Here is a 115,343-nt window from a genome sequence, read left to right as displayed (position 1 = left end):
ATTCATCGGCGTAGACATTACGGGTATGGTCGGCGCTGGCCAGCTGCACTTCCCCGGCAGCCTGCCGTTGCTGTGCGCCAATCATGTCGGCATAGGCGGTAGAAGCGTTTTGATTGATGGCGAGTTTGGCCTGCTGAACTGCGGCCTGCGCCGCTTCCCGATCGCCTTCCGCTGACTCGGTTTTGGCATTGACCATGCCGCCCTGGTAGAGCGGCGCTTCAACCTGCAGCTGAACTTCATCATCCCAGTAAGACTGACGATCGTTCTCATAGCGAGTCCGGCCCGCCTGCACCTTGATGGTCGGCCAGTGACCGGACTGAGCCTGACGCACCCGTTCACGAGCAGCTTCCTGTTTCGACTGCGCGCTGCGCACCGCCGCGCTGCTTTCATAGGCGATTTTGTCGAGGGTGATCTGCTGTTTCAGCAGTGCCTGGGGCAGTTCTGGCAACGTGGCAGGGACCACGCCGGTCAGCACGGTCAGTTGTGCGGTGGCGGAACGGTGCTGGGCGCGATATTGCTCTAGCGTAGCCTGCATCGCGGCGATGCGGGTTTCCGCCTGCAGCACATCGGACTGGGAATTGAGGCCGGCGTCGGCACGCAGTTTCGCGATATCCCGCACCCGCTGTAGTGAGGCGATATTGGTATGCGCCGTTTCTGCCAGCGCCTGGTAACGTTTGACTTCGAGGTAGGCCTGCAGCGTATCTTCCGCCACGGTAGTCATGGATTCGAACAGGCCGAATCGATAGGCATCCGACAGGGCATGCTGTTCATCAATGGCGCTGCCGGTACGGCCAAAGTCGTAGAGCAGCTGGCTGAGCATGATACCGCCGGAGCCATTGTTGTTCAGGCTGCCCGCGGAGTCGGTCTGATGAGAACGGCCCGCCGCACCCTGCAGTGAGATCTGCGGGTACCAGGCGCTGCGGGCGGCATCAAGATCGCCCTGACCGACGTGGATTTGTGCTGCCGCTTCCGAGATTTTCGGATTGCGGGCGAAGGCCCGGAGAATGGCGTCGCGCAGCGTTAAGCTGGCAATCTGTTCTTCGGTCGGCGCAGCGCGCCAGTTAAATTCTGCTTTAGGTAAGGGTGCGGCACAGGCCGCATGCACTGCCACGCCACTCAGGGCGCACAACAAAAAAGTTAATCGCGCTTTGTTCATTATCCATACCAAAAGGGGTTTTTATCATCATGGTGTTATTCCTGGTGAACAAAGCGAGCAAAAGGAGTGCGGCACAGAGCCTGACAGATTTATTGCGTTATTTTATTTATGGTTCGCAAGCGAGACGCCAAACGACCTCTAACATTATTAGATCATATCCCGTGCTTATTCCTGTTAAAAACAGATGAAAACGTTAATATTTCTTCTGACAGGATGAAAAATGACCACCTGGCGCTCCCACCCCAATCCAGACAGGCTTAACAGACCTGTCCGGAAGGTAGTGAGTTCACTAATGTATTGGCGTCAGACTATCGGCTGTGCCGCAGGATGCAGCAGCAGGTGATCGGCAAGGGTGTAAGAAACATCAGAGAAGAGATGGCTCTCCTGTGGGACGGCCGCAGCGGTGGCGGCCTGCGTCACCTGCACAGTCTCTGCCTGCTGGGTCAGACTGACCGTTTCCAGCAGTTGATCCACCGTCTGACCCTCCATCAGGCTGGCCGTTTCGGTATGCGATGCCACCAGCACTGTCTGGCTGGCTGTGGCCACATTACCGGCGCTATCTTTGGCGCTGACCGTCATCGGGTATTCACCATCATCCAGCGGAGCCAGTTGCCCGGCCAGAATGGTCAGCGCCCAGCCACCATCCGCTTTTACGCTGGCGCTGTAGTGCTGATCGCCCAGGGTTAATTCCACCTGGCTGCCCGGTTGCAGATGACTGGAGCTGCCCTGAATCAGATGCCAGCTGTTGACATCGGCAGCATCAATTTTGTTATCACCAAAAGCCGTGTCCAGAGTCAGCGTCGGCCGCTGATGCACGGCGACGGTAAACAGTTGATCACTGGTCTGGGTGTCGCTGTTGCCATAGTCATCCCAGCGATGGAAGGTGGCGGCGACCGGTCCATCCGGCAGCGCCATAAGCTCGCTGGAGGTCAGCGTGACCATGCCTTTCGCATCGGGCTGGTAGGTTATCCCGTTGATCTCCACAGTGTTGGCGCCTTCAACGTAGAAGCTCAGATCATGCTGCGCCTCCTGGTAGTTAAGCGTCATGTCGCCGCCGATATCCATTTCGGTGTAAATCGGAATAAAACCGGTGTGGATATTCAGCTCATGCGTGACGTCGATATAGTTGTTGGCCCCATCGATCGACCAGGCGCGGATTTCCCCAACGTTGATAAAAGCGTGCACATCCGCTGCCGGGATCACCACCTGCCAGTGCCCATCCTCACCTATCGTGGCGGCATAATCTTTCTGGTTGGCACCCGTGATCACCAGCTGATGACCCGGCATGACGGTGGAGAGCGTGCCGCTCAGTAGAAGATCCTGCTGGCTTTCTGCCAGGTTTATCACATCGTCTGCAGTAACCTTATCGAAGGTAATTGTTGGCAGGCTACTCAGATGGGTGATCAGCGTCAGATCGTGATATTCGGTGGCGGTGTTTCCATTGGGATCGGTCGCCGTAACTTCCAGGCTGTAGATCCCGTCTTTCAGCGCCTGCATATCGCTTTCATGAAATGTGCCATACCACTTACCGTCGTTTCCCATGTTGGCAGTGGTGGTTTGCGTACCCAGCGTCAGTTTCAGTACCGACCCCACCGGCAAGTGCGTTGCGCTGCCGCTGATTTCAACGCCATAAATGCTCTCAGCAATACTCACCGCATTATCGCCACTGACCGTGTCCACGGTCAGGGTCGGTTTGATCGTACGATCGACATAGAGACCAAAATCAACGTTAGTTGCCGTGCTTTGCCCTGCTTTATCGGTAATGGTCAGCGTGAGTGTGTGATTGCCATCCGGTACGCCTTTCAGCGCGTCGGCCGGCATTGAAGCGTTCCAGTAGCCCCACTGATTAACAGTGCTGTGCCAGCTTTGATCGTTGAAGGTCAGCGTGACGGTGGAATCTGCTTCACCTTCAGCCCGGCCGCGCAGATGCACCGGCTTTTGCGCTTCCCAGCCGGCGATCACGCCGTCGCCGGCAATCACTTCGTAGGGCTGCAGCATAGCGGGTGGCGAACTTTTCACCGCGCTGACGGCCAGTGTGCTGTCGTTGAGCGGGCTGCTATGCAGTGACTCCGTGGAGAGCGCGGTGATCGGCAGGCTCAGGCTCTGCGTGGCGAAAGGAAGGCTCAGACTTTGCGTGGCGGCTGGCGCAATGGCGGGCTGAGCGCTGTCGGCAACGGCAAAGTCGCTGACTGCCGTCTGGAAAATGGATTCAAGTCGGGTATGACGAAGCGTATCGCGTGATGACATGGGTAACCTCAGTTCTGAACAGAAACGCAGGCCAAAACCATCGGGTAAACCGATCGTTGAGTCTGACAACATGATAATGGGTCAGCCGATGCTGCCCGTTTCCGCTGGTCGGAACTGGTTACCCGCAGGTAACAAGCATAAAGAAAGAGGACGCTAATAAAAGCGACAAATGGAGCCAGAATCGTTGATTTACGGCGTGACGCCGTTTGTTGCGCCTACCCTAATCTTTCGTTCTGCTAATAAATATTGGCGAAAGTCTGGAAAGTGAAATTATTACGTGACTAAAACAAAAAAGCGGGTGCTTTCGCACCCGCTCTATTCATCATCTGAACTGTCCTTTCAGTCACTACACAACATGGACCTGCAGGTTCTGCTGCACCAGCACATCGCCCAGGGTGTTATCACTGGTCAGCGCCGAGTTGTGGTAGATCTCAAAGACTCTGCCCTCAACGGTACGCTCGCCGGTCACTTCCCAGATTCCGCCATTGCTGTTAGCCAGTGTCACCTGACTGCCATCTGCGCCTTTGATCAGCAAATCGTCGCTCTGTTTATCCGTAATATTGAGTGCCTCATTGAGATCGAGCTTGACGGAGTTGGTCCCGGTTTTACCCAGGTCGAGCACTTCAATGTGTTCGACCTTCAGGCCCAGCGCGGTGAGATCCAGATTGAGATGCTCACCATTCAGCACGAGGGTATCAGTGCCTGCGCCGCCATCAATATGGGTAAAGTTAAGGTCACTGACCGTCACAATATCCGCCCCGCTGCTGCCGGTCACTGTCGCCCCCTCTGCGGTGCTGCCATCGGCCAGCGTAATCACGACGCCGCCGATGGTGTAACCCGCCTCCTCTGCCGGTACCGCTGCCACCGCGGCGTCATTTGCCGCCGCGTTTTCACTGCTGCTGACCGGCGTCACGGTATCCGCTTCGGTAATCAGCGTCGAGGCCACGGCTACATGGGCGCTGCTTTCGTCGCTACTGGTGCTGCTGTTGTGTTGCGTCTCCGTGCTGGCACTGGCAACCGTGGCGCTGTCATCCGCCACCGAGAACAGCGCAACCGATTCGTTTGCCGCCAGCGTCAGCGGCAGCAGCGAACCCAGCAACAGGGTATTGGTGGTGGAGAAGCTGTTACCGGCCGCGTCGGTAATCGTGACTTTCGCCAGCGTTCCCAGCGACAGCAGCAGCCCCCCCACCGACAGCAGTGACGGTGAGAAGTTAACCGCGTAACGCCCCAGCGCATCGGTTGTGGTGTTCAGCGTCGGGCCGTTGTTGCCGTTGGCCAGCAGCAGCGTGACGCTGACTTTCGATCCCTGTGCGGCATTCAGCGATCCGCCCTGCACCACCAGACCGGCGAGCAGAGAACCGACGATGCTGAGCACTGGATCGACCCCCACCAGCGGCTGATTATGCGACAGCGCGGTAAAGCTGCTGGTGCTGGTTGTGGTGTTGCCGCCAATATCCGCCACCGTCACGGTCAGCGGATGGCTGCCATCCGGGATCCCTTTCAGCGTCGCTGATGGCACGCTGATGCTCCATGCGCCGTTCGCACCAATGGTGGTGGTGAGGATATTTCCCGCCACGTTAACCGTCACCGTGCCGCCCGCCGCGTTGGTGCTTGTTCCTCTGATAGTCTCAGGGGCATTAGCTTCTGAAATGTTGAGGTAACCATCTCCACCAAAGAAGCTGTTGACGCTGATCGTCGGCGTGGTGTGACTGACCACACCAAGCGACGCCGAGGTGTTGCCAATGCTGCCCGCACCGTTGGTAACGCTGGCGGTGACGGTCTGCAAGCCGTCAGTAATAGCAGCAAGGTTAGCCGCCGGAACAGAGAGGCTCCAGTTGCCGTTGCTGCTCACCGTCGTGCTGTAAGTCTGGCCGCCCAGCGTGACACGTACCACCGATCCCTCGGCGTTGCTGGCGGTGCCTGAAATAGTCTGCGCGGTTTTCACATCTACCGCACTCAGCGCATTGTCACCAAACAGCGAGGTAATGGCGACCACCGGCGTCGACTGACTGATGACGCTCAGCGTGCCGCTGCTGTTCACCGTGTTGCCGTAAGTATCGGTGCCGGTAACCGTGACGGTTTTACTACCGTCAGTGATAGCAATAAGATCCCCTTTCGGGACGGTAATACTCCAGTTGCCACCGCTGACCACTTTGGTGGTATAGGTCAGGCCATTCAGCGTGGCGCTGACGGTAGAACCCGCTGACAGGCTGGAGGTGCCGCTCAGGGTCTGGTTAGAGGCCAGATCTGCGGCGCTCAGGACACCGTCGCCAAACACCGTATTCACTGACAGAGTCGGCTGGAACAGTCCCAGTGACACGCCCGCGCTGGTGCTGCTAACGTTACCAACCGGATCGGTGACGGCCGCGCTGACGGTAAAGTTACCGTTCAGCAGCGTCGACAGAATGGCTGGCGAGACGGCAGTTGAGAAACTGCCATCCGCGTTAACCTGCGCGGTAACGTTGGTATTGCCAATCGCCAGTCTGACGCTACTACCCGCAGCCAGCCCGGAGACCGTGCCGCTGATGGTCTGAGTCACCAGCGACTCCGCCAGGTTCAGCACGCCGTCGCCAAACAGCGGATTGAGCGTGACCTTCGGCAGATTGTGAATGCCCACCAGCGCTCCGGCGGTGGTGCTGGTGGTGTTGCCGGCGCTGTCAGTGACGCTGACGCCAACCGTCAGGTTGCCATCGGCAATCCCCTGCAGCAGCGCTGGCGTCAGCGAGACGTTAAAGTTGCCATTCGCATCGGTCGCCGTCACCAACTGCTGTGAACCTACCGACACCACCACGCGCGATCCCGCTTCCGCTCCGCCAATCACCCCACCGATCACCTGCGTGACCAGCGCATCCGCCACGTTCAGGAGACCGTCGCCGAACAGCGGATTCACGGTGATGGTCGGCAACAGCGTATCGACCCGGATACCGGCGCTGGTGCTGGCGGTATTGCCCGCTGCATCCGTTACCGACGCGCCTACCGTCAGGTTACCCTGTGCCAGCGTGCCCAGAATATCTGGCGTCACCGTGGCGCTGAACGCCCCGCCCGCACCCACGGTGGCGGTCACCTGGCTGTTGCCAACCGAGAGCGTCACCACACTGCCCTGCGCAACGTTGTTCACCACCCCGCTGATCACCTGTCCGGTGGCGATATCGGCCAGATTCAGCACCCCATCGCCAAACAGTGAGGTCAGCGAGATTGATGGCGTCTGAGTAAAGATGCCGATGGATGCGCTGCTGGAGGCGACGTTACCCGCCACGTCTCTGACGCTGACGCCGAGCGTCAGATTGCCATCCAGCAGAGAGGTAAGATCGCTGCCCGGCAGGTTAACGCTCCACACCCCGCCCGCCTGCACCGTCGTGCTGTAACTTTTGCTGCCAAAGGTGACCGTCACCTGGGAACCCACAGCCGCATTTTCTATCACGCCACTGACCAGCTGTCCGGCAGCGGCTTCCGCAATGTTCAGCAGGTTATCACCGCCAAACAGCCCGGTGAGCGCGCCAACCACCGGCACCGCATCGACAATCGCTGTGACGGTTTCACCGACAGTGCGGGTGTTGCCTGCGGCATCCGTCAGGGTAACGCTTAACGCCAGCTGGCCGTCGGTGACCAGATCCAGCACCGCTGGTGGCACTACGATGGCCCATTTACCATCCTGACCCACTGAGGCAGAGAGCGTTGTACCGCCCAGCACCACGGAGACCGTGGCACCGACGCCCGCCGAGAGCGCGGTCCCGGAGATAGTCTGCGCGACGGTGGTATCCAGCGCGCTGAGTGTACCGTCGCCGAATACCGAATCCACCACCAGCGTCAGCGCACTGTTGACAACTTTGTTGACCGTCAGCGTGGCGTCAGTCTGGTTTCCGGCTACGTCATTGACCCGCACGCCAAACACCAGCGCACCGTCAGTGAGGCTCGACAGGACATCCGGCGCGAGATCGATGATCCAGCGTCCGTCAGCCCCCACCGTCGCAGTGGCGATCGGCGAGGCATCGCCCAGGTAGAGGCCGATGGTCTGGCCCTCGGATCCCTGCGCGCTGCCGGTCAGCACCTGACTTAGCACCAGGTCAGCGGCGTTGATCACGTTGTCGCCAAGGAATGCGTCCACCAGCACCAGTGGCGCAACGGTATCTACCGTCACTGTCTGGGTGGCAGTCCCCACGTTACCGGCGACATCCGCCAGCTGAGCGGTGATCACCGGCGCGCTGCCATCGGGTAGTGCCTGCATCGCGCTGGCAGGTACGGTTGTGGACCACGTGCCGTTGCTCTGCACCACGGCGCTGTAGGTCTGGCTATTGAAGGTCACGACGACCGTGCGGCCAGCCTCAGCGACATCGGCGGTGCCGGTAATCGCCTGACTGGTGGTGCTTTCATTGCCATTAACCTGGTTATCACCCGTAAAGGCATTGATCGTCAACGTTGGTGGCGTAAGGTCGATCAGGACGTTGCCGCTGGTGTTCACTGGCGTCGTGCCACCAGTGGCCGTCACTGTTATGCCGACGCTGCCGTCCGCATTGCCAAAGGCACTCACCGGCAATGCCGCCGTTGACCAGTTGCCCGACGCATCCAGCGTAGTGGCGTAGTTCTGGCCACCGATCGACACCGTCACTACCCCACCCGCACCGAGGTTAGCGGAGGTGCCACTGACTACCACCCCACCCGCGACATCCTGGGTGCTGATGATGTTGTCACCCGACACTGTGCCCAGCGTCACCAGTGGGCCTGGCGGTGGCGTCAGATCAACCGTCAGCGGGACCGGCACGGTTGCGGTGTTGCCCGCCAGATCGGTCACTGCCAGCGTCAGCGTGGTCGATGCCGTAAAGGTGGCCATCTGCTCTGGCGTCAGCGTCACGCTCCAGTTGCCGTTACCGTCAACCACGGCGGTGCCGAGGGTCGTGGTATTCAGCGAAACCGTGACGACGGCACCGGTCCCTGCGCCTGTCGCGGTGCCGCTGAGGATCTGCGGCTGGATGCTCTCGGCGTAGTTCAGTGCATTGTCGCCAGTAAAGGCTGTGAAGCTAAGCGCCGGCGGGGTTTTGTCGAGCACCAGCGAACTGTTAATCGTGGTGCTGTTGCCCGCCGCATCGGTGACCGTAACGGTGACCGGATAGGTGGCATCCGGCAGCGCTGAAAGCTGCGCCGTTGTCAGCGGTACCGTCCAGTTGCCATTGGCATCAACGGTTGCGGTGTAAGCGGTGCCGCCCAGCGTGAACTGCACCGTCTGATTCGCACCCGCCTCACCGGTGGTGCCGCTCAGCGTAATGCCTGTGGCAACATCGCCGTTATTCACATAGCCGCCCAGGAATTCCGGATTGACCGCAGGCAGCGGCGCGATGAGATCAGCCGTGAACGGCAGCTGTGCCGACGCGCTATTGCCCGCCGCGTCCACCACGTTAACCGTCAGTGACTGCGCACCGCTCGCCAGTGAACTCAGGGCATTCGGCGGAATATCCACGGTCCAGTTACCGTTGCTGGCCACGGTGCCAGAATAGAGGCTGCCGTTGACATCCACGGTAATGCTGACCGCCTGATTCGCCCCCACACTGCCGGTGGTGCCAGTCAGGGTCACGCCTGCAGCGGCTTCACTGATGTTCAGCAGGTTGTCGCCGCCAAAGGCGCCAGGGTTAAAGGTTGGCACAGGCACAGCCACTTCGGTGACCACGCTCAGCGCCGTCGCGTCGCTGTTACCTGCGATATCGGTAGCCGTGACGGTAATCGTGTGGGTGCCACTGGTGAAGGTGGCTAACTGGGCTGGCGACAGGGCCAGAGACCAGCTGCCATCGGCCTGCACCGTGGCGGCCAGTGGAGCACCGTTGTTAAAGCCGGAGATCAGCACCGAGACCGTCTGTCCGGCACCGGTAATGCCGGTGGTGCCAGTGAGGATCTGTTCAGTTCCCGCCTCGGTGACGTTCAGCGCACCGTCACCAAACGGCAGATTCAGGGTGACATCCGGCAGCGTGTTGACCGCCACCAGCAGCGTGCCGCTGGTACTGGCGGTGTTGCCGTTCACGTCGGTGACGGTCACGCTAATCGGCAGGTTGCCGTCCGGCAGTGACTGCAATACGGCAGACGGCAATTCCAGTGACCAGTTCGAACCACCATTCGTGAGCGTCGCGGCATAGACGGTGCCATTGACGGTCACCGCAACCGAGGCCGGATCATCACTGTTGACCGCACCGTTCAGGGTGCCGTTCGCTACCGCTTCCGCCGCGTTAAGGCGGCCATCAGTAAATGGCGTATCCAGCGTTGGCAAAGCAATCGGCGTAATCGCCGAAACAAACGTCTGGGTCGCTTCGATGCTGTTACCGGCCCGATCCGTAGTCGTGAGAGTCAGGGTGTGTTCCCCGGCCCCCAGCGTGGCGATCACCGCGGGTGTCAGGCTTGCCGTCCAGTTGCCATTGGCATCAACCGTCACCGACAGCGGAATATTGTCATCGCCCACCGTGACGCTCAGAGTCTGGCCCGCCACGACGGTGGAGGTGCCGGTCACCAGCTGAACCGAAGCGGCTTCGGTGATGTTAATGACGTTATCGCCGAACTGCGTGACAGCGAAGTCAGCGGAAACCGGTGAGGTCTGCAGAATCTCAACGCCTGCGGTGGCCTGCGCCGGATTACCGGCCGCATCTGCGGCGGTGACCACCACCTGTGTCAGCCCATCGTCCAGGCCCGTTAGCGCACCCGGTGCCAGGTTCAGTGTCCAGTTGCCGCTGGCATCGGTCGTGGTGCTGAAAGTCAGTCCGCCGACAGCGATGTTCACTACGCTGCCTTCCGGCAGATTGGTACTGTCACCACTCAGCGTTATCGTGCCTGCAGTCTCTGCCAGATTGAGCAGCGAATCACCAAACGGCGTATTAAGGGTCAGCGCTGGCAGCGTGTTAAACGCCACATCCAGTGAGGTGGTGGTATCCGTGGTGATGTTGCCTGCTGTATCGGTGACCGAAATGGTGATCGCATTTGGGCCATCCGCCAGCTGCTGCACGTCTGCCGTCGGAATGGTGAGCGTCCAGTTCCCTTCAGCATCTGCCGTGGTGGTGTAATTAACGTTATTCAGCGTCACCGTCACTGGCAATGCGCCCGTAGTGGTGCCGCTGATGGTGAGGTCCTGCAGCGACTCCGCCAGGTTAAGGGTGTCACCCGCGCTGACCGTGATATCCGTCAGCACAGGTGGTGTAGTACTGAAACTGATCTCCTGAGTGGCCGTCGCCGGGTTACCCGCGACATCCGTGGCAGTGACGGTAAAGGATTGTGTGCTGCCTGGCGCCACGTCGGCAAAGGCCGCAGACGGCACAGTCACCGTCCAGTTGCCATTAGCGTCGAGTGTGGTCGTGGTGGTGTAATCCGTGCCGCTTAATGTCACCGTCACCAGAGTGCCCACAGCCAGTTGAGTGCTGCTGCCGCTGACTACAACATCCGCCGTGGCCTCGGTGGCATTGATCACATCATCGCCAGCGACCACGTTCATGGTCAGCGTCGGCTGAACCTGGGCGCTGGCCAGCACGACCAGACTGCCACTGGCGCTTGCCGGGTTACCAGAGGCATCCGTTGCGACCACCTGCACCAGTTGATCGCCATCCGGCAGATTACCCAGGGCGGCGGCCGGAACCGTTACCGCCCAGCTGCCATTCGCCGCTACAGTGCCGCTGTACTGAACGCCGTTCAGCGTCACCGTCACCAGTTGGCCTTCAGCCAGATTGGTACTGGTGCCGCCGATGCTCAGATCCTGCTGCGACTCTGTCTGGCTAAGGAAGTTATCGCCACTGAGTGGCCCGAGGGTCAGGGTCGGCAGGTTCAGGCTGTCAGCATCGCGCGTCAGCGTGGTCTGAACAGGAGCCGCCGGGTTGCCTGCCGCATCGGTCATTGAAACAACAACCGGATAGCTGCCGTCTGTCAGCCCCTGCACAACGCTGGCAGGCAGTGTGACCTGCCAGGTGCCGTCAGAGAGCACCAGCGTGGTGTAATCGACACTCTGGAAGCTGACGGTAACCGTCTGTCCGGCATCTGCCACCGTCGCCGTGCCGCTGATGGCGACCGCTTCCAGCACCTCCACTGAGTTGATGATGTTGTCGCCGCCGATAGCATTGACCGTCAGTACAGGCAGGGTGGTATCGACGGTAACGGCGCTGGTCAGCGAACCGCTGTTACCGGCCGCATCGCTGGCATTGACGACCAGGGTATTGATCCCCTCGCCCAGCGTCTGCACCTGCGCCGGAGTTAAGTTCAGCGTCCAGTTGCCCTGCGCATCCACCGTGGCGGGATAATCATTTCCGCCCAGCGTCACGCTGACAGTCTGGCCGTCGCCTGCCACACCGGTGCTGCCGGTCAGCGTCTGACCCGCCCCCTGCTCCGCCAGGTTCAGATAACCATCGCCAAACGGCGTGTCAATGCTGACGGCCAGCGCCGCCGTCGATACGGTGATTTCACGCGTTTCCGTAACCGGGTTGCCCGCCGCATCGCTGACCGTCACAGTCAGGATGTAGGCTCCGGCCGGAATACCAGCCAGCGAACCCGCAGGCAATGTCAGGCTCCAGTCGCCATCCTGGGTAACCGTAGTGGTCCAGAGCTGATTGTTAAGGGTAATCGTGACCTGCTGCCCGGCTTCGGCAGTGCTGCTGCCGCTGAGCACAATCGGTGCGGTGCTTTCGGCGATATTGACGCTGTTATCGCCCGCAACGGCGTTCAGGGTCAGTGTTGGTGGTGTCAGATCTACCGTCACGCTGCCCGGAATGCTGCCGGTGTTACCTGCGGCATCCCGAACCGTGACGGAATAGTTCAGGACATCTTCCGGCAGGGTAGCCAACGCCGTTGCTGGCACGCTGATCTGCCAGTTGCCGTTGCTGTCGACCGTGCCGTTATAGGTGATGCCATTCAGCAGCACACTGACGCTCTGGCCATCACCGACAACACCCGTGGTGCCGCTCAGGGTTTGCGCTATGGCGATCTCGCTGTTGTTGAGCAGACCATCACCAAACGCAGAGACGATCTGCGGTTCCGGCAGACTGGCCGCCAGCACGCTGAGCGTGGCCTCGCTGCTCAGGGTCGCTCCGCCGCTGTCCGTGGCAGTAACCGTCAACGTGTAAGGCCCGTCAGCGAGCGCCGTCAGTGCCTCAGCCGGAACGATTGCACTCCAGCGGCCAGTGGCCGAGACCTGCGCGGTGTAGCTGACATTGTTAAACAGCAGCGTAACCGTACCGCCCTCAGGCACATTCACCGAAGTGCCGGTGACAATCAGTGACTGACCCAGCTCCTGCGCATTCAGATAGTTATCCTGACTGATCGCATCCATCGCCAGACCAGAGGCCGTGCTGTTGACGGCAAAGTTGAGGTTACTGATGGTGGTATTGCCCGCCACGTCACTGACCGCCACGGTATAACTGGCGCTGCCATCATTGATCGCCCCCAGCGCACCGGCGGGCACGGTCAGGCTCCATGCCCCGCTCGCCTGCACGGCGGCGCTGTAGACCGTACCATCAATGGTCACGGTGACCAGCTGGCCTGCCTCGACGTTGGTGGTGGTGCCGGAGAGACGTTGATCGGTGAGGCGTTCCGCACCATCGACCACGTTGTTACCGGCAAAGGCATCCAGCGTCAGAGTTGGCAGCGTGCCGGGATCCACTTTCAGCGCCAGATCGCGGCTGGTGGTAGTGGCATTGCCTGCCGCATCGCTGGCGGTGACGGTCAGTGGATAGCTGCCATTGACCAGCCCGTTATAAACCGTGGCAGGCAGTGCCAGCGACCAGGTGCCGTTGACATCAGCGGTGGTGCTCAGAGTGGTGCCGTTGAAGCTGGCAACAATCAACGCGTTCGCTTCGCTGCTGCCGGTCAGCGTCAGCGGCTGCTGACTCTCGGCAGCATTGATAATGCCATCGGATGGCGTGATGAAGTTCAGCACCGGTGGCACGGTATCCACCACAACGTTGCCATTCGCCTGGCTGGTGTTGCCTGCTACGTCACTGACGACCACAGTGTAAGGTGCGTTGCCCTGTGGCAGCGCAGCCAGAACATTGGCCGGAACGGCGACCTGCCAGTTGCCCTGCGCATCGACCGTGCCGCTGTAGTTCGTACCGCCCAGCGTCACGACGACGGTCTGCCCGTCACCCGTGACGCCAGTGCTGCCGGTGATCACGCCACCCGCTGCTGCCTCTTCTCCGTTAAGAATGCCATCATCAAAGGCCACGCCTGGTGTCGTCACCGGCAATGCACTGGCGATCACCGTGAGGGTAGCGTCGCTGGTCGCCAGCGGCTGTCCGTTAGCGTCGCTGGCGGTGACGGTGATGGTCTGCGTGCCGTCTGCCGTTCCGGTAAACGTGCCTGCCGGTAAGGTCAGGCTCCAGCTTCCATCTGCCGTCACGTTGGTGCTGACCGTGGTGCCGTTGGCCAGCACGGTGACAATGCTGCCGTCAGGCAGACCGCTGGTGCTGCCGCTGACTACGACGGCGCCACCCAATTCCTGAGCATTGAGGTAGTTGTCGTCGCTGATTGGTGCCAGCGCGATCGACGGCAGAGTGTTGTCCACACTGAAGTTAAGCGGGCTACTGACGGTGTTACCGACGGCGTTGATGACGCTGACGTTAAGCGTCTGGTTACCCTCTCCCAGCTCAGCCAGGGCACCCGCAGGCAGAATAATGCTCCAGTTGCCGCTGGCCTCGACCACACCGCTGTATTCGGTGCCATTCAGGGAGATGAGCACCTGCTGGCCAGGTTCGACATTAGTGCTGCTGCCGCGCACCGTAATCGGCTGCAGCTGCTCTGCTGCCGTGACGATGCCGTCACCGGCGAAGGTGCTGCTGTCGATGGTCAGTACAGGCTGCACGGCCGGCGAGGTTGCCACATTCAGATCAACCACCTGGCTGCTCTGATTCCCGTTAGCACTGGTTTCCGTCACCGTCACCACATTACTGCCTGGAGGCAGTGCCGCCAGCGCTTCAGGGGCGATCTCCAGTGTCCACTGACCATTAACGCCGACGGTGGTGCTGTAGAGCTGGTCGTTAAGCTGGACAGTGACCACATCGCCATTCTGACCGCTGCCACTGACGACCAGCGGTTCCGCCTGTTCGCCAACGTTCAGCGCGTTATCTCCGCTGATCGGTGCGACTACCAGCGGAGGCGGCGTGGTAGCAACTGTCAGTGCACTGTTCTGGCTGCTGCTGTTACCGGCCTCGTCGGTGACGGTGACCACCACCGGATAGCGGGTGCCATTAGTCAGACCGGCCAGTGCCGCTGGCGGTACGGCCAGCGTCCAGTTTCCGTCACCATCAACGGTGCCGGTGTAGGTCACGCCATTCAGCGTCACACTGACGCGGTCGCCTTCACTGCCTGCGCCGCTGAAGCTGAACCCTGCGGCCTGCTCAGCGATGTTCAGCACGCCATCATCCGCCGGGGTATCAATGCTGAAGTCTGGTGCTGTGGTATCCACGGTAATCGGGAATGGCGTGGTGGCCGCGTTGCCACTCACGGTAGTCACGGTCACGTTGAGATCGTAACGGCCATCTGGCAACTGTTGCAGATTCGCAGCAGGTACGGTGGCGGTCCAGCTGCCATCTGCGGCAACCACTGCGTCATAGGTCTGGCCATTCAGCGCAACGCTGACGCTGCTGCCCGGCGTAACGGTGCCGCTCAGGGTCAGATCCGTGGCGGTTTCAGCCTCATTAATCGTGCCATCGGTGGCAATCGGGTTAACGGTCAGCGCCGGTATGCCGGTATCAACAGTCAGCGGCTCGCTGATGCTGGTGCTGTTACCCGCTTCATCCCTCACCGTCACGGTAATCGGGTTACTGCCCTGCGTAAGCGCCTGGAGTGCAGCCGGTGGCAGTGTCACGCTCCATTGACCATTGGCTTCGACCGTAGCCGGATAGCTGGTGCCGCCCAGGGTCACGCTGACGGTCTGGCCTGGCAGGACTGTGCCGGTCAGCGTCTGCGCCACACTCGCTTCATCAGTGTTGAGTATGCCGTCAGTGAACGGCGTATTGATGTCCGGGGCTGCCAGCGGCGCGGTCGCCACCAGCAGCGTCTGGGTGCTCTGCACATCACCGGAGATCACAGTCACGGTGGTGTTGCCCTGTGTGAGATTCGCCAGGTCGGCAGCGGGCACAGTCAGGGTCCAGCTGCCGTTTATATCGGTTGTCGTGGTGTAAACAGTGCCGTTGGGTTCCAGCGTCACGCTGATTGGGCTGTTAGCCGGCAGGTTTGCGGAACCGCCGCTTATAGTGAGATCGCTCTGGGCTTCCAGTGCATTCAGCGCATTGTCTTCACTGATCGGGGCAATCGACAGCGACGGTTCGGGTGAGATAACCACGCTAAACTGCCCTTCCGCAGGCAGCGCCGGGTTACCGGCCTGATCAGTAATCGCCACGGTGAAGGTTTTATCACCCAAGCCACCCAGCGATCCGGCAGGCAGCGTCACGCTCCAGCGACCGTTCGCCAGCACCTCGCCGTCGTAAGACTGTCCGTTAATGGTCAGTAATACCGGCGTACCGGCCGGTACGCCGCTGACATTACCGGTGACCAGAATGTCGGTGAGCTGTTCCGCGCTGTCGACCTGGTTGTCGCTGGTCACGGGATCAATGGTCAGCGCTGGCGACGTGGCTGCCAGCACGGTGACGCTGGTCAATTGCGTGGTGGTGTTGCCATACGCATCGCTGATCGCCACGTTGATCGGATAGATCTCGTCGCCCAGTTGGCTGACGGTCGCGGCAGGCACCGTCACACGCCAGGCACCATTGGTATCTACGGTGGCGGTGTAGGTTTCATTATTGAACGTTACCGTGACCGTATCACCCTGTGCACCGCCGCGCCCATCAAGTATGAGATCCTGGGTGTGCTCAACGATATTGATATAACCATCGCTGCCCGGCGTCGAGACTTCCAGCAGTGGCGGCGTGGTGGCGAAAATTAATGAACTGCCGGTCTGTGTGATGTTGCCATCGGCGTCAGTCGCCACCACCGTTACCGTCTGGGTGCCATTGGGCACATTCGCCAGATCAGAGGCAGGAATATTGACGCTCCAGTTGCCATCCGGCGTCACCACGGCGGTGTAAGGCACCCCATTCAGCGTGACGCGAATAATGTCGCCGTCATCACCGGTGCCGCTGACGATCAGCGGCTGCTGCGCGTCGCTGTTGTTGATCGCGCCATCATTGCTGAGATCGTTCAGCGTCAGAGCCGGTAACGCTGTAGCAACCCGCAAAGACGTATCCTGCGTGCTGCTGTTACCGGCCGGATCGGTCACGGTGACCGTTACCGGGTAGGTCTGATTGGTCAGCGAGCCCAGATCGGCAACCGGAACGGTGGCACTCCACGTTCCGTTTTCACCCACAATCGCGGTGTAAGACTTGCCATTTAACTCCACCGTCACCGTGTCGCCCGTGGTGCCGGTGCCGTTGATCAGCAGCGGCTGGGTCAGTTCGTTGTTGGTCAGGACCCCATCACCGCCCGGTGCGGTCACGGCCGCAACCGGAGGCTGCGTGTTGACTAACAGCGTCTGCGTCTGGGTGGCGATGTTACCGCTGGCGTCGGTCAGCGTGACGGTCAGCCCATAACTGCTGCCATCCGCCAGCCCCTGCAGCGCCGCTGGCGGCAGTGGCACTGTCCAGTTGCCCTGTCCATCCACGGTCGCGCTATAAGCTTCGTTGTTCAGGGTGACAGTCACCAGCTCGCCCGGCAACGCACCTGACCCGCTGACCGGCACGCCTGCCGCCACTTCGCTGCTGTTGAGAATGCCATCGCCGCCTGCGACCTCTGCCACAATCAGATTCGGTGGCAGCGTGTCGACGCTGAAGTTCACCGTCTGGTCAACGCGGTTGCCTGCCTCGTCAATGGCGGTGACGGTCAGGCTGTTAGTGCCCTGCGTCAGTAAAGCGAGATCGCTGACAGGCACCGGCAGGCTCCAGCTGCCGTCGGTATTGACGGTGGTGCTGTAGGTTTTGCCGTTGAGTTCGACTTCGACCCGCTGGCCCGCCACGGCTTTGCCGGTGCTGCCGGTAATCAGCAGGTCGGTGCCCGCTTCCGTCCGGTTGAGAATACCATCGGTGATCGCACTCTCGTTCAGCGCGATTTGCGGCAGCGTAGTCGCGACTACATTCAGTGGGGCTGAGTCAGTCAGCAGTGCTCCCGTGGTGTCGATGGTGGTCACTGAAATCTGTTTCACACCGTCGGTGATGCCGTTGAGATCGGCTGCCGGAACCGTGACGCTCCAGAAGCCATTGTCGCCGACCACCGCGCTGTAATTATTGCCGTTAAAGTTAAGCTGCACGGCCTGGCCGGGGTTAACGCCTACCGCAGAACCGCTGATAATGAGATCACTGTTCAGCTCCAGCTGGTTAAGGAAGCCATCCACGCTGACCGGTTCATTAATCGAGACTACGCCAGGTTCACCTGCCGCCGGAGCGACGTTGATGTCACGGCTATCGGCGGCTGAGGCACCGGCTACCGTGGTGACGCTGACCACAATGGCGGTGCTGCCCGCCGCCAGTGCGCTGAGCGCCGCAGACGGTATCTGCGTGCTCCAGCTGCCGTCAGGATTGACCGTGGCGCTGTAATTCTGACCGCCCAGGGTGATGGTGACCGTCTGGCCCGCCTCTACGTTGCTGCTGCTGCCGGACAGCGTCTGATCGACGGCCTTTTCGCTGTTATCCACCAGATCGTCACCGGCAAACAGGGCGATGGTCACTGTCGGCGTGCCCGGTTCAGCTGGGGTATCCACCACAATCGCCCGATCTTCGCTTACCGTTACGCTCGCCTGATTGCTGACCGTGGCCGCGATGGTGGCGCTGCCCGCCGCCAGGGCCGCCAGCGCGCTGGCTGGAACGCTCAGGCTCCAGCTGCCATCCACGCCGACCGTGGCGCTGTATGTCTGGTCGCCCAGCGTGACTGTGACGATCTGACCGGCCTCGACATTGGTGGTGCTGCCGCTCAGCAGCTGTTCGCTGGTTTTCTCATCGTTGCTCAGAACGTCATCACCGGCGAACTGATTGATGGTGATGGTGGGCTGGCCCGGCTCAGTGACCGGTGGCTCGACGGTGATCGGCAGCGTGTCGCTGACGCTGGTGCCTGCTGCGTTGCTGACCGTCACCACCAGCGAGGCAGATCCTGCGGCCAGAGCACTCAGTGCATCGGCCGGAATCGCGATGTTCCAGCTGCCGTCAGGATTGATCGTGCCGCTGTAGCTCTCTCCGCCCAGCGTCACGGTCACAATCTGGCCCGCTTCGACGTTGGTGGTGTTGCCGGTGACTGCCTGCGCCTCCAGCTTCTCATCGTTGCTCAGGATGTTGTCTTCAGCGAAGGCATTGACGGTTAACGTTGGGGCATTCGGTGAAGTGCCCGCTGACTCCACCAGGAAGTCACGGGTTTCAGTGACAGGCGCGCCGAGCGTATCGGTGGCTGTAGCGTTCAGGGTCGCGCTTCCGGCTGCCAGCGCCGCCAGCGAACTGGCTGGGATCGAAACGCTCCAGCTGCCATCCGCGCCAATCGTGGCGGTAAAGGTCTCCCCGTTCAGGGTGATAGTGACCTGCTGGCCCTCAGCGATATTGGTGGTGGTGCCGCTCAGCAGCTGGTCGCTGGCTTTCTCGCTGTTGCTGAGGATGTCATCCCCGGCAAACGCGTTGATGGTTACGGTGGCTTCACCCGGCTGCGTCGCCGGGGCTTCGACGGTGATCGACTCCGAGGTTGTCGCGGTGTCGCCCGCCGCATTGCTGACCGAGGCGGTCAGGGTGGTGGTGCCTGCTGCCAGTGCGTTCAGTGCGGCGGATGGCACGGTGACGCTCCAGCTGCCGTCACCTTGCACGCTGGCGCTATAAGTCTGACCGCCGAGGGTCACGGTGACGATCTGTCCGGCTTCAACGTTGGTGGCAGTGCCACTGACAACCTGTTCGGACGCTTTCTCATCGTTGCTCAGGTCGTTGTCGCCGGCAAATTCATTCAGGGTCAGGGCTGGCACGCCGGGTTCCGTTACTGGCGTCTCAACTGAGATATCGCGGGTTTCGCTGGCGCTCACACCATCGACGTTGCTGACGGTGGCGCTGATGGCGTTGGATCCTGCTGGCAGATTGCCCAGCGCATTGGCCGGAACCGTTACGCTCCAGTTACCACTGCCATCCACGGTGCCCACGTAAGTCTGGCCCCCTAAGGTGACAGTGACCGTCTGGCCCGTTTCGACATTGGTGGTGGTGCCGGAGAGTGTCTGAGCGGTGCCTTTTTCGTCGTTGCTGAGGATGTCATCCCCGGCAAACTGATTGATGGTGACGGTCGGTTCGCCCGGGATTGTCACCGGCGCTTCCACGCTGAGGGGCAGACTGCTGGTCACGGTATCACCAGCCACATTGCTGACCGAAACCGTTAACGTCGTTTCCCCTGCCGCCAGGGCGCTCAGGGCCGCTGATGGCAGCGTCACGCTCCAGTTGCCCTGTGCGTCCACACTGCCGCTGTACGTCTGACCACCCAGCGTGACCGTCACAACCTGACCCGGTTCGATATTGCTGGTGCTGCCGGACACCGTCTGATCGGCGGCTTTCTCCGCATTGCTCAGTTGGTTGTCACCGGTAAACTCATCCACCGTGACCGCAGGTGCGCCCGGAACAACGGGCGTCTCAATACTGATCGCACGGTTTTCACTGGCTTCAGTGCCAGCCTGATTGGTGACGACCGCAGAAATCGCAACTGAACCGGCATTCAGTGCATTCAGCGCCGCAGGCGAGAGCGTGACGCTCCAGTTGCCCTGCGCATCCACCACTGCGCTGAAAGTCTGATCGCCCAACGTGATGGTGACAACCTGACCCGCTTCCACGTTGCTAGTGGAACCGCTTAGCAGCTGGTCGCTGCTTTTTTCTGCATTGCTGAGAACGTCATCACCCGCAAACTGATTGATGGTGATAACAGGCGTACCCGGTTCGGTCAGTGGCGGCTCGACGTTAAAAGTCAGGCTACCGCTGGCAGTGGTTCCCGCCTGATTAGTGACGGTTGCCGTGGCCGTGGTGGTGCCAGAGGCCAGCGCAATCAGCGCATCCGCAGGCACGGTGATGCTCCAGCTACCATCGCTGGCGACGCTGCCGCTGTAGCTCTGACCGCCCAGGGTCACGGTGACGATCTGCCCGGCTTCGACATTGCTGGTGGTGCCGCTCAGTACCTGGTCGCTGGTTTTCTCTGCGTTGCTCAGCTCGTCATCGCCGGTAAACGGGGCGATAGTCAGAGCTGGCGTGCCCGGGGTAGTGTCAGGTGCCTGAACCTGAATGCCGAGGCTGGCGGTCGCCGCCGAGCCTGCTGCGCTGGTCACGCTGACTGAAAGCGTGGTGCTGCCTGCAGCCAGCGCTGAGAGTGCGGCGGCCGGAATGGCGACGCTCCAGCTGCCATCTGCGGCCACAGTGGTGTTGTAGGTCTGCCCGCCCAGCGTGACAGTAACAATCTGACCGGCTTCGACATTGCTGGTGGTGCCGCTGAGCACCTGATCGGTGGTTTTCTCCGCGTTATCCAGTACGTCATCGCCAGCGAAGGCATTCAGGGTGATGGCAGGCGCCCCCGGCGTGACCGGTGTTCCCGGATCGGTGCCACCCGCGTTGCCGCCGCCGTTACCTCCACCGCCACCACCACCGCCGCCGATGCCAACCGCCAGTCCCGCTAAGCCGAGCACACCCAGACCGCCCGCTGTAATCACGCCCATTGACGTGTTGGCGTTATCCGCCAGCAGCAGCGGCTCTACGCTGTCGAGTGATTCATAGGTTGGCGTAACTGAGCTGGAAGCGAGTTCAGCTCCTTCTGCAGTCTGCGGAAAGAGCGCATGTTCCGGTGGATTGACGCCATCATCGAATACCAGTTCGCTATGCTGGCCTTCGGCGTCGTCGAGGAAGAATTTCTGATAGCGGACAGTCTGGCCGTCACGCATGTGCAGCACCAGGTCGTTACCCTGACGCTCATACTGCGTCACTATGTCGCGGGTGCCGCTGATGCGGACAACGCTGGGCTCGGTGAGGTTAATGTTTTGTGACGAACTACCAACAGACTGCGAGATGAGGGTGCCGTTTTCGCGCGAGATGATGTCTACACGGCCTTGCGTGAGTTCTGCCATTTGTAACCTCTATTCCACCAGATTGGCTAATATACTGAATCCATAAACATAAAATTATTTTATGCTTACGATCTTCACTCATAGTTTCACCTTCTGAAATACAGAAAGTGTCTCAAACTGGTGTATGCAGAAATGACAAAGAAAAACTGCGTCAGGAACCCAAAGGTAAGCGGTGGATGACGGTATTATTGTTAGTTTTAGTTGTACGGACTCACGAGAAACGTAACGGTTCTGACAAATTAATTTTTAGCGTAACCGCGTTAAAAATCAATTTCAATCTACAGATTTTATTATGATTTAATATTAATTACATTAGCCATGACCGAAATAAGGTTTTCAGAAAATGCGCTTTGCCTTTGTTTTTCATGTCAATTTATTGCTGACTGTTTCCATAAATGATGCAAAAAGGTTAAAACTCCCCATTTTATAAACCTTAGGGCTGCAGAAAAAATTTGTTCATTTTGCGATTCAGCCATCATTTATACGTGGTCCTGATCCGATTTTTCAGCGGCAAGTCGTTGAAAAGCGAAAGTGAAATTTGCGTTAAGTCGCTTCGGATGGGTGGTGGTCATACCAGGAAAGTTCTGGAAAAAATTCGCGGCACAGCAAAAGTCGGTAAACTCCCGGTTTTGTCATTTATACGATGTTGCTGCACCCCTTCAGATAAGAGGCGCAACGGCCACTGATTCGCGGCCAGTGCTACACTTTTCCGCTTTACCATTGATGAATCTGACTTATGACCGCACTGGACGCTGCACAACAACATAAACATCAGAGCCGCCTGAACTGGGGCACCCGCACCATCTTCTTAATCAATGGCTTAGGGATGTCAGCCTGGGCGCCGCTGGTGCCCTTTGCGCGGGATCGTCTACAGCTTAGCGGTGCATCACTGGGCGCATTACTGCTCTGTCTGGGGATAGGTTCGCTGGCTGCGATGCCGGTGACCGGCACGCTGGTGGCGAAGTTTGGCTGCCGTCGGGTGATGTGCTTCTCTACGCTGTTAGTGTTGATCATGATGCCGCTGCTGGCGACGGCAGAATCTCATCTGGTGATGGCAGCTGCACTGATGCTTTTTGGTGCCGGGCTGGGCATGCTGGATGTGGCGATGAATTATCAGGCGGTTCAGGTTGAGCAGGCTGCCGATAAACCGATGATGTCCGGCTTTCATGGATTCTTCAGTCTGGGCGGGATTCTGGGCGCGGGCACGGTCAGCCTGTTGCTGAGCCGCTCTTTTACCCCGCTGACCGCCACGCTGGTGGTGATGGCAGTGATGTTGATGCTGCTGCTGTGGCGACTTCCGGTGTTGATGAATGAACGTCTGCACCAGCCCGATCAACCTTGGCTGGTGATCCCACGCGGCTGGGTCGCGTTTCTTGGCCTGCTTTGCTTTATCCTCTTCCTGGCGGAAGGGGCCGTGCTGGACTGGGGCGCACTGCTGCTGCTGCAGAACCCTGAAATGACACCCGCCTGGGCCGGACTTGGCTATGCGGTCTTTTCCGTTGCGATGACGCTGGGTCGTTTTAGTGGCGATAAGATCATCCAGCGTTTTGGCCGCTACCCGGTGATGCTCACCGGCGCGCTTACCGCTGCGGCGGGCATGAGTCTGGCCGTCTGGCTGCCGTGGCCGGAGATCGCCCTGCTCGCTTTCCTGCTGGTCGGCTTTGGTTTATCCAACACGGTGCCGATGTTGTTCAATGCTGCCGGGAATCAACAGGATATGCCTGCGAACCTGGCGATTTCTGCCATGACAACGCTGGGATATGCGGGTATTCTCTCAGGTCCGGCTTTAATCGGATTCATTTCGCAATGGATCAGTCTCAGCGGCGCATTTTTAGTGATCGCCCTGTTGCTGTTAGCGGTAGCCGCCAGTGCGCGAAAAGTTGCGCGATAATTCAGGTACCTGACACGCTATGTTGTATAAGTTTCCACTGACCTCCGGCAATGTCACCCGCTTTTTTGTGGTATTCAATCTGGTGCTCCTGCTGGCGCTGGGCTTTATGGTGCATAACTCGGTCAACGCCTGGCTGACCGGGAAACGCTATGCCATGGACGATCTGGCGCGTGACGTGCAGAAGCGTATTGACGCCTATCGCTTTGCCACCTGGCAGATCTATGAAAACCTCTCTACCAGTGCAGCCGGTGCGACACCTGGTAGTAACCTTCAGGAGACGCGTCTGCGTCCTGACGTTTATTATCTGGAAAAAACCCGCCGTAAAACCGAAGCGCTGATTTTCGGCTCCCATGACAGCAGCACGCTGGACATGACCATGCGGATGTCGAACTATCTCGACACGCTATGGGGCGCGGAAAATCCAACCTGGTCGATGTACTTTTTAAATGGTCAGGACAATAGCCTGATTATGATCTCGACCCTGCCGCTGAAAGATATGGCGACGCGCTACAAAGAGAGCGCCATCAATTCCATGGTAGATGGCCGTCGCGCTGAGATGCTGCAGCAGGCTAATGCGCTGGATGAGCGCGAGAGTTTCTCGCCGCTGCGCCACCTCGCCTTCCAGAACGATCACTATTTCACGCTGCGCACCACCTTTAATCAGCCGGGCCATCTGGCCACGGTCGTCGCCTTTGATCTGCCGGTGAACGATATCGTTCCGCAGAACATGCCGCTGGAGAATTTCCAGCTGCGACAGGACAGCTCAATGCCGGCCAGCAGCAGTGAACAGCAGGAGGTGGAAAACACTCGTGTTTCAGTGGTTAATCCCAATATCGAGATTACAGCCACCCTGCCCAGTACGTCGCTGCAGCTGGTTTATCAGGTGCCGATTACCCGCCTGATTATCGACAGCCTGCACAACCTGCTCTGGCCGCTGCTGATTAACCTGCTGCTGTTTCTGCTGTCGCTGGCAGGTATCGTGCTGCTGCGCCAGCAGTCACTGCGTCCCAGCGAGAACCAGAGTGCTGAACTCGATTCGCTGCGGGTTCTGAATGAAGAGATTGTGGCCAGCCTGCCGGTCGGCCTGCTGGTATATGACTTTGCCAGCAACCGCACCCTGCTGAGCAATAAGATTGCTGAACATCTTCTGCCTCACCTCAATCTGCAGAAGATTATTAATATGTCCGACCAGCATCAGGGCGTGCTGCAGGCTACCATCAATAACGAAGTGTATGAGATCCGCCACGCTCGCAGCGTACTGTCGCCGCACACCCAGCTGTTTATGATGCGTGACCAGGATCGCGAGCTGCTGGTGAACAAAAAGCTGCAGAAAGCGCAGCAGGTGCTGGATCGCAACCATCAGATGCGCCAGCAGTTGCTTCACAATCTGGGCCATGCGCTGAATCAGCCTCTTGAGAAGATGGTGACCCAGCTGGTGCAGCTCAGCCAGCGTGATGCTGACGAAACCGTGCTGGACCTGCTCGATGAGAGTCAGGGACTGGCGCGACTGGTGGATGATATCGTGCTGCTGAACCGGCTTGAAGCGCACGACTGGTCACCGGATGCGACCGTCTTTAATCTGCAGGAACTGCTGGATGAGATCGCGCTGGAAAGCCTGCCGCTGATGCGCCGCAAGGGGTTGTCGCTGGTAGTGAATAATCACCTGGCGAATGACGAGATACGCTTTGGCGACCGTCGCGCCCTGCGCAAAGTGCTGACCACGCTGATGCACTACGCCCTGACCACCACCCGCTGGGGCAAAATCACCCTGGAAGTTAAGGCTGCCGAAAAGCAGGCCGATAGAGTGATCATCGAACTGGTAGATACCGGTGCGGGCCTGACGGTGGATGAACTGGCGAATGTCGACTTCCCGTTCCTGGGTGATACCAGTCAGGATCGCTACGGACAGGCTTCCGGCATGGCGTTCTTCCTGTGTAAGCAGCTTTGCAAGCAGATGGGCGGCAGTCTGGATATCGTGGCAAAAGCGGATATCGGCACGCGCTACAACATGCAGCTGCCGCTGGTGCTGGAAGAGAAGCGCGAAGAAGAAGAGGAAAAAATTCTGGATGGTGTGACCGCGCTGGTGGAGATCACCGTGGAAGACGTGCATAAAATCGTCTGCCGCCATCTGGAGAACTGGGGAGCACGTTGTCTGACGCCTGATGAGCGCATCTCCGGTCAGGATCACGATGTTATGGTGACCGACGATCCATCAAAGCTAAGCGGCTGGGCACTGCTGCTGGCGGAAGATGAACTGGGTCATCATGCACTGAACGACCAGCAGTATCGGGTCAATTTCAATCTCAGTAATGCAATGCTGGATGCATTGCTGGCCCTGATTGAGAAACAACTGTCGCATGATGTGATGGATAACGACATGGAAGACGACGCGGCCACGCCATTGATGAGCGGCGGCTATTTCCAGCTGTTTACGGAGACAGTACCGGTTGATGTGAAGAGACTGTATACTGAGTCGGCGGAAAAGGACTACGCCTCGCTTGCTCAGACAGCGCATCGCCTTAAGGGCGTGTTTGCCATGCTCAATCTGACTCCCGGCAAACAGCTTTGTGAAGAGTTAGAACACCACATTAAAGCGTGTGACGATTCAAACATTACAAATACCACCAGTGATATTGACGCTTACGTCAATCAACTGCTGCAGCAAGGTAACCAATAAGATGAATAACTTAAACGTAATTATTGCCGATGACCATCCAATTGTCCTTTTCGGTATCCGAAAGTCTCTGGAACAAATTGAATGGGTCAACGTTGTAGGTGAGTTCGAAGACTCAACAGCACTGATCAATAATCTGTCCAAGCTTGACGCCAACGTCCTGATCACCGACCTCTCTATGCCAGGTGAGAAGTATGGCGATGGTATTACGCTGATTAAATATATTAAACGCCATTACCCGGATCTCTCGATTATTGTTTTGACCATGAACAATAACCCGGCGATTCTGAGTTCCGTTCTTGATCTCGATATCGAGGGGATTGTCCTGAAACAGGGCGCGCCTACCGATTTACCAAAAGCACTGGCAGCACTGCAGAAAGGCAAGAAATATACGCCGGAAAGCGTTGCAAAACTGCTGGAGAAGATCAGCGCGGGTGGTTATGGCGACAAACGCCTGTCACCGAAAGAGAGCGAAGTACTGCGTCTGTTTGCTGAAGGTTTCCTGGTTACCGAAATCGCCAAGAAACTGAACCGCAGTATCAAAACCATCAGTAGCCAGAAAAAATCAGCGATGATGAAACTGGGCGTGGATAACGATATCGCACTGCTGAACTACCTGTCTTCTGTCAGCCAGAGTCAGGTCGAAAGAGACTAAGTAACCGGAGGCGGTGCAGCCCTGCACCGCCTCTCCTCTGCCCTCTCCTGCCTTATCCTATCCGCGTTTTGCGCACCCGATCAGCATAGATTGCCAGCGTCACTTTTAGCACATCCAGCGTCACCGGTTTCGACAGACAGTTATCCATGCCCGCATCCATACAACGCTGTTTCTCTTCCGCCAGCGCATTCGCCGTCACGCCGACGACCGGGAAGAGATGCCCCAGCTGACGTAAACGTTGTGTCAGGCGATAACCATCCATGTTCGGCATGTTCACATCGGTGAGCACGATATCGATCTCATTACGGCTCAGGACGTTAAGCGCATCAACGCCATCCTGCGCGGTTTTCACCTGATAGCCCAGCGTGCCGAGCTGTTCAGACAGCAGCATGCGGTTAATCGGATGGTCATCGACAATCAGTACCATGATATCGTCGTTATGCACTTTCTCTTCTACCGGTGCCGCCAGCAACAAGGCATCTGCCGCGTCATTACCCAGTGCGATACGATAGATGCGCGCCAGCAATGCCGGCACCTCGTGCAGCGTAGCGGTCGAGTGTATCCAGCGTCCCGGCTGACGTTCACGCGGCATATCCACATGCGATCCGTCAAACGTGACCAGCGCGCGCAGCGGTGCATCTATCTCCAGGTCGTAATCGGTCATCACCACATCGTCGTGGCCTGGCTTACCGTTATACTCCGCGACCTGAATGCCTTGCTGCTGAATCTGGCGCGTAATGAACTCCGCAAGATACTCGTTGCGCATCGCCAGCCAGATTTTCTTATCCTGTAAATCCTCCAGCAGCATCAGTGATGGCTTCTGCCCTTTGTAGATCGGGATTCGCACAATGAACTGGCTACCCATGCCCGGCTCGGAGTCGACCTCGATGTCACCGTCCATCATGTTGATCAGCTTTTCACAGATCGCCAGTCCCAGCCCGGTCCCCTGGAAATTACGCTGCACGCCATTTCCCACCTGGAAGAAGGGATCAAACAGGCGTGGCAGCTCTTTGGCTGGAATGCCGACACCGGTATCACGGACGCGGAAGGCCAGATAGCCCTGCGCGACATAGGCGTGGAGGATGATACACCCGGTGTGCGTGAACTTAATCGCGTTGTTCAGCAGGTTAGAGATCACCTGCTGCAGACGCAGCGGATCGCCATCCAGCACCTGCGGAACGTCATGTTCGATAAAGCAGTAGAGCGTCAGGCGTTTCTTCACCACCAGCGACAGATAGTTGCCGACGATGTGGGTGACGATTTCACGTGGGGCAAATGGACGCGGCTCGATTTTCAGCTGTTCGGACTCGATTTTCGAGAAGTCGAGAATATCGCTGATGATCTTCAGCAGCAGACTGGAGGAGTTATTCATCGCCGTCACCAGCGAGTCGATACCGCTGGGCAGCTCTTTGGTCTGCAGTAGATCGAGGTTACCGATGATGCCATACAGCGGCGTGCGCAGTTCGTGACTGACGGTTGCAAGGAACATCGATTTTGACTGGCTCGCCTGCTCTGCCGCGTGAGCCATCTCCTGCAGAGACTGCTCCATCCGCACACGCGCCGAGACATCGACCAGCACGCAAATTGCCACGTTCTCATTACGATAGCGCGAATGCACAAAGCTTATTTGCAGGTTGGTATTGCTGCCGGTCAGCACATCAACAAAGTTGACCTGCTGTCCGCCGATTATCTCATTCAGTCGCAGGCGATCTTCCTGCGTCAGCAACGTCAGATAATTGTGCGCCAGCTCGTTACTCAGAATATTGGTGCCATCGCTGGTGCGTAAAATACAGATCCCGACCGGCGCAGAGGCGACAATTTTACGGTTAAACTGCTCATGCTCTTCCAGCCTGTGCGCATTCTCCTCCGCGGGCAGGAACATCCGCCGCTCAAACACCCAGGCGAGTGTAAAGAGGATAACGGCGCTGAAAATATTGAGCAGCAGCGCATTAATGATCATCAGCTTGAGCTGGTCTACCATCACGTCGGTGGGTATCGCCCACACCACGTTAAGATCGGAAGGCGGCAATGGCTTTTTCAGGACCAGCTGACGATAACCATTCAGATAACCGAACCAGGTTTTATCATCCGGCAGATTGTCGAGTGAAAAGCCCAGCCCGCCGCGCCGCGAGTTAAGGAGCGGGCGGTAATTTTCATCGGTAATAGATGCGATAATCGGCAGGCTGCCAGGCTGAATAAACTCATCCAGGCGAATATTCTGCTCAACGCCCAGCAGCGCCTGTAATTTATTGGCGACGTAAACCGGCACTACCATGTAGAAGGTTCCGACACCGGGCTGAGTACTGCTGTTGATCCAGTACATCGGATTACGACGCTCTTCTTCGCTGCTATTGCGATAGCGCAGCACATTCTCACGCAACGATTTCAGGCTGCGGTCCCGATCTGCATTGTTGCTACCAATCGTGAAGTCGGCCAGACACTGACTCTCGCCACCGATAAAGAACACCCGATTCAGTTCATACGATGAAGCGAAGTTACTTTTCCAGTAATTGATGTAGTAGCTGAGTGAATCGAGCGAGTTGCGCCAGGTGTTACTCATTGAGGTGCAGTCGCCATCTGAAAAGAGTGGCGTAAACTGCGGCTGGGTGGTTTTGCCCGGCATCATGCCGGTCAATACATCCAGACCACTGCTGGCGTTGGTTAAGCGGTTCTCGGTGATGTATTTCAGCTCACGCATCATGTCTGCCGAATGGCGCACATACCACTGAATGGTGCCGTAGTTGCTGCCAAACTCCTGCCGGACCTGTGTCTCTTTATTGTGCAGCACGCTGATGATGTAAAACGCCGTAAGAACGGCACCCAGCGTCCAGATTAGCAGCGCCAGCGCGCGGAAAAGATAGCGCGAGATGCGAAGCGTAGTGCGGAAAGAGACAGGATATTTCAAAGGTAACTCGCAGTTGGCAAGGTTAGTCGCATCATCGATTTTTAATGCCCATACACTAGCTTTATCGGGCGTAAAAAGCCAGCCAACCACAGACTTAGCGGAAGGTTTGCGAATCTTTTAGGATAGAGAAAGCGCTAGCTGTCAGTGAACAAGAAGGCTTGCTTACAGGCCCGCTCGTAAGAACTAAAATCAACAATGTTGCTTCAACAAGAAAGACCCACAATGCCCGAAGAGCAAAGCGTCCACGCCAGGGATGGCGTGGCCGATCCGCAGGGATGCGGGATCCTTTGCGATCGGGCATAGCGGGTCTTTCGGCGGCACCCATCTTGCAGCCACCCGTTCCCAGCGCCTCACTCTCAACCATTTCTGTCCAGCCCTCATGCATGGGTACAAAAAAAACGGCAGGCCGGGTTTCCCCTGACCTGCCGTTTCTGCAACGAACCTCAGCTCACGTCAGACAAATTACTCTTCGTCTTCAGCCGCGTCGTCTTCGTCTTCTGCATCCGCTTCCGGTGCAATCTCTTCATCGTCGATCTCTGCTTCCGGCGCGATATCATCCTCGCCTTCCGCCACGCTACCGTCGATTGAATCCAGCTCTTCTTCTTCAACCGGCTCGGCAACACGCTGCAGACCGACTACGTTCTCATCCTCTGCGGTACGAATCAGAATCACCCCCTGGGTGTTACGACCCACGACGCTCACTTCTGACACGCGAGTACGCACCAGCGTACCGGCATCGGTGATCATCATAATCTGATCGCCATCGACTACCTGAACTGCGCCAATCACTGGACCGTTACGCTCGGTCACTTTGATTGAAATAACACCCTGCGTCGCACGCGACTTGGTCGGGTATTCGCTGTTGGCAGTACGCTTACCGTAACCATTCTGCGTCACGGTCATGATGGCACCCTCTTCACGCGGCACAATCAGAGAGACAACGCGATCGCCTTCAGCCAGCCTGATGCCGCGTACGCCAGAGGCGGTACGACCCATCGCACGGACTGCGGTTTCTGCGAAGCGCACCACTTTACCGGCCGCTGAGAACAGCATCGCTTCGTCATTACCGTTAGTCAGCGCCACACCAATCAGCTCATCGTCATCACGCAGATTCACGGCAATAATGCCGGCGCTGCGCGGACGGCTGAACTCTTTCAGCGCGGTCTTCTTCACGGTACCCAAGGCGGTCGCCATAAAGATATTGAAGCCTTCCGTATACTCACGTACCGGCAGGATCGCCGTAATACGCTCGTTGGCTTCCAGCGGCAGCAGGTTGACGATTGGACGTCCACGCGCACCACGACTCGCTTCCGGCAGCTGATAAACCTTCATCCAGTAGAGACGACCACGGCTTGAGAAGCAAAGAATCGTGTCATGGGTATTGGCCACCAGCAGACGATCAATGAAGTCCTCTTCTTTGATACGTGCGGCTGACTTGCCTTTACCACCACGACGCTGCGCTTCATAGTCGGTCAGCGGCTGATACTTCACATAGCCCTGATGCGACAACGTCACCACAACATCTTCCTGATTAATCAGGTCTTCGATATTAATATCAGCGGTGTTAGCAGTAATCTCTGTGCGACGCTCATCACCGAACTGATCACGCATCAGCTCCAGCTCTTCGCGAATCACTTCCATCAGACGATCGGCGTTAGACAGGATGCGCAACAGCTCTGCGATCTGCTCCAGCAGACCTTTATACTCATCCAGCAGCTTCTCGTGCTCAAGGCCGGTCAGTTTCTGCAGACGCAGATCCAGAATCGCCTGAGCCTGCTGCTCGGTCAGATAGTACTGACCTTCACGGATGCCGTACTGCGGATCCAGCCACTCCGGACGGGCAGCGTCATCGCCTGCACGTTCCAGCATCGCTGACACGTTACCGAGATCCCAGGCCTGAGCAATCAAACCCGCTTTCGCTTCTGCCGGGTTGGGTGCACGACGAATCAGCTCGATAATCGGATCGATATTCGCCAGCGCAATCGCCAGACCTTCCAGGATATGCGCACGGTCACGGGCTTTACGCAGTTCGAAAATGGTACGACGCGTAACAACTTCACGACGATGGCGAACGAAGGCGTCCAGAATCTCCTTCAGTGCCATAATCTTCGGCTGGCCCTGATGCAGAGCCACCATGTTGATACCAAACGAGGTCTGCAACTGGGTCAGTGAATAGAGATTATTCAGAACCACTTCGCCGACTGCATCGCGCTTAATCTCAATCACGATACGCATGCCGTCTTTATCAGACTCATCGCGCAGTGCGCTGATGCCTTCGACACGCTTCTCTTTCACCAGCTCCGCAATCTTCTCAATCAGGCGTGCTTTGTTAACCTGATACGGCAGCTCGTGAATAATGATGGTCTCGCGGCCCGTTTTAGCATCAGCTTCCACTTCGCCACGCGCACGAATATAAATCTTGCCGCGTCCGGTGCGGTACGCTTCTTCAATACCACGGCGACCATTGATGATGGCGGCGGTCGGGAAATCGGGCCCCGGAATGTGCTCCATCAGCTCTTCGATGCTGATGTCTTCATTTTCAATATATGCCAGGCAGCCGTTAATCACTTCACGCAGGTTGTGCGGTGGAATGTTAGTTGCCATACCCACGGCGATACCGGAAGAACCGTTCACCAGCAGGTTAGGGATTTTGGTCGGCAGAACTTCAGGGATCTGCTCAGTACCGTCGTAGTTCGGTACGAAATCGACGGTCTCTTTTTCCAGGTCAGCTAACAGGTCGTGGGCGATTTTCGACATGCGAATTTCGGTATAACGCATCGCCGCAGCGGAGTCGCCGTCGATGGAACCGAAGTTGCCTTGTCCGTCCACCAGCATGTAACGCAGGGAGAAAGGCTGGGCCATACGTACAATGGTGTCGTAAACGGCGGAATCACCATGCGGGTGATATTTACCGATAACGTCACCGACGACGCGGGCAGATTTTTTATAGGGTTTGTTCCAGTCGTTACCCAGTACGCTCATCGCAAAAAGAACGCGACGGTGAACCGGCTTCAGGCCATCACGCACATCGGGTAAAGCTCGGCCAACGATGACCGACATGGCGTAACCGAGGTAAGAATTTTTTAATTCTTCTTCGATATTGACCGGTGTAATTTCTCTCGCAAGGTCGCTCATGGAGCCGCTATCCCTCTACTTAATCCCGGATTTTAAAGGTGCGAAAGTATATCACACTGCAATGCTCTGGTGAACGTTAACCACCGATTTCCCCCGCTTTTCATTGCCCCTGAAAGGTGTGCCAACTGCGGTTAAGCGTTTATACTGTGGGCACATTTTGTCAGGAGTTACGATTCAATGAATGCACAACCGCAGAATCATCAGCATAACGTCGATGCGCAGGAAATTGCCAAGTTTGAGGCCGTTGCCTCGCGCTGGTGGGATCTGGAGGGTGAATTTAAACCGTTGCACCGTATCAACCCGCTGCGCCTGGGCTACATCGCGCAGCACAGCAATGGTCTGTTCGGTAAAACCGTGCTCGACGTCGGATGCGGCGGCGGCATTTTATCCGAAAGCATGGCGCGTGAAGGCGCTGTAGTGACTGGTCTGGATATGGGTGCGGAACCGCTGGCCGTGGCGCGCCTGCATGCCCTGGAGAGTGGCGTGACGCTGGACTACGTGCAGCAGACCGTTGAAGAGCATGCGGAGCAGAACGCCGGAAAATATGATGTGGTGACCTGCATGGAGATGCTGGAGCACGTGCCGGATCCACGCTCGGTGATTCACGCCTGTGCGAAGCTGGTCAAACCCGGTGGCGAAGTCTTTTTCTCAACGCTGAACCGCAATCCCAAAGCCTGGCTTCTGGCGATCTTTGGCGCGGAATATGTGCTCCGCATGCTGCCGCGCGGCACCCATGACGTGAAGAAATTTATCCGTCCTTCCGAACTGCTGGGCTGGGTCGATGAAACGACGCTGCGTGAACGGCACATCATCGGCCTGCACTACAATCCATTGACTAATCGCTTCAAACTGGCCCCGGGTACTGACGTGAATTATATGGTGCATACCCACCGCGCCGTCTGAGTAATCGGCCCGCCTGCATCCGGGCGGGCACTTTTTCCTTTGCCCGCGCTTTCTGCCAGCGTGGTCGCTGCCCTTGCCGCGTTACAGGCCTTCTTATGGCTGTCAATAGGTTACGTCAATCAGGCCCTCGTCCGATTAATGTTGCTGTCCCTCCGCTAGCGGCTTTTACGCATTTTTCATCTGTTTTTTCGCTGAATCGTGAGGATTGAATAAGAAACACGCGCCCGATCATAATAAGAAAAAAAAGTGTGATCCGGTTGACATGTTGCCAGGCCTTACAAGGCGTGGGCTAAGAAATTTCGCAAGAATTACAACCCCTCCAGCCATCATTTTTTGCTCTTGTTAAGCGGCCGTAAAATACTAAAATATGCCCCCATGTAGTTATGACTTTTCTTATCACCCCCTAGATGTAGTGTTTATCCACACATTATTCACAATGAATAGGCTGTGTATAAACCGGGATTTCTTTTAATTTTTGGATACTCACGCAAAGGTAAATACGCGACATGAACCAGAGTCTGCTCGTTACTAAACGCGATGGCCGCCAGGAGCGCATTGATCTCGACAAAATTCACCGTGTGCTGGACTGGGCAGCTGAAGGGCTGAACAATGTCTCAGTTTCACAGGTCGAACTGCGCTCTCACATTCAGTTTTATGATGGAATCAGAACCTCTGACATTCATGAGACCATCATCAAGGCCGCAGCAGACCTCATCTCTCGCGATGCCCCTGACTATCAGTACCTGGCTGCACGCCTGGCGATCTTCCACCTGCGTAAAAAAGCGTATGGTCAGTTTGAGCCGCCGAAGCTTTATGACCAGGTCGTTAAGATGGTCGACATGGGCAAATATGATCGCCACCTGCTGGAAGATTACAGCCAGGAAGAGTTCGCGCAGATGGACGAGTTCCTCGACCACTGGCGTGACATGAACTTCTCCTATGCCGCAGTGAAGCAGCTGGAAGGCAAATATCTGGTGCAGAACCGCGTCTCAGGTGAAATTTATGAGAGCGCGCAGTTCCTCTACATTCTGGTCGCTGCCTGCCTGTTCTCAGGCTACCCGCGCGACACGCGTATGGATTACATCAAGCGTTTCTATGATGCGATCTCAACGTTTAAAATCTCACTGCCGACGCCAATCATGTCTGGCGTGCGTACCCCGACGCGTCAGTTCAGCTCCTGTGTGCTGATCGAGTGCGGCGACAGCCTGGACTCCATCAACGCCACCTCCAGCGCGATTGTGAAATATGTCTCTCAGCGTGCTGGTATCGGCATCAACGCCGGTCGTATCCGTGCGCTGGGCAGCCCGATTCGCGGCGGTGAAGCGTTCCACACCGGCTGTATCCCGTTCTACAAGCATTTCCAGACTGCGGTGAAGTCCTGCTCTCAGGGCGGCGTGCGTGGCGGCGCAGCGACGCTGTTCTACCCGATGTGGCATCTGGAAATCGAAAGCCTGCTGGTACTGAAGAACAACCGTGGTGTTGAAGGCAACCGCGTGCGTCACATGGACTACGGCGTACAGCTTAACAAGCTGATGTATCAGCGCCTGCTGAAAGGCGAAGATATCACCCTGTTCAGCCCGTCTGATGTGCCTGGCCTGTATGATGCGTTCTTCGCCGATCAGGATGAGTTCGAACGCCTCTACACCAAATATGAGCAGGACCAGAGCATCCGCAAGCAGCGGGTTAAAGCGGTCGATCTCTTCTCGCTGATGATGCAGGAACGCGCTTCAACCGGCCGTATCTACATTCAGAACGTCGATCACTGCAACACCCATAGCCCGTTTGATCCGCGCATCGCGCCGGTTCGCCAGTCTAACCTCTGCCTGGAAATCGCCCTGCCGACCAAACCGCTGGAAGATGTTAACGACGAAAACGGTGAGATCGCCCTGTGTACGCTCTCTGCGTTCAACCTCGGTGCTATCGAAAGCCTCGACGATCTGGAAGAGCTGGCTACCCTGGCCGTTCGTGCGCTGGATGCGCTGCTCGATTATCAGGATTACCCGATTCCGGCTGCACAGCGTGGCGCAATGGGTCGTCGTACCCTGGGTATCGGCGTCATCAACTATGCCTACTATCTTGCGAAGCATGGTGTGCGCTACTCCGATGGAAGCGCCAATGGCCTGACCCACAAAACCTTTGAAGCAATTCAGTATTATCTGCTGAAAGCCTCAAACGAGCTGGCGAAAGAGCAAGGTGCCTGCCCGTGGTTCAATGAAACCACCTATGCGCAGGGCATTATGCCTATCGACACCTACAAGAAAGATCTGGACGCGATCAGCAATGAACCGCTGCATCTCGACTGGGACAGCCTGCGTGAAGAGATTAAAACGCACGGCCTGCGCAACTCCACCCTGTCTGCGCTGATGCCGTCTGAGACTTCGTCGCAGATCTCCAATGCCACCAACGGCATTGAGCCACCTCGCGGCCACATCAGTATCAAAGCATCGAAAGATGGCATCCTGCGTCAGGTGGTGCCGGAATATGAGCGTCTGAAAGACCAGTACGAACTGCTGTGGGAAATGCCGAACAACGACGGCTACCTGCAACTGGTGGGTCTGATGCAGAAGTTCATCGATCAGGCGATTTCGTCCAACACCAACTACGATCCGTCACGCTTTGCCAACGGTAAAGTGCCGATGAAACAGCTGCTGAAAGATCTGCTGACGGCGTACAAGTTCGGCGTAAAAACGCTCTACTATCAGAACACCCGTGACGGTGCGGAAGATGCGCAGGATGACCTGGCACCTTCCATCCAGGATGATGGCTGCGAGAGCGGCGCCTGTAAGATCTAATGGCCAGGCGGGAAATTCTCCCGCCTCATTCATTTCACGAGGCCTGGCTTCGTCTACTTTTGGACAACTTTTATGGCTTACTCCACTTTCTCACAGAATAAAAATGATCAGCTGAAAGAGCCGATGTTTTTCGGTCAGTCAGTCAACGTGGCGCGCTTCGACCAGCAAAAATATGACATCTTTGAAAAGCTGATCGAAAAGCAGCTCTCGTTCTTCTGGCGTCCGGAAGAGGTTGATGTCTCCCGCGACCGTATTGACTACCAGGCTCTGCCGGATCACGAAAAGCATATCTTTATCAGCAACCTGAAGTATCAGACGCTGCTGGATTCAATTCAGGGTCGTAGTCCAAACGTCGCCCTGCTGCCGCTGATCTCGATTCCTGAGCTGGAAACCTGGATTGAAACCTGGGCGTTCTCCGAGACGATCCACTCGCGTTCTTACACCCATATCATCCGTAATATCGTTAACGATCCGGCGGTCGTGTTTGACGATATCGTCACCAATGAGCAGATTCTGGCGCGTGCCCAGGATATCTCACGCTATTACGACGATCTGATTGAGATGACCAACTACTGGCATCAGCTGGGCGAAGGCACTCATAAGGTCAATGACAAACAGGTTGTGGTCAGCCTGCGCGCCCTGAAGAAGCAGCTCTATATCTGTCTGATGAGCGTCAATGCGCTGGAAGCAATCCGTTTCTATGTCAGCTTCGCCTGTTCATTCGCTTTCGCCGAGCGTGAGCTGATGGAAGGCAACGCCAAAATCATCAAGCTGATCGCCCGCGATGAAGCGCTGCATCTGACCGGCACTCAGCACATGCTGAACCTGCTGCGCAGCGGTGAAGACGATCCAGAGATGAAAGAGATTGCGGCAGAGTGCCGTGAAGAGTGCTTCGAGCTGTTTAAGAAGGCCGCGCTGCAGGAGAAAGAGTGGGCGGAATATCTGTTCAGCGGCGGTTCAATGATCGGCCTGAACAAAGACATCCTCTGCCAGTACATTGAGTACATCACCAATATCCGTATGCAGGCGGTTGGCCTTGATCTGCCCTTCCAGACGCGCTCTAACCCGATTCCATGGATCAACTCCTGGCTGGTTTCTGACAACGTGCAGGTTGCGCCACAGGAAGTGGAAGTGAGCTCCTATCTGGTGGGTCAGATCGACTCTGAAGTGGGTGCTAACGACTTTGACGACTTCCAGCTTTAATCATGAGCCGCGACGTTGTTATTCTGCGCAGTTCCGGCACCCGGCTGGAATGCGCAGAAGATCACCCCAATCTGCTGTCCCTGCTGGAAGCCAATAATGTCTGCATAGAGTTTCAGTGCCGCGAAGGTTACTGCGGCTCCTGCAGGATGCGACTGCTGAAAGGCGAAGTGCATTACCCACAGCGGCCGCTGGCCTTTGTGCAGCAGGATGAGATTCTGCCCTGTTGCTGCAAAGCAAAAGGCGAGATCGAGCTTGAGTTATAACTGATGTGGAACAAGTCTGGCTTGATTTGCTGCGAGATCGAATCAGCTTATTTATTGCTGCCAGAATGGCCCTGCAGGGGGTTGATCCGCAGTCACAAACAAAACGGGCGCCTCTGGCGCCCATTTTGTTTTTCCTGATATCACTGTCTGACGCTTTCAACCACATCAATCCAGCCGTAACCGGTGCTGACTTCGCTGCCGTGTAACCAGCGGCGCAGCATGTTCATCGCCATCATCGCCACCACCTTCTGCCGCGTCTCCAGATTATGGCGACCGGTGCTGAACTTCACGCGCTGACCAAAACTGCCATCCGGCGTATGCAGCGCCACCGAAATCTCTTCCTGTTCAAGGCTGCCAACAGAGAGCGCCAGCGCTGCCTGCTGCTGCGCGGCAAGATCGCGAGTGCGTGTCACCTGCTGCTCCAGCGTCTCCTGCCGGGCAGGCAGGATGTCAGCGCCACGCAACGGCACACTGGCAGCTGCCAGTTGCCAGTAAAGCAGCCCGGCGGTGTATTGCTCGCTGACCGCCAGCTGCTCACCGCGCTGCTCCAGCTCACGAGCCAGTAGCGCCGGTAAGCCTTCAGTACCTTCAAAAATGGTGCACTCCGCCAGTAACAGACGCACCTGCTGCCACATCTGCTCCATCGCCACCCGCTGACTGGCCGGGCCGGTAAGTTTGATCTCGATAATCGGCATCGAGGAGCGATACCCCATCACCACGCCTTCCGGCAACGCCAGCGGCTCCAGTTCCGCGGCAATGTCACTTTCACCGCGACCAAAGGTCGTCAGCCGCAGACAAATCGGCGGCTCGGGGGGCGAGAATTTTTCTTTCAGGCGGGGAATGATCTGCTGCTCAACCATCACTTTAAATTCAGACGGCACGCCAGGCGTGAAGAACATCCAGCAGCGGTTGAGTTGCAAGGCAAAGCCACAGGCGGTTCCGACCGGATTATCAATCAGCTCCGCATTGGCCGGAATTTCAGCCTGCTTGCGATTGCTGGCGGCCATCACCCGTCCACGGCTGGCGAACCAGGCTTCCATCTGTTCCAGCCAGTCCTGCTGCATCTCCAGTTCAACCCCACAGGCGCGGGCCGCTGCCAGCGCACTGAGATCGTCACTGGTTGGCCCCAGCCCGCCGTTGACAATCAGCACATCGGCTTCATGACTGCGTGCCTGCAGCGTGGCGATGAGCGATTCCAGTGAATCCCCTACCGTGGTGCGGCTGGTCATCGGTAAACCCTGCTGGAACAGTACGTCCGCCAGCCAGGCTGCGTTGGTATCGACGATTTGGCCATGCAGCACCTCATCCCCGGTCGACAGCATCTCTACTCTAATCACATCGGGTTCTCCTTTTGACGTTTGCTTAACTGTAGGAAGTCCACACGCGAAACACAATCGGCATCACCAGTGATTGTGACCGTTGCGCCTGGGGCAGCACGTTGCGCATAAAAGATAGCAGGGCGAAGCAGGATTAAAGGGAGGGGGATGTTAAGCGCGTTAAAAAACCAATAAAAACGGCGGGATTTCCCCACCGCTTTTTTACTGCTGATGTCTGCTAAGACTCAAACAACGAGTCGCGATTAACGACGCGCCAGCAGCAGACCCAGAACCAGACCGGCGGTTGCGCCGATACCAACACCCTGCCACGGTTTTTCGTGCACGTAATCATCTGCACGGTACGCAGCCTGTTTAGCGCGATAGTAGTAACTATCGGACGCATGGCTGACACGGGTTTTCACATCGTTCAGCGCCTGTTCGGCTTTGCTTTTAAGCTCAATGTACTTCTGATCGGCCGGATCGCCTGATGCCTTAAGCACTTCTTCCAGGGTTTCGGTCAGTAACGCAATATCGTCATCGAGGCCCGATTCGAATTGATTTGTCTGATTTACCATCATTTCCTCCGTGTGAATTGCAAAGCAGTCCATTAACTATAGACATAATCTGACGCTCTGCTGATTTCCTGCTCCAGGAATCACCTGATTTTTCATCCGTTAATCTGACTCACTGCAGGCGGTGCGCCGTTCCGCTGCGCAAAGAAGTGTAAGACGCAGCGGCAAACACCGAATTTCGCTTCGCTTCTTTGATTAATCTGATAAATTTTGTCGTGACTGAATTTTCCAGTAACCCTACTGTCGTACCCCTCTGTTGCCTGTGATTATCGGGCCATGAAAGTGCATTTTGCACAACAGTCACGACACCCTCGAACAGCTAAGGAATGATCTCTGGCATGAATCGAAGAATGTTTATGAAAGCGTCAATGGCCTTCTCTGCCGTCAGCGGCATGACCGGCCTGTCAACGCTGTTTGCGCAATCCGCATGGGCAGAAGATGGCATTGCTGACGGAACCGCCGTACGCTTCGATTTCGACGTATTGAAGAAAAACGCGGCTGCGCTGGCGAAAAAACCCTGGGGCGGTGCACCAGGCGCGCTGCCGGAGACGCTAGCCACACTGACCCCGCAGGCGTACAACGAAATTCAGTATGACGCCAACCACTCACTCTGGAACAACCTGCCCGATCGTCAACTGGACGTGCAGTTCTTCCATGTCGGTATGGGCTTCAAGCGGCGCATCCGCATGTTCTCTGTTGATGGCGAAAGCCGCCAGGCCCGCGAAATTCACTTCCGCCCTGAGCTGTTCAACTACAACAACGCGAAGGTTGATACCAGGCAGCTGGAGGGCAAAACTGACCTCGGTTTCGCGGGTTTCCGCGCTTTTAAAAAACCGGAACTTGCCCGTCGCGATATCGTCTCGTTCCTGGGCGCAAGCTACTTCCGTGCAGTTGACGATACTTACCAGTACGGCCTCTCGGCGCGTGGTGTCGCGATCAACACCTTCAGCAATGGCCAGGAAGAGTTCCCCGATTTCACCGCCTTCTGGTTTGAAACGCCAAAAGCGGAAGATACCACCTTTACCTGCTATGCCCTGTTGGATGGTGCGAGTGTCACCGGTGCCTATAAGTTCATCATCCATTGCGAAGAGAAACGCGTGGTGATGGAGGTGGAGAACCACCTGTTCGCACGTAAAGAGATTCGTCAGATTGGCATCTCGCCAATGACCAGCATGTTCAGCTGCGGCACCAACGAACGCCGCATGTGCAACACCTACCATCCGCAGATCCACGACTCCGACCGTCTGGCGATGTGGACCGGTAAAGGCGAATGGATTGCCCGCCCACTGAATAATCCGCAGCGTCTGCAGTTCAATGCCTATGAAGATGAGAATCCGCGTGGCTTTGGCCTGCTGCAGTTAAATCACGACTTCAAAGATTATCAGGATGTGATTGGCTGGTATGACAAACGTCCGAGCCTGTGGGTTGAGCCGGTCGGCAAGTGGGGCAAAGGCGCGATTAACCTGATGGAGATCCCGACTACCGGTGAAACGCTGGATAACGTGGTCTGCTTCTGGCAACCGGCTGAGCCGGTCAAAGCGGGTAGCGAGCTGAACTTCTCCTACAAGCTCTACTGGAGTGGTCTGCCGCCAGTACGTAGCGGTCTGGCGCGCGTGGATGCGACCCGTACCGGTATTGGTGGTTTCCCGGAAGGCTGGGCGCCTGGCGAACACTTCCCGGAAACCTGGTGCCGCCGCTTCGCCATCGATTTTATTGGTGGGGATTTGCAGGCTGCGGCGTCGAAAGGCATTGAACCGGTGATTACCGTTTCATCCGGAAGCGTGAAGCAGGTTGAGATTCTGTATGTCGATCCGCTCAAGGGATACCGCATCCTGTTTGACTGGTATCCGAACAGCGATTCCACCCAGCCGGTAGAGATGCGTCTGTTCCTGCGCAGCAAGGATGAGACGCTGAGTGAAACCTGGCTTTATCAGTATTTCCCGCCTGCGCCGGATCAGCGCAAATATGTCGATGACCGTCAGATGACGGTAGGTTGATGAAAAAAGGCGAGGCTCAGGCCTCGCTTTTTTTATGGCGCGTTCTTCAGCATATCGACGTGCGGAATACCATCTTCCAGATAGTTCTCACCCACCGCCACAAAGCCATGCTGCCCATAGAAGTTTTCCAGATGTGCCTGAGCGGAGAGAAACATGTCACGGCCTGGCCAGTGCTGCTGACAACTGCTGATCGCCTGCTCCATCAGACGATTGCCCAGACGCGCACCACGAACCCGATCTGAAACGATCACCCGTCCGATTTTCACCGGGCTTGTCCTATCCTCTGGCGTGATAAGTCGCGCATAGGCCACCAGCTGTTCATCCGCCATGCCCAGAAGATGCCGGTTTTCCGCCTGCAAATCTTTGCCATCCACATCAAGGTAAGCACACTGCTGTTCCACCACAAACACCGCACTGCGCAACGCCAGCAGCGCATAGAGTTCCGGGGCGGTAAGTTCGCTATGGTGTTTGTCCTGCCAGTCAATGTTCATGGTCTCTCCTTTAAACCACACACTCTACATCAGCGCGGTGTTGCCAGCACCTGCTGGTGACCTCGTCTGACAGGCAAGAAAAATCAGGCCCGAAGGCCTGATTCATCAATTGCTGTCATCTGCTTACATCAGTGGCTGAGCCATCTGCACCAGTCTGATGAGCGGCTGCGGGTAGACACCTAACAGCAGCACCAGAATGGCAGAGATCAGGACCACTACACCACCGGCCGTAAATGCCCAGTTAGCCGGGGTATCACGGGTATGCAGTTCCGGCGGGCTAAGATACAGACTCACCGTCACGCGCAGATAATAGTAGAGGCCAATCGCACTACCCGCTACCACAGCACCGGTGAGCCACCACAGGTGTGCACTCACACCTGAAGCGATCACGTAGAATTTACCGATAAAGCCCAGCGTCATCGGGATACCCGCCAGCGACAGCATCATCACTGTCATCACAGCTGACAGGACAGGACGATGCCAGAACAGACCACGATAAGAGTAGAGTGAATCGGCATCCGGGCCACGATACGGGCTGGACATCAGGCTCACCACACCAAAGGCGCCCAGGCTGCTGAACAGATAACCGGCCAGGTAAACACCTGAGGTTTCCAGCGACAGCTGATGATCTTTCACCGCAATCAGCGCCACCAGCAGATAACCGAGGTGGGCGATAGAGGAGTAACCCAGCAGACGCTTGATGTTGCTCTGCGAAATCGCCATCAGGTTACCGAACAGAATCGACACAAAGGCGATCATGGCCAGCACTGTTCGCACCGCTTCGCTGTCGGTCACCGGCGCGTACATGAACAGACGCATGATGACACCGAAGATCGCAATCTTGCTGGCAGTAGCCAGGAAGGTTGAAACCGGCGCAGGCGCACCCTGATAAACATCGGGAGTCCAGAGGTGGAACGGAACCAGCGAGAGCTTGAAGCCCAGACCGATGATCATCATGCCCAGACCCACCAGCAGCAGTGGCTCGTGAATCATGCTGTCCGTCAGGCTCTGACCCAGCGCCACGAAGCTCAGATTACCGGAGTCGGCGTAGATCAGCGCAATACCAAACAGCAGGAACGAGGAGGCTGCCGCTGAAAGAATGGTGTATTTCAGCGCCGCTTCCAGCGAACGTTTCTGACGGAAAGCGTAGCCAATCAGACCAAACAGAGGCAGCGACAACAGCTCAATGCCGATGAACAGCGAAGCCAGATGGTTAGCACTGGCCAGCACGATACCTCCCAGCGCCGCAATCAGCACCAGCAGGTAGAACTCATCTTTGTTGTCCGGGTAACCCGCCAGCCATGGATAGGCAAAGGTACAGGTCGCCAGGCTCGCCAGCATCACCAGCGCGGTATAAAACATCGAATAGCCATCGACGCGCAGCAGCGGCGTGACATCCATTGCCCCGACCTGACCGACAAAATAGAGCGAGAGCAGCGCCAGGTTCAGGCCAACTACCGTTAGCGTGGCGTTAACGAAGTGGTTGCGTCGCCAGGCAATGGACAGCATCACAACCACCACCGTCAATCCGACGATTAACAGCGGTAGCAACGCAATCAATTGGTGAGGAGTTATTGTCATGGCGAATTACGGCCTTGTAGTTGAAATTGAAGCGGTAAACCACTGCTGAATATTGCTCATGGCAGCGTGCGAAGTATCCAGAATCGGCTGTGGATAGACGCCCAGCAGCACCAGCAGCACAACCAGAACACCGATGGTCATAAACTCACGCGGTGACATGCCTGGCAGCGGATCTTTCGATTTCGCTTCGCCGTAGTAAGCGCGCTGCATCATCACCAGCGAGTAAATCGAAGCGAACACCAGACCAAAGGTCGCGATGATGATAATCATCGGCACCACCTGGAAGCTGCCGGTCAGAATCATAAATTCGCCGACAAAGTTACCGGTGCCTGGCATACCGAGATTGGCGACAGCAAAGAACAGCGACAGACCCGGAATCCACTTGATGCGCGACCACAGGCCCCCCATCTGACGCATGTCACGGGTATGCAGGCGCTCGTAAAGCTGACCACACAGAATGAACAGTGCCGCAGCGGACAGACCGTGCGCAATCATCTGAATCACCGCACCCTGCAGCGCCAGCTGGCTGCCGGTGTAGATGGCAATCAGCACAAAGCCCATGTGCGAAATGGAGGTATAAGCAATCAGACGTTTGATATCGGTCTGCGAGAAAGCCATCCAGGCACCGTAGAAGATACCGATGATGCCCAGCCACATGGCGATCGGCGCAAACTCGGCTGACGCGTTCGGGAACAGCGGCAGGCTGAAACGCAGTAAGCCGTAAGCTGCTGTTTTTAGCAGGATACCCGCCAGGTCGACAGAACCGGCCGTGGGCGCCTGACTGTGCGCATCTGGCAGCCAGCCATGCAACGGCACTACCGGCATCTTCACCGCAAAGGCGATAAAGAAGCCCAGCATCAGCAGATATTCAACCCCGCTCGACATTGGCGTCTTCAGAAGCTGCTCGTAGCTGAATGTCCAGACGCCGGTCGCGTTGTAGTGGACAAACACCAGGCCCAGGATCGCAATCAGCATCACCAGACCTGAAGCCTGGGTGTAGATGAAGAATTTGGTCGCGGCGGAGATACGGGTTTTACCGTCCGATGCTTTATGACCCCAGAGCGCGATGAGGAAGTACATCGGCACCAGCATCATTTCCCAGAAGAAGAAGAACAGGAACAGGTCGATGGAGAGGAACACACCGATCACGCCGCCCAGTATCCACATCAGGTTCAGATGGAAGAAGCCCTGATACTTTGAAATCTCATTCCAGGAACAAAGCACCGCCATCAGACCAAGCAGGCCGGTCAGCACCACCATCAGCAGCGACAGGCCATCAATGGCTAAATGGAAGCTGATGCCGAAGCGTGGGATCCACGGAACGGAGAAACTTGACTGCCACTGCGGAATGCCCGCTGCCTGCGTCAGTGAATAGCCTCCCTGCAACCAGAGTTGCAGCGAAAGCGCCAACGTCAGCCCCATAGTGATCAGCGCGATCCAGCGTGGCACCTTCGCGCCAAGGCGCTCAGTGAGCCAGCAGATCAGACCGCCGACGAAGGGTATGATAATTAGCCAAGGTAATAACACGGCACACTTCCCTTATATTTCCTTTTCTGAGCTATCTTACTTGCCATTTTCAACCCCGGCAGTGCTCGCAATCCTCACATACCTCGGTATGCTGCGGTTTGCTGTGCGCTGGCGGTGATGAAACTGGCTACGACGATAACGCTCATTACTCAGGTTATTTTGACATTCTTCATTGGGGTGAGCGAACTCACCCCGCTCATCAATCTTTAAATCACCAGCAGCAGAGCCAGCACCAGCACGGCACCCAGGCTCATTGACGCAACGTACCAGCGCAGGTAGCCATTCTCACTAACTACCAGGCCTTTGTTGGCAATGCGCGACAGCAGCGCAGGCAGGTTCATCAGGCCATTGAGTGGGTCGCGCTTCAGCAGCCACGCAATACCCAGGTAAGGTTTGACGAACACTTTATCGTAGAGCCAGTCGAAGCCCCAGGCCGCAAACCACCAGGTGCCGAAGAAACGGCCTGGCGCACTGTTTGCGATACGGGTCACCAGCTCACGTTTGCCCAGCCACAGCGCGGCAGCAATCAGAATGCCGACAATCGCTACGACGCCCGAGGTGATTTCCAGTCCCACTTTGCCTGCTTCGCCAAATTCATTGGCTGGCAGTACACCCGCCAGCGGTGGCGTAATCAGCGCACCAATAAAGGTAGAAAGCAGCAGCAGCACAATCAGCGGCAGATGATGGGTAATGCCTTTACCGGCGTGCGCATGAATTTTCTCTTCGCCATGGAACACGATGAAGATCATGCGGAAGGTATAGATTGAGGTCAGGAACGCCCCTACCAGCCCCGCAACCATCAGGTTGATGTGGCCGTTAGCCAGTGCGCCAAACAGAATCTCATCTTTACTGTAGAAGCCCGCCGTAATCAGCGGCAGTGCCGCCAGCGCCGCGCCGCCTACCAGGAAGCAGGTGTAGACCAGCGGAATGCTCTTACGCAGGCCACCCATTTTGAAGATGTTCTGCTCGTGATGGCAGGCCAGAATCACTGAACCCGAAGAGAGGAACAGTAATGCTTTAAAGAAGGCGTGCGTCATCAGATGGAAAATCGCCGCATCCCACGCCTGAACACCCAGCGCCAGGAACATATAGCCAATCTGGCTCATGGTGGAGTAAGCGAGAACACGTTTGATATCGGTCTGTACCAGCGCGGCAAAGCCTGCCAGTACCAGGGTAATTGCCCCGATGATTCCGACCAGATGCAGCACTTCCGGCGTCAGCAGGAAGAGACCGTGGCTGCGGGCAATCAGGTAAACACCCGCCGTCACCATGGTCGCGGCGTGGATCAGTGCTGAAACCGGTGTCGGACCCGCCATCGCATCTGCCAGCCAGGTCTGTAACGGCAGCTGTGCCGATTTACCGACCGCGCCACCCAGCAGCATCAGCGTTGCCCACTGCAGCATATGGTTATCTGCGGCAAAGTGCGCCGGAGCCAGTTCCATCATTTCGCGGAAGTTCAGCGTGCCGAGTTCGTTGTAAAGGATGAACAGGCCGAATGCCAGGAAGACGTCGCCCACGCGGGTGATGATGAAGGCTTTCATCGCCGCTTTGCCGTTTTCAGGATTGCTGTAGTAGAAACCGATCAGCAGATAAGAGCAAAGCCCTACCCCTTCCCAGCCCAGATACATCAGCATCAGGTTATCGGCCAGCACCAGAACAACCATGCTGGCGATAAACAGGTTGGTGTAGGCGAAGAAGCGGGAGTAGCCCTCTTCTCCACGCATATACCAGGAGGCGAACATGTGAATGAAGAAGCCGACACCGGTCACGACCGACAGCATGGTCAGTGACAGACCATCCAGCGTCAGGTTCACCTTCATGTCGAAGTTGCCGACATGCATCCAGGTCCAGAGTGACTGGGTGTAGGCTTGCTGACCATTGGCGAAGAACTCGAAACCGATCATTGCCGTAGTCAGGGCCGCCAGACCCACCGATCCCATACCTACCGTGGCCGACAGGTTCTCTGACCAGCGACCGCGGGAAAACGCTAACAGCAGAAAGCCGATCAGCGGAAACAAGACAGTTAAATAGAGAAGATTCATCCGCGCATCTCGCTCACAGTATCAATGTTCAGCGTCTGACGACGACGATAGAGCTGAAGCAGCAGTGCCAGACCAATACTGGCTTCCGCTGCTGCCAGGCTGATCGCCAGGATATACATCACCTGTCCATCGGCCTGACCCCAATAGCTCCCGGCAACCACCAGGGCTAAGGCGGCGGCGTTGATCATGATTTCAAGGCCGATCAGCATAAACAGCAGATTACGGCGTATCACCAGCGACGTCAGTCCAAGGACAAACAGCACGGCAGCAAGAATCAATCCATGTTGTAACGGGATCATGCGTTCTCCTTTTTCACCTGAGCGGCGTCAGCATTACGGTTACTCAGGACTTCACCCTGACGCTCTTCACGACCGATATGGAACGCCACGACCAGACCTGCCAGCAGCAGCATGGAGGCCAGTTCAACCGCCAGTACATAAGGACCAAACAGGCTAATGCCGACCGCTTTGGCGTCGATGATGGTGCCATCAATGCCCTGATCATTCGCCGTCAGGATGGCGTAGATCATCACGACCAGCAGCAGCAATGAAACGATGCCCGGACCAATCCACAATGAAGGGCTGAGCCACTCACGCTCCTGCTTCTCTGTCTGTTTGCCCAGATTCAGCATCATGACCACGAAGACGAACAGCACCATGATGGCACCGGCGTAAACGATAATCTCCAGCGCACCGGCAAAATAGGCACCCATCGAGAAAAAGACGCCCGCGATCGATAGCAGCGAAACGATCAGGTACAGCAACGCATGTACCGGATTAGTGTGGGTAATGACGCGCAACGTCGTCAGCACCGCCACCAGTCCGCAAAGATAAAACGCAAATTCCATGCCTTGCTCCTTAAGGTAATAAGCCTTTGACGTCGATAGGCTTAGCTTCGTTTTCCGCTTCGCCCTTATCTTTACCGTCAATCGCCATACCTGCCATGCGGTAGAAGTTGTACTCCGGATATTTACCCGGTCCCGAAATCAGCAGATCGTCCTTCTCATACACCAGATCCTGACGCTTAAACTCACCCAGTTCGAAATCGGGAGTCAGCTGAATCGCCGTTGTCGGACAGGCTTCTTCACACATGCCGCAGAAGATGCAACGTGAGAAGTTGATACGGAAGAACTCCGGGTACCAACGGCCATCTTTGGTTTCTGCTTTCTGCAGTGAAATACAGCCAACCGGACAGGCAACCGCACACAGGTTACAGGCGACGCAACGCTCCTGACCATCCGGATCGCGGGTTAACACGATACGGCCACGATAGCGTGGTGGCAGATAAACCGGCTCTTCCGGGTACATCTGAGTTTCACGTTTGGCGAAGGCGTGTAGCCCTATCAGCCAGATACTGCGAACTGTCGTGCCAAAGCCTACGACAATATCTTTCAAAGTCATTTGTTAACCCCTTACGGCGCTGTGTAGAGAATCACTGCGGCAGTCGCCAGCAGGTTCAACAGCGTCAACGGCAGACACACTTTCCAGCCGAATGACAGCACCTGGTCGTAGCGTGGACGCGGAAGCGCAGCACGAATCAGGATGAACATCATCATAAAGAACGCCGTTTTCAGGGCGAACCAGATGAACGGCGGCAGGAAAGGTCCGTGCCAGCCACCAAAGAACAGCGTTACGATCAGCGCTGAAACGGTGGTAATCGCCACATATTCGCCGACAAAGAACAGGCCGAACTTCATACCGGCATATTCAATGTGATAACCGTCTGCCAGTTCCTGCTCCGCTTCTGGCTGGTCAAACGGATGACGGTGACACACCGCCACGCCAGCAATACAGAAGGTCACGAAACCGAAGAACTGCGGAATGATGTTCCACAGATGCGTCTGGCTGTTGACGATATCATTCATGTTGAACGAGCCCGCCTGCGCCACCACACCCATCAGCGACAGACCCAGGAACACTTCGTAGCTCAGGGTCTGCGCCGAGGCGCGCATTGCGCCCAGCAGCGAGTATTTGTTGTTACTCGACCAGCCAGCAAACAGTACCGCGTAGACCGCAAGGCCCGCCATCATCAGGAAGAACAGCAGACCGATATTCAGGTCTGTCACCATCCAGGTTGGCGAAACCGGCACGATAGCAAAGGCCAGCAGCAGTGAAACAAAGGCGATAACCGGCGCAAGGGTAAAGATAAAGCGGTCGGTAAACGGCGGGACCCAGTCCTCTTTGAAGAACATTTTGATCATGTCAGCGACCAGCTGGAGCGAGCCGCCCCAGCCTACGCGGTTGGGTCCGTAACGGTTCTGGAACAGGCCGAGCAGACGACGCTCGGCGAAGCTCATGAACGCGCCGCAGGCCACAACCACTAGCAGAATCACAATGGCTTTAACAATGGCCAGCAGAATGTCGATAACGTCCGGTGTTAACCAGCTCATTGCGCCGCCTCCTGCAGAGTGTCGATTTTACCGTTCGCCAGGAATGGCGGAACGCCCGGCATACCCAGCGGCAGACCAATCTGTCCCGCCTGCAGTGACGCCGAGAAACGGACCGGCAGACGGACTGTCTCACCGGCACAGCTGAACTCAACCGCCGCGCCATTGTTGACGCCCAGTTTCGCTGCATCCTCCGGGTTAATCACCAGAGCAGGCTCCGCCATACGCTGCTGGAAGACCGGTGAACGCTGTGACATCTCTTCGCTACCGAACAACCGGTGGAGAGGTGCCACACGCCACTGCGCATCACTGACAAACGCGGCAGGAACGGTCGTGAACCACGGCAACTCACTGGCGCTTGCTTCAAACAGGCGCACGCCTGGATCGCCATGACGCAGTTTGCCGCCCACTTCAACCTGGAACTTATTCCACGCCTGCGGTGAGTTCCAGCCTGGTGCCCAGGCGAATGGAATCTGCGAACGCGGAGCCGATGGCTGGTTGTTCCCTTCCATTGAGAAGGCGAACATGGTGTCCTGATCCTGTGGCTGACGCGGTTCGTGAACGCTGATATTCGCGCGCATCGCAGTTCGTCCACTGTTACGGTTCGGAGAACGCGCCAGTTTCTGACCACGAATGCGGAAGCTCGCATCAGGTGCCGCTTCTTTGATACCCGCCAGCTGTGGCAGGCGGGTAACCACGGCATCGATCACGTGATCGAGCTGCGTCCAGTCCACATGACGGCTTTCCAGCGTGCTGTGTAGCGAGTGCAGCCAGCGCCAGCTTTCCAGCATCACAATGTTGTTGTCGTAATAGGCAGGATCGTAAACCTGGAAGAAACGCTGTGCGCGGCCTTCATGGTTAATCGAGGTGCCATCACTTTCAGCGAAGCTGGCGGTTGATAAAACCAGACCCGCTTTCTCGAGCGTCGCAGTACGCTGATGATCAACCACAATGACGTTTGTGGTCTGAGCCAGCGCCGCATCCACCACGGCTTTCGGTGCATGGCGATAGAGGTCATTTTCCAGAACCACCAGCGCATCGGCTTCACCGTTGCTCAGCTGCTCCAGCGCATGCTCCAGCGGATTACCGCCGATCATGCCCAGACCGATGCTGTTGGCGTGACCTGCCAGCAAAGTAATGCCGACATCTGCACCGCGTGCTTTCAGGGCTTTCGCCACGTTAGCCGCTGCTTCAATGACTGCGCTGCTGCCTGAGTGAGTACCGGAGATGATTAATGGCTTTTTCGCTCCGGCCAGCGCCTGAACGACAACATCCATTTTTCCATTGAGCTTGCTGTCGAAATCGGTGACCGCTGGCGCAGATTCATCCAGCGCACTGGCGATAGCGAAGCCAAGGCGCGCCTGATCTTCAACCGGCGCACGGTAGCTCCATGCCGCGATATCATCCAGACGGGTTTCATCAACGTGGGTAACAAACAGCGGATGTTTCGCGTTCTGACCAATGTTCATGATGGCGGCGATCTGCCAGTCTGCGACTTTCTGCGCAGCGGCCATATCACGCGCTTTGCCTTTCACGGCCTGGCGAACAGAGAGTGCCACACGTGCGCCAACCTGTGTCAGGTCTTCACCCAACACCAGCACCGCATCGTAGCTTTCAATTTCACGCAGCGATGGCGTATAGATTCCGCCCTCGCGCAGGACGTTGAGCATCAGTTCAAGACGGGCCTGCTCGTCCGCTGGCATGCCGGTTGAGAAGTTCTCTGCACCCACCAGTTCACGCAGGGCGAAGTTACTTTCAATGCTGGCACGCGGCGAGCCGATACCGATCACTTTCTTCGCCTGACGCAGCAAATCTGCACCGGCATTGACCGCCTGCTCCGCGTTCAGCGTGACCCAGTCGTTGCCGCGCAGCAGCATCGGCTGACGTGGACGATCTTTGCGGTTCACGTAGCCATAGCCAAAGCGGCCACGGTCACACAGGAAGTAGTGGTTTACGGTGCCGTTGTAACGGTTTTCGATACGGCGCAACTCACCATAACGCTCACCCGGGCTGGTGTTACAGCCGACACTGCACTGCTGGCAGATGCTCGGTGCAAACTGCATATCCCATTTACGGTTATAGCGTTCGGAGTGGGTTTTGTCGGTGAAGACGCCGGTCGGGCAGATTTCAACAAGGTTGCCGGAGAATTCGCTCTCCAGCGTGCCATCTTCCGGGCGACCGAAGTAGACGTTGTCGTGCGCGCCGTAGACACCCAGATCTTTGCCATCGGCATAATCTTTGTAGTAACGCACACAGCGGTAACAGGCGATACAGCGGTTCATCTCGTGGGAGATGAACGGACCGAGATCCTGATTACGGTGAGTACGTTTGGTGAAGCGATAGCGGCGGAAGCTGTGGCCGGTCATTACTGTCATATCCTGCAGGTGACAGTTACCGCCCTCTTCACACACCGGACAGTCGTGTGGGTGGTTGGTCATCAGCCACTCCACCACGCTTTCGCGGAACTCTTTCGCTTCGCCATCATCGATGGAGATGAATGTGCCGTCAGAGGCCGGTGTCATGCAGGACATGACAAGACGGCCGCGGGTATCTTCGGCATTCTGGAATTGCTTTACCGCACACTGGCGGCAGGCCCCAACGCTTCCCAGCGCCGGATGCCAGCAAAAGTAAGGAATATCAAGGCCCAGAGAGAGACATGCCTGTAGCAGGTTGTCCGCTCCGTTCACATCATACTCTTTACCGTCTACATGAATTGTAGCCATAGTGACATGCTTCCGTAAGGCTCGTCAGAGACGAGCGTTAATCATATTCTTGCCCCGACGCACGACGTTGTCGGGGCGGCGGCACCAGGCCTGTTCCGTATTCTTTGGTGAATTACCAGCGCGCTTTCAGCAGGTTTGGCTGGATACCGCCAATGGCGCGGGTATTGCCAAACACCTGCGGTGCCATGCCAGCTTCAAACTCTTCACGGAAATATTTAATCGCACTCTGCAGCGGCTCAACCGCACCTGGCGCATGCGCACAGAAGGTTTTACCCGGGCCAAGCTGACGGCAGAGTTGCAGTAAGGTTTCGATATCGCCTGGCTGACCCTGCTTCTGCTCCAGCGCACGCAGAATTTTAACGCTCCACGGCAGGCCATCGCGACACGGTGTACACCAGCCGCACGACTCACGGGCAAAGAACTCTTCCAGGTTACGTACCAGCGAGACCATGTTGATCTCGTGATCGACGGCCATCGCCAGCGCCGTACCCAGACGGCTGCCTGCTTTGCCGATGCTGGCAAATTCCATCGGCAGATCCAGGTGCTGGTCGGTCAGGAAGTCGGTCCCTGCGCCGCCGGGCTGCCAGGCTTTGAACTTCAGTCCGTCACGCATGCCGCCCGCATAATCTTCCAGGATTTCACGTGCGGTGATACCGAATGGCAGCTCCCAGACGCCGGGATTTTTAACCCGTCCGGAGAAGCCCATCATTTTGGTACCGGCATCTTCGCTTTTAGAGATGTTTTTGTACCACTCCACGCCGTTGGCCAGAATCGCCGGGACATTGGAGAGGGTTTCTACGTTGTTCACGCAGGTCGGTTTGCCCCACGCGCCTGCACTCGCCGGGAATGGCGGCTTGGAGCGCGGGTTCGCACGACGGCCTTCCAGTGAGTTAATCAGTGCCGTCTCTTCACCGCAGATATAACGACCTGCACCAGTGTGGACGATCAGCTCAAAGTCGAAGCCGGTACCGAGAATATTTTTACCGAGATAGCCGGCTTCCGTCGCTTCAGCAATCGCACGGCGCAGATGCACCGCCGCTTCAATGTATTCACCACGTAAGAAGATATAGCCTCGGTAGGCCTTCAGCGCAAAGGCACTGATCAGCATGCCTTCCACCAGCTGGTGAGGCATCTGCTCCATCAACAGGCGATCTTTATAGGTGCCTGGCTCCATTTCATCGGCGTTACACAGCAGGTAACGGATGTTCATCGACTCATCTTTCGGCATCAGGCTCCACTTTAAACCCGTAGAGAAGCCTGCACCGCCACGCCCTTTCAGGCCGGAATCTTTCACTGCTGCGACGATGTCATCCTGTGACATGCTTTTCAGCGCTTTTTCCGCACCTGCATAGCCGTTTTTGCTGCGGTATTCATCAAGCCAGACAGGTTGCTTGTCGTCACGCATCCGCCAGGTCAGCGGATGGGTTTCAGCAGTACGAATGATCTGTTTAATTGTCATTGATACTGCTCCAGCAAAGAAGGGATGCCTTCCGGCGTCAGATGCACATGCGTGTCTTCATCCACCATCATCGTTGGGCCCTTGTCGCAGTTGCCCAGACAACAAGTCGGCAGCAGCGTAAAGCGGCCATCGGCAGTCGTCTGACCCGGTTTGATATTCAGCTGCTGCTCCAGTGCGGACTGGATGCCCTGATAACCGGTGATGTGACAGACCACGCTGTCACAGTAACGGATAACATGACGGCCAACCGGCTGACGGAAGATCTGGCTGTAAAACGTCGCCACACCTTCAACATCACTCGCCGGAATACCCAGTACTTCAGCAATCGCGTTGATCGCGCCGTCTGGTACCCAGCCGCGCTGTTTCTGCACGATCTTCAGCGCTTCAATCGAGGCTGCACGCGCATCTTCGTAGTGGTGTTTTTCGTGCTCAATGGCGTGATGCTCTTCCGCGCTCAGCACGAAGACCTCGTTAGGGTCGATCGTTTTAATGGCAATGTGTTGATCGTGCATAATTAGCGGTCCACGTCTGACATAACAAAATCGATACTACCCAGATATACGATCAGGTCGGATACCAGGCTGCCACGGATTACTGAAGGAATCTGCTGCAGATGCGGGAAGCTCGGCGTACGCACGCGGGTGCGGTAGCTCATGGTGCTGCCATCGCTGGTCAGGTAGTAGCTGTTGATCCCTTTCGTCGCTTCAATCATCTGGAACGATTCATTGGCTGGCATAACCGGTCCCCACGAAACCTGCAGGAAGTGGGTGATCAGCGTTTCAATGTGCTGCAGCGTACGCTCTTTCGGTGGCGGCGTGGTCAGCGGGTGATCCGCTTTGAACGGCCCCTCTGGCATATTGTTGAGACACTGCTCAAGAATACGCAGCGACTGCCACATCTCTTCCATCTTCAGCTGAACACGGCTGTAAGCATCGCTGATACCATCGCCGACCGGGATTTCGAAATCGAAGTTTTCGTAGCCTGAGTATGGACGCCATTTACGCACATCAAAGTCGAGACCCGTGGCACGCAGACCGGCACCGGTGGTGCCCCACGCCAGTGCCTCTTCCATGTTGTACGCAGCAACGCCTTTAGAACGACCAATCAGCACGGTGTTACGCAGTGCGGCTTTGTCATATTCCTTCAGGCGCTTCGGCATCCAGTCCAGGAAGTCACGCAGCAGCCGTTCCCAGCCACGCGGCAGATCATGCGCCACGCCGCCGATGCGGAACCAGGCCGGATGCATACGGAAACCGGTAATGGCTTCAACCACATCATAGATTTTCTGGCGATCGGTAAAGGCAAAGAACACCGGTGTCATGGCACCGACGTCCTGAATAAAGGTCGAGATATAGAGCAGATGGCTGTTGATTCGGAACAGCTCAGAGAGCATTACGCGGATCACGTTGACGCGATCGGGCACGACGATACCGGCCAGTTTTTCCACCGCCAGCACGTAAGGCATTTCGTTTACGCAGCCGCCGAGGTACTCGATGCGGTCAGTGTAAGGAATGTAGCTGTGCCACGACTGACGCTCGCCCATCTTTTCGGCACCACGATGGTGATAGCCGATGTCAGGCACGCAGTCGACAATCTCTTCACCATCCAGCTGCAGAATGATGCGGAACGCACCGTGCGCCGACGGGTGGTTAGGCCCGAGGTTCAGGAACATGAAGTCTTCGTTGGTGGTGCTGCGCTTCATGCCCCAGTCTTCAGGCTTAAAGGTCAGCGCTTCCATCTCCAGATCTTCTTTCTGTTTGGTCAGCGTAAACGGATCGAATTCGGTGGCGCGCGCTGGGTAATCTTTACGCAACGGATGGCCTTCCCAGGTCGACGGCATCATGATGCGCGTCAGATGCGGGTGACCATCAAAGGTGATACCAAACATCTCCCAGGTTTCACGCTCATACCAGTTGGCATTCGGGAAAAGACGGGTGAGGGTCGGCAGATGCATATCGTTTTCAGAGAGTGCCACCTTCAGCATGATGTCGCGGTTGCGTTCGATCGATAGCAGGTGGTAGAAAACGGAAAAATCCGCCGCAGGCAGGCCTTCACGGTGGGTACGTAAACGTTCATCCACGCCATGCAGGTCATACAGCATGACGTAAGGCTTAGGTAATTTACGCAGGAACTCGGTAATTTCCAGTATCTGTTCACGCTTAACCCAGACCACCGGAATGCCGGTGCGGGTTGGCTGTACAGTGAAGGCATCCGGCCCAAAACGGTTACGCAACTCGCCGATCACCGGGTCATCAAGGTGATCACGGGTTTGCCATGAAGGCTGAGCGAGATCTTGCGTGGTCAAATCTGTCATACGTTACTCACCATTCCGGCCTGGTCTCAGGCACTCAAATGAAGGCGTCAGGATGGGGCCATGCATTAAATTGTGATGTTCTGCTGCAGGCGCTGTTTTCCATCCATACGGTTTTAAACTTCGTCCGGGCTGCGCAGGTTTGTGACTGCGATGCGCTCGCCGCGTTTTCTTTCACGCTCTGAAGGCATGTTGGCGCGGTAAACGCCCTGATCGCCGACAACCCATGAAAGCGGACGGCGCTCTTTGCCGATCGACTCCTGCAACAGCAGCAGGGCCTGCATGTAGGCTTCAGGACGTGGCGGGCAGCCAGGAATATAGACATCTACCGGCAGGAATTTATCGACGCCCTGCACCACCGAATAGATGTCATACATGCCGCCCGAGTTGGCGCAGGCACCCATGGAGATCACCCATTTTGGTTCCAGCATCTGATCGTACAAACGCTGAATAACCGGGGCCATTTTGGTAAACGGCGTACCGGCGATAACCATAAAATCCGCCTGACGTGGCGAGGCGCGCATTACTTCAGCACCAAAACGTGCCACGTCGTGGACCGCGGTAAACGATGTTGTCATCTCAACGTAACAACAGGACAGGCCAAAGTTATAAGGCCAGAGGGAGTTTTTACGTCCCCAGTTCACCATGTCATGCAGGGCATTTTCGAGTTTGCCCATGTAAACGCTGCGATGAACGTGCTGCTCCAGCGGATCGCTGACGATTTCCTGCTTTTGCAGAGGATAACGGTCGTTCTCACCACCGTTCGGGTCTATGCGGGTGAGCGTATAGTCCATCTTATTGCCTCTCTTTTACTGCTTATGAGGATTGGTGTGGCTGACCGTAGTAGTTTTCACCACTACGCGACGGCGAGCCGGAGCCCAGTCCAGTGCGCCAATGCGTACCAGATAGACCAGACCCGCCAGGAGCACCAAAATGAAAATTGCGGCTTCCACAAAGCCGATCCAACCGCTTTCACGGATTGAAGTCGCCCATGCGTATAAAAAGAGGGCTTCGACGTCGAAGATGACGAAAAACATCGCAACCAGATAAAATTTCGCCGACAGGCGGATATGAGTATCACCAACGGATTCAATGCCCGATTCGAATGGCGTGTCTTTGTAGCGGGCGCGCGCTCTGCCGCCAAGCAGCCATCCTCCGGTCAGCATGAAAGCACACAGGCCAAAGGCAATAACGATAAATACGATAAACGCCCAGTGCTGAGCGATGATTTCGGTGGTAGTTGACATACTCATTGCTTACTCATCAAAAGTGGCGCTGGCATCCTGCACGCGTTTCCCGCAGCAAACTGACCACATCGATTCAAGGGAAGGGTAAAAACCTTTTAAATGTCGCTGTTATTACGTAATAAACAGCTATTTAATGGGGTTTTTTACTCCTTTCTATAACCTTTTGTCAACTTTGACAAAAGTATCCAAACATTATTTCACACCTGCATCATATTATTAACAAATGATGCCCCGCTTTCCAGCTAAATCGCTTCAGTCTGTAGGGTTAATTTTAGTGTAGCGGGTATTCACACGCATGGATCGTGCATTTAACAAACATATTTTGACAGGTATGACTCTGTTTTCCTTCCCCTTATCAGGGGTATTTTTTTGATCCAGAACACACTTTTGCCCTTTTTGCGTTAAATTTCTCCACATCAAACCGCAATCCGGAACAGATGCTTCATTCATCCGGATGGCAGATTTCAGTTTGTGTACGAGTGAAATTCAGTGAGGGTTTTACATCAAGGAGAGTGGAAGGTAGGAAGAGACTTTAGGGGTCAGAGATAAAAAAAGCCTCTCGTTCTGTTCAGGGAATGAGAGGCTTATTTATAAGCGTTTGTTAAGGCAATGACGCGGATGTTGAGCACAACACGTTAGCGAAATTACTCTTCGTCATCCAGCAGCAATGTACCGTCTGGATTGTTGCTCAGGTTATACGGATCATTGGTAGACTGCATGGCATTGAAGATAGCCAGTGCCAGCTCATTATCGCTGTCTGGGTTACGGCACAGGAGATACTGTGTATCCGGCAGAACCGGCAGGCCTTCAGCCGCCCCCATCACACGTAGTTCCGGGCTCATCATCTCTACAGGACGAGCAGTTACGCCCAGACCCGCCTTCACCGCGGCTCGTACTGCAGCCAGTGTGGAAGCGACGTAGGAGATACGCCATGGAATGCCGGCTTCATTGAGATGATCAATAGCCATATCACGGTAAGGACTTGGCTCATCCAACAGCACCAAAGGAATGGCTTCGCCGCGCTGGAAAATGTAGTCCGCGGCGCAGTACCACAACGTTGGTGAGGTACGCAGGACCTGATAGGTGAAATTGCCCGGGCTGGACGTGGTCACAACAAGGTCCACTTCACCCTGATTGAGCATTTCCATCATAAATGGATTACGTTTAACCCGCACATCGATTGCCAGTTTCGGATAAACCGAGGTCACCCGGTTTAGCAGGAACGGCAGAATAGTGTCAGAGGTGTCATCAGAGGCACCAATGGTCAGAACGCCCTGAATGTTGCTGTACATCAGAGATGTGCAGGCTTCGTCGTTGAAACGAAGAATTTTTCTGGCATAGCCTAAAAGCTGGATCCCGTGCTCTGTTAACAGCTTATTACGTCCATGTCTGGCAAACAGCTCTTTACCTACCAATTGTTCCAGACGCTGCATCTGCTGACTGACTGCTGACTGGGTTCTGCAGACCGCTGCAGCAGCAGCTGCAAAGGTATTCAAATCCGCAACGGCAACGAAGGTTCTCAGCAGATCGAGGTCGAGATTCAGTATCGGACGATTTGCATTAGTCATGTTTTTTTCTTCACTTATAAGATTTTTACGAACTACTACCCTGGTGTTATTACAAGCTTATCAAAGTGATAAGCAGTAATGGTGCTCAATGACAGTCCTGTGTGAAGACTGACACAAAAAAAAGTTTATGTGGAACCTGCACTGTTGACTCACCTGTAAGGGTCAAAGTGCTATCAAGACAGATACAACTTCTTAACCGATGGCGCTGGGTGCGCGAATGCAGGAAGCTGCGTAGTTGTCTTATTCCCGTCAGAAAGAAACGGGCACGATAAAAATCGCACTTTAAAGGCTACTTAGACGAAGCGGCTAAGTGCACTAAATAATAAATTATACTTAATCATTTTTGACTTCAAAATGGAAATGATTTTGTGAAAAGCGCTGTAAATTTTGTGCTAAAGGCATTTCCGAACCCTTATGCCACATTATTGATCACTTTTTAAGACTTCAGCGTCCTGAAATTTAGGAAGGAAGTGTTAAGTAGTGCTCATAATCCTGTGATTAAGATGCCATTTGAAACTCAGCATTCGGCACTTTTCCGGCGATCACAAGGCCTTAAACGCGGCACTCTTAAGCAGCGTTAAGGCGTAATCATTACGCACGTTATAAAATCGTCCAATAAATGAACATTTATAAAATATCCTTTAACTATTTCTCTAAGGGTATATTTCAGGCGCACAGAAAAGTTCTATTTCGATAACTTCCAGATAGCTTTCATAATGTCAGAGCCAGATGTTGGCTCAGCAGCGCTTTGGACAAGTTAAAATACTGCTTTCAATCTTATTTATGGGATTATTGACCACTTCCGGCTATAACCATTATTTTTTACGCTGTGCACTGTACAAAAAGTTGTTGAACCCGCCAAAACGGGGCGGCACCCTTCTTTTGTGACCGTGAGGAGAGTACATTGTGCTGGTTCGATTTCTGTGGCAGCCAAAAGGATTCTGCCCATAAGGCGGTAACAATGACTTTTCAAATTGATAAATCCGGAAAACTCGATAACGTCTGCTATGACATCCGTGGCCCGGTATTAAAAGAGGCTAAACGCCTCGAAGAAGAAGGTAATAAAGTTCTGAAGCTGAACATCGGCAACCCGGCGCCGTTTGGTTTCGAAGCACCGGATGAGATCCTTGTCGATGTCATTCGTAATCTTCCCAGCTCTCAGGGCTATTGTGACTCTAAGGGTCTTTATTCCGCCCGTAAGGCGATCATGCAGCACTACCAGGCTCGCGATATGCGCGATGTCACGGTAGAAGATATCTACATTGGCAATGGTGTTTCAGAACTCATCGTGCAGGCGATGCAGGCGCTACTGAACAGCGGCGATGAAATGCTGGTGCCGGCACCCGACTATCCTTTATGGACGGCTGCGGTTTCCCTCTCCAGCGGCAAAGCGGTGCACTATCTGTGTGACGAGTCAGCAGGCTGGTTCCCGGACCTGGATGATATTCGCAGCAAGATAACGCCTCGTACACGCGGCATCGTGATTATCAACCCTAATAACCCTACCGGTGCGGTTTACAGCAAAGAGTTGTTGCTAGAGGTGGTTGAAATTGCGCGTCAGCATAATCTGATCATTTTCGCCGATGAGATCTACGACAAGATCCTCTACGACGACGCACAGCATCACTGTATCGCTGCACTGGCACCCGATCTGCTGACTGTAACGTTCAATGGCCTCTCCAAAACCTACCGCGTGGCCGGTTTCCGTCAGGGCTGGATGGTACTGAACGGGCCGAAAAAACATGCAAAAGGTTATATCGAAGGGCTGGAAATGCTCGCTTCGATGCGCCTGTGTGCCAACGTACCGGCGCAACATGCGATTCAGACGGCACTGGGCGGCTATCAGAGCATCAGCGAATTTATTATGCCTGGCGGTCGTCTCTACGAACAGCGCCAGCGCGCCTGGGAGTTAATCAACGATATTCCTGGCGTAAGCTGTGTGAAGCCGCAGGGCGCGCTCTACATGTTCCCTAAAATTGATGCCAAAAAATTTAACATTTTCGATGATCAGAAGATGGTGCTGGATTTCCTGTTACAGGAGAAAGTGTTGCTGGTTCAGGGCAGTGCTTTTAACTGGCCCTGGCCCGATCACCTGCGCATCGTTACGCTGCCGCGCGTCGATGATCTGGAGATGGCGATTAATAAATTTGGTCGTTTCCTGCAAGGCTATCGTCAGTAATCCTGCCCGCGTATACTGACGCTATTTGGGGAGAGCCTGTCTCTCCCCTGCCTGCCAACAGGAACGCTCATGACACAAAGCCACTTCTTTGCTCACCTCTCCCGTCTTAAGCTGATCAATCGCTGGCCGCTGATGCGCAATGTGCGCACAGAAAATGTCTCTGAACACAGCCTGCAGGTCGCCATGGTGGCGCACGCCCTGGCGGTGATTAAAAACCTTAAGTTCAACGGGTCACTTAACGCCGATCGCATTGCCATGCTGGCGCTTTATCACGATGCCAGCGAAGTGCTCACTGGCGATTTACCCACGCCCGTTAAGTATTACAACGCGCAGATCGCCCACGAATATAAAAAAATCGAGAAGATTGCCCAGCAGAAGCTGATTGAGATGCTGCCGGAAGAATTTCAGGCAATCTATCGCCCGTTGATTGATGAGCATCTGCATAGCAAAGAGGAGCAGGCCGTTGTGAAACAGGCGGATGCGCTCTGTGCCTATGTAAAGTGTCTTGAGGAGTTGTCTGCCGGAAATAACGAATTTTTACTGGCCAAAGCGCGGCTGGAAAAGACCCTGGCGCAGCGACGTTCGCCGGAGATGGATTATTTCGTTGAGGTGTTCATTCCGAGCTTCAGCCTGTCGCTGGATGAGATCTCGCAGGATACGCCACTATAAGCCCGACGGTCTGGCCGCCGGGCCGACCCTTAATCCTGCTGACTAAAGGTAAAGCCGCCGTCAGATTCGCGGGTAACCACCAGCGACGCCAGTGATTCGAGCTTAAGCGACACTTCATCCAGCCGTGGCGTCTCCGCTGGGGGATTGATAGCAATCACCGTACAGCCCGCGTTAAGGCCAGATAAAATTCCGGCGGGGGCATCTTCTGCCACCACGCACGACGTCGCCGCTAACCCCAGTTTTTCCGCGCCAAGCAAATAGGGATCGGGCTCAGGTTTGCCTTTCGCCACCTGCTCAGCAGTAATGAACACGGCAGGCTTCGGTAATCCTGCGGCTTTATGACGAGCATGAGCAACCGGCACCGAGCCTGAGGTGACAATTGCCCAGGGGATCTGCAACTCGTTCAGCCGGTTCAGCAGTGCGTTGGCACCTGGCAGGGCCTGCACACCGTCGGTGTCCGCCGCTTCAGCCTGCTCCAGCGCGACAAACTCCGCCTGAATAGCCTCTTCCGACTGGCCTGCCATGAAATGACGCAGAGAGGTAATCGCCTGTTTGCCATGGATGAAATCCAGGATCTCATCAGCGGCGATGCCATGACGGGCACCCCACTGGCTCCAGGCTCGTTCAACCGCTGGCAGTGAATCCACCAGCGTGCCGTCTAAATCAAATAGAAAACCTCTGTAGGTCACGCACTCCTCCTCATCAGGCATTAATCACTTGCGCAATTTCGTTTGCACTTAAATGGTACTGGCGCGGACAAGTCTGCCACAAAGCTAACATGCGTTGATACTTTTCCCACATCGGGGTCTGTGCGTTAAAACCATGGGTGCCGGAATCGAAGTGGGTATAACGCCCTTCGGTATTAACCATAAAACGGACGTAGCCCAGCAGGCGCGCTTCGGTTGCCGCATCAAAGCCCAGAAAGGCGAGACGGCGCTCTTCCAGCTGACCTTTATCTTTCAGATTCGACCAGGAGACATGGAGAGCGTGATGCATCTCCATGATGTCAATCACCGTCCTGCAGATCGCCTCGCTGAGTTCGCCAAATTCTTTATCCAGCTCACGCATCTGCAGCGCATAGCCACGTTCGATGATGGTCTGGTAACGGCGAAAGCGTTCAGCATTTTCTGGCTCAAGCATGGCCATCATTTTGTACTGGTTGGTAAGAATCAAACGCTGTGCATGGGTCATTTCCATCATTTACTCCCGGTCAGAGACCGCTCAGTTAATCGACAATGAAGAAATGATTGCACAGCGTTAGCGACACGGAAATCGCCGTATCGCCTTTTTTTGATTTGGCCGCAGGTTAGCGGTAATTATTTTACCGCCAGCCCGGGATGGATCAGAGATCGTCGAGGAAAGTGCGGTCGAGTTGTTTAAACGCCCGCTTTAGCAGATCGGCCAGTGCCTGATAAGTCGGCTTGCCTTCAACCGGCGCTATCGCCTGCCCCGCTTCTTCCAGCCGGGTACGCACTTCATGAAACCAGTTAAGCAGCGTTGGTGGCAATGGCGTCACTGAACGCTTGCCCAGCCACCACAGCCCCTGCATCGGCAGACTGCAGGCAAACAGTGCGGTCGCCACAGCTGGGCCTAACTGACCGCCCATCGCGATCTGCCAGGTCAGCGTAAAAATCGCCAGAGGTGGCATAAAACGTATGGCAAAACGCGTTGCCGATGAAACCCGGTTTTCCGGGAATACGGGGGCCAGGCGCTTATCAGCAGGCCAGGTCTTCATATAGTGTTGGCCGCGCTGAAACATCCGAAACCAATTGGTACTGCCAGATTCATTTGCCATGGCTCACCTCAACTAATACTGCAAAGATTAAAAAATAGTTATAAAGACACAACTTTACGTAACAACCTTCAATTATTTTTGTCTTTAAAGATGACTCCAGCTATCCTGACGCCGTTTTAACACCTCTTCGGAAGCGGAATGCGCCTTTGGGAAGAGGCCTGAGCCATATTTCGACAAGGCAATCTTAAAATTTTCGCGTAAGATTGCTGGAATTTTTTGCGGAATTGAACATTTCTGTCTACCGCATGATGTTTGTCATTAATCTACCAGCTTTCATGGGCTACGCTGATAGTCTGATTGCGTTTTATTTAGCCACTCTCAAAAAATAGGTACTTCCATGTCGAGTAAGTTAGTTCTGGTTCTGAACTGTGGCAGCTCTTCCCTTAAGTTTGCCATCCTTAATCCTGCCAGCGGTGAAGAGTTCCTGTCAGGCCTGGCGGAATGTTTCCATCTTCCTGAAGCCCGCATCAAATGGAAGCTGGAAGGCGAAAAACAGGAAGCGCCTTTGGGGGCTGGCTCAGCGCACAGCGAAGCGCTGAACTTTATCGTTAAATCCATTCTGGCACAAAAACCTGAGCTTTCGGCACAAATTGCTGCAATCGGCCATCGTATCGTTCATGGCGGCGAGAAGCTGACTCAGTCAGTCATCATCACTGAAGAAGTGGTACAGGGTATCAAAGACGCCTCCTCTTTCGCACCGCTGCACAATCCGGCTCATCTGATCGGTATTGATGAAGCGATGAAAAACTTCCCTCACCTGTCGGATAAGAATGTCGCGGTATTTGACACCGCTTTCCATCAGACAATGCCGGAAGAGTCCTATCTCTATGCGCTGCCGTACAAATTGTATAAAGAGCATGGCGTTCGCCGCTATGGCGCGCATGGCACCAGCCACTTCTATGTCACTCACGAAGCGGCCAAAATGCTCAACAAGCCACTGGAGTCACTGAACATCATCACCTGCCACCTTGGCAACGGCGGTTCGGTCTCTGCGATTCGCAACGGCGAGTGCGTGGACACCTCGATGGGTCTGACCCCACTGGAAGGCCTGGTGATGGGTACCCGCAGCGGCGACATCGACCCGGCGATTATCTTCTTCCTGCACGATACGCTGGGTATGAGCGTTGACGCCATCAATAAACTGCTGACTAAAGAGTCTGGCCTGTTAGGTCTGACCGAAGTTACCAGCGACTGCCGCTACGTAGAAGATAACTACACCACCAAAGAAGATGCGAAGCGTGCAATGGATGTCTTCTGTCATCGCCTGGCGAAATATATCGGCAGCTACACCGCGCTGATGGATGGCCGCCTTGACGCAGTCGTCTTCACTGGTGGTATCGGTGAAAACGCCGCGATGGTGCGTGAGCTCTCACTGAAAAAACTGGCGCTGCTGGGCTTTGAAGTCGACCACGATCGCAACCTGGCGGCCCGTTTCGGCAAGTCTGGCTACATCAATAAAGAAGGCACCCGCCCGGCGCTGGTGATTCCGACCAACGAAGAACTGGTCATCGCCCAGGACGCCGCGCGTCTGACTGCGTAAAACACTTCTCTCCGTCAGCTCAGGCTGACGGAGTTGTTTTTGACACCCTGCCATTACTGAGAGGTTCAAACGTGTCACGTACAATTATGCTCATTCCGACCGGCACCAGCGTCGGCCTGACCAGCGTCAGCCTTGGCGTTATCCGCGCCATGGAGCGCAAAGGCGTTCGTCTCAGCGTCTTTAAGCCGATTGCTCAGCCGCGTAGCGGCGGCGATACGCCGGATCAAACCACCACCATCATCCGTAAGAACTCCTCGATTCCTGCCGCTGAACCGCTGCAGATGTCACGTGTTGAGTCACTGCTGGGATCGAACCAGCAGGATGTACTGATGGAAGAGATCATCTCCCGTTACCACGCCAACACCCAGGATGCGGAAGTGGTGCTGGTTGAAGGTCTGGTCCCGACCCGTAAGCATCAGTTCGCCAATGCGCTGAACTACGAAATCGCCAAAACCCTGAACGCGGAAATCGTCTTCGTGATGGCGCTGGGCAATGACTCTCCGGCACAGTTGAAAGAGCGCATTGAACTGACTCAGAGCAGCTTCGGTGGTCAGAAGAACAAAAATATCACTGGCGTGATTATCAATAAACTCAACGCGCCGGTCGATGATCAGGGACGTACCCGCCCTGACCTGTCAGAAATCTTCGATGATTCGTCAAAAGCCAGCATCGCCAATATCGACCCTAAGCAGCTGTTCTCAGACAGCCCGCTGCCGGTGCTGGGCTGCGTGCCGTGGAGCTTTGATCTGATCGCCACCCGCGCGATCGATATGTGCCGCCACCTGGATGCGCGCATCATCAACGAAGGTGAGATTCAGACTCGCCGGGTTAAATCCGTCACCTTCTGCGCCCGCAGTATTCCGCACATGCTGGAGCATTTCCGTCCAGGCTCACTGCTGGTGACTTCCGCAGACCGCCCTGATGTCCTGGTCGCCGCCTGTCTGGCTGCGATGAACGGCATTGAGATTGGCGCAATCCTGCTGACCGGTAACTACGAGATTGACGATCGCATTGCCCGTCTCTGCGACCGCGCCTTCCAGACCGGCCTGCCGGTATTTATGGTGAAAACCAATACCTGGCAGACCTCTCTGAGCCTGCAGAGCTTTAATCTGGAAGTGCCTGCTGACGATACGCAGCGCATCGAGAAAGTGCAGGAATATGTCGCCAGCTACATTAATGCTGAGTGGATTGAGTCACTGACCGCCACTTCAGAGCGCAGCCGTCGCCTGTCACCCCCAGCCTTCCGCTACCAGCTGACTGAGCTGGCGCGTAAAGCAGGCAAACGCGTCGTACTGCCAGAGGGTGACGAGCCGCGTACGGTTAAAGCCGCCTCTATCTGTGCTGAACGCGGTATCGCCACCTGCGTTCTGTTAGGCAATCCGGATGAGATCCAGCGTGTCGCTGCGGCTCAGGGTGTCGTACTGGGCAAAGGCGTCGAGATTGTTGACCCGGAGCAGGTGCGTGAAAACTACGTGCCACGTCTGGTTGAGCTGCGTAAGAGCAAAGGCATGACCGAAGTGGTCGCCCAGGAGCAGCTGGAAGACAACGTGGTGCTGGGCACCATGATGCTGGAAAGCGGCGAAGTGGATGGTCTGGTTTCCGGTGCGGTCCACACCACCGCTAATACCATTCGCCCGCCACTGCAGCTGATCAAAACCGCGCCTAACAGTTCACTCGTTTCATCGGTGTTCTTTATGCTGCTGCCGGAGCAGGTGCTGGTTTACGGTGACTGCGCCATTAACCCGGATCCAACCGCTGAGCAACTGGCTGAGATCGCTATCCAGTCAGCCGATTCTGCCAGCGCCTTTGGTATCGATCCACGTGTCGCGATGATCTCCTACTCTACCGGCACGTCAGGTGCGGGTAGCGACGTTGAGAAAGTGCGTGAAGCAACGCGTATTGCGCAGGAGAAACGTCCTGATCTGGTGATCGATGGTCCGCTGCAGTATGACGCCGCGATCATGGAAGATGTGGCGAAATCGAAAGCGCCAGATTCACAGGTTGCGGGTCGCGCTACCGTGTTTATCTTCCCGGATCTGAACACCGGTAACACCACGTACAAAGCGGTACAGCGTTCAGCCGATCTGATCTCAATCGGACCGATGCTGCAGGGTATGCGCAAGCCGGTCAACGACCTGTCACGAGGTGCGCTGGTCGATGATATCGTCTACACCATCGCCCTGACCGCCATTCAGTCTCAGCAGGCTGAAGGCTAAGCGTCTGGCAGGAACGAAAAAGGCATGCCCCAGAGCATGCCTTTTTTTCGCCAGTAACAACGCTGTTCGCTTTAACCGTGGGTCAGTCAGGCGCATTAAAGCGGCCGTTATCAGGCCCGGTTATCACCGTTGCGGCTCATCCACAGGGAGAGCGCTTTCAGCGAATCGTCCGTAAATTCATCACAGCGTGCGGTGATCTCATCGGGCGTCATCCAGATAATCTCATCAACTTCCGATTCCTGCATGGCGAATGGGCCGTGTGACACGCAACTGAACAGGCCACCCCAGACACGACAGTGCTGATCTTCGAAGTAGAATTTGCCATGCTCAGCAAACGGCACCGCAGCAATCCCTAACTCCTCTTCCGCTTCACGTCGCGCAGAGTCCAGCATATCTTCACCGCTCTGCACCACACCGCCCGCAGTTGCGTCCAGTTTGCCCGGCATAAAATCTTTTATCTCGGTGCGACGCTGTACCAGAATCTTGCCCATACCGTCATGAACCACGATATAGGTGGCGCGGTGACGCAGGCACTGAGCACGCATCTGCGCACGTGTCGCCTGAGCAACGACTTCATTCTCTTCGTTTACGATATCGACCCACTCGATGCCGTCACCCGCAGTTTGATCCACCATCCGTAACCCTTTCCTGTTTGGCGTACAGTTGCGTACGCAGTTTGCCACGTCGTTATTTTTATGTGGCGTAAGGTAATCACTTACGCCAGCCTGAGCAAGCCCTGGCTGTTACCGATTTTTACCACTTTCTGCTAACCACAGCTGTACCGAGGCCCGCTGCCACTGAAACTCAGCATAATGCTGTAAGCGTGCAGGCAAAGGATCGCCATGCAATACCAGCCGGTTAAGCATCACCGCCAGATCGGTATCCGCAATTGACCACTCGCCAAACAGGTTCTGTTGCCCGTCCGGCAACAGGCGATCGACAGCCACAACGAGTTTATCCACCGCCTGCTGCGCTGAAGCGGTCAGCGGCGCAAAGCTTTCACCGGCAAACAGCACTTCTGTCGGACGCTCCTGACGGATCCACAAAAAATCGCTGCGCAGCCAGGCCTGAATCTCTCTGGCGCGGGCGCGCTTCTCGCGGTCTCGTGGATAGAGTCTCTCGAACTCAGGGGCCGGAAAACGCTCTTCGAAATATTCAGTAATCGCCGAGGATTCGCTTAACAGGAAGTCATCAATCTGCAGAGTCGGAACCCGGCATGTCAGCGACAGCTCACGGTAAGCCGCAGCGTATTGCTGATTCTGCGACAAATCGACGCGTTTCAGGTGAAAGGGGATCCCTTTTTCGGTAAGAGCAACGTAGGCCGACATGGCGTAAGGACTGAAAAATGATGAATCTGACCACAGAGTGATGGACGGATAATTCATCGGTTACCTCAATTGGCTGTCAGGGTTGCATCATGTTTACCGATTTTTTTTTGCGAAGGCAACGCTGAGCTGATCCGATCTCTGCCTCCGGAAGAAGAAAGCGCGACGCGACTCACTATAGAGTGGCTCCACTCTTCTATGCTGATAGGTGCAAATAACAAAAACATCAAGGGAGCCGCAACATGCACATTCTAATTACCGGTGGCACGGGACTGATTGGCCGTCACCTGATTCCGCGCCTGCAACAGTTGGGGCATCAGATCAGCGTGGTGACGCGTGACGTGGTCAGCGCGCGTGAAAAACTGGGCGACAATGTCGCGTTCTGGTCAGGACTGGCGCAACAGCCGAACCTGGATAACATTGATGCGGTGATTAATCTGGCGGGAGAACCCATTGCAGACAAACGCTGGACAGAGCCGCATAAACAGCAGCTGTGTGAAAGCCGCTGGCAGATAACCGAGCAGATCGCCTCCCTGATCAACGCCAGTGCCACGCCACCCTCCGTACTCATCTCAGGTTCGGCAACCGGCTTTTATGGCAATACCGGCGATCTGGTGCTGACGGAGGAGGATCAGGGTCAGGATGAGTTTACTCATCAGCTCTGCGCCCGTTGGGAGCAGCTGGCGCTCGCGGCTGAAAGCGAACGCACCCGCGTCTGCCTGCTGCGAACCGGCGTGGTGCTGGCGCCTGAGGGCGGCGCACTCAGCAAAATGAAGCTGCCCTTTAAGCTTGGCATCGGCGGACCGATCGGCAGTGGCAAACAGTATATGCCGTGGATCCACATTGATGACATGCTGAACGCCATTATCTGGCTGCTGGATCATGACGATCTGCGGGGTCCGTTCAATATGGTCGCTCCCTACGCGGTGCGTAACGAGCAGTTTGCCGCCACCCTGGGCCGGGTTATGCATCGTCCGGCCTTTATGCGCACACCTGCCAGCGCCATTAAACTGATGATGGGCGAATCGTCGGTACTGGTGCTGGGAGGACAGCATGTGCTGCCAAAGCGGCTGGAAGCGTCAGGTTTTGGCTTCCGCTGGTACGATTTGCAGGAGGCTCTGCAGGATGTCGCAGGATAAACATGCGGCGGCCCAGGGCCGCCGTATGTTTAGTTAGTTACGCTGCTCTGCTACACGCGACTTCATGACCTTCTCTTCACGTGTATGCCCCGGTTGTGGCACACGAATAATGAAGGTCAGCACGCCAGCGAACACGTAGAGGCCGGTATAGGCCCATACCACACCGACAATGTCGAAGAATGGCAGCATGACTGAGGCGATAGCCGGTGCCACAAAGTTACTGAGTCCTGCGGAGAGGTTGTAAATCGAGACCGCAGCACCTTTATGATGCGGTTCCAGCGTCGGAAATACAGCAGTCATCGGTACAAACGCGGCGACAAAAATTCCCAGCATTACCGCAGGGATTAATGCGACCCAGAAGTTATGACCCGCATACAGCGGCAGATAATAAAAGGTCAGGCTGGAGATGGCCATCCCCAGGCAACCAAACCAGCGCACCTGACGGATCCAGCCCAGCTTCTCACCCGTAAGGCCCCAGATGATATTCGTAAAGATAGTGACAAAGAAGAACACCGCCCAGATTTGTAGCCATTCAGAGAGGGTAAAGCCGAGACGATCGACAAACAGCAATGGCATGATAATGGCGAAACCAAACAGCGACAGCGTGTTGATGATGCGAATCAGGCAGGCATAAAACACATGCTGATTGGTGAACAGGATGGTCACGGCACGCGACATCTCTGTCATCTTGTCACGCATCGGCAAATTCACACGAGAGCGATCCACCGGTACCTTGCGCAGGCTGAAGTATGCGAGGATCCCACCACAGGCCACCCAGATAATAGCCAGCCACAGCGTCCCGGTTTCCCCCAACATCGGGATGACCAGACTTGGCAGATAGCTGCCAATCACCCCGATGCCGACGGAATACATCGCCCAGAACCAGCCGGTCGCCGCCGCCAGTTTTTCGCGCGGTAAGACCTGCACCAGCATCATCATGAAAGAGTAAATAAACAACGGATAAGCCAGCCCGCGAATGCCGTAGAACAGCACCATCAGCGGATAGTTACGCAGGCCAAGCCCTAGCGACATAAACAGCGTATGCATCACAATCCATAACACAAAACCAATCATCATCGCGCGCAGCGGTGTGATCAATTCGGCTACCACGCCAGATGCCCAGGCCGCCAGGGCTGCCGCTAAGCCATAGAAGGCGAATACGACTGCAGACTGCGCGGGCGTAAAGCCCATATCGGTGATATGGCGCGACAGAAACGCCATTTCAAAGCCATCACCCGCCATAAAGATTGCGATAGCGAGGAAGCCCCAGAACATCTTTTTCGGTAAGCCAAACCAGTATTCGTTCGATTGCATCACAATTACCTTCTGTCTGGTTAGTCGTTATGCAGGCAGCAAGCTGCGCACCTGTTGTTGCTGGATGTAGAGTTCCCGGAACAGACATAGCCGCTTTTGCAGCACGGCACCGCGCGTCTCGTCCGGTTGGTAGCGCGCCTGCACATCCGGCTTCAGACACACCTCATGCTCAAGGCCGCCATCAGCCAGCCACGCTAAACGTGCTGCACCCAGCGCGCCAGATGCGCTGGCCGGATGGGTAACAATGGGCAGTTGCAGCACATCGGCAATCAATTGAGCCCACACTGTGCTACGTGCGCCACCACCGGTCAGGCTGCACTGCTGAATGTGATCCCTGGCATCGCCGAGCACCTTCAACCCATCAGCCAGCCCAAATGCCACGCCTTCAACCACCGCATAGCCCAGCAAGGCGCGCGGCGTTTCATGGCGCAGATTGAAGAAAGAACCGGAGGCGTCAGGATCGTTATGTGGTGTGCGTTCACCAGACAGATAAGGCAGGAAAACCGGGGCGCTACGCACTTGCTCATCACTGAGCTGTGCCACCTCCTCCATCAGCTGGCTTTCACTGACCGACAACAGATTGCACAGCCAGCGCAGACAACTGGCGGCGCTAAGCATCACACACATCTGGTGCCAGCGGCCCGGTAACGCATGGCAAAAGGCGTGCACCCCGAATTGAGGGTCAGCCCGTAAGCGCTCGTTTACGACAAAAATCACACCGGAGGTACCCAGAGAGATAAACGCATCACCGGGATTCACCGCCCCCACACCGACTGCCGATGCGGCATTGTCACCGCCGCCTCCCGCGACAGTAACCGCAGTAGATAAGCCCCACTCGCTCGCCAGTGTCGGCTGCAGGCGTCCACTTATTGCACTGCCTTCTACCAGTTCAGGCATTTGGGCACGCTTAAGTCCCGTGATGGCCAGCAGTTCGTCCGACCAGTCACGCCGGGACACATCGAGCCACAGCGTTCCGGCAGCATCCGAAGGCTCACTGACAAAGCGCCCGGTAAGACGCCAGCGCAGGTAATCTTTCGGCAGCAGGACCTTATCGATGCGGCTAAAAACGTCTGGCTCATTTTCCGCGACCCAGTGTAGTTTCGGCAAAGTGAAGCCGGGCATAATCATATTGCCGCTAATTTCCCCTATCCGGGGATAGTTCTTCCGTAGCCTTTCACACTGCGGTGCACTGCGCGTGTCGTTCCAGAGGATACACGGGCGCAGCACCTTCCCCCCGGCATCCAGCAACACGGCCCCGTGCATCTGTCCCGATAATCCAATAGCGCGAATTGCGGCCCATGCCAGAGGAAACTGATGACGTAATCCCGCCAGAACCTCGCTGCAGGCTTGCCACCAGCATTCAGGATCCTGTTCAGCCCAGTGGGGATGGGGACGCTGCACGCTCAGCGTGGCGTGCTGAGACGCCACAATCTCACCGTGCGTATTAATGATCAGCGCTTTAAGCTCTGAGGTGCCGATATCAATGCCGAGATACATAATTACACCGCCACCTGTTCAGGCTGTTTCAGCCACTGCTGCAAACTCGCAACACGGCGAGTGACTAACTCATGAAACGCCTTATCAGACGCCAGTTCCGCAAACAGCGCGCTATCACTCAGGTATGCATGGAGCGGATCGGCGCTGGCGAACTGCTCACGTAGCGTATCGACCTGTAGCGCACCGTCCTGATAGCGATAGGGTAAATCGTCATTAGCCCATCGCTGCATAAACAGGAAGAACAGTGCAGGAATTACTGCCGTTGCGGTGGGCTGCGCACCGCGCTGGTAGCACTGTTGCAGGGTTGGCGTCACCATGCCGGGAATTTTGGATAACCCATCAGCACCGACGCGCTGATGGGTATCTTTAATGTAAGGATTACCAAAGCGGGCCAGCACCACGTCACGATAATCCGCTAAATCAAGCGGGCTGGGAGACAAAGAGGGAATGACATCCTGGGTCACATAGTCGTAAGCCAGTTGATAAATCGCCGGATGGCGGGTGCTCTCGTCGATATAGTTCAGACCAATCAGTGTGCCCGCCCAGGCAATCGCAGCATGTGTCGCATTGAGGATGCGAATTTTCGCCTCTTCCCACGGCAGTACCGATTCCACCAGTTCAACACCGACCTTTTCGAGCGCCGGGCGCCCGGCAATAAAATCATCCTCAATGACCCACTGAATAAAAGATTCGGCCATCACTGCTGCGCCATCCTGTTTGCCAGTCGCCGCCTGCACGCGTTCTGCCACCTCCGGAGTAGGACGCGGTGTAATGCGATCGACCATGGTATTCGGTGACCGGGTTTGCGTGCGCACCCAGTCGGCCAGCGCGGTATCGCCTTTGGCCGTCAGAAACGCCAGGAAGGCGTCACGGAAACGCTCACCATTGTGCCGCAGATTGTCGCAGTTCAGCAGCGTCACCGGCGCACCGCCTTGCGCAACACGCTGTGTCAGAATACGGCTGAGTGCGCCGTAGAGGGTGCGGATATCGCCACCCAGATCGGCCTTCACATCTGCCTGATTGAGATCCAGGGTAAACGCGGGTGTCAGGTAGTAACCCGCTTCGGTCACGGTAAAGCTAATTACACGCGTTTCCGCGCTGGCCCCTTGCTCAATCAACGCACTGATATCACTGTCCCACGGCAAAATTTTGCGCAGCGAGGTGATGGTTTCGTAGTCGCGCTTACCTTCAGGCGTCACGGTTTCCAGCACATATTCTCCCTGCTGCGCCGCGAGCTGATTGAGCAGCGGCAGTGCGTCATTACGGATATTGCCAAGCGCGATGCTCCAGCTTTCATCACCCTGCTCACGCAGTTTATGCAGATACCACGCCTGATGTGCCCGATGAAAAGATCCTGCACCGATGTGCATCCACACTGATTGGTTGTTCATAATCGCTCCATTTAAACATTTGCCACACTAAAGAGCATTTGCCCGATGACATTTAGCATAGTTCCCATTACGACGATCCTTCTGCGAGCTGAGTCACAAATAATACTTTTGCTCTTATAGAGGGCTTTTGCTCAGTTAGTGCTTTTCGACCCGCACGGCGTTAAGATGTCCCCTCGAATTCGACGGAACATCGTGATGAGCAGAGAAGAGAAAAAGCAGGAGCTGGCCGCACGTGCCGCATGGATGTATTACGTCGCAGGCGTAACACAGCAGGAGATTGCGCAGGCATTGGGTTTGTCACGACAGGTGGCGCAGCGTCTGGTATCCAGTGCACGTGAAATGGGTATGGTGAACGTAAAAATTGATCATCCCGTCACTCACTGCCTGCAGCTGGCGCGTGAGGTACAGGCGAAGTTTGGTCTGGATTTGTGCCGCGTGGTGCCATCGGCCAGTCTGAATGATGAAGCTATTCAACAAATGCTGGCAGTAGAGGGCGCGGCGGTGATGACACAATTCATCAATGAGGAAACGCCTCAGGTGTTCGGTATTGGTTCCGGTAAAACCCTGCGCTCAATGATCGATGCGCTACCCTGGGTTGATCGCCCGCAGCATCATTGCGTTTCCATGATTGGTGCCATCGCGCGGGATGATTCCGGTACACGCTATGACGTACCGTTGAAGATGGCCGAAAAGATGCAAGGTAAGTATTTCTTTATTCCTGCGCCCTTATACGCTGACACGCCAGAGGATAAAGCGATGTGGGTTCAGCATAAGGTTTACCAGCGCGTCATTGATCGCGCATTACAGGCGGACGTGGCCTTTGTGGGGATTGGCGAAGTGATGCCGGGCTGTCCTTTGAACGCTGAGGGGTTCATCACAGATGCGCAGGTCGAGGCGCTAAATGGGCGCGGTGTGGTGGGCGAAATGCTCGGTCACTTTTTCAATCAGCAGGGTGAACGGGTGTGGGGGGAAACAGATGAGTTACTGACCAGCGTGCGACTGGAAAGTCGGACTCAGCGTAAAATTATTGGCTTTGCAGGTAGCGAGCGCAAGTATCCAGCAATCCGTGCCGCATTACAGGGCGGGTGGGTATCGGGACTGGTAACCGATGAGGATACGGCGCTGAAGCTACTGCAAAAGTGATATCTCAGCATGGATGCAGAGTGCGAGGGCAGAACGCAAAGATGACGCAAAATCTCAAACGCGGCTCGCACTTATTCTGCGCAGGGCACGTTACACCAGTGCCCTGATTCCTTCGCCTTAACTAACATGTAACCCTTACTTCAGCGATCCCTTGAGGAACTGCTGTAAACGCGGGCTTTTCGGGCTACCGAACAGTTCCGCAGGCGGTCCCTGCTCTTCGATTTTGCCCTGATGCAGGAAAATCACATGGCTGGAGACGTGACGGGCAAACTCCATCTCGTGGGTCACGACCACCATGGTTTTGCCCTCTTCCGCCAGCTTCTGCATGATGCGCAGTACTTCCCCGACCAGCTCCGGATCAAGCGCTGACGTCGGTTCGTCAAACAGCAATACTTCTGGCTCCATCGCCAGCGCGCGCGCAATCGACACACGCTGTTGCTGACCGCCGGAGAGGTGAACCGGATACTTGGCCTGCGCCCGCGCATCAATGCCCACTTTATCGAGGTAGCGGATGGCGCGCTCGCGTGCTTCCGCTTTACTCAGCCCCAGCACCTGAATCGGCGCTTCCATAACATTTTCCAGCACCGTCATGTGGCTCCAGAGATTGAAGTGCTGGAACACCATGGTCAGGCTGGTACGCAATGCGCGCAGCTGCTCTTTGTCAGCCACTTTGAGCTGACCATCTTTGTCGCGAACCAGCGTAATCTGCTGGTTGTTGACCACTATGCTGCCTTCGCTCGGTTTTTCAAGGAAGTTGATGCAGCGTAAAAAGGTACTTTTCCCTGAACCGGACGATCCAATGATACTGATCACATCGCCCGCTTTAGCAGTTAACGAGACCCCTTTCAGCACTTCATGTTCACCGTAACGTTTATGCAATTCGGTGACGCTTAATTTATTGTCAGCCATAGTTCTACTCAATGCGATGAAGAGGGTTTCACGTGGGCCAGCCAGCGGCGTTCCGCCAGGCGGAACAGGCTGATCAACACGTAAGAGATAATCAGGTATAACACAGCCGCCAGGCCAAAGGCGGTGAACGGCTGATAGGTCGCCGAGTTAATATCCCGCGCGATTTTCAGCAGATCCGGCACCGTGGCGGTGAAAGCCAGCGCCGTGGAGTGCAGCATCAGAATCACTTCGTTACTGTAGGCCGGCAGTGCCGTCCGCAACGCAGAAGGCAGGATAATGCAGCGATAGAGTTTAAAGGTTGAGAAGCCATAAGCCCGTGCTGCCTCAATTTCACCGTGTGGCACAGAGCGGATCGCACCCGCAAAGATTTCCGTGGTGTAGGCACAGGTGTTGAGGGTGAAGGCGAGCAGCGTACAGTTCAGACCACTGCGGAAAAACGCATTCAGCAGTTCTGTACCTTTCACAATTTCCAGCGTGTACATGCCGGAGTAGAACACCAGCAGCTGCACATAGAGCGGCGTGCCACGAAACACGTAGGTAAAGAGCCAGACCGGAAAACTGATAAACCGGTTAGGCGAAACCCGCGCTATCGCCAGCAGGATCGCCAGGCAGCCGCCAACAGTCACCGAGAGGATCAGCAGCCACAGGGTGATAGCCACACCGGTAAAACGATATCCGTCAGTCCAGAGCAGCGATTTCCAGTATTCCTGAATAATCTCAATCATAACTCGCCCTCTTCACACCGACCGTATAGCGACGGTTGAGCCACCACAGCACGCCATTCGACAGCGTGGTGAACACCAGATAAATCACACCGGCCACAATGGCAAAGTAGAACGGCTGCCAGGTACTTTTTCCCGCCAGCTGTGTGGCCTTCACCACATCTTCCAGCCCCAGCAGCGAGACCAGTGCGGTGGCTTTCAGAATCACCTGCCAGTTGTTGCCGATACCCGGTAGCGCATAGCGCATCATGGCCGGAAACAGAATACGGCGGAACACCTGCGCGCCGGTAAAGCCAAACGCGGTGGCTGCTTCAATCTGCCCCTGAGGGACGGCCATAAAAGCGCCGCGGAACGTTTCGGTGAAGTAGGCACCATAAATAAAGCCGAGCGTGATGATACCGGCAACCATCGGGTCGATATCAAACTGCGCCATGCCCAGCGCATCGGTTATCTGGTTGAGGACAATCTGCAGACCGTAGAAAATCAGCAGCATCAGTACGAGGTCTGGCACGCCACGAATCAGCGTGGTGTAGCCTTCAAAAATCATCGCTAGCGGCCGGCTGCGCGACAGTTTCGCGCCTGCGCCAATCAGGCCCAGCAGAACTGCCAGCACGACGGAGGTGAGCGCAAGCTCCAGCGTCACCAGCGTGCCCCGAAGAATTACATCAGAATAGCCATACAGCATCGAGAGGGTCCTGTCGTGGGGTGAAAACGAAACGCTGCCCGCCAGCGAGACGGGCAGTTTAGCTTTACCTCTCCGTTACAGATGCCATCCGCCATTAGCGGGCCAGGACCAGGTTCAGCACCTGGCAGAACCGGCTCAGCCCCGGCAAAATGGCAGGATGCAAAGAGGGTAAAGCGACAGGATGGTTAATCGCCGTATACATTGAAATCGAAGTATTTCTTCGCAATCTTATCGTAGGTGCCATCTTTACGTATGTCAGCAAAGGCTTTGTCGATGGCGGCTTTCAGTTCGCTGTCATCTTTACGCAGTCCCATACCGGTACCGACGCCAAAGATCTTATCATCTTTCACCGAAGGACCCGCGAAAGCGTAGTTTTTACCGACTGGCTGCTTCAGGAAACCTTCACTGGCCTGCACTTCATCCTGGAAAGCCGCGTCAATACGACCGGCATTCAGGTCCTGATAGACCAGATCCTGGTTAGCATAAGGTGTGACGTTGACCCCTTTTGGCCGCCAGTTCTGATTGGCATAAGTTTCCTGCGTCGTGCCCTGTAGCAGACCGATATTTTTACCTTTCAGTGACTCGATAGTCGGCTGAATTTTCGATCCTTTCGGTGCGACTAAACGCGCGTTAGCGGCGTAGAGTTTTTCCGAGAAGGCGATCTCTTCCTGACGTTTTGCTGTGATGGAAAGTGAGGAGATGATGGCATCAATTTTCTTCGCTTTCAGCGAGGGGATCAGCGCATCGAAGTCGCTTTCAACATAGGTACATTGGGTATGAATACGTTTACAGATTTCGTTAGCGAGGTCGATATCGAAGCCCACTAACTTGCCTTGCGCGTCTTTCGACTCAAACGGTGGGTAAGTTGGATCTGTGCCGATGCGGATTGAACCCGGAACTGCCGCGAAGACGCTGGCAGCACTGGATAAACCCAGCATCAGGGAAAGAGCCAGAACACGCTTTTTCATAGATTACCCTCAAGTGAAGTGCTTTTTGTTATGTGGTTCGTGATGTGTTTGCGCAAAGTAATTTGCATGTTTCATGCCAGATCTGCAAGTTATCCACGCAGTTAGCGTGATGTCAGACAGGCGAAAACGCTGTATTTGTGAGGGGAATATAGCAGTGTGGTGAAAGAGAAAAAGCGACGTTGTTAACTTTTGGTGCACCAAATGCACGAAGAGTGATCCGAGGCGCGCTTATGCACTAAATAAGTGCGCCAGCGGAACTTTATGCACCCTGCCAGCGCGCGAAGAGATCTTCCGGTAATTCGATATCAAACTGGTCGATAACCCGGTTGACGGTCTGGTCGATTAGCTGATCGATAGTTTCAGGCCGATGATAAAAAGCCGGCACAGGCGGCATGATAATCGCACCCAGTTCGGCGGCGGTAGTCATCATTCGCAGGTGGCCAACGTGCAGCGGGGTTTCACGTACACACAACACCAGCTTACGCTGCTCTTTTAACACGACGTCAGCCGCACGGGTCAGCAACGAGTCGCTGTAACTGTGAACGATGCCTGAAAGCGTTTTCATTGAGCAGGGTAAAATCGCCATGCCCAGCGTTTTAAACGAACCCGACGAGATATTTGCTGCAATATCGCGCACGTCATGCACCACATCGGCCAGCGCCTGCACATCACGCAGCGAATAATCGCTCTCCAGACCCAGCGTCTGACGCGCCGCCTGGCTCATGACCAGATGCGTTTCTACTTCTTCCACCTGCTGCAATACCTGCAGCATGCGCACGCCATAGATCACCCCGCTTGCGCCAGAGATGCCAATGATGAGTCGTTTCATATTCCAACCTTATGTCAGCCAATGCGCCATCATACGCGGCCAGCGGGTTTCTGAAAACAAACAGGGCGGGATTGCTCCCGCCCTGCTTTATGCTGCCCGCCTGCCAGGGTTATCAGCCCTCGTTGTGCAGCTCAAGGTTTTCGACTTCGTTCTGGCGCTGAAGCGCTTTGGCGTCATCGTTACGCAGCGATTCCAGATACTCCAGATACTGCTGATCGACATCTTTCGTCACGTAAATACCGTTGAATACCGAACATTCGAACTGGGCAATGTCCGGATTCTCTTCACGCACTGCTTCGATCAGATCGTCCAGGTCCTGGAAAATCAACGCATCGGCTTTAATCAGCTGGCGAATTTCTTCCACTTCGCGGCCGTGCGCAATCAGTTCCGTGGCGCTTGGCATATCGATGCCGTAGACGTTCGGGAAACGAATTTCCGGTGCAGCAGAAGCCAGATAAACCCGTTTTGCGCCCGCTTCACGCGCCATCTCAATGATCTGCTCTGAGGTGGTGCCACGCACGATGGAGTCATCCACCAGCAGGACGTTTTTATCACGGAATTCAGCGCGGTTAGCGTTGAGCTTGCGGCGTACCGCGCTGCGACGTAACTGCTGTCCCGGCATGATAAAAGTACGGCCAACGTAACGATTTTTCACGAAGCCCTGACGATAAGGCTTGTCAAGAATACGGGCGATTTCCAGCGCGATATCGGTTGAGGTTTCAGGAATCGGAATCACGACGTCGATTTCCAGATCTTCCCACTCGCGGGCAATTTTCGCGCCCAGCTTGGTACCCATACGGACACGGGCGCTGTAGACGGAGATTTTGTCCAGGAAGGAGTCAGGACGAGCAAAATAGACATACTCGAACAGGCACGGATTGCTTTTCGGGTTTTCAGCACACTGGCGGGTAGACAACTGGCCCGCTTCAGTAACATAAACCGCTTCACCCGGTGCGACGTCACGGATGAACTCAAAGCCCAGCGTATCCAGCGCCACGCTCTCGGAGGCGACCATATATTCGGTGCGACCATCAGCGATAACGCGCTTGCCCAGCACCAGCGGACGGATACCGTTGGGATCACGGAAGGCAACCATGCCGTGGCCGATAATCATCGCCACTACGGCGTAGGCGCCGCGTACCTGCTGATGCACGGCAGCCACCGCAGCGAAAATGTTGTCGGCTTGCAGCGGATCGTTTTGAAAACGATCTAACTCCTGCGCAAAGATGTTCAGCAGGATTTCAGAGTCTGAGGTGGTGTTAACGTGACGGCGGCCCTTTTCAAACAGGTGCTTACGCAGCACGTGGGCGTTGGTCAGGTTACCGTTGTGCGCCAGGGTGATGCCGTACGGGGAGTTTACATAGAAGGGCTGCGCTTCAGAGGCACTGGAGCTTCCCGCGGTTGGATAACGCGCATGGCCAATCCCCATATTGCCCTGCAGACGCTGCATGTGGCGTGCTTCGAAAACGTCGCTGACCAGGCCGTTTGCCTTTCGCAGGCGAAAACATTTCAGCGCATCGATTGTACAAATGCCTGCGGCATCCTGCCCGCGGTGCTGGAGCACCGTTAACGCGTCATAGATCGACTGGTTGACCGGCATGAAACCGGTGATACCGACAATACCGCACATGTTGTCATTTCCTCATTAAGCCGCACTCCCGGTCACATCACCGGGGTAAAAAACTCGACGTGCTTTTCAGGTAATCAAAAAACCACCTGATGATATAACTGAACTCGGGAATGAGTTGAGACTGTTGCCAGTCCGGACTTTTGGAAAAGCCAGTGAATGTATCAAGGAAAAACAGCAAGGCGGCTACAATCAGCACCCCACGCAACGCCCCGAAACAGACTCCCAACACCCGGTCGGTTCCCGACAGGCCGGTTTTCTCAACCAGCGTGCCGATCACGTAGTTCACGATGGCCCCCACAATCAGAGTAGCCACAAACAGCACACCAATGGCGATACCGTTACGAACCAGTTCGTCATCAAAACCTGTAAACCAGACTGCAAGGTAGGCGTAGTAATGACTGGCGACAAAAAACGCGCATCCCCAGGTAACGAGAGATAAGGCTTCCCGGACAAACCCACGGACGAGGCTGACCAGAGCCGAAAAACCAACTACCGCAATAATGACGTAATCAATCCAGATCATGAACTCTTCCAGCGCCAGTGCAATTGCACCCCTGCATCCAGTTCGGGGCGCATTCTAACAGAAAAAGAAAACGTTTGCGTAGCGGTTTTCTTTTTCTGCATCCATAAAAAAGGCGATGAAAAAAACCTCAATCGCCCGGGTGATTTTCAGCCGGACAGGCCGTTGAAAATCTTCACTATTTGACGCTACACCACGCCCTGTATGCCGGGCAAAAGACGCTGCCTGTTACTGCTATCGGCAGCGTCAATCGCTGGCTTTAGCGGGCGCTGTACGGTTTCACGACACCGCCCAATCCTGAGATGCTTTTCAGCTCGCCAACTGCGCTCTGCATTTTGGCTTTCGACGCATCCGGCCCGACGTAAATGCGGGTGATCTGACCCTGTACCGGCGTTGAAGGCACGGTAAAGGCGCGATAGCCCGACAGTCGCAACTGCGCGACAATCTCATTCACTTTGCTGGCGTTTTTCAGCGCTCCTAACTGCACCACATAAGCCTGACCTGCCGGTGCTGTCGTCTCTGCTGCTTTCGGCGCCTCTTCCTGCTTCGGTTGTTCGACCGCTTTAGGCGGTTCAGCCGGCTTCGGTTTAGGCTGTTCCACAGCTTTTGGCTTCTGCTGTTCGACCGGCTTCTGCTTAGGCTGCTCAGTGACTTTAGGTTTCTGCTGCTCTGCCGCTTTCGGCTTCGTCACCGTCTGGGCAGGCACAGATTGATGAACCGGCGGCGGCGAGACGACCACCGGATCGCTCTCTTCGTCCGGCTGAGTCCGCCCCTGCTCTGCCGTGGCGTTGGTTTTGCCATTGCCATTACTGCTGCTGACCGCATTGCCCGCGCCTTCCGGCGGCTGAGCCGGCAGCGACTGGGTTACCGGCGGCACCATTTCGCTGTCCTGCTGATCGTCAGGTTTCGGCACCAGCGGAATGGCGGCGAACTCCTCTTTATAATGCTTTTTTTGACCATCCAGCAGCCCTGGCAGCACAATCACGCCAACGGCGACCAGAATAACGGTGCCGACTAAACGGTTCTGAAACTTACTTGCCACGTCCTTTCTCCGTTTCAATCGATTCCATGACCTGTGCAACGGTGTGGAATGAACCACAGACCAGCACAGTGTCCTGCGGCGCGGCCCGCTGGCGTGCCTGCTGCCAGGCGAGATCAACCGAGCTAAAGGCTTCGCCCTGCGACAGGCAGTCCAGCAGTTGCTCAGCACTGGCGCCGCGCGGACCGTCAAGCGGAGCGCAGTACCAGGCATCAACCATGGGTGCCAGCGCCGCCAGCGTACCGGGAATATCTTTATCATGCAGCATGCCCACGACGGCATGCACTTTGCCGTGTTTCGGCAGAGCCGCCAGCCGCGACGCCAGATAGGTTGCAGCATGCGGATTATGGGCGACATCCAGAATTACGCGCGGTGATTCGCTGATAGTCTGAAAACGCCCTGGCAGCATCGCCAGCGGCAGGCTCGCGCGAATCTGCGCCTCACTGACCTCCAGTCCTGAGACACGCAGCGCCACCAGCGCGGTCGCCGCGTTAGGCAGCGGCACCTGTGGCAGCGGCAGATCGTTCAGCTCGCCCTGCGCATCACGCAGCGACCAGCTTTCAGCCTGCGCATGCCAGGACCAGTCGCGGTTGCGCTGTAACAGCTGAGCGCCTTTTTCCTGCGCGACCACAGCGATGCTGTGTGGCATATCGGGTTCACCGACTACCGCCGGTTTCCCCGCCCGAAAGACACCCGCTTTCTCACGCCCGATGCTTTCGCGATCCGGACCCAGCCAGTCGGTGTGATCCAGTGCAATGCTGGTGACTACGGCGACATCGGCATCCACAATGTTGGTGGCATCCAGTCGTCCGCCGAGGCCGACTTCCAGGATCACGACATCCAGCTGCGCCTGGCGGAACAGATTAAGCGCGGAGAGCGTGCCAAATTCAAAATAGGTCAGCGAAATTTCGGCACGTCCGGCTTCAATCTCCGCAAAGCTGGCGCAGTGCTGCGCGTCCCTCAGCTCCTCTCCCTGAACCCGAACACGCTCGGTGTAGCGCACCAGATGTGGCGAACTGTAGACGCCAACGCGGTAACCCGCAGCGATCAGCAGCGTTTCCAGAGTGCGACAGGTCGTGCCTTTGCCGTTGGTACCGGCCACGGTAAAGACAAAGGGAGCGGGTTTCAGCAGGTCGAGACGAAGCGCTACCTGACGAATACGGTCCAGACCCAGTTCGATGGCCTGAGTATGCAGGTGCTCAAGATAATAAAGCCACGTGGCCAAAGGCGACGTGGCTTGAGGAAGGTGAAGATTGTCCATATGTCCCGTTTTGCTTATTTATACCTGGCAGACTGGTGCTGCGGTATACGGTGCATTGGTAAGAGGCGCGGCGGGCGCGCCTCTCTATCTCCTGTCAGGCCTCGTTGCTTTCCGATTCAGTCGTCGCAGGAGCGGACTGTTCACCGTCATGCAGCGGTGCCGGCAGGTTCATCATTTTTGCCAGCAGGCTTGCCAGTTTGTAGCGCATTTCCGGACGACGAATGATCATATCAATCGCGCCCTTCTCAATCAGGAACTCACTGCGCTGGAAGCCCGGCGGCAGTTTTTCACGCACGGTCTGCTCAATCACGCGGGGGCCGGCAAAGCCGATCAGCGCTTTAGGTTCCGCAATATTGAGGTCACCCAGCATCGCAAAACTGGCCGAAACGCCACCCATGGTCGGGTCAGTCAGCACGGAAATATACGGAAGACCGCGCTCGCGCATTTTGGCCAGAGCCGCACTGGTTTTCGCCATCTGCATCAGCGACTGCAGCGCTTCCTGCATACGGGCACCACCACTGGCGGAGAAGCAGATCAGCGGGCAGTTATCTTCTAACGCCTGCTCAACCGCACGCACAAAGCGCGCACCGACCACAGAACCCATTGAACCGCCCATAAAGGCAAATTCAAAGGCGGCCGCAACAACCGGCATGCCGTGCAGCTGACCTTTCATGACGACCAGCGCATCTTTCTCGCCGGTATCTTTCTGGGCCGCTACCAGACGGTCTTTATACTTTTTGGAGTCACGGAACTTGAGCAAATCTTTAGGTTCAAGTTCACTGCCCAGCTCAACCATGGTGCCCTGATCCATGACACTGCCGAGGCGCTCACGGGCATGCATACGCATGTGATGGTCACACTTCGGACAGACCTCAAGGTTACGCTCCAGCTCGGCGCGGTAGAGAACCTGGCCACAACTGTCACACTTGGTCCAGACCCCTTCCGGAATACTGGCTTTGCGCACAGGCGTTCCGGTGCTTTTATTAAGAATGCGTTCAATCCAGCTCATTGATGACCTTTCTGTTTAAAACTGACCTGGTCCAGTCGTCTTGATACTGCTGAAAACCGCTTCAGCAGACGGTAAATGTCGCTCATTAAACCACAACCGGTTCAGACTGTGGATAAAAATCTGGTCTTACCCCTGAGCGAAGTCTTACGGCAGCTTCTGCTGCTTAGCCTGACGGCGATGACGCCAGACTTCAATCACGCCTGGCAGAATCGAGACCAGGATAATGCCAACGATCAGCAGTTTCAGGTTTTCCTGCACCACCGGCAGATCGCCAAACAGGTAGCCGGCATAGGAGAACAGCAGAACCCACAACAGCGCACCCGTCACGTTGAACAGCGCAAAGTGGCGATAGGACATATGGCCCATACCGGCAACAAACGGTGCGAACGTCCGGACGATCGGCACAAAGCGCGCCAGAATAATGGTTTTTCCGCCGTGACGAGCATAAAACGCATGGGTTTTATCCAGATGGCTGCGACGGAAAATCTTCGAGTTCGGATTACTGAACAACCGTTCGCCAAACAAGCGGCCAATGGTATAGTTCACCGCATCGCCCAGAACCGCCGCTACCACTAACAATGCCGCCATAATGTGCACATTGAGATCGTTACCCGGCAGCGCGGCCAGAGCGCCCGCCACAAACAGCAGCGAATCACCCGGCAGGAATGGCGTCACCACCAGTCCGGTTTCACAGAACAAAATCAGGAACAAAATAGCGTAAATCCAGATACCGTACTGTGCAACCAGTTCGGCCAGATGCACATCGATGTGCAGAATAAAATCGACCAGAAAATGGAGAAACTCCATAGCGCGCCCTTTTAAGTCCTGAAAGTGAATTAATCCGCGAGGAACAACGGTCCCATCGACGGCTGTGGTAACGCAAAGTGGGATGGGTAATCCACCGCCACCAGATACAACCCCTCTGCCCGGGCTGTGGCTGCGGCTAATGTCCGATCCTTCGCCGCCAGCAGCGTTGCCATCCATGACTCCGGCTTATTGCCGCAGCCTATCTCCATCAGGCTGCCCACGATATTGCGCACCATGTGATGCACAAAGGCGTTGGCTTTGATATCCACAATCACGTAAGAGCCCTGACGCGTCACGTTGAGGTGAATCACGTTGCGCCACGGTGTCCGTGACTGGCACTGCACCGCGCGGAATGAGGTGAAATCATTCTCGCCTAACAAACATTGCCCGGCGCGCTGCATCTTCTCCGCATCCAGAGGATGGTAGAAGTGCGTGACGCCCTGCGCCAGCACCGCCGGACGCAGACGCTGATTGTAGATCAGGTAGCGATAGCGTCGGGCCGTGGCGCTGAAGCGGGCATGAAATTCATCCGGCACCGCTTTCACCCAGCGCACTGCAATATCCGGCGGCAGATTGGCGTTGACGCCCAGCGTCCAGGCACCATCAGGCCGCTGCGATGTGGTCTCGAAATGGACCACCTGCCCCGTTCCGTGAACGCCCGCATCAGTCCGGCCGGCACAAAAAATGCTGACCGGGTGATCGGCGACTTTAGACAGCGCGCGCTCTACCTTCTCCTGCACGCTGCGGACTTCGTTCTGACGCTGCCAGCCGTAGTAACGGCTGCCGTCATACTCGATGCCGAGCGCCAGTTTTTGCGTCTGACCATCGGACATGGTTACAGATACTCCTGAACCAGTTTCTCAGCGGTTTTCACCGCCATCAGCGCGCCGCCAAAACGAATGTTGTCCGCCACTGACCAGAACTGCAGCAACTCCGGAATACCGTAGTCGTTGCGTACCGCGCCGATGCTCAGTTCGCCGTTGCCTGAGGCATCCGTAACCGGCGTCGGCACTTCATCCTCTTCGCTCAGACGAATATCTGACGCCAGCGCCAGCTCGGCGCGCGCTTCTTCTGCAGAGAGCGGGCGCAGGTTTTCGATATGCACAATCTGCGCATTACCATAGAACACCGGCGCCTGTACGCTGCTGACCGCAATCGGTAAGCCTTCGTCCTGCAATACCTTACGCACCTGATCAATCAGACGGCGTTCGCTTTCCACGCTGCCTTCTGCATCGGCCTGTTGGGGCATCAGGTTAAACGCCAGCTGACGACCAAAGTGATGTTCATCGGCCGGGATACCATTCAGCAGACGGGCACTTTCCCCGGCCAGCGCATCTACCGCCACTTTGCCGTAGCTGGAGACCGAGATCAGGTTAGTCACATGTAAACGGCTCAGTCCGGCTGCATCTACCAGCGGTTTAATCGCGGTCAGCAGCTGACTCACCAGATTATCTGCCACGCTGATGATGTTGCGATTACGATAATCAGCCAGCACCTGCGGATTCACATCCGGCACGACCAGCGGCACATCAGGTTCCAGCGCAAACAGCTCGCTGCTGTCGATCACCAGACAACCAGCGTTGGCCGCTTCATCGGCAAAGCGCGCCGAAGCATCACGTCCCGCCACGAAAAAGGCCAGCTGCGCCTGTGACCAGTCGAACGTCTCTGCATTTTCGACCCGCACTGAGCGGCCCTCGTAACGCTTAATTTCGCCCGCGCTGTTTTCGCTGGCCAGCAAATATAATTCACCAACCGGGAACTGGCGTTCCGCCAGCAATTCCAGTACAGCGTTCCCTACTGCGCCTGTCGCGCCAAGTAGCGCAATATTCCAGCCGTCAGACATGTTGGTTTACTCCAGACAATGACATAAAAACAGAAGGCGGTGATATTCACCGCCCAGGGATTCAGATTTATCCCCGTCGTCTTTCACGTTGCATCTTTGTTGGCTGCGTTCACTCACCCGAATCACTTACCTGAGTAAGCTCATCGGGATTCGTTCTCTTGCCGCCTCAATGCAACCCGAAATCCAATGGGTATATCCCCCCAGAACCCGCCGTCATGCAGACATGCCAGCAGCACGTGCCTTCCGTTCACTGACTGATTCAGTGCGGGAAACCGCGCCGGGACGACTGACCTGCAGCGCCCGTTATTTCGGGGAGGTTGTTGCGTTAAAGCCCAGCTGGTTCAGCATCTCAGCCGTTGTGGCGTCATCACAGTTCACCTGCAGCGACGACCATTCGCGGCGCTCCAGATACTGCTTACGCAGGCGATCAAATTCGCCGGGTTTCGCCGCCACTTTACGCAGGGGGGCATCATCGCGGCGCACATCATACACCAGATGCGCCAGGCGTTTCAGCGTTGGCTGATCCAGCGGGCCATTCAGGGTGATTTCACTGAATTCCGGCTCCGGCAGTAAAGTGTTGAGCGGCACCTGCTGCGGCTGACCAATAAAGTCGCACCAGGCTTCAAATACCTGAGTGGTACCGCGTGCTTTGCCTTCCAGGGTATAGCCCGCGATGTGTGGCGTGGCGATGTCGACCTTATCGAGTAGCGCCAGCGAGAGATCCGGCTCAGGCTCCCAGACATCCAGCACGACGCTGAGATCGTGGCGCATTTTCAGCACTTCAAGCAGCGCGCTATTGTCAACCACCGGGCCGCGACAGGCGTTAATCAGAATAGTATTGGGCTTCAGCGCCATCAGCAGCGCCGCATCCGCCAGATGCCAGCTTTTATAGGGGCCATCTTTAAACAGCGGGGTATGGAACGTCAGAATATCAGCCTGCTGGGCCACCGCTTCCAGCGACAGGAAATCCCCCTCGTCACCGCGATCGGCGCGCGGCGGATCGCACAGCAGGGTTTTAATGCCCCAGGCCTCCAGCCGCTTTTGCAGTCGCCCGCCGACGTTACCGACGCCAACGATGCCGACAGTACGGTCACGCAGCTCAAAACCATCGCGTTCCGCCAGCAGCAGCAGCGCAGAGAAAACATATTCCACTACCGCAATGGCGTTACAGCCCGGTGCGGCAGAGAACGCAATGCCCGCCTGCTGCAGCCAGTTCTCGTCGATATGATCGGTGCCCGCCGTGGCGGTTCCGACAAACCTCACCGGTTTTTCAGCCAGCAGAGCCTCATTCACCTGGGTGACTGAGCGCACCATCAGGCCATCGGCATCGGCCAGTTCAGCCACCGGCAGCGGACGTCCCGGCACCGCAACAACGTCGCCGGTACGGCTGAATAACTCACGGGCATAAGGCATATTTTCATCGACCAGAATTTTCACTGTGGCTTTCCTGTCAGTTGCAGATAAGGGAATGATTCTGGCACAAAGCGACGCGTTAGCCTAACCGCGCGCGGTAGCGATCGGGCGTCGTTCCCGCCTGTTGCTGGAACATCACAATCAGCGCCGAGGCGGAACTGTATCCCAGCTCATGGGCGATACTCTGCACACTTTCTCCCTGCTCCAGCAGAACAATGGCGCGCAGAAACCGCAGCCGCTGCCGCCACTCGCCAAAGGTCATATGAAGCTGCTGCTGGCAGCGCCGCGCCAGCGTCCGTTCGGTGGTAAAGACCCGCGCGGCCCAGCCCGCCAGCGTGGTGTTATCGCCCGGATTCGCCTCCAGGGCATGTAACACTGGCGCGAGAAATTTATCCTCTGAGGTGGGCAGATAACTTTCCTGCACCTGCGCCAGCTGCAGGCGATCGCGCAGCACCTCGCACAGCCGCCACTGCGCATCCGTTTCGGGTTGCTCGATTTGCTGCTCAGCAAACTCATCCATAATGGCATGTGCAATGGTATCGACCAGCAGCAGGCAGGCGCGCCGGGGTAAGTCGGTGCATAACGGAGCCGCCAGATTAAAGGTACGGAACTGTGCCTGACGATGGTTATAGCTGCTGTGAAGCTGACCTGGTGGGATCCAGACCGGAATATCTGCCGGTGTCAACAATCGCTCACCCTCGACATGCATCTCCAGTACGTGGCTTTTGACCATAATCAGCTGGCCCCAGGCATGCGCATGCGGCAGATATTCGGTGCGGGCATTGGCCTGTTCGTAACGCATAAAGTAGCGCAGCTGCGGCGCGTCAAGGGGCGGCTGGTAGCTCACTTTCAGGGTCATTCTGTCCGCTCCACCATTAATTTTGTCCGATATTAACTATCTGGATAAATCCGGACAAGCGTACACTGCGCCTCATTATGGCGTGTGGAGAGTCAGCATGTTTTTCCTGTACCCGCTCTTTGCGGTAATTATTTGGTCCATCAACTCAATTGTCAGCAAACTCTCGGCGGGTGCGATCGATCCGGCGGCGATCTCATTCTATCGCTGGCTGCTGGCGCTGCTGGTGCTGACACCCTTTGTGCTGCCCGGCGTGTGGCGCGCGCGTCAGGTTATTAAACCGCACCTCTGGCAGCTGGCAATCCTTGGCCTGCTCGGCATGGTGCTCTATCAGAGTCTCGCCTACTACGCAGCACAAAGTGTCAGCGCACTCTTTATGGGCATTATTGGCGCCCTCATCCCCCTGCTCACCGTGCTGCTGAGCGTGGTGATTCTGCGGATTACGCCGACGCTCGGCATCCTGCTCGGCAGTATCATCTCCTTTACCGGTCTGGTGTGGCTGGTCAGTGAGGGCAACGTGATGCAACTCCTGAATCATGGCCTGGGCAAAGGTGAACTGCTGATGCTGGCCGCCTCCGCCGCCTATTCACTGTATGGCGTGCTGACACGGCGCTGGGCACTGCCGCTGCCGATCTGGCAAAGCCTGTATGTGCAGATTTTATTCGGTGTCGTGCTGCTATTGCCTGGTTTTCTGCTGGCCCCCGAGGTGGCGCTTAACCGGCACAACCTGCCGCTGGTGGCATTTGCCGGTCTGTTTGCTTCGATCATCGCGCCGTTCCTGTGGATCCATGGTGTGCAGCGTCTGGGTGCCAGCACCACCAGTATCTTTATGAATCTGATCCCGGTATTTACCGCGGTGATCGCGGTGATTTTCCTGCATGAGCAACTACACAGTTACCACTGGATTGGCGGCGGTCTGACACTGTTCGGCGTAATTCTGGCGCAGCGGCTACGCACGCCTTTAACCCGGCGTAAAGCGGTGAGTCAATCACAGCCCTGAACAGCGGTCCCCGAGGAATGTGGCAGTGGCAGTAGAAAATGATCATGCTGTTGCGGAGGGGCAGTGAAGAAGGGCGGGCGGCATTAGCCACTGAAGCGTAATTCTCCTGCCGAAACGCGTGCGCCCCCGTGGGATTTCCCGGGGGCTTTTGCTATCATGACCTATTCATTTTCCGGCGCACCCCACGCTGTTCTGTTTTCCCAAGGAATCCGCCATGCAACCACTCAGCGGCCCCGGTGTGCCGGTCGGCGATCGTTCATCTGTCAATCCGCAAACTGGCGTCACGCGTCACGGTTCAGTGGCCGGTGAACAGCCCCTCTCCCCTGCGCAGCGCACAACGTTAGAACGTCTGATCGTGCGCATCTCATCGCTCAGCAATCTTAAAGCACCTGAGCTATGGGCGGGCGTCCGCCATGAAGTGGGCGTAAAGAGTGAAGCGGAGTTGCAGTCGCGCCATTTTCCGGCAGCGGAACAGTATCTTAATAACCGCCTCACACAGACACAGAATGGGCATGCTACGCGTCAGTTGATGACCCAGCTCACCGAGCTGTTGCCGAAAGGCAATAACCGTCAGGCTGTCAGCGATTTTATCCGTCAGCAGTTTGGGCAGACAGTCCTGAGCGCGCTGAGCCAGGATCAGCTGCGTCAGGTGCTGACAATGCTGCAGAACGGGCAGATGACGATTCCCCAGCCTCAGCAGATCCGCGTCAGCGATCGCACACTGCTGCCTGCCGAACACCATACGCTGAATCAGCAGGTGGTCCGTCTTGCCGCAGCGACCGGCGAATCCACCGGTAAGCTGTGGACGGCGGCGCTGAAGCTGGTGAATCTGACCAGCGGCGATCCAATCCCGTCACGCCACTTCCCGCTGCTGACCCAGTATCTGCAGGTGCGCCAGACGCTGAGTCAGCACAGCGCACCGACGCTGCACTTGCTGGAAGCGTCGCTGAAACAGCCGCTTGATCAGCAGGAGCGGCAGCAGCTGGAGGATTACAGCCAGCAGCGTTTCCAGGCCACGCCGCAGACGGTGCTTACTGCGACTCAGACCCAGGATCTGCTGAACTTCCTGTTCAGCCGTCGCGCTGACCGGGCAGAAAAAATTCTCGAACAGCCGCTGGCACCCAGCGAGATCAAACCGCAGCCGATCTGGTCGCCATTCGTGGCGTCACTGCCACCCGCGATTCAGCCTCTGGCACAGCGTCCCCTGCTGGGCTTCTTTATCGTACTGGTCGCCATCACTCTTATACTCTGGCTGGTACTCTGAGTTAACAGCCACAGGATGCTACGGGCGCGGCGACTGGCCATTCGCCCGGTGCATCACCCCAGGTCAGCGGATGACCATCACGCTTCCAGAAATCCAGCCCGCCAATTAATTCCTTCATCTGAAACCCCAGCGATGCCAGCTTCAGGGCCGCTTTAGTCGAGCCGTTGCAGCCAATGCCGTCACAATACGTGACATACACTTTGCTGCGGTCAAGCGGGGCCGTGGTGCTGGCATCCATCTCACGATGCGGGAAGTTTATTGCGCCGCAGATATGCCCCGCGCGATAAGCCTCCGGCGCGCGCGCATCGATCACCACAATAGCCGCGAGCTGCTGCTCCAGGTCTTCCGCCAGATCCCAGGCGTCGGTGTAATAAGCGAGTTTTGCCTGCAGATAGTCGAGGCTTTGCTGCGGTGTGGCGGCTGGAATGCGTAAAACCGATGACATAACGATTCTCCTGTTGTGATGAGTTCGCAGTTTACGGCAAAGTGGACTGCTGATTGATACCCATTTTTCGCCAGGTATAAGACCCTTATGTCTTCACCGCTGTTACAGCTTTTCCAGCATCAGACCAGCGGCGGCGTGCGTGAGCGGCTCTGTTCTACCCTGCGGCTGGCGATCAACCGCCACCATCTGCACGCGGGTCAGCAGTTACCGTCCAGCCGACAACTTGCGCAGGATCTGCGTCTGTCACGCGTTACAGTGGAAGCAGCCTACGGACAGCTGGAGAGTGAAGGCTATCTGCGACGCGAGACCGGTCGCGGTACCTTTGTCGCCATCAGCATCCCCGCCAGCCCCTCAACCTTACCGGCCCGGCCTCAGCCCGCCCGCTTCTCGTTGCGGGGCCAGCAGGTGCTGGCAACCGGTGGCTGTCAGGATCCTCCTTTTCCTCACGCGTTCGCCGCCGGTTCACCGGAGTTACGCGCTTTTCCCCATGACACCTGGCGACGTCTGAGCAGCGGCGTGCAGCGTTCACTGGGCAGCGGCGCAATGGGATATGGCGATCCCGGTGGCTACCTGCCGTTACGCAGCGCACTCGCTGATTATCTGGCGCTATCCCGGGGCGTCCTATGCCAGCCGGAGCAGGTCATCATTCTGACCAGTTCGCAACAGGCGCTGCAGTTACTTGCCATGATGTTCGTCGATCCGGGTGATAAGGTCTGGATGGAGGAGCCGGGCTATCCCGGTGCGCATAATGCCTTTCTGACTGCAGGCGCACAGGTGCGCGGGATTGCAGTCGATGCCGAAGGTGCGCTTCCTGCCAGCGGCAGTGCAAAGCTCATGTATCTGACGCCCTCGCATCATTATCCTACCGGTGTCACGCTGAGCCTGCCGAGGCGTCTGGCATGGCTCGACTGGGCGCAGCGCAACCAGAGCTGGCTGATCGAGGACGATTACGACAGCGAATTTCACTACGACGAGCGTCCGATTCCTGCGCTGCAGGGGCTGGATCGCCACCAGCGGGTCATTACACTCGGCACTTTCTCAAAGTCGCTGTTTCCCTCCCTGCGGCTGGCCTGGATGGTGGTGCCACCCGCACTCATTACGCCCATAGGCCAGGCACGCAGCGTGCTGGATGGGCACAGCGCCCTGCTGCCGCAGGCTGTCACTGCCGCCTTTCTGCAACAGGGATATTTCGCCAGCCATCTGCAGCTGATGCGTCAGCTCTATCACAGCCGTCGCGATCGGTTGCTTGAGCAGATTGAGCAGCGGCTCTCGCCATGGATCACGCCGATAGCCAGCGGCGGCGGATTACAACTGGCGGTGAAATTGCAGAAGGATGAAGCACGCTTAACCGCGCTGGCGGCACAAGAGGGTCTGCTCTTGCCACGTCTCAGCCCGCTCTATGCCGGACCAGAATCTCAGCAAGGCTGGATGCTGGGCTTTGCCGCGCTGACACCTGACGAGATTGTGGCGGGATGCGATAAGTTGCTGCGGCTACTGCAGCGGGAAGGTTAATACCGAGGGGTAAATGAGGTAACGCAGATGGCTGTAAAACAAAAAGGGCCGGCAAGCCGGCCCTTAAGCGTGCTGACGTAACGATTACGCCTGATATTTACGCATGGTCAGCGTGGCGTTGGTGCCGCCGAAACCAAAGCTGTTAGACATTACGGTGGTCAGCTCTTTTTCCATCGGCGCAGTGACGATGTTCATACCGGTTGCGGCGGCGTCCAGCGAGGTGATGTTGATGCTTGGCGCGATAAAGCCATGCTCCAGCATCAGCAGCGAGTAAATCGCTTCCTGCACACCAGCGGCACCCAGCGAGTGGCCAGTCATCGCTTTGGTGGCTGAGATGTATGGCGTGTTATCGCCAAACACTTCACGAATCGCACCCAGCTCTTTAACATCACCCACCGGGGTAGAGGTTCCGTGGCTGTTCAGATAGTCGATTGGTGTATCGACACCGTGCATCGCCATCTTCATGCAGCGCACTGCGCCTTCACCTGATGGAGCGACCATGTCTGCACCGTCTGAAGTGGCACCATAACCGACGATTTCGGCATAGATGTGCGCACCACGTGCAAGCGCATGCTCCAGTTCTTCAACCACCACCATGCCACCGCCACCAGCGATAACAAAGCCGTCGCGCTCATTGTCATAAGTGCGTGACGCTTTTTCCGGGGTGTCGTTGTAACGGGTAGAGAGCGCGCCCATGGCGTCGAACTCACAGGCCATTTCCCAGCACAACTCTTCGCCGCCGCCCGCAAAAACGATATCCTGCTTGCCGAGCTGAATCTGCTCAACGGCGTTACCAATACAGTGTGCCGAGGTGGCACAGGCGGAGCTGATCGAGTAGTTTACGCCATGAATCTTGAATGGCGTGGCGAGGCAGGCAGAAACGCCAGAAGCCATCGCTTTGGTGACCACGTAAGGGCCAACTGCTTTCAGGCCACGTGGGCTGCGCATTGCATCAGCACCAAATACCTGGAAACGCGGAGAACCGCCGCCTGAACCTGCAATCAGACCCACACGTGGGTTGCTCTGATACGCTTCAGTGGTGAGGCCGGAATCTTTAATCGCTTCTTCCATGGAAAGATAAGCATAGATGGACGCATCACTCATAAAACGCACAACTTTGCGATCGATGAGGCCGGTGGTATCTAATTTAACGTTACCCCAGACGTGACTACGCATGCCGGAATCTTTCATCTCTTCAGAAAAGGTGATGCCAGAGCGTCCTTCACGCAGAGATGACAGCACCTCTTGCTGGTTATTACCAATACTGGAAACGATCCCTAAGCCAGTAATCACAGCACGTTTCATTCAATCTTCCTCATCCACTTCTTCTTAATTGGCATGCACTCTAGCGTACACTTGTACGCCGAACAAGTCCGATCAGCTATTTCCTTTTGTAAATTTGCGTCATGTCACGTGGGTCGCTAGAATCGCGCCACTGCCTGAAAAACGAGCCTTTACCGTGAAATTAACACCGGTTGAACATGCGCAGCTAAACTGGAATGAACAGGGTACACCTGTTTCCCGAGCGTTTGGCGACGTCTATTTCTCTAATGACAATGGTCTGGAAGAGACACGCTATGTCTTCCTTGGCGGCAACGGTTTCCCACAGCGTTTTGCGGAGCATCCGCGCGATCTTCTGGTTGTGGCGGAAAGCGGTTTTGGCACCGGCCTCAATTTCCTGACGCTGTGGCAGGCGTTCGATACGTTTCAGCGTGAACAGCCTGATGCCACTTTAAAACGTCTGCATTTCATCAGCTTTGAGAAATTTCCGTTAACCCGTGATGACCTGGCTGCGGCCCAGCAGCACTGGCCTGAACTGGCTCCCTGGGCGGAGGCCTTACAGACGCAGTGGCCCGCTGCCCTGCCCGGCTGTCAGCGACTGCTGTTTGACGACGGACGGATCACGCTCGACCTGTGGCTGGGCGATATTAACCAGCTGATGGGAGAGCTGGATGACAGCCTGAATCGTCAGGTGGATGCCTGGTTCCTGGATGGTTTCGCGCCCTCGAAGAACCCGGATATGTGGACACCGGAACTGTTCGGCATGATGGCAAAACTGGCGCGCCCGCAGGGAACTTTCGCGACCTTTACTGCCGCAGGTATTGTCCGGCGCGGTCTGCAGCAGGCGGGCTTTGCGGTCACTCGCCGCAAAGGATTTGGCCCGAAGCGCGAAATGCTATGCGGGCCGTTGCAGGATGCCCCCCAGTTGCGCAGCATGCAGCCCTGGTATCATCGCCAATCTGCGGAGCAGCGCGACGTTGCCCTGATTGGCGGCGGTGTCGCCAGTGCCACTCTGGCGCTGGCGCTGCTGCGTCGCGGCTGGCGGGTCACGCTTTACTGCGCCGATGAAGCGCCCGCGCTGGGCGCGTCCGGCAACCGTCAGGGGGCGCTCTATCCACTGCTCAACCAGCATGATCCGGCGCTTGCCACCTTTTTCCCCGCGGCCTTCGGCTTTGCCCGACGACTCTACGATCAGTTAACCCTGACCTATGAACATCACTGGAGCGGTGTGCTGCAACTGGGCTGGGATGATAAAAGCCGTAAGAAGATTGATCAGATGCTGGCGATGGACCTGCCTGAATCCATCGCCCATGGCGTCGATATGGCAGAAGCGGAGAAGCTGGCGAATGTCGAACACGGCTGTGGCGGCATTTTCTACCCGCAGGGTGGCTGGCTCTCACCAGCAGAGCTGACCACCGCGATGCTGGTGCATGGCGAAACCCAGGGATTGCGTATTCACTGGCTGCACCGCGTAAGCGAGCTGTCACGCGAGGAAGAGCACTGGACGCTGACGTTCAGCGATCGTCCGGCGGTACGTCATGCAACAGTTGTACTTACGAATGGTCATGCCATTGCCGACTTTGCGCAGAGCGCCCCGCTGCCGACCTATCCGGTGGCCGGTCAGGTGAGCCATGTTCCCTCAACGCCGGGCCTTAACGCACTGCAAACCGTGCTCTGTTACGACGGCTATCTGACGCCCGTCAGCCCGCAGTTTGGCACCCATTGCATCGGCGCCAGCTATCACCGTGGTGATACCGCTACAGATTACCGGGAAGAGGACCAGCAGGAGAACCGCAGCCGCCTGGTGCAGTGTCTGCCTGACAGCGGCTGGGCAGCCATAGTGGATGTCAGTGACGGAGAGGCAAGAATGGGGGTGCGCTGTGCCACCCGGGATCATCTGCCGATGGTCGGCGGCGTGCCGGATTATAACGCTACGCTTAGGCAGTACGCCGATTTACCGGCTCAGCTGGCGGCAGGTCATGACATCGCTGACGCACCTGATCTTTCGGGCTTGTATCTGTTTGGGGCGCTGGGATCGCGCGGCCTGTGCAGTGCGCCGCTGGCGGCCGAAGTGCTGGCTGCTCAGCTCGCGGGTGAACCGCAGCCTCTGGATGCCAGTACCCTGGCAGCGCTCAATCCGAATCGTTACTGGGTGAGGAAATTACTGAAGGGGAAAGCGGTTTAGCAGACGCTACGGGCGGCACGCCGCCCTGTACCGTTATGCGGAGAGCTGGCGTGCCTGAACAAACAGGTTATCCCACATCCCGACCACCAATGCCTGATCGCGCGGCGAGAGTTCTCCGGCAGCAATGGCATTCTGCAGGCTGCGGGACACCTGAATCTGTAGCGCTTCTGGCGTATGTTCGCCCAGTTGCTCCACTTCAGCGACCGCCAGGGTCAGATGCCCGCGCAGATAACCGCTGGCGAACAGCTCATCGTCACTGGCATGCTCGACCATGTCGTCAATCAGGGCCAGAATACGCGCTTCAAATTCTGCGATCATCTCAATTCCTCTTTTAATAATGCCTTCCTGCATCACAGATCGTCCGGCCAGGGAAACTGCGACGCGGTTAAAGAAGGCCTGCCATAAAATTCCGCCAGAGCGGTAATAAAACGCGCGGGACGGTCGGGAATGCCCGACGTCAGATAGCTCATGACCTGAGCATGCACTTTACGCTGGAATGCAATGCGATCCGGCTCACAATCTCCGTCGAGATTGTCACAACTCACGTTGAAGGGAAAGCCTGCCGCCGTACAAAACATCCACTCCAGCGCCTGAGGTTTTACTTCCACCGCTTCAAACTGACTCTGGGTCAGCGCATCGCGGCCATCCGGACAGTACCAGTAGCCAAAATCGACCAGTTTGCGGCGGGCTTCACCGGCGATGCACCAGTGTGAGATCTCATGCAGAGCGCTGGCGTAAAAGCCGTGGGCAAAGACCACGCGGTTCCACGGCGACCCGGCATCAGCAGGAAGATAGATCGGTTCATCGTCGCCTTTAATTAGACGGGTCTGAAATTCATCGCTGAAACAGCGATCAAACAGCGTGATCAGCTGTTCATAATGATGAGTCGGGTTCATGACGGTATCACGTAATAGGTTACGAATGCAGCGTGGCCAGCCAGGCCAGAACTTCGCTGCCGTGGCTATCCCACAGTAATTTAATGCTCATGACGGCAGAGACAATCACCACCATCGGGCGGATCAGTTTCTGTCCGCGGCTCAGCACCAGCCGTGCGCCCAGACGCGCGCCGCAGAAAGCGCCAAGCATCATGATCAGACCGGTTCCCCACACCACTTTGCCGCCAAAGATAAAGAACAGCAGGCTGCCAAGGTTTGAGGTGAAGTTGAGCACCTTGGCATGGGCGGTCGCTTTGGCCAGGTTGTAGCCGCAGAGCGTGACGAAAGCCAGCGCATAAAAGGAGCCTGCGCCCGGTCCGAAAAATCCGTCGTAGAAGCCCACGGCCCCGCCGCCGACCAGCGCGTAGGCCAGGCCGTGCAGGCGACGCGCCTGATCAACTTCACCCAGGCGCGGCATCAGCAGGAACCACAAGCCAATAGCGATTAAAAACAGCGGCAGCATCTGGCGCAGGAAATCCGCCTGCAGGCGCTGAATCAGTATCGCGCCCAGCACAGACCCCAGCAGCGTCATGGCGATGTTCAGCCACTGTTCATTCAGGTTAACCGCACCACGCCGGACAAAGTAGAGACTGGCGGAAAACGATCCGCCGACCGATTGCAGTTTATTGGTCGCCAGCGCCTGAGCCGGAGAGAGGCCCGCAGCCAGCAACGAAGGTACCGTAAGTAATCCCCCGCCACCCGCGATTGAATCAATAAAACCGGCGAGCATGGCGATTAAAAAAAGCAGCCCGACCAGCAGCGGGCTGACCACAAACCAATCCATGGAATCCCTTACAGTAAATGTTTATCCAGCAGGGCCTGACAGGCAGGCGGTAACGGCGGTGGCTCACGTTTCACCGGCGCGCCAGAACCCGGCTGTTTCGGCAGGAACCAGCTCTGCAGCTCTGCGCCACAGCCATCGCCCGGAGGCGGTGCGGGCTGATCTTCACAACCCATACTGCCGGCCGGACAGCGCAGCCGCACATGCATATGGGCACGATGAGCAAACCACGGGCGTACTTTACGCAGCCAGTCACGATCGTTACCCGCATCGGCACAAAGTTGCTTTTTAATGGCCGGATTGACGAAGATGCGCGTAACATCGTCATCTTTCGCCGCCAGTTTGATCAGGCTGTCGATTTCCGGCTGCCAGTGGCGCGCAATTACATTTTTATCGCCCGGCCCGACCAGATCCAGCGGCTGCGGCTTCAGCAATTGCTGTGCACTCCAGCGGGTTTTTGGCAGTTGCAGCCAGATATCCACATCCAGCCCGGTCTGATGACTGGCATGACCGCTGCTGAAACGCCCGCCTGCTGCCATGCCCATGTCGCCAATCAGCATATTACCCAGTTGCAGATTATGCACCTGGGTGCTGAGCCGCTGAATAAACTGAATCAGATCGGGATGGCCAAAATAACGCCGTTGATCCTGACGCATCACCTGATAGTAAGGTGAATTCAGCGGCAGCGACTGCGCGCCAACAATACAGCCGTTGGCAAAGCCACCAATGGACTGCGGTGCGCCGCTGATCGGATGCTGAATGCTTTGCCATGGCGTCGCCGCCAGGCTGGAGGCGCTGATTAGCAGCGCACTCAGGGTAAGCAGGAGCGCCTTCATGCCATCACCAGCGCGGCACGGAGCTGTTAACGTCACCGTTCTGCGCCCGCTGGCGCAGCAGATGATCCATCAGGACGATCGCCATCATCGCCTCAGCGATCGGCACGGCACGGATCCCAACGCAGGGATCGTGACGACCTTTGGTGATCATCTCTACTTCTTCGCCGTCGCGGGTAATGGTTTTACCCGGCACAGTGATGCTGGAGGTCGGTTTCATCGCCACATTGGCGCTGATGATCTGACCGCTGCTGATGCCGCCCAGAATGCCGCCCGCGTGGTTGCTCTGGAAACCATCGTGGCGGATCTCATCGCGATGCTGACTGCCGCGCTGGTTCACCACCGCAAAGCCGTCACCGATTTCGACGCCTTTAACGGCATTGATACTCATCAGCGCGTGCGCCAGATCGGCATCCAGTCGGTCGAAGACCGGCTCGCCCAGGCCTGGCGGCACGTTCTCTGCCATGACCGTAACTTTAGCGCCAATGGAGTCGCCCTCTTTTTTCAGGCCACGCATCAGTTCATCCAACGCTTCCAGTTTGTCGGCATCCGGGCAGAAGAACGGGTTCTCTTCCACGATGCTCCAGTCTTTCAGCTCACAGGCGATATCACCAATCTGTGACAGATAGCCGCGCACCACCACACCGTGTTTCATCTGCAGGTATTTCTTGGCGATGGCACCCGCCGCCACGCGCATCGCGGTTTCGCGCGCCGACGAGCGGCCACCGCCACGGTAGTCGCGCTGACCATATTTCTGCTCGTAGGTGTAATCAGCATGGCCCGGACGGAACAGATCTTTAATCGCGCCGTAATCCTGCGAACGCTGATCGGTGTTCTCAATCAGCAGGCCAATCGAGGTGCCGGTGGTCACACCTTCAAACACACCGGACAAAATTTTCACCTGATCCGGCTCGCGGCGCTGCGTGGTATAGCGCGATGTGCCTGGACGACGGCGATCGAGGTCGTGCTGAATATCGGCTTCGGTCAGCGGGATGCCAGGCGGCACGCCGTCAACGATACAGCCCAGCGCAAGACCGTGGGACTCGCCAAAGGTAGTTACTCGAAAAAATTGCCCGATGCTGTTTCCGGCCATGCTGTTTCCTTCTCAGGGTTCCGCGGGCGATGCTGCGCCCCACTTTTTTTAGTCTTTGTAAAAAGAGAAATGGTGTTGTGCGTCGACAATCTGCTGGCGCGTCAGCGTAAAGACGCCGTCACCGCCGTTGTCGAATTCCAGCCAGGTAAAGGGCACATCGGGATACTGCTCAATCATGTGCACCATGCTGTTACCCACTTCGCAGACAAGCACGCCCTGCTCGCTGAGATAGTCCGGTGCACAGGCCAGAATGCGGCGTACCAGCTTCAGGCCATCACTGCCTGCCGCCAGACCAAGCTCTGGTTCGTGACGATATTCGTTCGGCAGGTCATCCATATCTTCCGCATCAACATACGGCGGATTGGTAACGATCAGGTCATATTTCAGCTGCGGCAGTTCGCGGAACAGGTCGGCACGAATCGGCGTCACCTGATGAATCAGGCCATGCTCTTCAATGTTCTGCTCGGCGACGGCCAGCGCACCGGTGGAGATATCGACAGCATCCACTTCCGCTTCCGGGAAAGCATAGGCGCAGGCAATCGCGATGCAGCCGCTGCCGGTACACATATCCAGAATATGACGGGGCGGCGTGCTGACCAGACCGGCAAAGCGGTTCTCAATCAGTTCGCCAATCGGTGAACGCGGCACCAGCACGCGCTCATCAACAAAAAATTCGTGACCGCAGAACCAGGCTTTATTGGTCAGATACGCGACCGGGATACGCTCGTTGACGCGACGGATAACGCGCTCAACGATCAGCAGACGTTCGCTGGCAGTCAGGCGCGCACTACGCATATCTTCCGGAATATCCAGCGGCAGCCAGAGTGACGGCAGGACCAGTTGAACGGCTTCGTCCCAGGGATTGTCTGTGCCATGTCCGTACCAGATTCCGGCAGCGGAAAAGCGGCTTACCGCCCAGCGCAGCATGTCCTGAATGGTGTGCAGTTCGTTCACTGCCTCATCGACGAAAATTTTGTCCACGTAGCCCTCCGCAGGCCTTTTGCTAAATCGGCCAGTAGTGTGCCATGAAGCCGGGGAGAATTCAGCGCAGCAAGGTGAAAAAGCTGACATTTAATGACACTTAGCGGTAAGGTAGCGGCTCTGCTGTGTGACAGCCTTTTCTGATATGACTGACCTGCCATGAGTAAAAAAACACCACTAAGCCCGGATGATCAGGCGCTGTTTCGCCAGTTAATGACGGGGACACGCCAGTTGAAACAGGACACCTTTGTCCACAAAGCGCCGGTGAAAACCCGCCAGATTCCGGTAAAGCGTCTGCTTTCAGAGCAGGCGGACAACAGTCATTACTTTTCGGATGAGTTTCAGCCGTTGCTCTCAACGGAAGGTGCCACCCGTTACGTGCGTGCCGATGTCAGCCACTTTGAGCTGAAAAAATTACGTCGTGGCGACTATACACCCGAGATTTTTCTCGATCTGCACGGCTTAACGCAGCAGCAGGCCAAGCAGGAACTGGGCGCGCTCATCGCCGCCTGCCGCCGTGAACATCTGTTCTGCGCCAGCGTCATGACCGGTCATGGAAAGCATATTCTGAAACAGCAGACGCCGCTGTGGCTGGCCCAGCACCCGTGGGTGATGGCTTTTCATCAGGCACCGAAGATGTTTGGCGGTGACGCCGCGCTGTTAGTTTTGATTGAGATTGAAGAGTGGCAACCGCCTGAATTGCCTTAGGAGAGGGCCGGAATGATCGGCCCACAGACGTCAGATCGCTTTCGCCAGTTTTTTGGGACTGACCTGCCATAGCAGTTTACCGGCACTTGCCGCGGGATCGAATTCCACGCAGGCAATAGCGGAAGTGGCAAACATTGGCGGTGCTTCCTGCGGGCACAGTTCAGAGACTAAATACCCCACCAGCGGTAAATGTGAGATCACCAACGCCGATTTCACGCCTTCATTCGCCAGGGCCTGCAGATAGCACCCGACCATCTCCGGATCGCCGCCCGGCGTTAATTCAGGCAGTACATCCTGGCCTTCCGGCAGGGGAAAGGCTTCACGCACGGTTGCGAGCGTTTGCTGCGCGCGTAAATAGGGACTCACCAGAACTCGCTCAATGTCTGGCGTCTGGCTGTTAAGCCAGTTGGCCATCTGACGTGATTCATTACAGCCACATAAGGTCAAAGGCCTGACTGAATCACTGGCTGCTTCCAGAGCCGCATCGCCGTGACGCATGATAAAAACTTGCATAAAGCACCGCTGTTGTTTGTCGACATCGCCCGACGCGTAGCGTCTGACTCTTCACTCTGCGAATGAACGCTGTGTTTTACCCTAATGGCTTTAGTATAGTCAACCGGTTGTTTATTAAATAAGCACTTCTCAGAATCATGCTGCGCCGCACACTCTGGCGGCGCTTTTCTAAGCCGCTGAATCGGATTGGTTATTCCACTTTCAACAGAAATGTAAAATTTCGTCTATTTTGTAGACGCATCAATCAGCGCTTCACAGGGTGTAAAACGTTCCCCATGTTGCTGTGCAAGCCGGGTTAATCTGTTGACCACTTCCGCCTCGCCCAGTTTGTCCATGTAGTGGAACGGGCCGCCCAAAAATGGCGGAAAGCCGATGCCAAACACCGCACCGATATCGCCATCGCGCGCGCAGCGAATCACCTGCTCATCAAGACAACGGGCCGCCTCATTCAGCATCATCATTACGCAGCGTTCAGCAATCTGAGCTTCACTCTGCCTGGCCTGCGGCGAGACTTTCAGCAACGTATACAGCGAAGCGTCCGGTTTTTTACGCTGCCAGCGCGGCTGGTCATAGCGATAAAAGCCTTTGCTGTTTTTACGTCCCTTGCGGCCATCTTTCAGCACCGCATCAAAAGCAGCGGGCGCGGCAAAGCGTTCGCCATAGGCCTGATGCAGGATGGGACTGATTTTGCTGCCGACGTCGATGCCGACCTCATCCAGCAGTTGAATTGGGCCGACCGGAAAACCAAACTTCACCAGCGCCCGATCAATATGGTCAATGGGCTCGCCTTCCAGCAGGCAACGCATCGCTTCATTTATATAGGGCGTCAGAATGCGGTTAACATAGAAACCCGGCTTGTCCGCCACCACAATCGGGGTTTTGCCCTGGCTGCGCGCTAGCGCCACAACCGTCACCACCGTTGCGGTGGAGGTGTTCATATGGGGAATCACTTCCACCAGCGGCATTTTATCGACCGGACTGAAATAGTGCAGCCCGATGACGTTTTCCGGACGCTGCGCTTTGGCGGCGATTTCCTCAATCGGCAATGAAGAGGTGTTCGAGGCAAACAGCGTGTGCGGCTGACAGTGTGCTTCCACTTCGCTGACCATCTGCTGCTTCAGCGCTAAATCTTCGAATACGGCTTCAATCACCACATCGCGCTGTGAGAAGCCCTGATAATCAGTGCCGCCCGTGATACGTGCCATCTGCTGCTGCCGCTGTGCCGGAGTCAGCTGACGTCGTTTGACCTTTTTGCTCAGCAGTTCCCAGCTGCTTTTCAGCGCATGGTTTACCCCTTCCAGGCTGATATCTTTGATGCGCACCGGCAAGCCCGCGTTGATTGCGGTGACGCTGGCGATGCCGCCGCCCATCAGGCCACCGCCGAGAATAGCGACGCTCTTTATTGTGGCAGGTTCAGCTTCACCGCCCCGCTCCTTTTTCATGGCCGTGGTAGCAAAAAAGATCCCGCGCAGCGCAACGGATTCTGGCGTCATCGCCAGTTCACCAAAGGTACGCGCTTCAGCGTCATGTCCGGCCCGGCTGCCCTGCTCCAGTCCGATGCGCACCACTTCAATAATGCGATTTGCTGCCGGATAGTTACCCTGGGTTTTGGCTGCTGTCTGGCGGGTCGCCAGCGCAAACAGTGCCTGACGGCCCACCGGACCGTGTAGCAGACGGTCACTCAGCGGCAGCGTTCGTCCACTGAACTTGCCCTTCTTCACCCGCGCGATAGCCGTCTCCAGCAGAATCGCCTGCGGCACCGCGTCATCGACCACACCCAGCTTACGTGCCTGTTTAGCCCGCAGCGTTTTGCCGGTCAGAATCAGCGGCAGCGCCTGCTGCACACCAATTAAGCGTGGCAGCCGCTGAGTGCCACCGGAGCCTGGCAATAAACCAAGTTGCACTTCTGGCAAGCCAAGACGGGTTTTATCATCCAGCGAGCAGATACGCGCATCGCAGGCCAGCGCCAGCTCCAGTCCGCCGCCGAGGCAGGCACCGTGGATGGCTGCGACTACCGGGAAAGGCAGCGCATCGATCACAGCCATCACTTCCTGGCCCTGCTTTGCCAGCGCTTCGGCTTCCTGCGCACTTTTACAGCGATCGATCATGCTGATATCCGCGCCCGCGATAAAGTTGTCCGCTTTGCCAGAGATCAACACCAGGCCCGCCAGCTGCGGATCGCGCCGCGCCTCCGCAATAATCGAGGTGATCTGCCCGGCAAACTCCGCTTTCAGGGTGTTCATCTTCTCGCCAGGGACATCGATCGTGATGATGCCGACGTGATCCAGTCGCATCTTCAGATGAAACGCATTCTGCTCCATTATTCGGCCTCCAGAACCATTGCCGCACCCAGACCACCTGCCGCACAGGCGGTGACCAGTCCTAACCCGCCGCCCCGGCGACGTAATTCATTCAGCGTCTGAGTGATCATGCGCGCGCCCGTGGCGGCAAAAGGATGACCATAGGCGATCGATCCCCCCAGCACGTTAAAACGCTCTTCGTTAACTTCGCCCAGCGCATGCGGACGATTCAGCACCTCACGGGCAAAGCGCTCGTCGCGAAACATGTGCAGATTGCTCAGCGTCTGGGCAGCAAACGCTTCATGCATATCGATTAGCGTCAGATCGGTCAGGGTTATGCCAGCGCGATCCAGTGCCAGTGGTGAAGCGTACGCCGGGCCCAGCAGCATATCCTGCTGCACACCAATGGCGGTAAAGGCGTAGCTGCGCAGATAGCCCAGCGGCCTGATGCCCAGTTCACGGGCGCGGCCTTCGCGCATCAGAATCACGGCGGCCGCGCCATCGGTGAGTGGTGTGCTGTTGGCCGCGGTGACGCTGCCGTGCTGGCGATCAAATGCCGGACGTAGTCGGGCGTAATCCTCCGCTTTGGCGTTCATACGCACGTTATTGTCCTGATCGATGGCACTTTTCCACGGCGGCACAAAGGCTGCCATCACTTCCTGATTGAGTACACCGGATTGCCAGGCTCTGGCGGCATGCTGATGGGAGCGCAGCGCCAGCGCATCCTGTGCCTCACGGGTGATACCATGACTCTTGGCCATCTGTTCGGCTGTGTCGCCCATACGCAGGCCGGTTGAATACTCCGCTACCGCAGGCGGCACCGGCAGCAGATCGCGCGGACGCAGGCGTCGCAGGATTTGCAGTTTTTGCCCGAAGCTGCGGGCTTTGTTGAGATCCACCAGCGCGCGGGCCAGCGTCTTGCTGACGCCGATTGGCAGCACCGAGGAGGAGTCTGCGCCTCCGGCAATGCCCGCAGAAATAGTGCCCGCCATCAGACTTTCTGCCACATTCGCTACCGCCTGGAAACTGGTGGCGCAGGCATGGCTGACACTGTAGGCGTCGGTATTCACACTCAGCCCGCTGCTCAACACAATTTCACGCGCAATGTTCGGCGCTTCCGGCATCTGCACGACCTGACCAAAGACCAATTGTTCGATCACCTCAGCTGGCAGTTCACTGCGCGCCATTAATTCGCTGACCACCATGCGTCCTAACTCAATGGCCGGAATGCCATGGAAGCCGGTCGCCTGGCGCAAAAAAGGGGTGCGTAACCCGTGGGTTATTGCGATGCGTTCACCATCACGCGTCAGCAGCGGCTGCGCTTTGCTCATTGTTCTCACCTGTGGCTGGGACTGTGGCATCATTGCCTGAAGAGGTCTGACCTGATCAGTGTTAACCACAAGCGGGTGAGCCGCCAATATCGGAAAGGAAAAAGTGCGAAGGGAAACACGAAAATGAAAAACGCCGCATTGACGCGGCGCTTTGGGACTTAACGCAAACCGAGCTGAAAAATCATGGTTTCAGCCTGGCAGCTGAAAGTGAAATCGATATCCAGCTGCACACCCTGGTTCACGTCGCTGAAGCGCGATTCAATCACACAGGGTTCAGATTCAACCTGACGGGCCCGTTCGGTCAGTTGTGCTAATTTCGCTTCCGCATCGGCACGCTGAGCAAACCATTCTGACCAGCTGGCGGTGCAATCGGTGTTATCCATTACCGTGCCGACATCCACACAACAACAGGCTGCGGTTTCAGTCGCACTGCATTTTTTAATGGCATCAGTCATTTCATTCTCCAGACCAGCAATTGCATAGGTTGAGCGATTTTATGGACGAAATCTTACCTGCTCGCTGAAAGATGCGCCACGCACCTGTTGCTAAGTGACGAATATCACAATAAAAATTGATCCAGAACAAACTGGAATCGGTATGCTGTGCAGAATCAGGGCAGTTTTGTTATGCAGATCGAATTTTAAGCGATCAAATCTGAAATATTTTAAAAACAATATTGCAACATGCACACAGGTCGGACCTATACTCTCCGCACTGGTCTGATATGTGCGCTTTACATCAGTCCCTACAATCCGCCGTCCTTTGTTACGCGACGTTCTAGCGTTAAATAATAATTCACATGAGGTTGTGGTCATGAACCATAAAAACCTGTTTGCAAAGTCAGCCGTGGCGGCTGCAGTGGCGCTTGTCTCTTCCCACGTTTACGCTGCTGGGTTTCAGTTAAATGAATTCTCTACGATTGGTTTAGGTCGCGCATATTCAGGCGAAGGGGCAATGGGTGATACCGCGGCGTCAGCCAGTCGTAACCCGGCGACAATGGCGTTAATGGATCGTCCGGAATTTTCTATTGGGGCCGTCTATATTGCGCCGGATGTGAATATCAGTGGTCGCAGTCCCAGCGGCCGCAGCCTGGATGCCAATAATATTGCTCCTAATCAGTGGGTCCCCAATATTCATTATGTCCAGCCCATCAACGATCAGTGGTGGATTGGCGCATCTGCAACCTCAAACTACGGCTTAGCAACAGAGTTTAATAATGGCTACACCGCAGGCGGTTACGGCGGTAAAACTGACCTGATGACCGGTAATTTTAATCTCAGCACCGCCTATCGCTTAAATGAACATTTTAGTGTGGGTGTTGGTTTTGATGCCGTTTATGCCAAAGCTAAATTTGAACGCTATGCCGGTGAATCAGGCGCCAGGCTGGGCGTTCCGGCTGATACGCAGGTTGCCCATCTGAAAGGCGATGAGTGGGGCTACGGCTGGAATGCCGGTATCCTGTATGAAGTGGATGAAAATAACCGCTTCGGCTTTACCTATCGTTCGGAAGTGAAAGTTGATTTTGATGGCGATTACAAAAGTAATCTCTCCTCCCGGCTTAATGCGGTGAATAACCCGCAAGTGTCAGGTGTCCCTTTTGGCACCAACGGCACCACCGTTCCAGGCGCGTTAACCCTGAATCTGCCAGAGATGTGGGAAGTGTCAGGCTGGCATAAAGTGGCACCGCAGTGGGCGGTTCACTACAGCATGGCTTACACCAGCTGGAGTCAGTTCCAGGAGCTGAAAGCCACTGGCTCTAACGGTCAGACGCTGTTCTATAAAGATGAAAGCTTCCACGATGCGTACCGCATTGCGCTGGGCACGACCTATTCCTACGACAAGAACTGGACGTTCCGTACCGGCATTGCGTTTGATGATAGCCCGGTTCCGGCTGATAAGCGTTCTATCTCTATTCCGGACCAGGATCGTTTATGGCTGAGTGCCGGTACATCTTATGCCTTTAACGATGATGCCTCGGTTGATTTAGGCATCTCTTATATGCACGGACAGAAAGTGACGGTGAAAGAAGGTCCTTATACCTTTACCTCTGAAGGTAAGGCCTGGCTCTACGGCGCGAACTTTAACTACAAGTTCTGACTGGCGGGCGGGATCAAAAAGGGCGACTCTGGTGAGTCGCCCTTTTTCGTGACCGTGGGCAGCGAGCTGGCTCAGAGAGCATGCACTTACTGCGCGTCGATATCTTTCAGGTCATCCTGAATCGCGGCTGCGTTAGGATTGTCTTCCGGCTTGAGTTTACCGCCACGTGCCAGGAAGTCGTGACGCTGGAAGTAGGCGTTACGGATAAAGGCATACGGATCGCTCTGCTGTTTCAGGATCGCATCTGAATCCAGCAGCTGCGCGCGGGTCTCGATCCCTTCAAGCGTCCACTTACCGATCGACATCGGCCAGGTCAGCCAGCCGAGGATCGGATAAAGCGTATCGACGTAGTCGCCGCCATCCTGACGCACCGTGAAGCTACCGTAAGCAGGCAGTTCAACGTAGGGGCCGTAGCCGACACCATAGTGACCCAGCGTGGTACCGAAACGGTGCGGCTCTTCACGCGCCAGTTCCGGGTTCGCTTTACCAGCAACGTCAATGAAACCGCCCAGGCCCAGCACGCTGTTCAGGAAGAAACGGGTGAAGTGAATACCCGCGTCACGCCCGTTACCGACCAGGATGGCGTTGACCATGCTGGCCGGCTCTTCCAGGTTGCCAAGGAAATTGCTCAGGCCGGTACGTGCCGGGACCGGCACATAATCGCGCCAGGCGACAGCGACCGGACGCAATACATACGGATCCAGCACGTTGTAGTTAAAGTTAAACATCGTGCGGTTAAAGCCTTCGAAGGGATCGCTGCGCTGAGCAGGATCGCTATTCGCCGGCTTTGAACTGGCACAACCTACCAGAAGGACGCTGGCTACAGCCAGGCTGGTCAGGCGATAATTCATTCCAATCTCCCTGTGCGGATGAAAAAGGTCTACCCATCGTTCAGGTCAAAGCCCGGTGTCGAATCGGCTTACCCGATGAGCATAGCTGAGTTTGTGCCAGAGGCAGCAGGCAATGGCACGCATCGTTATTAACGTTATCAATTTTCACGTTCAGGGAAGCTGCTTATTGATCTCTACCGCGATCGGCTGATGCCCATCCCAGGGTGTCACTGCGCTCAGACCCATCCAGTCACCCGGCTGCGGATTGGCGCTACCATCGCGGGAGATTCGCACCCGAACCTCTACCTGATGCTGCACCGAAAGCAAACGATCCGGCATCATAGCGTTGCTGTCATCCAGCGTCAGCGACAGCGGGAAGTGGCTAAGCGGCATCCGCTTAACCGCCACCGGTACCGGTGAATCCCCGTCAGAAACCGAAATATACAACACTCCGTCCGGCGGTAACATTTTTTCTGCCTTAGGTGCCAGCGTCACGGTCAGCGCCAGCTGACGACTCTGCTGCCCCGCCTCACTTCTGGCCTTCTCAATGCTGCGGGCGATCATCGCGTGCCGCTTATCATCGACAGGCAACAGAGCTAAAAGGGTCTGCCATGCGTCGATAGCCTGATCATATTGTTGCTGCCCGTAGGCATTAAACGCCAGCAAGCTCAGCGTCCGCAGGTTTTGCGGATCCGTTTTAAGCAATGACTGCAACAGCAGTGACGCCTGACGGTTATCCTGCGGATCGGAAGATCGCGTCAGAACCTCAGCATAATCCTGCTTTAGCGCCAGATCGTTGGGGGCCAGCTGTAATGCATGCTCAAACGCCTGGCTGGCGATCTCCGCATTATTCAGCACCATACCAAGCCGCCCCAGCATGGTCCAGTCGGCCAGATTATCCGGTTCAGTTTGCAACGCGGTACGCAATCCGAGCTGTAAACGCGCCAGCTCTTCCATGCTCAGCGGTTTAGCGCCGGGGTCCATCAGTCGGGCTCGCAGCTCAGGATACGCGTGCTGCACCTGCATCCAGCCAGTGAGCTGTGCCAGGCCGCCGGTTTTCAGATAAGTCCCCAGCGAGACCGCAATCAGTACAATCAGGCCTGGCAGCAAAATCCAGCGACTGCTGCTGTGTGACTGCATCGTCTGTGCCGGTGGAATATCCGCCAGCAATGTCTGCTGTAATTCCCGCTCCATCAGCGGACGCTCAGCAACAACGCCCTGCTCTTCATCCTGCGCCAGCTCATCTATCCGCTGATGGTAGAAGCGCTGATTCAGGCGATCGCGATCGCCTGCGCTGGCCTGACGTTGCCGCCAGCCCGCCGCCAGGAAAAGCGTGCAGGCTGCCAGCAATAAAATAAAGAGGGTGATCCAAAATGCACTCATTACGGCTTCCTGTCTGACTTCAGTAGCGCATTAAGACGCTGTTGCTCATCTTCATCCAGCACACTGCGGGTTTTGCGCTGACGGCTACGCAGGATGATCACCGCACCACCCAGCAGCGCAAACAGCGCCGGGCCAGCCCACAGAATCACGGTTGAGGGCGTAACCGGCGGTGAATAGCTGACGAAGTTGCCGTAGCGCGCCACCATGTAGTCGATGATCTGCTGGCGACTCTGACCCTGCTTCATCAGCTGATAAACTTTCAGCCGCATGTCGGCGGCAATCATCGCGTTTGAATCGGCGATGCTGTTGTTCTGACATTTCGGACAGCGCAGGGAAGCGGTCAGGTCACGGTACTGTTCTTCCTGCGCCACCGAGTCAAATTGCAGCGTGTCGATGGTCGCCCAGAGATTGATGCTGAACAGCAGACCGCAGAGCAGTAACAGCGTTCTCATGATCCCGCCTCCGCACTGTATTTGATCCATAAGGGTTTCACTTCCTGATCCCAGACGCGCGCATTGAGATCGCCCGCATGGCGATAACGGATGATCCCGTTACCGTCGATCAGGAAAGTTTCCGGTGCGCCATAGACGCCGAGATCCAGTCCCAGCATGCCGTTGCCATCATAAAGGCTCAGCGCGTACGGGTTGCCCAGTGTGTTCAGCCAGTTCACTGCTTTTTGACGATCGTCTTTGTAGTTCAGCCCGACCACGCGAATGCCCTGCTCCGCCAGCGTATTCAGATACTGATGCTCGGCGCGACAGGTCGGACACCAGGTCGCCCAGACGTTCAGCAGTATCGGTTTGCCATCGGTCAGGACGCGCTGGTCGTAGATTTTGCCCGGCTGATCCAGAGCTTCCAGTCGGAACAGCGGCACCGGTTTGCCGATCAGCGCGGATTCGAGACGGGTCGGATCGTCGCCATCGGCATTGCGTGTCAGCTGCCACAGTAACGCTGCCGCCAGCAGCAGAAACAGCATCAGAGGAATAAACAGGATTCTCTTGTTCATGTCCGCGCCTCCGGTTCCGCTTTTTTGCGTGAACGGTAACGGGGATCAAACAGGCAGAACAGCCCTCCCAGCGCCATCAGCGCGCCACCGAACCAGATCCAGCGGACAAAGGGTTTGTAGTAGATGCGCACAGCCCAGCCGCCATCCTCCAGCTCTTCACCCAGCGCCGCGTAGAGATCGCGGCTGAAACCGCCATCGATCGCCGCTTCAGTCATCATGGTGCGGGCAGCGGTATAAAAGCGTTTTTCCGCCTGCAGCGTTGCTTCATGTTTGCCGTTGCGCGTGACATCGATGATGCCCATGCCGCCACTGTAGTTTGGCCCCTGCAGATTCTGCACGCCGCGGAAGACAAAGTGATAATGATGAATATCGACGCTATCGCCCGCCTTCATCCGCACATCCCGTTCCACGCTGTACTGCGTGCTGAACGCAATCCCAATCACCGTCACACCCACGCCAAGATGGCCCAGCACCATGCCCCAGTGGCTGCGTGACAGGTGACGTAAACCGGCAAAGAACGGATGACGATGGGTGGCGCGTTCATGCAGCTCCAGCAGCGTCAGCACGATAATCCAGAGTGACATCAGCAGGCCAAGCACGGTCATCGCCTCAATGCGATCCTGCAGCCACCAGGGAATGATGACGGAACAGGCCAGGGTCACTATTAACGCCAACGCCAGCCGTTTAGCCAGCTTCTGCGGTTCATCGCGACGCCAGCGCACCAGCGGTCCGATCCCCATCAGCAGCGCAAACGGCGCCATCAGCCAGCTGAACATGGTGTTGAAGAATGGCTCGCCGACCGAAATGCTGCCCAGTCCCAGTTGCTTGTGAATCAGCGGCAACAGCGTGCCGAGCAGAACGACCAGCATCGCGGCAATCAGCAGCACGTTATTGCCCAGCAGAAACGATTCGCGCGACCAGGTTTCATTCTGCACCCGGCCACGCACCTGCCCGCCTTTGATCGCATAGAGCAGCAGCGAACTGCCGATGACAATCACCAGGAACGCGAGGATAAACATCCCGCGCGCCGGATCGGAGGCGAAGGAATGCACCGACACCAGCACCCCGGAGCGCACCAGGAACGTTCCCAGCAGGCTCAGCGAAAACGCGGTAATCGCCAGCAGCACGGTCCAGGCCTTAAAGGTGCCACGCTTTTCGGTAACCGCCAGCGAGTGCATCAGGGCGGTGCCTGCCAGCCACGGCATAAACGACGCATTTTCAACCGGATCCCAGAACCACCAGCCGCCCCAGCCCAGCTCGTAATAGGCCCACGCGGAGCCGAGGACGATACCAATGGTCAGAAAGACCCAGGCTGCAGTCGTCCAGGGACGTGACCAGCGCGCCCAGGCGGTATCCAGTCGTCCGGCCATCAGAGAGGCGATAGCGAAGGCAAACGCCACCGAAAAACCGACGTAACCCATATAGAGCAGCGGCGGATGGAAGATCAGGCCAATATCCTGCAGCATCGGATTCAGGTCGTGCCCATCTATCGGGAAGTCCGGTAGCGTGCGACCAAACGGATTCGAGGTCAGCAGGATAAACAGCAGGAAGCCGAGATTGATCATCCCCATCACCGCCAGCACACGGGCCAGCGCATCCTGCGGCATACCGCGACTGAATATTGCCACCGCCAGTGTCCAGGTGCTGAGCAGCAACACCCACAGCAGCAGCGACCCTTCATGCGCGCCCCAGGTGGCAGCAATGCGATAGTAAACCGGCAGCAGGCTATTGGAGTTAGTGACGACATAGGCAACGGTAAAATCGTTGCTGATAAAGGCCCAGACCAGCAGCGCAAAAGCTGCCGCGATGCAGACAAACAGGCCGCAAGCCAGCGGACGTGCCATCGCCATCAGGCGGGCATCCTGGCGTATTGCACCCCACAGCGGATAGCTGCTCAGCAGCAGGGAGAGGCCCAGCGCCAGGCAGAGCAGAAAAGTACCAATCTCAGGCATCATGATGATTTATTTCCCGCCTGATACAGCGACTGCGGGCCGGTATGATTACTCTTCATCGCGTCTTCAATCTCCGGCGGCGTATATTTCTCATCATGTTTCGCCAGCACTTCTTTGGCGATCACCTGGTTGCCCGCCGCCAGCACGCCCTGCGCCACGACGCCCTGCCCTTCACGGAACAGATCCGGCAGGATGCCTTCAAAACTGACGCTGACCACACCGCGCGCATCATAAAGCTTGAACGATACTGCCAGCGTTTTCGGATCGCGCCGGACACTGCCGGGCATTACCATGCCTCCAACGCGCAGCCGCTGGCCCGCTTCCGGCTTCTCGTGCGCCTCGCCTTTGCCGTAAAGGATTTCACCTGGGGTATAGAACAGATCGATGTTTGAGCGCAGCGCATACATCACCAGCGCGGTGGCCAGGCCAAGGCCGAGCAGAATCGCCACTGCCGCATAGAGGCGGTTGCGTCGACGGGTATTCACAGTGTGTCTCCTGCCGCTTCAGCCGCGGCTTTTTTAGATTTTGCCGCCCGGATGCGTTGTTCCCGCGCATCGCGCTGGCGAATCTCAGCCAGCAGGCGACGCCGCAGCAACAGGGTATGCAGGGTCAGGCCGATGAGTGGAAGCAGTGTGCAGGCCACCGCCAGCCAGACGTAGAAGGCGTAGCCTCCCATAGCAAAGAAGGCATTCCAGGAGGAAAAAGCGGGGGTCATGACTGTTCTCCCCGCTTCGCCACATCAATCGCCCAGGGACGATGACGTTCGGTTAACAGAATCATGTTACGCAGTCGCATCAGAGTCAGCGTAATAAAGACCAGCAGATAACCGAGGATCGACCAGCGCAGCGGCGTACGCATTACTGGTGCAATCGCCTGCTGGAGAATGCCTGATGAGCCCTGGTGGAGGGTGTTCCACCACTGCACCGAGAAGTGAATAATCGGCAGATTGACCACACCGACCAGAATCAGAATTCCGGCGGCCCGGCCTGCGGTGCGACGGTCATCAAAAGCGTGATAAAGCGCAATGACGCCCATATAGAGGAACAGCAGCACCAGCTCCGAGGTCAGACGCGCATCCCAGATCCACCAGGTGCCCCACATCGGCTTGCCCCAGGCGGACC

The 115,343-nt window shown here is 56.4% G+C and carries 85 protein-coding genes (1 of these 85 running past the window's edge); 20 read left to right on the top strand and 65 right to left on the bottom strand.

Going from position 1 to position 115,343, the window contains the following annotated elements; translation table 11 throughout:
* The 3 genes from AC2LB6_RS11155 to AC2LB6_RS11145 form a co-directional block, all read right to left on the bottom strand.
* Nucleotides 1–1,156: the 5' portion of a TolC family outer membrane protein gene (locus AC2LB6_RS11155; RefSeq protein ID WP_490093538.1), read on the bottom strand. 200 nt of this gene lie to the left of the window's left edge; 1,156 of the gene's 1,356 nt are visible here — the first part of the coding sequence; the start codon lies at nucleotides 1,154–1,156; its stop codon lies beyond the left edge, outside the window.
* A 303-nt stretch (nucleotides 1,157–1,459) separates the two neighbouring features.
* The gene (locus AC2LB6_RS11150; RefSeq protein WP_490093537.1) at nucleotides 1,460–3,403 is read right to left on the bottom strand and encodes an Ig-like domain-containing protein; all 1,944 of its coding nucleotides are present in this window, start codon (nucleotides 3,401–3,403) and stop codon (nucleotides 1,460–1,462) included.
* Between the two features lie 346 nt (nucleotides 3,404–3,749).
* Nucleotides 3,750–21,452, bottom strand: coding sequence for an Ig-like domain-containing protein (locus tag AC2LB6_RS11145; RefSeq protein ID WP_490093536.1), 17,703 nt, complete (start codon nucleotides 21,450–21,452; stop codon nucleotides 3,750–3,752).
* A 736-nt stretch (nucleotides 21,453–22,188) separates the two neighbouring features.
* Here AC2LB6_RS11145 and AC2LB6_RS11140 point away from each other — a divergent pair.
* Genes AC2LB6_RS11140 through rcsB form a run of 3 tightly spaced genes read left to right on the top strand, consistent with a single transcriptional unit; the run spans nucleotide 22,189 to nucleotide 26,672 of the window.
* Nucleotides 22,189–23,343: an MFS transporter gene (locus tag AC2LB6_RS11140; protein ID WP_490093535.1), complete on the top strand. Its 1,155-nt coding sequence runs from the start codon at nucleotides 22,189–22,191 to the stop codon at nucleotides 23,341–23,343.
* Nucleotides 23,344–23,362: 19 nt separating this feature from the next.
* A complete protein-coding gene (gene rcsD, locus AC2LB6_RS11135) occupies nucleotides 23,363–26,020 on the top strand; it encodes a phosphotransferase RcsD (protein ID WP_490093534.1) in 2,658 nt (885 codons plus the stop codon).
* 1 nt (nucleotide 26,021) lies between these two features.
* A complete protein-coding gene (gene rcsB, locus AC2LB6_RS11130) occupies nucleotides 26,022–26,672 on the top strand; it encodes a response regulator transcription factor RcsB (RefSeq protein ID WP_003854204.1) in 651 nt (216 codons plus the stop codon).
* Nucleotides 26,673–26,724: 52 nt separating this feature from the next.
* Here the strand turns inward: rcsB and rcsC are convergent, their stop codons facing one another.
* Nucleotides 26,725–29,577: a two-component system sensor histidine kinase RcsC gene (rcsC, locus tag AC2LB6_RS11125; RefSeq protein WP_490093533.1), complete on the bottom strand. Its 2,853-nt coding sequence runs from the start codon at nucleotides 29,575–29,577 to the stop codon at nucleotides 26,725–26,727.
* A gap of 462 nt (nucleotides 29,578–30,039) precedes the next feature.
* Nucleotides 30,040–32,712: a DNA topoisomerase (ATP-hydrolyzing) subunit A gene (gene gyrA, locus AC2LB6_RS11120; protein WP_490093532.1), complete on the bottom strand. Its 2,673-nt coding sequence runs from the start codon at nucleotides 32,710–32,712 to the stop codon at nucleotides 30,040–30,042.
* A gap of 177 nt (nucleotides 32,713–32,889) precedes the next feature.
* Here gyrA and ubiG point away from each other — a divergent pair, with 177 nt between their 5' ends.
* The 4 genes from ubiG to yfaE all read left to right on the top strand — a co-directional run bounded on the left by ubiG (nucleotide 32,890) and on the right by yfaE (nucleotide 37,873).
* A complete protein-coding gene (gene ubiG, locus AC2LB6_RS11115) occupies nucleotides 32,890–33,615 on the top strand; it encodes a bifunctional 2-polyprenyl-6-hydroxyphenol methylase/3-demethylubiquinol 3-O-methyltransferase UbiG (RefSeq protein ID WP_490093531.1) in 726 nt (241 codons plus the stop codon).
* A 506-nt stretch (nucleotides 33,616–34,121) separates the two neighbouring features.
* Nucleotides 34,122–36,407: a class 1a ribonucleoside-diphosphate reductase subunit alpha gene (gene nrdA, locus AC2LB6_RS11110; RefSeq protein ID WP_490093530.1), complete on the top strand. Its 2,286-nt coding sequence runs from the start codon at nucleotides 34,122–34,124 to the stop codon at nucleotides 36,405–36,407.
* Nucleotides 36,408–36,479: 72 nt separating this feature from the next.
* Entirely contained in the window at nucleotides 36,480–37,610 is a 1,131-nt protein-coding gene (nrdB, locus tag AC2LB6_RS11105) for a class Ia ribonucleoside-diphosphate reductase subunit beta (protein ID WP_003854217.1), read from the top strand.
* Nucleotides 37,611–37,612: 2 nt separating this feature from the next.
* A complete protein-coding gene (gene yfaE, locus AC2LB6_RS11100) occupies nucleotides 37,613–37,873 on the top strand; it encodes a class I ribonucleotide reductase maintenance protein YfaE (protein WP_490093529.1) in 261 nt (86 codons plus the stop codon).
* Between the two features lie 140 nt (nucleotides 37,874–38,013).
* Here the strand turns inward: yfaE and AC2LB6_RS11095 are convergent, their stop codons facing one another.
* Both AC2LB6_RS11095 and elaB read right to left on the bottom strand, forming a co-directional pair.
* The gene (locus AC2LB6_RS11095) at nucleotides 38,014–39,210 is read right to left on the bottom strand and encodes a nicotinamide mononucleotide deamidase-related protein YfaY (protein ID WP_490093528.1); all 1,197 of its coding nucleotides are present in this window, start codon (nucleotides 39,208–39,210) and stop codon (nucleotides 38,014–38,016) included.
* 242 nt (nucleotides 39,211–39,452) lie between these two features.
* Nucleotides 39,453–39,764 (bottom strand): stress response protein ElaB, encoded by a 312-nt coding sequence (gene elaB / locus AC2LB6_RS11090; RefSeq protein ID WP_490093590.1) that lies wholly within the window; start codon nucleotides 39,762–39,764, stop codon nucleotides 39,453–39,455.
* A gap of 335 nt (nucleotides 39,765–40,099) precedes the next feature.
* On the opposite strand from elaB, the gene AC2LB6_RS11085 reads away from it, so the two are divergent.
* Nucleotides 40,100–41,758, top strand: a complete 1,659-nt coding sequence (locus AC2LB6_RS11085) for a glucan biosynthesis protein D (protein WP_490093527.1) — start codon at nucleotides 40,100–40,102, stop codon at nucleotides 41,756–41,758.
* 32 nt (nucleotides 41,759–41,790) lie between these two features.
* Here AC2LB6_RS11085 and AC2LB6_RS11080 read toward each other — a convergent pair whose 3' ends face one another.
* From AC2LB6_RS11080 to lrhA, 15 genes are all read right to left on the bottom strand, one after another.
* Nucleotides 41,791–42,249 (bottom strand): GNAT family N-acetyltransferase, encoded by a 459-nt coding sequence (locus tag AC2LB6_RS11080; RefSeq protein WP_490093526.1) that lies wholly within the window; start codon nucleotides 42,247–42,249, stop codon nucleotides 41,791–41,793.
* Nucleotides 42,250–42,372: 123 nt separating this feature from the next.
* Complete coding sequence (nuoN, locus tag AC2LB6_RS11075; protein ID WP_013358569.1) at nucleotides 42,373–43,830, bottom strand: NADH-quinone oxidoreductase subunit NuoN; 1,458 nt, start codon at nucleotides 43,828–43,830, stop codon at nucleotides 42,373–42,375.
* Nucleotides 43,831–43,836: 6 nt separating this feature from the next.
* Nucleotides 43,837–45,357 carry an NADH-quinone oxidoreductase subunit M gene (gene nuoM / locus AC2LB6_RS11070; protein WP_090959210.1) on the bottom strand — a complete coding sequence of 507 codons (1,521 nt, stop codon included), beginning with the start codon at nucleotides 45,355–45,357 and terminating at the stop codon, nucleotides 43,837–43,839.
* A 206-nt stretch (nucleotides 45,358–45,563) separates the two neighbouring features.
* On the bottom strand, nucleotides 45,564–47,399 hold the full coding sequence (nuoL, locus tag AC2LB6_RS11065; protein WP_490093525.1) for an NADH-quinone oxidoreductase subunit L: 1,836 nt from the start codon (nucleotides 47,397–47,399) through the stop codon (nucleotides 45,564–45,566).
* Complete coding sequence (gene nuoK, locus AC2LB6_RS11060; RefSeq protein ID WP_003854236.1) at nucleotides 47,396–47,698, bottom strand: NADH-quinone oxidoreductase subunit NuoK; 303 nt, start codon at nucleotides 47,696–47,698, stop codon at nucleotides 47,396–47,398. Before nuoK ends, nuoL begins: the two co-directional genes overlap by 4 nt.
* Entirely contained in the window at nucleotides 47,695–48,246 is a 552-nt protein-coding gene (gene nuoJ / locus AC2LB6_RS11055; RefSeq protein ID WP_003854237.1) for an NADH-quinone oxidoreductase subunit J, read from the bottom strand. The genes nuoK and nuoJ overlap by 4 nt, the downstream gene beginning before the upstream one ends.
* A gap of 10 nt (nucleotides 48,247–48,256) precedes the next feature.
* Entirely contained in the window at nucleotides 48,257–48,799 is a 543-nt protein-coding gene (nuoI, locus tag AC2LB6_RS11050) for an NADH-quinone oxidoreductase subunit NuoI (protein ID WP_003854239.1), read from the bottom strand.
* 11 nt (nucleotides 48,800–48,810) lie between these two features.
* Nucleotides 48,811–49,788 (bottom strand): NADH-quinone oxidoreductase subunit NuoH, encoded by a 978-nt coding sequence (nuoH, locus tag AC2LB6_RS11045; protein WP_003854240.1) that lies wholly within the window; start codon nucleotides 49,786–49,788, stop codon nucleotides 48,811–48,813.
* Complete coding sequence (gene nuoG / locus AC2LB6_RS11040) at nucleotides 49,785–52,508, bottom strand: NADH-quinone oxidoreductase subunit NuoG (protein ID WP_490093524.1); 2,724 nt, start codon at nucleotides 52,506–52,508, stop codon at nucleotides 49,785–49,787. Before nuoG ends, nuoH begins: the two co-directional genes overlap by 4 nt.
* Nucleotides 52,509–52,620: 112 nt before the next feature.
* The gene (gene nuoF / locus AC2LB6_RS11035) at nucleotides 52,621–53,961 is read right to left on the bottom strand and encodes an NADH-quinone oxidoreductase subunit NuoF (RefSeq protein WP_490093589.1); all 1,341 of its coding nucleotides are present in this window, start codon (nucleotides 53,959–53,961) and stop codon (nucleotides 52,621–52,623) included.
* A gap of 2 nt (nucleotides 53,962–53,963) precedes the next feature.
* A complete protein-coding gene (gene nuoE, locus AC2LB6_RS11030; RefSeq protein ID WP_033783731.1) occupies nucleotides 53,964–54,479 on the bottom strand; it encodes an NADH-quinone oxidoreductase subunit NuoE in 516 nt (171 codons plus the stop codon).
* Nucleotides 54,480–54,481: 2 nt separating this feature from the next.
* A complete protein-coding gene (nuoC, locus tag AC2LB6_RS11025; RefSeq protein WP_490093523.1) occupies nucleotides 54,482–56,281 on the bottom strand; it encodes an NADH-quinone oxidoreductase subunit C/D in 1,800 nt (599 codons plus the stop codon).
* 113 nt (nucleotides 56,282–56,394) lie between these two features.
* On the bottom strand, nucleotides 56,395–57,072 hold the full coding sequence (locus AC2LB6_RS11020) for a NuoB/complex I 20 kDa subunit family protein (RefSeq protein ID WP_003854245.1): 678 nt from the start codon (nucleotides 57,070–57,072) through the stop codon (nucleotides 56,395–56,397).
* 15 nt (nucleotides 57,073–57,087) lie between these two features.
* Nucleotides 57,088–57,531 carry an NADH-quinone oxidoreductase subunit A gene (locus AC2LB6_RS11015; RefSeq protein WP_010258058.1) on the bottom strand — a complete coding sequence of 148 codons (444 nt, stop codon included), beginning with the start codon at nucleotides 57,529–57,531 and terminating at the stop codon, nucleotides 57,088–57,090.
* Nucleotides 57,532–58,169: 638 nt separating this feature from the next.
* On the bottom strand, nucleotides 58,170–59,093 hold the full coding sequence (gene lrhA, locus AC2LB6_RS11010) for a transcriptional regulator LrhA (RefSeq protein WP_013358575.1): 924 nt from the start codon (nucleotides 59,091–59,093) through the stop codon (nucleotides 58,170–58,172).
* A 961-nt stretch (nucleotides 59,094–60,054) separates the two neighbouring features.
* Between lrhA and AC2LB6_RS11005 the strand changes: the two genes are divergently transcribed.
* Together AC2LB6_RS11005 and yfbR are read left to right on the top strand one after the other, a co-directional pair.
* Entirely contained in the window at nucleotides 60,055–61,272 is a 1,218-nt protein-coding gene (locus tag AC2LB6_RS11005; RefSeq protein ID WP_010258051.1) for a pyridoxal phosphate-dependent aminotransferase, read from the top strand.
* A 69-nt stretch (nucleotides 61,273–61,341) separates the two neighbouring features.
* On the top strand, nucleotides 61,342–61,941 hold the full coding sequence (gene yfbR, locus AC2LB6_RS11000; RefSeq protein ID WP_490093522.1) for a 5'-deoxynucleotidase: 600 nt from the start codon (nucleotides 61,342–61,344) through the stop codon (nucleotides 61,939–61,941).
* Nucleotides 61,942–61,970: 29 nt separating this feature from the next.
* Here the strand turns inward: yfbR and AC2LB6_RS10995 are convergent, their stop codons facing one another.
* The 3 genes from AC2LB6_RS10995 to yfbV all read right to left on the bottom strand — a co-directional run bounded on the left by AC2LB6_RS10995 (nucleotide 61,971) and on the right by yfbV (nucleotide 63,736).
* Nucleotides 61,971–62,630 carry a sugar phosphatase gene (locus AC2LB6_RS10995; RefSeq protein WP_490093521.1) on the bottom strand — a complete coding sequence of 220 codons (660 nt, stop codon included), beginning with the start codon at nucleotides 62,628–62,630 and terminating at the stop codon, nucleotides 61,971–61,973.
* 13 nt (nucleotides 62,631–62,643) lie between these two features.
* Entirely contained in the window at nucleotides 62,644–63,138 is a 495-nt protein-coding gene (locus tag AC2LB6_RS10990) for a YfbU family protein (protein ID WP_061063005.1), read from the bottom strand.
* Nucleotides 63,139–63,283: 145 nt separating this feature from the next.
* Nucleotides 63,284–63,736, bottom strand: a complete 453-nt coding sequence (gene yfbV / locus AC2LB6_RS10985) for a terminus macrodomain insulation protein YfbV (protein WP_008926473.1) — start codon at nucleotides 63,734–63,736, stop codon at nucleotides 63,284–63,286.
* 337 nt (nucleotides 63,737–64,073) lie between these two features.
* On the opposite strand from yfbV, the gene ackA reads away from it, so the two are divergent.
* On the top strand, nucleotides 64,074–65,276 hold the full coding sequence (gene ackA / locus AC2LB6_RS10980) for an acetate kinase (protein ID WP_490093520.1): 1,203 nt from the start codon (nucleotides 64,074–64,076) through the stop codon (nucleotides 65,274–65,276).
* 86 nt (nucleotides 65,277–65,362) lie between these two features.
* Nucleotides 65,363–67,492: a phosphate acetyltransferase gene (pta, locus tag AC2LB6_RS10975; RefSeq protein ID WP_175501442.1), complete on the top strand. Its 2,130-nt coding sequence runs from the start codon at nucleotides 65,363–65,365 to the stop codon at nucleotides 67,490–67,492.
* Nucleotides 67,493–67,602: 110 nt separating this feature from the next.
* Here the strand turns inward: pta and yfcD are convergent, their stop codons facing one another.
* Nucleotides 67,603–68,127 carry an NUDIX hydrolase YfcD gene (gene yfcD / locus AC2LB6_RS10970; RefSeq protein ID WP_490093519.1) on the bottom strand — a complete coding sequence of 175 codons (525 nt, stop codon included), beginning with the start codon at nucleotides 68,125–68,127 and terminating at the stop codon, nucleotides 67,603–67,605.
* 108 nt (nucleotides 68,128–68,235) lie between these two features.
* Nucleotides 68,236–68,877, bottom strand: coding sequence for a glutathione transferase (gene yfcF, locus AC2LB6_RS10965; protein WP_490093518.1), 642 nt, complete (start codon nucleotides 68,875–68,877; stop codon nucleotides 68,236–68,238).
* A gap of 182 nt (nucleotides 68,878–69,059) precedes the next feature.
* Here yfcF and AC2LB6_RS10960 point away from each other — a divergent pair, with 182 nt between their 5' ends.
* On the top strand, nucleotides 69,060–69,956 hold the full coding sequence (locus tag AC2LB6_RS10960) for a TIGR01777 family oxidoreductase (RefSeq protein ID WP_490093517.1): 897 nt from the start codon (nucleotides 69,060–69,062) through the stop codon (nucleotides 69,954–69,956).
* 33 nt (nucleotides 69,957–69,989) lie between these two features.
* Here AC2LB6_RS10960 and AC2LB6_RS10955 read toward each other — a convergent pair whose 3' ends face one another.
* The 3 genes from AC2LB6_RS10955 to dalD are packed head-to-tail and all read right to left on the bottom strand — an operon-like array spanning nucleotide 69,990 to nucleotide 74,158.
* On the bottom strand, nucleotides 69,990–71,270 hold the full coding sequence (locus AC2LB6_RS10955) for an MFS transporter (RefSeq protein WP_490093516.1): 1,281 nt from the start codon (nucleotides 71,268–71,270) through the stop codon (nucleotides 69,990–69,992).
* A 27-nt stretch (nucleotides 71,271–71,297) separates the two neighbouring features.
* Nucleotides 71,298–72,767 carry a xylulokinase gene (xylB, locus tag AC2LB6_RS10950; protein WP_490093515.1) on the bottom strand — a complete coding sequence of 490 codons (1,470 nt, stop codon included), beginning with the start codon at nucleotides 72,765–72,767 and terminating at the stop codon, nucleotides 71,298–71,300.
* Nucleotides 72,768–72,769: 2 nt separating this feature from the next.
* Nucleotides 72,770–74,158 (bottom strand): D-arabinitol 4-dehydrogenase, encoded by a 1,389-nt coding sequence (dalD, locus tag AC2LB6_RS10945; RefSeq protein WP_490093514.1) that lies wholly within the window; start codon nucleotides 74,156–74,158, stop codon nucleotides 72,770–72,772.
* A gap of 195 nt (nucleotides 74,159–74,353) precedes the next feature.
* Here dalD and AC2LB6_RS10940 point away from each other — a divergent pair, with 195 nt between their 5' ends.
* Nucleotides 74,354–75,301 carry a sugar-binding transcriptional regulator gene (locus tag AC2LB6_RS10940; RefSeq protein ID WP_010258017.1) on the top strand — a complete coding sequence of 316 codons (948 nt, stop codon included), beginning with the start codon at nucleotides 74,354–74,356 and terminating at the stop codon, nucleotides 75,299–75,301.
* 135 nt (nucleotides 75,302–75,436) lie between these two features.
* Here AC2LB6_RS10940 and hisP read toward each other — a convergent pair whose 3' ends face one another.
* The 15 genes from hisP to AC2LB6_RS10865 all read right to left on the bottom strand — a co-directional run bounded on the left by hisP (nucleotide 75,437) and on the right by AC2LB6_RS10865 (nucleotide 89,795).
* A complete protein-coding gene (gene hisP, locus AC2LB6_RS10935) occupies nucleotides 75,437–76,210 on the bottom strand; it encodes a histidine ABC transporter ATP-binding protein HisP (protein WP_490093513.1) in 774 nt (257 codons plus the stop codon).
* A gap of 8 nt (nucleotides 76,211–76,218) precedes the next feature.
* Nucleotides 76,219–76,935 carry an ABC transporter permease gene (locus AC2LB6_RS10930; RefSeq protein ID WP_090959168.1) on the bottom strand — a complete coding sequence of 239 codons (717 nt, stop codon included), beginning with the start codon at nucleotides 76,933–76,935 and terminating at the stop codon, nucleotides 76,219–76,221.
* Nucleotides 76,928–77,617, bottom strand: a complete 690-nt coding sequence (locus AC2LB6_RS10925) for a histidine ABC transporter permease HisQ (protein WP_010258006.1) — start codon at nucleotides 77,615–77,617, stop codon at nucleotides 76,928–76,930. Before AC2LB6_RS10925 ends, AC2LB6_RS10930 begins: the two co-directional genes overlap by 8 nt.
* 185 nt (nucleotides 77,618–77,802) lie before the next feature.
* Entirely contained in the window at nucleotides 77,803–78,585 is a 783-nt protein-coding gene (gene argT, locus AC2LB6_RS10920; RefSeq protein WP_490093512.1) for a lysine/arginine/ornithine ABC transporter substrate-binding protein ArgT, read from the bottom strand.
* A gap of 259 nt (nucleotides 78,586–78,844) precedes the next feature.
* Nucleotides 78,845–79,414 carry a UbiX family flavin prenyltransferase gene (locus AC2LB6_RS10915; RefSeq protein WP_283547469.1) on the bottom strand — a complete coding sequence of 190 codons (570 nt, stop codon included), beginning with the start codon at nucleotides 79,412–79,414 and terminating at the stop codon, nucleotides 78,845–78,847.
* 112 nt (nucleotides 79,415–79,526) lie between these two features.
* Entirely contained in the window at nucleotides 79,527–81,044 is a 1,518-nt protein-coding gene (gene purF, locus AC2LB6_RS10910; RefSeq protein WP_490093511.1) for an amidophosphoribosyltransferase, read from the bottom strand.
* Nucleotides 81,045–81,081: 37 nt separating this feature from the next.
* Nucleotides 81,082–81,567: a colicin V production protein gene (gene cvpA / locus AC2LB6_RS10905; protein ID WP_003854265.1), complete on the bottom strand. Its 486-nt coding sequence runs from the start codon at nucleotides 81,565–81,567 to the stop codon at nucleotides 81,082–81,084.
* A gap of 256 nt (nucleotides 81,568–81,823) precedes the next feature.
* Nucleotides 81,824–82,606, bottom strand: coding sequence for a cell division protein DedD (gene dedD, locus AC2LB6_RS10900; protein ID WP_490093510.1), 783 nt, complete (start codon nucleotides 82,604–82,606; stop codon nucleotides 81,824–81,826).
* Nucleotides 82,596–83,864, bottom strand: a complete 1,269-nt coding sequence (gene folC / locus AC2LB6_RS10895; RefSeq protein WP_490093509.1) for a bifunctional tetrahydrofolate synthase/dihydrofolate synthase — start codon at nucleotides 83,862–83,864, stop codon at nucleotides 82,596–82,598. Before folC ends, dedD begins: the two co-directional genes overlap by 11 nt.
* Nucleotides 83,865–83,958: 94 nt before the next feature.
* Nucleotides 83,959–84,873 (bottom strand): acetyl-CoA carboxylase, carboxyltransferase subunit beta, encoded by a 915-nt coding sequence (accD, locus tag AC2LB6_RS10890; protein ID WP_136198488.1) that lies wholly within the window; start codon nucleotides 84,871–84,873, stop codon nucleotides 83,959–83,961.
* Nucleotides 84,874–85,017: 144 nt separating this feature from the next.
* Nucleotides 85,018–85,680 (bottom strand): DedA family protein, encoded by a 663-nt coding sequence (locus AC2LB6_RS10885; RefSeq protein WP_090959147.1) that lies wholly within the window; start codon nucleotides 85,678–85,680, stop codon nucleotides 85,018–85,020.
* Nucleotides 85,681–85,709: 29 nt separating this feature from the next.
* Complete coding sequence (truA, locus tag AC2LB6_RS10880; protein WP_419138715.1) at nucleotides 85,710–86,513, bottom strand: tRNA pseudouridine(38-40) synthase TruA; 804 nt, start codon at nucleotides 86,511–86,513, stop codon at nucleotides 85,710–85,712.
* 2 nt (nucleotides 86,514–86,515) lie between these two features.
* Nucleotides 86,516–87,523, bottom strand: a complete 1,008-nt coding sequence (locus AC2LB6_RS10875; RefSeq protein ID WP_490093508.1) for an aspartate-semialdehyde dehydrogenase — start codon at nucleotides 87,521–87,523, stop codon at nucleotides 86,516–86,518.
* Between the two features lie 303 nt (nucleotides 87,524–87,826).
* Nucleotides 87,827–88,960 carry a 4-phosphoerythronate dehydrogenase PdxB gene (gene pdxB, locus AC2LB6_RS10870; protein WP_490093507.1) on the bottom strand — a complete coding sequence of 378 codons (1,134 nt, stop codon included), beginning with the start codon at nucleotides 88,958–88,960 and terminating at the stop codon, nucleotides 87,827–87,829.
* Between the two features lie 55 nt (nucleotides 88,961–89,015).
* A complete protein-coding gene (locus AC2LB6_RS10865) occupies nucleotides 89,016–89,795 on the bottom strand; it encodes an AraC family transcriptional regulator (RefSeq protein ID WP_490093506.1) in 780 nt (259 codons plus the stop codon).
* 97 nt (nucleotides 89,796–89,892) lie between these two features.
* Here AC2LB6_RS10865 and AC2LB6_RS10860 point away from each other — a divergent pair, with 97 nt between their 5' ends.
* On the top strand, nucleotides 89,893–90,792 hold the full coding sequence (locus tag AC2LB6_RS10860; RefSeq protein ID WP_490093505.1) for a DMT family transporter: 900 nt from the start codon (nucleotides 89,893–89,895) through the stop codon (nucleotides 90,790–90,792).
* 214 nt (nucleotides 90,793–91,006) lie between these two features.
* Nucleotides 91,007–92,056, top strand: a complete 1,050-nt coding sequence (gene flk / locus AC2LB6_RS10855) for a flagella biosynthesis regulator Flk (RefSeq protein WP_490093504.1) — start codon at nucleotides 91,007–91,009, stop codon at nucleotides 92,054–92,056.
* 1 nt (nucleotide 92,057) lies between these two features.
* Here the strand turns inward: flk and AC2LB6_RS10850 are convergent, their stop codons facing one another.
* On the bottom strand, nucleotides 92,058–92,501 hold the full coding sequence (locus AC2LB6_RS10850; protein WP_490093503.1) for a rhodanese-like domain-containing protein: 444 nt from the start codon (nucleotides 92,499–92,501) through the stop codon (nucleotides 92,058–92,060).
* A gap of 87 nt (nucleotides 92,502–92,588) precedes the next feature.
* On the opposite strand from AC2LB6_RS10850, the gene pdxR reads away from it, so the two are divergent.
* A complete protein-coding gene (pdxR, locus tag AC2LB6_RS10845; protein ID WP_490093502.1) occupies nucleotides 92,589–94,013 on the top strand; it encodes a MocR-like pyridoxine biosynthesis transcription factor PdxR in 1,425 nt (474 codons plus the stop codon).
* Between the two features lie 84 nt (nucleotides 94,014–94,097).
* Here pdxR and fabB read toward each other — a convergent pair whose 3' ends face one another.
* Nucleotides 94,098–95,318, bottom strand: a complete 1,221-nt coding sequence (fabB, locus tag AC2LB6_RS10840; RefSeq protein ID WP_090959120.1) for a beta-ketoacyl-ACP synthase I — start codon at nucleotides 95,316–95,318, stop codon at nucleotides 94,098–94,100.
* Between the two features lie 154 nt (nucleotides 95,319–95,472).
* Here fabB and mnmC point away from each other — a divergent pair, with 154 nt between their 5' ends.
* Nucleotides 95,473–97,479 carry a bifunctional tRNA (5-methylaminomethyl-2-thiouridine)(34)-methyltransferase MnmC2/FAD-dependent 5-carboxymethylaminomethyl-2-thiouridine(34) oxidoreductase MnmC1 gene (gene mnmC, locus AC2LB6_RS10835; protein WP_490093501.1) on the top strand — a complete coding sequence of 669 codons (2,007 nt, stop codon included), beginning with the start codon at nucleotides 95,473–95,475 and terminating at the stop codon, nucleotides 97,477–97,479.
* A 33-nt stretch (nucleotides 97,480–97,512) separates the two neighbouring features.
* Here the strand turns inward: mnmC and AC2LB6_RS10830 are convergent, their stop codons facing one another.
* From AC2LB6_RS10830 to prmB, 6 genes are read right to left on the bottom strand one after another with little or no spacing between them, the layout of a single operon-like run.
* On the bottom strand, nucleotides 97,513–97,797 hold the full coding sequence (locus AC2LB6_RS10830; RefSeq protein ID WP_003854283.1) for a YfcL family protein: 285 nt from the start codon (nucleotides 97,795–97,797) through the stop codon (nucleotides 97,513–97,515).
* 32 nt (nucleotides 97,798–97,829) lie between these two features.
* On the bottom strand, nucleotides 97,830–98,375 hold the full coding sequence (locus AC2LB6_RS10825; protein ID WP_090959114.1) for an elongation factor P hydroxylase: 546 nt from the start codon (nucleotides 98,373–98,375) through the stop codon (nucleotides 97,830–97,832).
* A gap of 19 nt (nucleotides 98,376–98,394) precedes the next feature.
* Nucleotides 98,395–99,198 (bottom strand): sulfite exporter TauE/SafE family protein, encoded by an 804-nt coding sequence (locus tag AC2LB6_RS10820; RefSeq protein ID WP_090959111.1) that lies wholly within the window; start codon nucleotides 99,196–99,198, stop codon nucleotides 98,395–98,397.
* Between the two features lie 8 nt (nucleotides 99,199–99,206).
* On the bottom strand, nucleotides 99,207–100,031 hold the full coding sequence (gene mepA, locus AC2LB6_RS10815) for a penicillin-insensitive murein endopeptidase (RefSeq protein WP_490093500.1): 825 nt from the start codon (nucleotides 100,029–100,031) through the stop codon (nucleotides 99,207–99,209).
* A 4-nt stretch (nucleotides 100,032–100,035) separates the two neighbouring features.
* Nucleotides 100,036–101,121 (bottom strand): chorismate synthase, encoded by a 1,086-nt coding sequence (gene aroC, locus AC2LB6_RS10810; RefSeq protein ID WP_078804626.1) that lies wholly within the window; start codon nucleotides 101,119–101,121, stop codon nucleotides 100,036–100,038.
* A gap of 48 nt (nucleotides 101,122–101,169) precedes the next feature.
* Complete coding sequence (gene prmB, locus AC2LB6_RS10805) at nucleotides 101,170–102,102, bottom strand: 50S ribosomal protein L3 N(5)-glutamine methyltransferase (protein ID WP_033783751.1); 933 nt, start codon at nucleotides 102,100–102,102, stop codon at nucleotides 101,170–101,172.
* Nucleotides 102,103–102,261: 159 nt separating this feature from the next.
* On the opposite strand from prmB, the gene smrB reads away from it, so the two are divergent.
* Nucleotides 102,262–102,810 (top strand): endonuclease SmrB, encoded by a 549-nt coding sequence (smrB, locus tag AC2LB6_RS10800; RefSeq protein ID WP_031590577.1) that lies wholly within the window; start codon nucleotides 102,262–102,264, stop codon nucleotides 102,808–102,810.
* Nucleotides 102,811–102,840: 30 nt separating this feature from the next.
* Here smrB and sixA read toward each other — a convergent pair whose 3' ends face one another.
* The 4 genes from sixA to AC2LB6_RS10780 all read right to left on the bottom strand — a co-directional run bounded on the left by sixA (nucleotide 102,841) and on the right by AC2LB6_RS10780 (nucleotide 107,409).
* On the bottom strand, nucleotides 102,841–103,323 hold the full coding sequence (gene sixA, locus AC2LB6_RS10795) for a phosphohistidine phosphatase SixA (protein ID WP_283547454.1): 483 nt from the start codon (nucleotides 103,321–103,323) through the stop codon (nucleotides 102,841–102,843).
* A gap of 224 nt (nucleotides 103,324–103,547) precedes the next feature.
* Nucleotides 103,548–105,644: a fatty acid oxidation complex subunit alpha FadJ gene (fadJ, locus tag AC2LB6_RS10790; protein ID WP_490093499.1), complete on the bottom strand. Its 2,097-nt coding sequence runs from the start codon at nucleotides 105,642–105,644 to the stop codon at nucleotides 103,548–103,550.
* A complete protein-coding gene (fadI, locus tag AC2LB6_RS10785) occupies nucleotides 105,644–106,954 on the bottom strand; it encodes an acetyl-CoA C-acyltransferase FadI (RefSeq protein ID WP_490093498.1) in 1,311 nt (436 codons plus the stop codon). The genes fadJ and fadI overlap by 1 nt, the downstream gene beginning before the upstream one ends.
* Nucleotides 106,955–107,112: 158 nt before the next feature.
* Nucleotides 107,113–107,409, bottom strand: coding sequence for a YfcZ/YiiS family protein (locus AC2LB6_RS10780; protein WP_490093497.1), 297 nt, complete (start codon nucleotides 107,407–107,409; stop codon nucleotides 107,113–107,115).
* A 358-nt stretch (nucleotides 107,410–107,767) separates the two neighbouring features.
* On the opposite strand from AC2LB6_RS10780, the gene fadL reads away from it, so the two are divergent.
* Nucleotides 107,768–109,051 (top strand): long-chain fatty acid transporter FadL, encoded by a 1,284-nt coding sequence (gene fadL / locus AC2LB6_RS10775; RefSeq protein WP_490093496.1) that lies wholly within the window; start codon nucleotides 107,768–107,770, stop codon nucleotides 109,049–109,051.
* Nucleotides 109,052–109,137: 86 nt separating this feature from the next.
* Here the strand turns inward: fadL and mlaA are convergent, their stop codons facing one another.
* From mlaA to ccsA, 8 genes are all read right to left on the bottom strand, one after another.
* Complete coding sequence (gene mlaA, locus AC2LB6_RS10770) at nucleotides 109,138–109,902, bottom strand: phospholipid-binding lipoprotein MlaA (protein ID WP_136197890.1); 765 nt, start codon at nucleotides 109,900–109,902, stop codon at nucleotides 109,138–109,140.
* 150 nt (nucleotides 109,903–110,052) lie between these two features.
* The gene (ccmI, locus tag AC2LB6_RS10765; protein ID WP_490093495.1) at nucleotides 110,053–111,264 is read right to left on the bottom strand and encodes a c-type cytochrome biogenesis protein CcmI; all 1,212 of its coding nucleotides are present in this window, start codon (nucleotides 111,262–111,264) and stop codon (nucleotides 110,053–110,055) included.
* Nucleotides 111,264–111,716, bottom strand: a complete 453-nt coding sequence (locus tag AC2LB6_RS10760; protein WP_490093494.1) for a cytochrome c-type biogenesis protein — start codon at nucleotides 111,714–111,716, stop codon at nucleotides 111,264–111,266. The genes ccmI and AC2LB6_RS10760 overlap by 1 nt, the downstream gene beginning before the upstream one ends.
* On the bottom strand, nucleotides 111,713–112,270 hold the full coding sequence (locus tag AC2LB6_RS10755; RefSeq protein WP_490093493.1) for a DsbE family thiol:disulfide interchange protein: 558 nt from the start codon (nucleotides 112,268–112,270) through the stop codon (nucleotides 111,713–111,715). Before AC2LB6_RS10755 ends, AC2LB6_RS10760 begins: the two co-directional genes overlap by 4 nt.
* Nucleotides 112,267–114,225 carry a heme lyase CcmF/NrfE family subunit gene (locus AC2LB6_RS10750; RefSeq protein ID WP_490093492.1) on the bottom strand — a complete coding sequence of 653 codons (1,959 nt, stop codon included), beginning with the start codon at nucleotides 114,223–114,225 and terminating at the stop codon, nucleotides 112,267–112,269. Before AC2LB6_RS10750 ends, AC2LB6_RS10755 begins: the two co-directional genes overlap by 4 nt.
* A complete protein-coding gene (gene ccmE, locus AC2LB6_RS10745) occupies nucleotides 114,222–114,707 on the bottom strand; it encodes a cytochrome c maturation protein CcmE (RefSeq protein ID WP_419138738.1) in 486 nt (161 codons plus the stop codon). Before ccmE ends, AC2LB6_RS10750 begins: the two co-directional genes overlap by 4 nt.
* On the bottom strand, nucleotides 114,704–114,937 hold the full coding sequence (gene ccmD, locus AC2LB6_RS10740) for a heme exporter protein CcmD (protein WP_490093491.1): 234 nt from the start codon (nucleotides 114,935–114,937) through the stop codon (nucleotides 114,704–114,706). The genes ccmE and ccmD overlap by 4 nt, the downstream gene beginning before the upstream one ends.
* Nucleotides 114,934–115,343 (bottom strand): cytochrome c biogenesis protein CcsA (ccsA, locus tag AC2LB6_RS10735; RefSeq protein WP_490093490.1); only part of this gene is annotated, 410 nt, incomplete at its 5' end. The genes ccmD and ccsA, both read right to left, overlap by 4 nt.

Source organism: Pantoea sp. RCC30.1 (assembly GCF_058148845.1).
The sequence above is the reverse complement of the archived record's forward strand: the minus strand, read 5'-3'. Positions and strand labels throughout refer to the sequence as shown.

Excerpts from the sequence above, each read along its gene's own strand:
- AC2LB6_RS11150 (WP_490093537.1), bottom strand. The coding sequence starts at position 3,403 with ATGTCATCACGCGATACGCTTCGTCATACCCGACTTGAATCCATTTTC.
- AC2LB6_RS11145 (WP_490093536.1), bottom strand. The coding sequence starts at position 21,452 with ATGGCAGAACTCACGCAAGGCCGTGTAGACATCATCTCGCGCGAAAAC.
- AC2LB6_RS11140 (WP_490093535.1), top strand. The coding sequence starts at position 22,189 with ATGACCGCACTGGACGCTGCACAACAACATAAACATCAGAGCCGCCTG.
- rcsD (WP_490093534.1), top strand. The coding sequence starts at position 23,363 with ATGTTGTATAAGTTTCCACTGACCTCCGGCAATGTCACCCGCTTTTTT.
- rcsB (WP_003854204.1), top strand. The coding sequence starts at position 26,022 with ATGAATAACTTAAACGTAATTATTGCCGATGACCATCCAATTGTCCTT.
- gyrA (WP_490093532.1), bottom strand. The coding sequence starts at position 32,712 with ATGAGCGACCTTGCGAGAGAAATTACACCGGTCAATATCGAAGAAGAA.
- ubiG (WP_490093531.1), top strand. The coding sequence starts at position 32,890 with ATGAATGCACAACCGCAGAATCATCAGCATAACGTCGATGCGCAGGAA.
- nrdA (WP_490093530.1), top strand. The coding sequence starts at position 34,122 with ATGAACCAGAGTCTGCTCGTTACTAAACGCGATGGCCGCCAGGAGCGC.
- nrdB (WP_003854217.1), top strand. The coding sequence starts at position 36,480 with ATGGCTTACTCCACTTTCTCACAGAATAAAAATGATCAGCTGAAAGAG.
- yfaE (WP_490093529.1), top strand. The coding sequence starts at position 37,613 with ATGAGCCGCGACGTTGTTATTCTGCGCAGTTCCGGCACCCGGCTGGAA.
- elaB (WP_490093590.1), bottom strand. The coding sequence starts at position 39,764 with ATGGTAAATCAGACAAATCAATTCGAATCGGGCCTCGATGACGATATT.
- AC2LB6_RS11085 (WP_490093527.1), top strand. The coding sequence starts at position 40,100 with ATGAATCGAAGAATGTTTATGAAAGCGTCAATGGCCTTCTCTGCCGTC.
- AC2LB6_RS11080 (WP_490093526.1), bottom strand. The coding sequence starts at position 42,249 with ATGAACATTGACTGGCAGGACAAACACCATAGCGAACTTACCGCCCCG.
- nuoN (WP_013358569.1), bottom strand. The coding sequence starts at position 43,830 with ATGACAATAACTCCTCACCAATTGATTGCGTTGCTACCGCTGTTAATC.
- nuoL (WP_490093525.1), bottom strand. The coding sequence starts at position 47,399 with ATGAATCTTCTCTATTTAACTGTCTTGTTTCCGCTGATCGGCTTTCTG.
- nuoK (WP_003854236.1), bottom strand. The coding sequence starts at position 47,698 with ATGATCCCGTTACAACATGGATTGATTCTTGCTGCCGTGCTGTTTGTC.
- nuoJ (WP_003854237.1), bottom strand. The coding sequence starts at position 48,246 with ATGGAATTTGCGTTTTATCTTTGCGGACTGGTGGCGGTGCTGACGACG.
- nuoI (WP_003854239.1), bottom strand. The coding sequence starts at position 48,799 with ATGACTTTGAAAGATATTGTCGTAGGCTTTGGCACGACAGTTCGCAGT.
- nuoH (WP_003854240.1), bottom strand. The coding sequence starts at position 49,788 with ATGAGCTGGTTAACACCGGACGTTATCGACATTCTGCTGGCCATTGTT.
- nuoG (WP_490093524.1), bottom strand. The coding sequence starts at position 52,508 with ATGGCTACAATTCATGTAGACGGTAAAGAGTATGATGTGAACGGAGCG.
- nuoE (WP_033783731.1), bottom strand. The coding sequence starts at position 54,479 with ATGCACGATCAACACATTGCCATTAAAACGATCGACCCTAACGAGGTC.
- nuoC (WP_490093523.1), bottom strand. The coding sequence starts at position 56,281 with ATGACAGATTTGACCACGCAAGATCTCGCTCAGCCTTCATGGCAAACC.
- AC2LB6_RS11020 (WP_003854245.1), bottom strand. The coding sequence starts at position 57,072 with ATGGACTATACGCTCACCCGCATAGACCCGAACGGTGGTGAGAACGAC.
- AC2LB6_RS11015 (WP_010258058.1), bottom strand. The coding sequence starts at position 57,531 with ATGAGTATGTCAACTACCACCGAAATCATCGCTCAGCACTGGGCGTTT.
- lrhA (WP_013358575.1), bottom strand. The coding sequence starts at position 59,093 with ATGACTAATGCAAATCGTCCGATACTGAATCTCGACCTCGATCTGCTG.
- AC2LB6_RS11005 (WP_010258051.1), top strand. The coding sequence starts at position 60,055 with ATGACTTTTCAAATTGATAAATCCGGAAAACTCGATAACGTCTGCTAT.
- yfbR (WP_490093522.1), top strand. The coding sequence starts at position 61,342 with ATGACACAAAGCCACTTCTTTGCTCACCTCTCCCGTCTTAAGCTGATC.
- AC2LB6_RS10990 (WP_061063005.1), bottom strand. The coding sequence starts at position 63,138 with ATGGAAATGACCCATGCACAGCGTTTGATTCTTACCAACCAGTACAAA.
- yfbV (WP_008926473.1), bottom strand. The coding sequence starts at position 63,736 with ATGGCAAATGAATCTGGCAGTACCAATTGGTTTCGGATGTTTCAGCGC.
- ackA (WP_490093520.1), top strand. The coding sequence starts at position 64,074 with ATGTCGAGTAAGTTAGTTCTGGTTCTGAACTGTGGCAGCTCTTCCCTT.
- pta (WP_175501442.1), top strand. The coding sequence starts at position 65,363 with ATGCTCATTCCGACCGGCACCAGCGTCGGCCTGACCAGCGTCAGCCTT.
- yfcD (WP_490093519.1), bottom strand. The coding sequence starts at position 68,127 with ATGGTGGATCAAACTGCGGGTGACGGCATCGAGTGGGTCGATATCGTA.
- yfcF (WP_490093518.1), bottom strand. The coding sequence starts at position 68,877 with ATGAATTATCCGTCCATCACTCTGTGGTCAGATTCATCATTTTTCAGT.
- AC2LB6_RS10960 (WP_490093517.1), top strand. The coding sequence starts at position 69,060 with ATGCACATTCTAATTACCGGTGGCACGGGACTGATTGGCCGTCACCTG.
- AC2LB6_RS10955 (WP_490093516.1), bottom strand. The coding sequence starts at position 71,270 with ATGCAATCGAACGAATACTGGTTTGGCTTACCGAAAAAGATGTTCTGG.
- xylB (WP_490093515.1), bottom strand. The coding sequence starts at position 72,767 with ATGTATCTCGGCATTGATATCGGCACCTCAGAGCTTAAAGCGCTGATC.
- dalD (WP_490093514.1), bottom strand. The coding sequence starts at position 74,158 with ATGAACAACCAATCAGTGTGGATGCACATCGGTGCAGGATCTTTTCAT.
- AC2LB6_RS10940 (WP_010258017.1), top strand. The coding sequence starts at position 74,354 with ATGAGCAGAGAAGAGAAAAAGCAGGAGCTGGCCGCACGTGCCGCATGG.
- hisP (WP_490093513.1), bottom strand. The coding sequence starts at position 76,210 with ATGGCTGACAATAAATTAAGCGTCACCGAATTGCATAAACGTTACGGT.
- AC2LB6_RS10930 (WP_090959168.1), bottom strand. The coding sequence starts at position 76,935 with ATGATTGAGATTATTCAGGAATACTGGAAATCGCTGCTCTGGACTGAC.
- AC2LB6_RS10925 (WP_010258006.1), bottom strand. The coding sequence starts at position 77,617 with ATGCTGTATGGCTATTCTGATGTAATTCTTCGGGGCACGCTGGTGACG.
- argT (WP_490093512.1), bottom strand. The coding sequence starts at position 78,585 with ATGAAAAAGCGTGTTCTGGCTCTTTCCCTGATGCTGGGTTTATCCAGT.
- AC2LB6_RS10915 (WP_283547469.1), bottom strand. The coding sequence starts at position 79,414 with ATGAAACGACTCATCATTGGCATCTCTGGCGCAAGCGGGGTGATCTAT.
- purF (WP_490093511.1), bottom strand. The coding sequence starts at position 81,044 with ATGTGCGGTATTGTCGGTATCACCGGTTTCATGCCGGTCAACCAGTCG.
- cvpA (WP_003854265.1), bottom strand. The coding sequence starts at position 81,567 with ATGATCTGGATTGATTACGTCATTATTGCGGTAGTTGGTTTTTCGGCT.
- folC (WP_490093509.1), bottom strand. The coding sequence starts at position 83,864 with ATGGACAATCTTCACCTTCCTCAAGCCACGTCGCCTTTGGCCACGTGG.
- accD (WP_136198488.1), bottom strand. The coding sequence starts at position 84,873 with ATGAGCTGGATTGAACGCATTCTTAATAAAAGCACCGGAACGCCTGTG.
- AC2LB6_RS10885 (WP_090959147.1), bottom strand. The coding sequence starts at position 85,680 with ATGGAGTTTCTCCATTTTCTGGTCGATTTTATTCTGCACATCGATGTG.
- truA (WP_419138715.1), bottom strand. The coding sequence starts at position 86,513 with ATGTCCGATGGTCAGACGCAAAAACTGGCGCTCGGCATCGAGTATGAC.
- AC2LB6_RS10875 (WP_490093508.1), bottom strand. The coding sequence starts at position 87,523 with ATGTCTGACGGCTGGAATATTGCGCTACTTGGCGCGACAGGCGCAGTA.
- AC2LB6_RS10865 (WP_490093506.1), bottom strand. The coding sequence starts at position 89,795 with ATGACCCTGAAAGTGAGCTACCAGCCGCCCCTTGACGCGCCGCAGCTG.
- AC2LB6_RS10860 (WP_490093505.1), top strand. The coding sequence starts at position 89,893 with ATGTTTTTCCTGTACCCGCTCTTTGCGGTAATTATTTGGTCCATCAAC.
- flk (WP_490093504.1), top strand. The coding sequence starts at position 91,007 with ATGCAACCACTCAGCGGCCCCGGTGTGCCGGTCGGCGATCGTTCATCT.
- AC2LB6_RS10850 (WP_490093503.1), bottom strand. The coding sequence starts at position 92,501 with ATGTCATCGGTTTTACGCATTCCAGCCGCCACACCGCAGCAAAGCCTC.
- pdxR (WP_490093502.1), top strand. The coding sequence starts at position 92,589 with ATGTCTTCACCGCTGTTACAGCTTTTCCAGCATCAGACCAGCGGCGGC.
- fabB (WP_090959120.1), bottom strand. The coding sequence starts at position 95,318 with ATGAAACGTGCTGTGATTACTGGCTTAGGGATCGTTTCCAGTATTGGT.
- AC2LB6_RS10830 (WP_003854283.1), bottom strand. The coding sequence starts at position 97,797 with ATGATCGCAGAATTTGAAGCGCGTATTCTGGCCCTGATTGACGACATG.
- AC2LB6_RS10825 (WP_090959114.1), bottom strand. The coding sequence starts at position 98,375 with ATGAACCCGACTCATCATTATGAACAGCTGATCACGCTGTTTGATCGC.
- AC2LB6_RS10820 (WP_090959111.1), bottom strand. The coding sequence starts at position 99,198 with ATGGATTGGTTTGTGGTCAGCCCGCTGCTGGTCGGGCTGCTTTTTTTA.
- mepA (WP_490093500.1), bottom strand. The coding sequence starts at position 100,031 with ATGAAGGCGCTCCTGCTTACCCTGAGTGCGCTGCTAATCAGCGCCTCC.
- aroC (WP_078804626.1), bottom strand. The coding sequence starts at position 101,121 with ATGGCCGGAAACAGCATCGGGCAATTTTTTCGAGTAACTACCTTTGGC.
- smrB (WP_031590577.1), top strand. The coding sequence starts at position 102,262 with ATGAGTAAAAAAACACCACTAAGCCCGGATGATCAGGCGCTGTTTCGC.
- sixA (WP_283547454.1), bottom strand. The coding sequence starts at position 103,323 with ATGCAAGTTTTTATCATGCGTCACGGCGATGCGGCTCTGGAAGCAGCC.
- fadJ (WP_490093499.1), bottom strand. The coding sequence starts at position 105,644 with ATGGAGCAGAATGCGTTTCATCTGAAGATGCGACTGGATCACGTCGGC.
- fadI (WP_490093498.1), bottom strand. The coding sequence starts at position 106,954 with ATGAGCAAAGCGCAGCCGCTGCTGACGCGTGATGGTGAACGCATCGCA.
- AC2LB6_RS10780 (WP_490093497.1), bottom strand. The coding sequence starts at position 107,409 with ATGACTGATGCCATTAAAAAATGCAGTGCGACTGAAACCGCAGCCTGT.
- fadL (WP_490093496.1), top strand. The coding sequence starts at position 107,768 with ATGAACCATAAAAACCTGTTTGCAAAGTCAGCCGTGGCGGCTGCAGTG.
- mlaA (WP_136197890.1), bottom strand. The coding sequence starts at position 109,902 with ATGAATTATCGCCTGACCAGCCTGGCTGTAGCCAGCGTCCTTCTGGTA.
- ccmI (WP_490093495.1), bottom strand. The coding sequence starts at position 111,264 with ATGAGTGCATTTTGGATCACCCTCTTTATTTTATTGCTGGCAGCCTGC.
- AC2LB6_RS10760 (WP_490093494.1), bottom strand. The coding sequence starts at position 111,716 with ATGAGAACGCTGTTACTGCTCTGCGGTCTGCTGTTCAGCATCAATCTC.
- AC2LB6_RS10755 (WP_490093493.1), bottom strand. The coding sequence starts at position 112,270 with ATGAACAAGAGAATCCTGTTTATTCCTCTGATGCTGTTTCTGCTGCTG.
- AC2LB6_RS10750 (WP_490093492.1), bottom strand. The coding sequence starts at position 114,225 with ATGATGCCTGAGATTGGTACTTTTCTGCTCTGCCTGGCGCTGGGCCTC.
- ccmD (WP_490093491.1), bottom strand. The coding sequence starts at position 114,937 with ATGACCCCCGCTTTTTCCTCCTGGAATGCCTTCTTTGCTATGGGAGGC.